We start from the raw sequence: 111,944 nt of genomic DNA, 5'->3' as shown, positions 1-111,944 counted from the left end.
GGCGTGTGCCCGGTACTGGCCCTGCCCGCACACCGCCAGCACGAGATCGGCGGCTTCTGCCGCTTCGCCGGGGCCAAGGCCTATATCGGCGCCGAGCGGATCGATGGTTTCGACCCGCGGCCGATGGCCGGCGAACTGCTCGCCAGCGGCGCCTGTCGCATGGCGCTGATCCACGGCGAGGCCGAGGCTCCGCTGCAAACGCTGGCACCGCTGTACCAGGCGCCGGCGCTGGAGGAATGCGCCGCCCGCGCCGAGGACGTCGCCTGCTTCCAGCTGTCCGGCGGCACCACCGGCACGCCGAAGCTGATTCCCCGGCGTCACCGCGAATACCTCTACAACGTGCGCGCCAGCACCGAGGTCTGCGGCTTCGACGAGCACACCGTGTACCTTACCGGCCTGCCGATGGCGCACAATTTCACCCTCTGCTGCCCCGGGGTGATCGGCACCCTGCTGGCCGGCGGTCGCGTGGTGGTCAGCCAGCGCGCCGATCCCGAGCACTGCTTCCCGCTGATCGCCCGCGAACGGGTCACCCACACCGCCCTGGTACCACCGCTGGCGATGCTCTGGCTGGATGCCCAGGAAAGCCGCCGCGCCGATCTATCCAGCCTGCGCCTGCTCCAGGTCGGCGGCTCGAAGCTCGGCAGCAGTGCCGCGCGGCGCGTCGAACCGGTGCTTGGCTGCCGGCTGCAACAGGTGCTGGGAATGGCCGAGGGGCTGATCTGCTACACCCGCCTGGACGATCCGCCCGAACGCGTCCTGCACACCCAGGGCCGGCCGCTGTCGCCGGACGACGAGGTGCGGGTGGTCGACGCCGACGGCCGCGAGGTCGGCCCCGGCGAGATCGGCGAGCTGACCGTGCGCGGCCCCTACACCATCCGCGGCTACTACCGGCTGCCCGAGCACAACGCCAAGGCCTTCAGCGCGGACGGTTTCTACCGCACCGGCGACCGGGTCAGCCGCGACGCCGACGGCTACCTGGTGGTGGAAGGCCGCGACAAGGACCAGATCAACCGCGGCGGCGAGAAGATCGCCGCGGAGGAAGTGGAGAACCTGCTGATCGCCCATCCGCAGGTGCACGACGCCACCGTGGTGGCGATGCCCGACAGCCTGCTCGGCGAACGCACCTGCGCTTTCGTCATCCCGCGCCAGCCGGCGCCCTCGGCGCTGAAGCTGAAGCAGTACCTGCACGCCTGCGGACTGGCCGCGTTCAAGGTGCCGGACCGCATCGAGCTGGTCGCGGCCTTCCCCCAGACCGGGATCGGCAAGATCAGCAAGAAGGACCTGCGCGAGCGCCTGCGCCGCGAGCTGGAGGCCCGCGCATGAACGCCGCCTGGATCCGTCCGTTGCGCCTGACGCCGATGCCGCGCCTGCGCCTGGCCTGTTTCCCCCATGCCGGCGGCAGCGCCAGCTTCTTCCGCAGCTGGAGCGAACGCCTGCCAGCCGACGTCGACCTCCTGGCGCTGCAGTATCCCGGCCGCGAGGACCGCTTCAACGAGGCCCCGGCGACCCGCCTGGAAGACCTCGCCGACGGCGCCGCCCTCGCCCTGCGCGAATTCGCCGATGCGCCCGTGGCGCTGTTCGGGCACAGCCTCGGCGCGGCGCTGGCGTACGAGACCGCGCTGCGTCTGGAAAGCGCTGGCGCGCCTCTGCGCCACCTGTTCGTCTCGGCCCATCCGGCGCCGCACCGGCAGCGCGGCGGCGTGTTGCACCGCGGTGAAGACACGGCGCTGCTGGCGGACGTCCGCCGCCAGGGTGGCGCCAGCGAGTTGCTCGAGGACGCCGACCTGCGCGCGCTGTTCCTGCCGCTCCTGCGCGCCGACTACCAGGCGATCGAGACCTACCGCCGGGCGCAGCCGATCGCCCTGGCCTGCCCGCTGGATGTGCTCCTCGGCGACAGCGACGAGGAAGTCAGCCCCGCCGAGGCGCAGGCCTGGAGCGACGCCAGCCGGCACCTGGCGCGGCTGCGGCGCTTTCCCGGCGGGCACTTCTACCTGAGCGAGGGACGCGACGCGGTGATCGACCACCTGCTGCGCCGCCTCGAACACCCCGACACCCGTTCCCGAGAGGTTGCATGATGAAAATGCCCGAAGACTGCACCGGCCTGGCGGATATCCGCGAAGCCATCGACCGCATCGACCACGATATCGTCCTGGCCCTCGGCCGGCGCATGGACTACGTCAAGGCGGCCTCGCGCTTCAAGGCCAGCGAGGCGGCGATCCCGGCGCCCGAGCGGGTCGCCGCGATGCTGCCGGAACGCGCCCGCTGGGCGGAGGAGAACGGCCTCGACGCGCCCTTCGTCGAGGGCCTGTTCGCGCAGATCATCCACTGGTACATCGCCGAGCAGATCAAGTACTGGCGCCAGACCCGGGGTGCCGCATGAGCCGCCTGGCCCCCCTGAGCCAGTGCCTGCACGCCTTGCGCGGCACCTTCGAGCGCGCCATCGGCCAGGCGCAGGCGCTCGATCGTCCGGTCCTGGTGGCGGCTTCGTTCGAGATCGACCCGCTGGACCCGCTGCAGGTGTTCGGCGCCTGGGACGACCGGCAAACGCCCTGCCTGTACTGGGAACAGCCCGAGCTGGCGTTCTTCGCCTGGGGCTGCGCCCTGGAGCTGCAAGGCCACGGCGAACAGCGCTTCGCCCGGCTCGAGGACAGCTGGCGGCTGCTCTGCGCCGAGGCGGTGGTCGAGGGTCCGCTGGCGCCGCGCCTGTGCGGCGGCTTCCGCTTCGATCCGCGCGGCCCGCGCCAGGAACACTGGCAGGCCTTCGCCGACGCCAGCCTGATGCTCGCCAGCCTCACCGTGCTGCGCGAGGGCGAGCACCACCGGGTGCTCTGCCAGCACCTGGCCAAGCCCGGCGAAGACGCCCTGGCCCTGGCCGCCTTCCACTGCTCGGCGCTGCTGCGCCTGCGCCAGCCGGCCCGACGCCGGGCATTGCCGGCGAACGCCGGCGAACAGCAGGACGCCTCGCCGCTGGAGCGCCGGCAGTGGGAAGGCAAGGTCGCCGACGCGGTTCGCGGCGTGCGCCAGGGACGCTTCGGCAAGGTCGTGCTGGCCCGCGCCCAGGTCCAGCCGCTCGGCGAGATCGAGCCCTGGCAGGTACTCGAACAACTGCGCCTGCGCCACGCCGAGGCCCAGTTGTTCGCCTGTCGGCGCGGCAACGCCTGCTTCCTCGGCGCCTCGCCGGAACGCCTGGTGCAGGTGCGCGACGGCGCGCTGCGCACCCACGCCCTCGCCGGCACCACCGCCCGCGGCGGCGACGCCGGGGAAGACACCCGGCTCGGCCAGGCGCTGCTCGACAGCGCCAAGGAAAGACACGAGCACCAACTGGTGGTGGAGGCGATCCGCGCGGCCCTGGAGCCCTTCAGCGAAGCGTTGCGGATCCCCGCGACGCCCGCCCTGAAACGACTGGCCCGGGTGCAGCACCTGAACACGCCGATCCAGGCTCGCCTGGCCGATGGCCAGGGCATCCTGCGCCTGGTCGAAGCACTGCACCCGACCCCCGCGGTGGGCGGCTACCCGCGCAGCGCGGCGCTGGACCACATCCGCCAGCACGAAGGCATGGACCGTGGCTGGTACGCCGCGCCGCTGGGCTGGCTCGACGGCGAAGGCAACGGCGACTTCCTGGTGGCGCTGCGCTCGGCTCTGCTCACTCCGGGCCAGGGCTATCTGTTCGCCGGCTGCGGCCTGGTAGGCGATTCGGAACCGTCCCACGAGTACCGCGAAACCTGCCTTAAGCTCAGCGCCATGCAGGACGCCCTGTCCGCCGCCGGCGGCCTGGGCGAGGCACCGTTGCAACGCGGCGTCGCCTGAAACACGAAGCCCCCTGCGACCCGGGGTGCAGGGGGCTTCGAAGAAGCGCCGCGGCGCGGCCTGGACCGCGCGCGGCCAAGGTCGCGACTTATGAACGGTTCTACTCAAATAGAAAAGGTCAACAGATTTTTCTTTTAGATCAAGCGCCTATAGATCAGTGGCAGACCAGCGTCCAAAAACTGTAAACATAACTAGGACTGGAAGGATGTTTTGTGCACATTTTCCTGGCTCAGAATGCCGCTCCGCTGATCCGAAGCCGAGCGGGGGCAGTCGATCAGGACGGTCCTCAACACTATGGGAACACGTGCACTGATCCAAGCCCATGATTGCCAGAGGCATGTTTGAGAACAGTCGGAAGGCCTGGCCGCAACCACCGCTGCGGCGCTCCAGAGTAATACCGGCATATATCAAGCATGAGAAATCCCTGATGCTTCAAAAACAGCTCGTTCGTCGACTCGATATCATGACGCTCCAATTATTCGTCTCAGTCCAGAAGGAAGGCACCTTAACCCGAGGAGCAGAACGAGAGATGATTGCTTTATCGGCGGCGAGCAAGAGCATGAACGACATGGAACAAGCGCCGGGCATCGAGTATCGAGAGAACCGCAAAGGGGATAGGGCTCACTGTCGCGGGGGCTACTACGCAAAGCGGATACTGGCCAATGTAGAAAAATCAGCATTGATGTCGGCGAACATCTTCATGGGATCCGCAGGGTAATTCCGTATGCTGGCCAATATCTCTGCAATCATTGAAGTCTTGCCCGAGGATTTGCAGACATTCGTCATCAGTCACGGACAGGTCAGATCAATCTGGAAGAGCGCCCGAGCGTCGGAGTGGTGAAAGGTATTCTGGTTGGTGTCGCCGACATCGGCATCTACTGTACCAGCACTTGCAAAGTCCTAGCTTCAGCCCCTTCGCGTTTCGCGAAGGGGTTGTTACTGATTTACGGTTGGTAGTTAGGTGTTCGCCTCCCATCTCCTTGGTTAAAATTCCAAGAAAAATGAGGTGACGCCATCATGACCGCCTTGAACGGCCTCCGCGTCATTGAGATCGGTACATTGATCGCGGCTCCATTCGCCGCTCGCCTGATGGGTGAGTTCGGGGCCGAGATCATCAAAATCGAGTCAATAGGTACCGGCGATCCTCTTCGCAATGGCGAAAGATGCACGAAGACACGCCTTCGTGGTGGCATCTCAACCCCGCAACAAGAGATCTCTGGCTCTCAATCTCAAGTCGATTGAGGGAATCGGCATCGTAAAGCGGTTGGTGGAAGGCACTGACGTTCTCATCACTGGCACACCCGGCATCCCGCCTGCCAGAGTAGGCGTCAGCCTATATGACTCCCTCGCCTCCATGCACGCAGCGATCGGTACACTGATGTCCGTGCTGCGGGTGAAAACGGGCCAGGGCGAGGGCCAGATTGTTGATGTCTCGCTGGTAGAGCGTCTTCAATGTGATGCCTGGTCCTGAATACGCCATGCTCGGCCACGCCCGCGAGCGTACTGGCGGCTCTCTGCCAGGCATGCGCCTTCGAACACTTACCCGACGGCCGATGGTGCTTATGTTGTTATCGCAGGCAACAGTGATCCCATTTTCAAGCGTTTGATGCACGCAATCGGACGCTCTGACTTGGCGGAACGGGAAGAGTTGGCGCAGAACGATGGCCGAGCCCGCGAAAGCAAGATGCTGGATATGGTGATCACCGAGTGGACTTCCAAGCAGTCCATCGATAATGTACTAGCGGTTCTGGAGCAGGCTGAGGTTCCGTCTGGACGCGTCTATTCAGTGGCGGATACATCGTGGCTGATCCTCACTATCAAGACCGCGACATGATTCTGGATGCGACGCTACCTGATGGTGCCGAAGTGAAGATGCCTTGTATTGTCCCCGAGCTTTCCGCGGCACCTGGGCAAGTAGACTGGCAGGGGCCAGCGCTGGGTCGGCCAACACACCGAACTTGTCCTCGGCGAGCTGGGTTTCAGCGACTCAGACATTCAGCGTCTCAAAACGGGAGGCGTTGTTCAATGATCACCGATTATTCCCATCGCACAGTGATACAAGAGGTATCCCCGCGGGAGGGCCTCCAGATTGAGCCAGTATGGGTAGATACTGCTGACAAGATCGCTCTGATTAATCAGCTTTCTTTGGCAGGCTTCTCGCGCATCAAGGCTGGTTCTTTTGTGTCGCCCAAAGCTATTCCTGCCCTGCGGGACGGCGAAGAGGTGTTTTAAGGCATCAAACGCCAACCCGGGGGTCATCTACGTGGCACTAGTACCCAACCTCAAGGGCGCGCAGCGAGCTTTACAAGCAGGCGCGGACGAAATCAACCTGGGGCTGTCTGCCAGCCAAACTCATAACCGTGCCAACATGCGCATGAGCTGCGAACAGTCATTGAGTGACTTTGAAGACCCCCCGACAGGTCATCCGAATAGTTCAACGGGCTTTGCAAATGGTGCCGGCATCCGCTCTGACATTGCATTTCCATAACACCCGCGGCTTCGGCCTCTGCAATGTTATGGCGGCGTACGAGGCAGGAACTCGGCGGTTCGACGCTTCATTGGGTGGTTTGGGAGGATACCCGTTTGCGCCGGGGGCTTTCGGAAACATCTGTACAGAGGATCTTGTGAAACTCTGTGATGAAATGGGAATAGAGTTTTCAGACCTGCTGAAACTCTCTCAAACGCTGCCCTCGCTTCTTGAGCACGAACTGCTAGGACAAGTTGTAAGGCAGGCCGGAACCGCGATTTGCATCCGACCCCTGGCGGTTTGACTGCTTGAACCTCGGAAGGAACGGCGAACAAGCCGCTCTCTTTATTAACCGGTCAGAACCCAGACCACAAAAAAATCAGGCCTCTGGAAGTCAGCCTATCTGGAGATTTAAATGAATATTTCCGCCACCACTATTCATGGCGTTGTCGATGATGCCGGCGTTGAAAAAGAAATTGTTCGCAAAGTGGCCTGGCGATTAATGCCGCTAATAATGACCTGCTATCTATTTGCTTTCTTCGATCGCATCAACATCAGCTTTGCCAAATTCCAACTGCAGACTGATTTGTCGTTGAGCGATACCGCTTATGGGCTCGGTGCAGGGCTCTTTGTCGTGGGCTACATGATTTTCGAAGTGCCGAGTAACATGATGCTGTACAAAGTTGGTGCCCGGCGCTGGATCGCCCGGATCATGATATCGTGGGGGGTCGCTACCGCCTTGATGGCCTTCGTTACCACCGAATGGCAGTTCTACGTGCTGCGCTTCTTGATCGGGGCCATGGAAGCAGGTTTCGCTCCGGGCGTGCTGTATTACCTCACACTATGGTTTCCTCAGAGCTATCGCGGCCGCATCACTTCTACTCTACTCCTGGCGTCGGCGTTCGCTGGCCTGCTTGGCGCCCCTGCCTCTGGCCTTGTGCTTGGCCACATGGATGGCTTTCTGGATATGCGCGGGTGGCATTGGTTATTCCTGCTAGGTGGTGTGCCTTGTGTGCTACTGGGACTGGTAGTGCTCTCCGTTCTTAAAGATCGTGTGGCGGACGCACCTTGGCTAACCTCAGACGAAAAAGCAATTCTGAGCAGCAGGATCGCCAGCCATGAAACTAATAAACACAGCTCGCTGCTGACTGCGATTAAGTTGCCAGGCTTCTTTATGCTGGGGATAATTTACTTCCTCATCCAGGTCGCCTCATACGGACTGAATTTCTGGGCCCCGCAACTAATTCGTAGTTCTGGTACAGAAAGCCCAGTCGCAATCGGCATGCTCACTGCTATTCCATATGTCTGCGGGGCGATAAGCATGGTAGTTATCGGTCGGCTGTCGGACGCCAGTGGCGAACGTCGCAAGTATGTGTGCGCTCTGGTAATTGCTGGAGCAATCGGCTTCTTCAGTGCAGGTGTTTTCGCGAAAAACACTACGCTGCTAATCGTCTCGTTGGCACTTTTGGGGACGGGCATCATCGCCTCGATTCCGGCATTCTGGGCTTTGCCACCCAAGTTGCTGGCTGGCGCTGGTGCCGGAGCGGCTGGAGGCATTGCGTTGATAAATACCATGGGCCAGCTTGGAGGTATTGTCAGTCCTGTGATGGTGGGCTATATCAAAGACCTTACCGGTAGCACGACACCTGCACTCTATGTCATTGGCGTCACCAGCTTGGTGGCTGCGGCGCTACTCTTCTGGGGATTGCCAGAACGGCTGCGCACCATAGATAAACCTAGCCAGCAGTAATAACTCTGACCGCAGGCAGGTTACCTCGGCGCTCGGTCTGGCTACACGTTAGTCCAACTGCACTTCTGCTAAGCATGCAAGCGTTTACCCCAGCTACGCACTGGTAGGTAAACACGGTGAATAGTCCCTCTGTTGCATGCCTAGCCTTTTTCCTGATACTCGAGAGAATCAAGCGCCAACATAGATGGTTCTTGTAACGACGCTCTCAACACCATCCTTAAAGCAATAAAAAAGCGAAGCCAAATCAATGGCTTCGCTTCTAATGTTTACGGTTCTGAAAAAGCTGCGGTTCAGAACGGAATGTCGTCGTCGAAGCTGTCGTAGTCCTGGGCCGGCTGCGGCGCAGGTTGCTGCTGCGGTGCCGGACGCGACTGCTGCTGCGGCGCCTGCTGCGGGCGCTGCATGGGTTCGCGCGGGGCGCGCTGCGAGTCGTCGCCGGAGGGACGGCCGCCGAGCAACTGCATGTTGCCGTTGATGTCGACCACGATCTCGGTGGTGTAGCGGTCCTGACCGTCCTGGCCCTGCCATTTGCGGGTGCGCAGGCTGCCTTCGACGTAGACCTGGGAACCCTTGCGCAGGTACTCGCCGGCGATCTCCGCCAGGCGGCCGAAGAACACCACGCGGTGCCATTCGGTGCGCTCCTGTTGCTGGCCGGTCTGCTTGTCCTTCCAGCTCTCGCTGGTGGCCAGGGTGATGTTGGTCACCGCATTGCCGTTGGGCATGTAGCGGGTTTCCGGGTCACCACCGACGTTGCCAACCAGAATGACTTTGTTAACCCCACGGGCCATGACGTTCTCCTAAGGTTCAGCATCCGCCCGGCGCGGCCTGGGCCAGGCGCTCGAGGGCGGTGCGATCCACTTGTTGGGTATCCACTTTGACATAGGCGGCGGCCTCCTCGGCCACCACCACGGCGTCTGCCACACCGGGCAACGCCCTGAATCGCTGGACCAGCGCCGCGTCCTGCAGCGCGGCGGGCGCGAGCGGCAGGCGGATGCTGGTCACATAAGGCGGTTCGCGCATGGTAACAGCAATCGCCAGCCAGAGGGCAGCGAGCACCGCGCATCCGATGAACACCATGCTCAGCCCACCGTGCTGGAACATCCAGCCGCCGAGGATGCCGCCCAGCGCCGCACCGAGGAACTGGCTGGTGGAGTACACCCCCATCGCCGTGCCCTTGCCGCCGGCCGGCGAGACCTTGCTCACCAGCGACGGCAGCGAGGCTTCGAGCAGGTTGAAGGCGGTGAAGAACACCACCGTGCCGACCACCAGCATGGCCAGGCTGTGACCGAAGGCCAGGAAGAACAGCTCGCAGGCCAGCAGGGTAGCCACCGCGCCGGTCAGCACGCGCTTCATGCGGCGCTTCTTCTCGGCGTAGATGATGAACGGCACCATGCCGAAGAAACCGACCAGCAGCGCGGTCAGGTAGACCCACCAGTGCTGCTCCTTGGGCAGGCCGCCCTCGTGCACCAGCGCCAGCGGCAGGGCGACGAAGCTGGCCATGAGGATGGCGTGGAGGATCAGGATGCCGGCGTCCAGGCGCAGCAGGTCACCGTGCTTCAGGGTCGGCAGCAGGGCCTGGCGCGCCACGCTGGATTCGCGATGCTGGGTCATGTGGTCCGGCTGCGGGACGAAGAACAGGATCAGCAGCAGGCCGACCAGCGCCATCCCGGCGGTGAACCAGAACAGCCCGTGCAGGCCGAACAGGTGGGTCAGCACCGGACCGAGCACCATGGCCACGGCGAAGGACACGCCGATGCTCATGCCGATCATCGCCATCGCCTTGGTCCGGTGCTGCTCGCGGGTGAGGTCGGAGAGCAGCGCCATCACCGCCGCCGAGATCGCCCCGGCGCCTTGCAGGACGCGGCCGGCGATCACGCCCCAGATGGAATCGGCATTGGCCGCGAGGGCCGCGCCGGCGGCGAAGATCAGCAACCCGACGACGATCACCGGACGCCGGCCGATGCGGTCGGAGATGGTCCCGAAGGGAATCTGCAGGATCGCCTGGGTCAGGCCGTAGGCGCCGATGGCCAGGCCGATCAGCGCCGGCGTCGCGCCGGCCAGGTCCTGGCCATAGGTGGCCAGCACCGGCAGGACCATGAACATGCCGAGCATGCGGAAGGCGAAGACCAGGGACAGCCCGACGGCCGCTCGCGTTTCGGTACCGCTCATCCGCTCAGTGTGTGAGTCGTGCATAACACCCTCATGGAAGAAAACGCTGCTGGGCAAGGCCTCATGCCCCTGCCGATGGCGCCGCCGCCCGCTCCTGGGCGACCGGGGCGATCCCCGCGCCGGAAAAATGCCGCGCATTCTACCAGCCCGCCCCCTCGCGGCACAGGCGCGCCACTTTGCCGCGCGGTAGCGGCCAGCCGTATACTCAGCGGTTTTCGCCCGCCATGCGAGGCCGCTGTGGATAAGATCCTGATTCGTGGGGCGCGTACCCACAACCTGAAGAACGTCGACCTCACACTGCCACGCGACAAACTGATCGTGATCACCGGACTTTCCGGTTCCGGCAAGTCTTCCCTGGCCTTCGACACGCTCTATGCCGAAGGCCAGCGGCGCTACGTGGAATCCCTCTCGGCCTATGCCCGGCAATTCCTGTCGATGATGGAAAAGCCCGACGTGGACACCATCGAGGGCCTGTCACCGGCGATTTCCATCGAACAGAAGTCCACTTCCCACAACCCGCGCTCCACCGTGGGTACGATCACCGAGATCTACGACTACCTCCGCCTGCTCTATGCCCGCGTCGGCACCCCGCGCTGCCCGGACCACGACATCCCGCTGGAGGCGCAGACCGTCAGCCAGATGGTCGACCAGGTCCTCGCCCTGCCCGAAGGCAGCAAGCTGATGTTGCTGGCGCCGGTGATCCGCGAGCGCAAGGGCGAGCACCTGGCGGTGTTCGACGAGATGCGCGCGCAGGGTTTCGTCCGCGCCCGGGTCGACGGCAAGCTCTACGAGCTCGACGAAGTACCTAAGCTGGACAAGCAGAAGAAGCACAGCATCGACGTGGTGGTGGACCGCTTCAAGGTCCGCGCCGACCTCCAGCAACGCCTGGCCGAGTCCTTCGAGACCGCCCTCGCCCTGGCCGACGGCATCGCCCTGGTGGCGCCGATGGATGAGGACGAGGATGTCGAGGAGATCATCTTCTCGGCGCGCTTCGCCTGCCCGGTCTGCGGCCACTCGATCAGCGAGCTGGAACCCAAGCTGTTCTCCTTCAACAACCCGGCCGGCGCCTGCCCGACCTGCGACGGCCTCGGCGTGAAGCAATTCTTCGACGCGCGGCGGGTGGTCAATGGCGAGCTGACCCTGGCCGAGGGCGCGATCCGCGGCTGGGACCGGCGCAACGTCTATTACTTCCAGATGCTCGGCTCGCTGGCCCAGCACTACGGTTTCAGCCTGGAAGAGCCCTTCGACGAGCTCGGCGCCGAGCACCAGAAGGTGGTGCTCTACGGCTCGGGCCGGGAGAACGTCGACTTCCGCTATCTCAACGACCGCGGCGATATCGTCAAGCGCTCGCACCCGTTCGAGGGCATCCTGCCGAACCTCGAGCGGCGCTACCGCGAGACCGAGTCGACCACGGTCCGCGAGGAACTCGCCAAGTTCCTCAGCACCCAGCCCTGCCCGGATTGCCACGGTACCCGCCTGCGCCGCGAGGCGCGGCATGTGTGGGTCGGCGACCGGACACTGCCGGCGATCACCGCGATGCCGGTCGGCGAGGCCTGCGAGTATGCCGCCGGCCTCAGCCTGAGCGGCCGCCGTGGCGAGATCGCGGCGAAGATCCTCAAGGAAATCCGCGACCGCCTGCAGTTCCTGGTCAACGTCGGCCTCGACTACCTGACCCTCGACCGCAGTGCCGACACCCTGTCCGGCGGCGAAGCCCAGCGCATCCGCCTGGCCAGCCAGATCGGCGCCGGCCTGGTGGGAGTGATGTACATCCTCGACGAACCTTCGATCGGCCTGCACCAGCGCGACAACGAACGCCTGCTCGGCACCCTCACCCACCTGCGCAACCTCGGCAACACGGTGATAGTGGTCGAGCACGACGAGGACGCCATCCGCCTCGCCGACTACGTCGTCGACATCGGCCCCGGCGCCGGCGTGCACGGCGGCCAGGTAGTGGCGGAAGGTACGCCCGACCAGGTGATGAACCACCCCGACTCGCTGACCGGCAAGTACCTTTCCGGGCGCAAGAAGATCGTGGTACCGGCCAAGCGCACCCCGCGCGACAAGAAGAAACTGCTGAAGCTGAAGGGCGCGCGCGGCAACAACCTGCAGAACGTCAACCTGGAGATCCCGGTCGGCCTGTTCACCTGCATCACCGGGGTGTCCGGCTCGGGCAAGTCGACGCTGATCAACAACACCCTGTTCCCGATCACCGCCACCGCGCTGAACGGCGCGACCACCCTGGAAGTGGCGCCGTACGATTCGTTCGACGGCCTGCAGCACCTGGACAAGGTGGTGGATATCGACCAGAGCCCCATCGGCCGTACCCCGCGCTCCAACCCGGCGACCTACACCGGCCTGTTCACGCCGATCCGCGAACTGTTCTCCGGCGTGCCGGAGGCCCGCTCGCGCGGCTACGGTCCCGGCCGTTTCTCGTTCAACGTCAAGGGCGGCCGCTGCGAGGCCTGCCAGGGCGATGGCGTGATCAAGGTGGAAATGCACTTCCTGCCGGACATCTACGTGCCCTGCGACGTCTGCAAGGGCAAGCGCTACAACCGCGAGACCCTGGAGATCCGCTACAAGGGCAAGAGCATCCACGAGGTGCTGGAAATGACCATCGAGGAAGCCCGCGAGTTCTTCGACGCCGTCCCCGCCCTGGCGCGCAAGCTGCAGACGCTGATGGACGTCGGCCTGTCCTATATCAAGCTGGGGCAGAGCGCGACCACCCTCTCCGGAGGCGAGGCGCAGCGGGTCAAGCTGTCGCGCGAGTTGTCCAAGCGCGATACCGGCAAGACCCTGTACATCCTCGACGAACCGACCACCGGCTTGCATTTCGCCGACATCCAGCAACTGCTCGACGTGCTCCACCGTCTGCGCGACCACGGCAACACCGTGGTGGTGATCGAGCACAACCTGGACGTGATCAAGACCGCCGACTGGCTGGTCGATCTCGGTCCCGAGGGCGGCTCCAAGGGCGGCCAGATCATCGCCAACGGCACGCCGGAGCAAGTGGCCGAGATGTCCCAGTCGCACACCGGGCACTTCCTCAAGCCGCTGCTGGAACGGGATCGCGCCTGATCCGCGGACGCCCATGAAAAAAGCCCCTGCGACCGTGAGGCGCAGGGGCTTTTCGTATCCACAGGGAGTTCAGATCTGCGATTGCAGATAATTCTCCAGGCCCATCCTGGCGATCAGGCCGAGTTGCTGCTCCAGCCAGTAGGCATGGTCTTCCTCGGTGTCGGCCAGCTGGGCCTTGAGGATGTCACGGCTGACGAAATCCTTGTGTTGCTCGCAGAGCGCGATGCCCTTGGCCAGCGCGGCGCGGACGTGGCGTTCGAGCTTGAGATCGGCCTCGAGCATCTCCGGCACCGTGGTGCCGGGGTGGATGTCGTCCGGACGCATGCGCGGCGTGCCCTCGAGCAGGAGGATGCGGCGCAGCAGGGCATCGGCGTGCTGGGTCTCTTCCTCCATCTCGTGGTTGAGGCGCTCGTAGAGCTTGCTGAAGCCCCAGTCCTCGTACATGCGCGAGTGGATGAAGTACTGGTCGCGCGCGGCGAGTTCGCCGGTCAGCAACGTGTTGAGGTAGTCGATGACTTCCGGATGGCCTTGCATCGGCGCTCTCCCTGGAGAAAACAAAGAATCTAGCCGCATATGCTCCCGGCTTCGCCTGACCCCGGTCAAGCGAACGGCCATAAAAAAGCCCCCTTTGCGAAGAAAGGGGGCCGGGCCTCATCAGGCCATCAGTCCAGCTTCAGGCCAAGGGCGTCGGCGACGCCTTTGCCGTAGGCCGGATCGATCTTGTGGAACAGGCCGATCTGTCGACGCTGGATCTGTTCCGGCACATCGCGGATGTCTTCGGCGATGTTGTCGAACAGGCGCTGCTTCTGCTCGTCGGTGAACAGGCGGAACAGCGCGGCCGGCTGGCTGAAGTAGTCGTCGTCGACCCGGTGGTTCCAGTGATCCGCGGCACCCTCCAGGCTCAGCGGCGGCTCGGAGAAGTCCGGCTGCTCCTGCCACTGGTTGAAGCTGTTCGGCTCGTAGCTGACGCGCTGGTGGGCGTTATTGCCATCCACCCGCATGCCGCCGTCGCGGTGGTAGACCTGGTGCGGGCAACGCGCGGCGTTGACCGGGATCTGGTGGTGATTGACGCCCAGGCGATAGCGGTGGGCATCGCCGTAGGAGAACAGGCGGCCCTGGAGCATCTTGTCGGGCGAGAAACCGATACCGGGCACCACGTTGGCCGGGGTGAAGGCGGCCTGCTCGACTTCGGCGAAGTAGTTGTCCGGGTTGCGATTCAGCTCGAAGAAGCCCACCTCGATCAGCGGGTAGTCGCCATGCGGCCAGACCTTGGTCAGGTCGAACGGGTTGTAGCGGTAGGTCGCCGCTTCCTTCTCCGGCATGATCTGCACGTACATCTTCCAGCGCGGGAAATCGCCTTTCTCGATGCTCTCGTAGAGGTCACGCTGAGAACTCTCTCGGTCCTGGGCGATCACTTCGGCGGCTTCGGCGTTGGTCAGGTTCTCGATGCCCTGCTGGGTCTTGAGGTGGAACTTGACCCAGAAACGCTCGTTGCTGGCGTTGATGAAGCTGAAGGTGTGGCTGCCGAAACCGTGGATGTGCCGGTAGCTCTTCGGCAGCCCGCGGTCGCTGAAGTCGATGGTCAACTGGTGCAGCGATTCCGGCAGGTGGGAGAAGAAATCCCACTTGAAGGTGGCGTTGCGCAGGTTGGTGCGCGGATCGCGCTTCACCACGTGGTTGAGGTCGGGGAACTTGAGCGGGTCACGCAGGTAGAACACCGGGGTGTTGTTGCCGACCAGGTCCCAGTTGCCTTCCTCGGTATAGAAGCGCATGGAGAAACCGCGGATGTCGCGTTCGGCATCCGCTGCGCCACGCTCGCCGGCGACCGTGGAGAAGCGCAGGAACATGTCGGTCTTCTTGCCCACCTGGGAAAAGATCTTCGCGCGGGTATAAGGGGTGATGTCGTGGGTGACGGTGAAGGTGCCGTAGGCCGCGGAGCCTTTCGCGTGCATGCGGCGCTCGGGGATCACTTCGCGGTCGAAGTGGGCGAGCTTCTCGAGGAACCACACGTCCTGCAGCAACATCGGGCCGCGCGGGCCGGCGGTCTGCACGTTCTGGTTATCGACCACCGGAGCTCCGGCAGCGGTGGTCAAACGGGTTTTCTCTTCCATTTACTCTCTCCTCAACGGCTAACGTGCTATGAAGCGAAGCGGCTACACGGAAATCATCAGCGTGGACCAGGGATCGCCGCAGGACAACCTCTCGGTTGTGCCAAGCGCCCGCTGCATTGATCTCGCCTACCCGAACGTAGCTTTTCGTAAAAGCAGGTTAAGGATGAATGACAGCCCTCCAGTAATCCAATTTATTAAAGCCAGCGAGTCGATAGATAAAAACTTTAAGGCAGGGCAATAAAAAACCGGGCCTAGGCCCGGTTTCTTATGCGGCAGCTACCTTATTCGGCAGCTTCCACGACTTCACCGCCGACCGGACGATCAACCAGCTCGACGTACGCCATGGGGGCGTTGTCGCCAGCGCGGAAACCGCACTTCAGGATGCGCAGGTAGCCGCCCGGACGGTTGGCGTAGCGCTTGCCCAGGTCGTTGAACAGCTTGCCGACGGCAGCTTTCGAACGGGTACGGTCGAAAGCCAGGCGACGGTTGGCGACGCTGTCTTCCTTGGCCAGGGTGATCAGCGGCTCGGCAACGCGACGCAGCTCCTTGGCCTTGGGCAGGGTGGTTTTGATCAGTTCGTGTTCGAACAGCGACACCGCCATGTTCTGGAACATAGCCTTGCGGTGCGCGCTGGTGCGGCTCAGGTGACGACCACTTTTACGATGGCGCATGGTTCAATTCCTTTCCAAACTTTACGTTCGGTAGTTACGACGATCAGGCAGTGGCCTTGTCGTCTTTCTTAAGACTTGCCGGCGGCCAGTTGTCGAGGCGCATACCGAGGGACAGACCACGGGAAGCCAGAACGTCCTTGATTTCGGTCAGGGACTTCTTGCCCAGGTTCGGCGTTTTCAACAGCTCTACTTCGGTGCGCTGGATCAGGTCACCGATGTAGTAGATGTTTTCCGCCTTCAGGCAGTTGGCCGAACGTACGGTCAGTTCCAGGTCATCGACCGGACGCAGGAGGATCGGATCGATCTCGTCTTCCTGCTCTTCAACGACGGGTTCGCTGTCGCCCTTGAGGTCCACGAACGCTGCCAGCTGCTGTTGCAGGATGGTAGCGGCGCGACGGATAGCCTCTTCGGGATCCAGGGTGCCGTTGGTTTCCAGGTCCAGGACCAGTTTGTCCAGGTTGGTGCGCTGCTCGACACGGGCGTTTTCCACCACGTAGGAGACACGACGGACCGGGCTGAACGATGCGTCGAGCTGCAGACGGCCGATGCTGCGGCTTTCGTCCTCATCGCTCTGACGTGCGTCGGCAGGCTCGTAGCCACGGCCACGAGCTACCTTCAGCTTCATGTTCAGCGCGCCGTTGTCTGCCAGGTTGGCGATAACGTGGTCACCGTTGATGATCTCAACATCGTGATCCAGCTGAATATCGGCAGCAGTCACAACACCCGAGCCCTTCTTAGCCAGGGTCAGCGTCACTTCATCACGACCGTGCAGCTTGATGGCCAGACCTTTCAGGTTCAGCAGGATCTCGATTACGTCTTCCTGCACACCTTCGATCGCCGAGTACTCGTGGAGCACCCCGTCGATCTCGGCCTCGACCACTGCGCAGCCAGGCATGGAGGACAACAGGATGCGACGCAGCGCGTTGCCCAGGGTGTGACCAAAACCACGCTCGAGAGGCTCGAGCGTGATCTTGGCGCGGGTTTGACTGACCACCTGCACATCGATGTGGCGGGGGGTCAGGAACTCATTTACCGAACTCTGCATGGATGCACCTATTTTCTAGCCCTTACTTGGAGTAGAGCTCGACAATCAGGTTTTCGTTGATATCAGCGGACAGGTCGCTGCGAGCCGGAACACTCTTGAAGGTACCAGTCTTCTTGTCGAGGTCGACTTCGACCCACTCGACACGACCGCGCTGGCCACAGAGTTCCAGAGCCTGAGCGATACGCAGCTGATTCCTCGACTTCTCGCGAATAGCTACGACGTCACCGGCCTTCACTTGGTAGGAAGGGATGTTGACGGTCTGACCGTTGACGGTGATGGCCTTGTGGGACACCAGCTGGCGCGATTCGGCGCGAGTGGAACCAAAGCCCATGCGGTATACGACGTTGTCCAGACGGCACTCGAGCAGTTGCAGCAGGTTCTCACCGGTGGAACCCTTGCGACGGGAGGCTTCCTGGTAGTAGCCACGGAACTGACGCTCCAGTACGCCGTAGATGCGGCGGACCTTCTGCTTCTCACGCAGCTGCAGACCGTAGTCGGACAGACGGCCACGACGCTGGCCATGCTGGCCGGGAACGTTTTCAGCCTTGCACTTCGAGTCGAGGGCGCGGGCGCCGCTCTTCAGGAACAGGTCGGTGCCTTCACGGCGAGACAGTTTGCACTTGGGACCAATGTAACGAGCCATTTCTCACTGTCTCCTATTACACGCGACGCTTTTTCGGCGGACGGCAGCCGTTATGCGGGATCGGGGTTACGTCGGTGATGCTGGCGATCTTGTAGCCGCAAGCATTCAGAGCGCGAACAGCGGACTCGCGGCCCGGGCCCGGGCCCTTGACGTTGACGTCCAGGTTCTTCAGACCGTATTCCAGGGCAGCCTGGCCGGCACGCTCGGCCGCTACCTGGGCAGCGAACGGAGTGCTCTTACGCGAGCCGCGGAAACCGGAACCACCGGAGGTCGCCCAGGACAGTGCGTTGCCCTGACGGTCGGTGATGGTCACGATGGTGTTGTTGAAAGACGCGTGGATGTGGGCGATCCCATCGACCACTGTCTTTTTGACTTTCTTACGGGGACGAGCAGCAGGTTTTGCCATGACTAGATTCCTACGCGATTACTTGCGGATCGGCTTACGCGGGCCCTTGCGGGTACGCGCGTTGGTCTTGGTACGCTGACCGCGAACCGGCAGACCGCGACGATGACGCAGACCGCGGTAGCAACCGAGGTCCATCAGACGCTTGATGTTCATGTTGATTTCGCGACGCAGGTCACCTTCGGTGGTGTGCTTCGCGACTTCGTTACGCAGCTGATCGATCTGCTCGTCGCTCAGGTCCTTGATCTTGGCAGCCGGATTTACACCGGTAGCTGCGCAGATGTTCTGAGCAGTAGTGCGACCAACACCATAGATGTAGGTCAGCGAGATAACAGTGTGCTTGTTATCCGGAATGTTGACGCCTGCAATACGGGCCATTCAGAAAAACTCCAATTGACAGCTACCCTGCGCCCAGGAAGCCAAGAAAGGGCGCGGATATTAGCGCTGTAATAGCAAATAATCAACCCGGCAGCACACTAGCTGCCGGGTTATCACGCGTGAATCACACTCAGCCTTGGCGCTGCTTGTGACGCGGTTCCGCGCTGCAGATCACCCGCACGATGCCATCGCGACGGATGATCTTGCAGTTACGGCACAGCTTCTTGACCGATGCACGAACTTTCATCACCAACTCCTCGAACCTTACGGGTCTATCAGCGCAGCATGCCGCTGCCGTAGCCCTTCAGGTTGGCTTTCTTCATCAGGGATTCATACTGGTGAGAAACGAGGTGAGATTGCACCTGGGCCATAAAGTCCATGACAACCACGACCACGATCAACAGCGAGGTCCCGCCAAGATAGAACGGCACGTGCGCCGCAACCACCAGGAACTGGGGCAGCAGGCAGACAGCCGTCATGTACAGAGCACCGAACATGGTCAAACGGGTCAGCACGCCATCGATGTAGCGAGCGGACTGTTCGCCCGGACGGATGCCCGGAATAAATGCACCGGACTTCTTGAGGTTCTCCGCCACGTCCTTCGGGTTGAACATCAGCGCTGTATAGAAGAAGCAGAAGAAAACGATCCCTGCAGTGAACAGCAAGATGTTCAGCGGCTGCCCCGGAGCGATCGCTTGCGCGACGTCCTGCAGCCAACCCAAGCCTTCCGACTGACCGAACCAGGAGCCCAGGGACGCCGGGAACAGCAGGATACTGCTGGCGAAAATCGCGGGAATCACGCCCGCCATGTTCACCTTCAACGGCAGATGGCTGGTCTGCGCGGCAAACACCTTGCGTCCTTGCTGGCGCTTGGCGTAATGCACCGCGATGCGACGCTGGCCACGCTCGATGAACACCACGAACGCGATGATCGCCACGGCCAGGAGGCCGACGCCGATCAGGGCGAAGATGTTGATGTCACCTTGCCGGGCAGACTCGAAAGACTGACCGATGGCGCGCGGCAGGCCTGCAACGATACCAGCGAAGATCAACATCGAGATGCCGTTGCCGACACCGCGCTCGGTGATCTGCTCGCCCAGCCACATCATGAACATGGCACCAGCCACGAAGGTGGTGACAGCCACGAAGTAGAAGCCGAAGTCGTTGGAGAAGGCTACGCCCTGGCTGCCCAGGCCAACGGACATGCCGATGGCCTGGACCAGTGCCAGGACTACAGTACCGTAGCGGGTGTACTGGCTGATCTTGCGACGCCCAGACTCACCCTCTTTCTTCAACTGCTCCAGCTGCGGGCTGATAGCGGTCATGAGCTGCATGATGATCGAGGCCGAGATGTACGGCATGATCCCCAGTGCGAAAATGCTCATGCGCTCCAGCGCGCCGCCGGAAAACATGTTGAAGAGGCTAAGAATGGTCCCCTCGTTCTGCCGGAACAGTGCCGCCAAGCGATCGGGGTTGATGCCCGGAACTGGGATGTGCGCGCCGATCCGATAGACGATGATCGCCAGGAACAGGAAACGCAGACGTGCCCAGAGCTCGGACAGACCGCCGTTGCTTAGCGCAGAGAGAGCACCTTGCTTAGCCATTTAGTCCTCGAATTTACCGCCAGCTGCTTCGATAGCCGCACGCGCACCCTTGGTGGCGGCGATACCTTTCAGGGTGACCGCGCGACCAACTTCGCCGGACAGCATGACCTTGACGCGCTGTACGTGCTGGTTGATCAGGTTGGCATCCTTCAGGGTCTGCAGGCTGACGACGTCGCCTTCGACCTTGGCCAGCTCGGAGGTGCGAACCTCGGCACGGTCCATGGCCTTCAGGGAGACGAAGCCGAACTTCGGCAGACGACGGTGCAGGGGCTGTTGACCACCCTCGAAGCCCGGGGCGACCTTGCCACCGGAGCGGGAGGTCAGACCTTTGTGACCACGGCCACCAGTCTTGCCCAGACCGCTACCGATGCCACGGCCCGGACGGTGCTTTTCGCGACGGGCACCCGGCGCGGAACGCAGATCGTTCAGTTGCATGGATTAACCCTCCACACGCAGCAGGTAGTAGGCCTTGTTGATCATGCCGCGGTTTTCAGGGGTGTCCTGAACCTCGACGGTATGATTGATGCGACGCAGGCCGAGACCCTTGACGCAAGCCTTGTGGTTGGCCAGACGGCCGTTCAGGCTCTTGACCAGAGTGACTTTGACAGTTGCCATGGTTAGAGAATCTCCTCGACGCTCTTGCCACGCTTGGCCGCTACTGCTTCCGGAGCCTGCATGTTCTTCAGGCCCTTGAAGGTGGCGTACACCACGTTCACCGGATTGGTGGAGCCATAGCACTTGGCCAGGACGTTCTGCACACCAGCCACTTCCAGAACGGCACGCATGGCGCCGCCGGCGATGATGCCGGTACCTTCCGAAGCCGGCTGCATGTACACCTTGGAGGCGCCATGGGCGGACTTGGTCGGATACTGCAGGGTGGTGCCGTTCAGATCGACTTGGATCATGTTGCGGCGAGCGGCTTCCATTGCTTTCTGGATGGCGGCCGGCACTTCACGCGCCTTGCCACGACCGAAACCAACGCGGCCCTTGCCATCACCCACCACGGTCAGTGCGGTGAAAGCGAAGATACGGCCACCTTTTACGGTTTTGGCGACGCGGTTAACCTGAACCAGCTTCTCGATGTAGCCTTCGTCGCGCTTTTGCTCGTTGTTTGCCATAACTTAGAACTCCAGTCCGCCTTCACGAGCGGCATCAGCCAGCGCTTTCACACGGCCGTGGTACTTGAAGCCAGAACGATCGAACGCCACCTGGGTGACGCCGGCCGCTTTGGCGCGCTCGGCGACCAGTTGACCAACTTTCTTGGCTGCATCGATGTTGCCGGTGGCACCTTCGCGCAGGTCTTTGTCCAGGGTCGAGGCGCTGGCCAGGACCTTGCCGCCGTCGGCCGCAATGACCTGGGCGTAAATGTGCTGGGAAGAGCGGTACACGCAGAGGCGTACGGTTTCCAGCTCGCGCATCTTCAGGCGTGCCTTGCGAGCGCGACGCAGACGGGTTTCTTTCTTGACGCTCATTTGCTATGCCCTACTTCTTCTTGGCTTCTTTACGACGGACGACTTCGTCGGCGTAACGCACGCCCTTGCCTTTGTAAGGCTCCGGCGGACGGAAGTCGCGAATTTCGGCAGCAACCTGACCGACCAGCTGCTTGTCGATGCCCTTGATCAGGATATCGGTCTGGCTGGGGGTCTCAGCGACGATGCCGGCCGGCAGTTCGTAATCAACCGGATGGGAGAAGCCGAGGGACAGGGACAGCACTTGGCCCTTGGCCTGCGCTTTGTAACCAACGCCGACCAGCTGGAGCTTGCGCTCGAAGCCCTGGCTGACGCCGACTACCATGTTGTTCACCAGAGCACGGGTGGTACCAGCCATGGCGCGGGTCTGCTGGTCGCCGTTACGCGCAGCGAAACGCAGCTCACCGCTGTCCTGGATCACTTCGACCGAAGGATGGACCTTGAGCTCCAGAGCACCTTTGGCGCCCTTGATGGACAGTTGCTGACCAGCCAGTTTGATTTCGACGCCGGCGGGCAGCTTGACGGGGTTCTTAGCAACGCGAGACATGCTGATTCCCCTTAGAACACAGTGCAGAGCACTTCGCCGCCAACACCAGCAGCACGGGCAGCACGATCGGTCATCACACCTTTGTTGGTGGAGACGATCGACACACCGAGGCCGCCACGAACTTTCGGCAGTTGCTCAACGGATTTGTACTGACGCAGGCCAGGACGGCTGATGCGCTTGACCTCTTCGATGACAGGCTTGCCTTCGAAGTACTTCAGTTCGATGGACAGCTGGGGTTTTACTTCCGAGCTGATCTGGAAATCCGCAATATAGCCTTCGTCCTTCAGGACTTTGGCTACCGCCGCTTTCAGTTTCGAGGACGGCATGCTTACGACGGTCTTTTCAGCCATCTGGGCATTACGGATGCGAGTTAGCATGTCTGCTAACGGGTCCTGCATACTCATGGGCTTAACGCTCCTGATACAAAAGAATAAGCCTTCAACTTCAATTCGCCCATAAACGCCAGGCGAAACAAACCCAGGCTCAGGGGAGCCGGGTATTCTAGAGATCACGCCAAAACGAATCAAGCCCCATGAGGGGCTTGATTCGATGTCGCGATCAACGGCGCCGACTGGCGGCACCGTTCGCTGCGATTACCAGCTGGCTTTCACCAGGCCCGGTACGTCGCCGCGCATGGCGGCTTCGCGCAGCTTGTTACGGCTCAGGCCGAACTTGCGGTAGAAGCCGTGCGGACGGCCGGTCAGGCGGCAACGGTTACGCAGGCGGCTGGCGCTGGCGTCACGCGGTTGCTTCTGCAGGGCGACCTGGGCATTCCAACGCTCTTCCGCAGAGGAGTTCGGATTAGCGATGATCGCTTTCAGCTCGGCACGCTTCTTGGCGTACTTGGCTACCGTCAGCTGACGCTTCAGCTCGCGGTTCTTCATGCTCTCTTTAGCCATGTTCCTACTCCAATCAGTTACGGAACGGGAATTTGAAAGCACGCAGCAGGGCGCGACCTTCGTCATCCGTACGAGCGGTGGTGGTCAGGGTGATGTCCAGGCCACGCAGCGCATCGATCTTGTCGTAATCGATTTCCGGGAAGATGATCTGCTCTTTCACGCCCATGCTGTAGTTGCCGCGGCCGTCGAAGGACTTGGCATTCAGGCCGCGGAAGTCACGCACGCGCGGCAGGGAGATGGACAGCAGACGATCCAGGAATTCGTACATCCGGTCGCTACGCAGGGTGACCTTGACGCCGATCGGCCAGCCTTCACGGATCTTGAAGCCGGCGATGGACTTACGAGCGTAAGTCACGATCGGCTTCTGACCGGTGATCTTTTCCAGATCGGCTACGGCGTTCTCGATGATCTTCTTGTCACCGACCGCCTCGCCAAGACCCATGTTCAGGGTGATTTTGGTAACGCGCGGAACTTCCATCACGTTCGCCAGCTGAAGCTCTTCTTTCAGCTTGGGCGCGATTTCCTTCCGATAAATTTCTTTCAATCGTGCCATGGTGATCTACCTAGCAGCCTCAAGCCTGAACCGGTTTCTGGGTCGACTTGAAGACACGAATTTTCTTACCGTCTTCTACCTTGAAGCCAACGCGGTCAGCCTTGCTGGTCTCAGTGTTGAAGATGGCGACGTTGGAGACGTGCAGAGGCGCCTCCTTCTCGACGATACCGCCCTGTTGGCCGAGCATCGGATTGGGCTTGGTGTGGCGCTTGATCAGGTTCACCCCGCCGACGACCAGACGGTCGTCAGCGAGAACCTTCAGCACCTTGCCACGCTTGCCCTTGTCCTTGCCGGCAATGACGATTACTTCGTCGTCACGACGAATCTTTTGCATGACGGCTACTCCTTACAGCACTTCGGGGGCGAGCGAGACGATCTTCATGAACTTCTCGGTACGGAGTTCACGAGTCACTGGCCCAAAGATACGGGTGCCGATCGGCTCCTGCTTGTTGTTCAGCAGGACGGCGGCGTTGCCGTCGAAGCGGATGATGGAACCGTCGGTACGACGTACGCCGTGCTTGGTGCGAACGACCACGGCAGTCATGACCTGGCCCTTCTTCACCTTGCCGCGCGGAATCGCTTCCTTGACGGTGACCTTGATGATGTCGCCGATGCCGGCGTAACGGCGGTGGGAACCGCCGAGCACCTTGATGCACATCACACGACGCGCGCCGCTGTTGTCAGCGACATCGAGCATGGATTGAGTCTGAATCATATAATTTCTCCGACCCCTAGTCCTTAGACTTCCACCGCGCGTTCAACGATATCAACCAGGGTCCAGGCCTTGGTCTTGGCCAGCGGACGGGTTTCGCGGATGGTGACCAGGTCACCAATGCGGCACTGATTGGATTCGTCGTGTGCGTGCAGCTTGGTCGAACGCTTGACGTATTTGCCGTAGATCGGGTGCTTGACGCGACGCTCGATCAGAACGGTGACGGTCTTGTCCATTTTGTCGCTGACGACGCGGCCGGTCAGCGTACGGACGGTTTTCTGAGCTTCAGCCATGATCACTTACCTGCTTGCTGATTGAGCACAGTTTTAACGCGAGCGATGTCGCGCTTAACCTGCGAGAGCAGGTGAGACTGCCCCAACTGGCCAGTTGCTTTCTGCATGCGCAGATTGAACTGGTCGCGCAGCAGGCCGAGCAGTTGCTCGTTCAGCTGCTCAACGGATTTTTCACGAAGTTCATTCGCTTTCATCACATCACCGTCCGCTTAACAAAGGAGGTGGCGAGGGGCAGCTTTGCAGCAGCCAGGGCGAAAGCCTCACGCGCCAGCTCTTCGGAAACACCCTCGATCTCGTACAGGACCTTGCCCGGTTGAATCTGGGCTACCCAGTACTCGACCCCGCCCTTACCTTTACCCATACGAACTTCGAGGGGCTTCTTGGTGACAGGCTTGTCAGGGAATACGCGGATCCAGATCTTGCCGCCACGCTTCACGTGACGGGTCAGCGCGCGACGCGCGGACTCGATCTGACGAGCAGTAAGGCGGCCACGACCAGTGGCCTTCAGTGCGTACTCACCGAAGCTGACCTTACTACCGCGATGAGCCAGACCACGGTTGTGGCCGGTCATTTGTTTGCGGAACTTCGTACGCTTGGGTTGCAGCATTTGCGTACTCCTTACCTAGCAGCTTTTTTACGAGGAGCGGGTGCAACAGGCTTCAGTTCTTCCTGGCGGCCACCGATGACCTCGCCCTTGAAGATCCAAACCTTGACACCGATCACACCGTAAGTGGTGTGCGCTTCGTAGGTGGCATAGTCGATATCGGCGCGCAGGGTGTGCAGGGGCACACGACCTTCGCGATACCATTCGGTACGGGCGATTTCAGCCCCACCCAGACGACCGCTGACCTGAATCTTGATGCCCTTGGCACCAATGCGCATGGCGTTCTGTACGGCGCGCTTCATGGCGCGACGGAACATTACGCGACGCTCCAGCTGCTGGGCTACGCTCTGCGCAACCAGCATGGCATCGAGTTCCGGCTTGCGGATTTCCTCGATGTTGATGTGCACGGGCACACCCATTTGCTTGGTCAGGTCCTGGCGCAGCTTCTCAACATCTTCACCTTTCTTGCCGATCACGATGCCGGGACGAGCGGTGTGGATGGTGATACGTGCGGTTTGAGCCGGACGATGGATATCGATACGGCTTACGGACGCGCTTTTTAGTTTGTCTTGGAGGTACTCACGCACCTTCAGGTCGGCAAACAGGTAATCCGCATAGTTCTTGCGGTCTGCGTACCAAACGGAGGTGTGCTCCTTGACGATACCCAGGCGAATGCCATTGGGATGTACTTTCTGACCCATCTGTCGACTCCGTTACTTGTCCGCAACCTTGACCGTGATATGGCAAGACCGCTTCACGATGCGATCAGCACGGCCTTTGGCACGCGGCATGATGCGCTTGAGCGAACGACCTTCGTTGACGAAGACGGTGGAAACCTTCAGGTCATCCACATCGGCGCCTTCGTTGTGCTCAGCGTTGGCAACGGCCGACTCCAGCACTTTCTTCATGATCTCGGCGGCTTTCTTACTGCTGAAAGCCAGGAGGTTGAGCGCTTCGCCCACCTTCTTCCCGCGGATCTGGTCGGCGACCAAGCGGGCTTTCTGGGCGGAGATACGAGCGCCCGACAGCTTAGCGGCTACTTCCATCTTCCTTACCCCTTAACGCTTGGCTTTCTTGTCCGCAGCGTGCCCGCGATAGGTGCGGGTAGCGGCGAACTCGCCCAGTTTGTGGCCGACCATGTCCTCGTTGACGAGAACCGGTACGTGTTGACGGCCGTTGTGCACGGCGATGGTCAGACCAACCATATGCGGCAGAATCATCGAACGACGCGACCAGGTCTTGATCGGCTTGCGGTCGTTCTTTTCCACCGCGACTTCGACCTTCTTCAACAGGTGAAGATCGATAAACGGACCTTTTTTCAGTGAACGTGGCACTGTGGTATCCCTCTATTTACTTGCGGCGGCGGACGATCATGTTATCGGTACGCTTGTTCGAGCGAGTCTTCTTACCCTTGGTCTGAAGACCCCACGGCGATACCGGATGACGACCAGCAGAGGTACGGCCTTCACCACCACCATGCGGGTGGTCGACCGGGTTCATCGCCACGCCGCGAACGGTCGGGCGAACACCACGCCAGCGCGTAGCACCGGCTTTACCCAGCGAACGCAGGCTGTGCTCGGAATTCGAGACCTCGCCCAGGGTCGCACGGCACTCAGCCAGGACTTTACGCATTTCACCGGAGCGCAGACGCAGGGTTACGTACGCACCTTCACGCGCGACCAGCTGGGCGGAAGCGCCAGCGGAACGAGCGATCTGAGCGCCTTTACCCGGCTTCAGCTCGATACCATGAACAGTGCTACCCACCGGGATGTTGCGCAGAGGCATGCTGTTGCCTGCCTTGATCGGCGCACCGATACCGGAGATCAGCTGGTCACCTGCAGCAACGCCCTTGGGGGCGATGATGTAGCGACGCTCGCCGTCTGCATACTTCAGCAGAGCGATGTGTGCAGTGCGGTTCGGATCGTATTCGACGCGCTCAACGATGGCAGGGATGCCATCCTTGTTGCGACGGAAGTCGACCAGACGGTAGTGCTGCTTGTGACCACCACCGATATGACGGGTGGTGATACGACCGTTGTTGTTACGGCCGCCAGACTTGGATTTCTTTTCCAGCAGCGGTGCGTAGGGAGCGCCTTTGTGCAGCTCCTGATTCACCACCTTGACGACAAAGCGACGACCAGCGGAAGTCGGTTTGCACTTAACGATTGCCATGATGCACCCCTTTACTCAGCGCTGGTGGCGAAATCGAGATCTTGGCCCGGCTGGAGAGCGATGTACGCTTTCTTCCAGTCGTTACGCTTGCCCAGACCGCGAGCGGTGCGCTTGGTCTTACCCTTGACGTTCAGGGTAGTGACGCGCTGTACCTTCACGCTGAACAGGCTTTCTACGGCCTTCTTGATTTCCAGCTTGGTTGCATCGGTGGCAACCTTGAAAACGAATTGGCTCTTGCCGTCCGCGAGACCCGTGGCTTTCTCGGAGATGTGCGGACCAAGCAGCACTTTGAATACGCGTTCCTGGTTCATCCCAGCAGCTCCTCGAACTTCTTCACGGCGGACACGGTGACCAGCACCTTGTCGTAGGCGATCAGGCTGACGGGGTCGGAACCTTGGACATCACGTACATCGACGTGCGCCAGGTTGCGCGCAGCGAGGTACAGGTTCTCGTCGACACCATCGGTCACGATCAGCACGTCTTTCAGACCCAGGGTGTCCAGCTTGGCAACCAGGCCCTTGGTTTTCGGTGCATCGACAGCGAAGTCGGCAACGACGACCAGACGGTCCAGACGAACGAGCTCGGCAAGGATGGAGCGCAGTGCTGCGCGGTACATCTTCTTGTTCAGCTTCTGTTCGTGGCTACGCGGTTTAGCGGCGAAAGTGGTGCCGCCCCCACGCCAGATGGGGCTACGGATGGTGCCAGCGCGAGCACGACCGGTGCCCTTCTGACGCCACGGCTTCTTGCCACCACCAGAGACTTCGGAGCGAGTCTTCTGTGCCTTGCTGCCCTGACGGCCGCCAGCCATGTAGGCCACGACTGCCTGGTGCACCAGGGTCTCGTTGAATTCGCCACCAAAGGTACGCTCGGAGACTTCGATAGCCTGAGCGCCGTTCACATTCAATTGCATCTCAGCTTCCCCCTTAACCGCGAGCCTTGGCTGCCGGACGCACGATCACATCACCGCCGGTAGCGCCGGGAACGGCACCCTTGACCAGCAGCAGATTGCGTTCAGCATCGACACGCACGATCTCCAGGGATTGAACGGTTACCCGCTCCGCACCCAGATGACCGGACATTTTCTTGCCCTTGAACACTCGACCAGGAGTCTGGCACTGGCCGATGGAACCGGGGACGCGGTGGGAAACGGAGTTACCGTGGGTGTTATCCTGACCACGGAAGTTCCAGCGCTTGATGGTGCCCGCGAAGCCCTTACCCTTGGACTCGCCGGTAACGTCTACCATCTGGCCTGCCTGGAACAGATCGACAGTGATCTGGTCACCGGCGGCATACTGCTCTTCGCCCAGACGGAATTCCCACACGCCGCGACCGGCGGCGACATTCGCCTTGGCAAAGTGACCAGCTTGCGCTTTGGTAACGCGAGAAGCGCGACGCTCGCCGGCGGTGACTTGCACTGCGCGGTAGCCATCGGTTTCTTCAGTCTTGAACTGGGTGACGCGATTCGGCTCGACCTCGATGACCGTAACCGGAATAGAGACACCTTCCTCGGTGAAAATGCGGGTCATGCCGCATTTACGACCGACAACACCAATTGTCATGTTGTAAACCTCTTGAGTGTACGGGGCTTTCACCCGCTATGGCCGCCCATTTCAGAGCGTTACACGACCAATGCCGAAGGCATTAGCCGAGGCTGATCTGTACTTCAACACCTGCAGCAAGATCGAGCTTCATCAGCGCATCGACGGTTTTATCCGTCGGCTGGACGATGTCCAGCACACGCTTATGTGTACGAATTTCGTACTGATCACGCGCATCTTTGTTGACGTGCGGAGAGATCAGCACGGTGAAACGTTCCTTGCGGGTCGGCAGAGGGATTGGACCACGCACCTGAGCACCAGTACGTTTCGCGGTTTCCACGATTTCCTGGGTTGATTGATCGATCAGGCGATGGTCAAAAGCCTTCAACCGAATCCGGATTTGTTGGTTTTGCATTTGACCTCAGACTCCAATTTACCATTCCCAACGGACGGACTACGCCCGTTAAAAGGAGGCGCAATTGTACGGATGCCCCCACAGGGTGTCAATATTTAACCAACGAACGAAAAAAGGGGCCCCGAAGGGCCCCTTTTTCTGATGGCAGGATCAGCGATTACTCGATGATCTTGGCAACCACGCCGGCGCCAACGGTACGGCCACCTTCGCGGATCGCGAAGCGCAGGCCATCTTCCATGGCGATCGGAGCGATCAGGGTGACAACCATCTTGATGTTGTCGCCCGGCATTACCATCTCTACGCCTTCCGGCAGTTCGCAGTTACCGGTCACGTCAGTGGTACGGAAGTAGAACTGCGGACGGTAGCCCTTGAAGAACGGGGTGTGACGACCACCTTCTTCCTTGGACAGCACGTACACTTCGCACTCGAACTTGGTGTGCGGCTTGATGGTGCCCGGCTTGGCCAGAACCTGGCCACGCTCTACGTCTTCACGCTTGGTGCCGCGCAGCAGGATACCGACGTTCTCGCCAGCACGACCTTCGTCGAGCAGCTTGCGGAACATTTCGACACCGGTGCAGGTGGTCTTGGTGGTCGCCTTGATGCCGACGATTTCCACTTCTTCCTGGACCTTGATGATGCCGCGCTCCACACGACCGGTTACCACGGTACCGCGGCCGGAGATCGAGAACACGTCTTCGATCGGCATCAGGAACGGCTGGTCGATGGCACGAACCGGCTCCGGAATGTAGGAGTCCAGGGTCTCTACCAGCTTCTGCACGGCGCTTACGCCGATGCCGTTGTCGTCCTTGCCTTCCAGCGCCATCAGCGCGGAGCCGATGATGATCGGGGTGTCGTCGCCCGGGAAGTCGTAGGTGTTCAGCAGGTCGCGAACTTCCATCTCGACCAGTTCCAGCAGCTCGGCGTCGTCAACCATGTCGGCCTTGTTCAGGAACACGACGATGTAGGGAACGCCTACCTGGCGGGACAGCAGGATGTGCTCGCGGGTCTGCGGCATGGGGCCGTCGGCAGCCGAGCAAACCAGGATCGCGCCGTCCATCTGGGCAGCACCGGTGATCATGTTCTTCACGTAGTCGGCGTGACCGGGGCAGTCAACGTGAGCGTAGTGACGAACAGCGGAATCGTACTCAACGTGCGAGGTGTTGATGGTGATACCGCGGGCCTTTTCTTCCGGCGCGTTGTCGATCTGATCGAAGGCACGAGCGGAACCACCCCAGGTGTCGGAGCAGACCTTGGTCAGTGCAGCGGTCAGAGTGGTCTTGCCATGGTCAACGTGACCGATGGTGCCGACGTTGACGTGCGGTTTGTTACGTTCGAATTTTTCCTTAGCCACGACAGTAAACCTCTTACTTAAAGGGCTGAATCAACCTTGTTTTTTAACCAGCGCTTCGACGATGTTCGACGGAGCTTCGGCGTATTTGGAGAATTCCATGGAGTAGCTCGCGCGACCCTGGGACATGGAACGCACGTCGGTCGCATAACCGAACATCTCACCCAGCGGAACCTCGGCACGAATAACCTTACCGGAAACCGTGTCCTCCATCCCCTGAATCAGACCACGACGACGGTTCAGGTCGCCCATCACGTCACCCATGTAGTCCTCAGGAGTCACCACCTCTACCTTCATGATCGGCTCGAGCACCTTGCCACCACCCTTCTGGGCCAGTTGCTTGGTTGCCATGGAAGCAGCGATCTTGAACGCCATCTCGTTGGAGTCGACGTCGTGGTAGGAACCATCGAAAACGGTAGCCTTCAGGCCGATGAGCGGATAGCCGGCGACGACGCCGTTCTTCATCTGCTCCTCGATACCCTTCTGGATCGCCGGGATGTATTCCTTGGGAACCACACCACCCACGACTTCGTTCTCGAACACCAGGCCTTCGGTGATGTTGCCCTTCTCGTCCACGTCCGCGGCCGAGAAGCGGATCCAGCAGTGACCGAACTGGCCGCGACCACCGGACTGGCGAACGAACTTGCCTTCGATCTCCACGTTGTCCTTGGTGATGGTCTCACGGTAAGCCACCTGCGGCTTGCCGATGTTGGCCTCGACGCCGAACTCGCGCTTCATGCGGTCGACGATGATGTCCAGGTGCAGCTCGCCCATGCCGGAGATGATGGTCTGACCGGACTCTTCGTCGGTCTTGACACGGAACGACGGGTCTTCCTGGGCCAGCTTGCCGAGGGCGATGCCCATCTTCTCCTGGTCGGCCTTGGTCTTCGGCTCTACAGCGACCGAGATTACCGGCTCGGGGAAGTCCATGCGCTCGAGGATGATCGGCTTGTCGATCGAGCACAGGGTGTCACCGGTGGTGACGTCCTTCATGCCGATCAGGGCAGCGATGTCGCCTGCGCGCACTTCCTTGATCTCTTCACGCTGGTTGGCGTGCATCTGCACCATCCGACCAACGCGCTCCTTCTTGCCCTTCACCGAGTTCAGGACGGAGTCGCCGGAGCTCAGGACGCCGGAGTAAACGCGAGCGAAGGTCAGAGTACCAACGAACGGGTCGGTGGCAATCTTGAACGCCAGGGAGGAGAACGGTTCGTTGTCGTCGGCATGACGCTCGTCTTCGACGGTCTCGTCGTCCGGGCTGACACCCTTGATCGCCGGGATCTCGGTCGGAGCCGGGAGGTAATCGATGACGGCATCGAGAACCAGCGGAACGCCCTTGTTCTTGAACGAGGAACCGCAGACGGCCGGAACGATCTCGCAGGCCAGGGTGCGCAGGCGCAGGCCTTCCTTGATCTCGGCTTCGGAGAGCTCGCCCTCTTCGAGGTACTTGTTCATCAGCTCTTCGTTGGCTTCGGCCGCAGCCTCGACCATGCTGGAACGCCACTCTTCGGCCAGGTCCTTGAGCTCCGCAGGAATTTCTTCCTCGCGGTAGGTCATGCCCTTGTCGTCATCGTTCCAGTAGATGGCCTTCATCTTGATCAGGTCGACCTGACCGACGAAGTTCTCTTCAGCGCCGATGGCGAGCTGGACCGGAACCGGGGTATGACCCAGGCGCTTCTTGATCTGCTCGACGACGCGCAGGAAGTTCGCACCCTGGCGGTCCATCTTGTTGACGTAGACGATGCGCGGTACGCCGTACTTGTTGGCCTGACGCCATACGGTTTCCGACTGCGGCTCTACGCCGGAGGTGCCACAGAACACCACGACAGCGCCGTCCAGTACACGCAGGGAACGCTCCACCTCGATGGTGAAGTCTACGTGGCCGGGGGTGTCGATGACGTTCACGCGATAGTTGTCGTACTGACCGCGCGAGCCCTTCCAGAAGGTGGTAACGGCAGCGGAGGTAATGGTGATACCGCGTTCCTGCTCCTGCACCATCCAGTCGGTGGTCGCAGCGCCGTCATGCACTTCGCCCAGCTTGTGGTTGACGCCGGTATAGAACAGAACCCGCTCCGTGGTGGTGGTCTTGCCCGCGTCAACGTGGGCACAGATACCGATATTACGGTAGCGGTTGATGGGTGTAGTACGGGCCACAATAAGGTCCTCGGGGGTTGGGCAGCGCGATTAGAACCGGTAGTGCGAGAAGGCCTTGTTGGCCTCTGCCATACGGTGCACGTCTTCACGCTTCTTGACTGCTGCGCCCTTGCCTTCAGCGGCATCCAGCAGCTCGCCAGCCAGACGCAGGGCCATGGACTTCTCGCCACGCTTGCGGGCGAAGTCCACCAGCCAACGCATGGCCAGGGCATTACGGCGGGACGGACGGACTTCGACCGGAACCTGGTAAGTCGCACCACCTACGCGGCGGGACTTCACTTCGACCAGCGGAGCGATGGCATCGAGAGCTTTTTCGAAGGTTTCCAGGGGATCGGCCTTGCCGCGTTCCTTCACCTTGTCCAGCGCACCGTAAACGATACGCTCGGCAACGGCTTTCTTGCCGCTTTCCATCACGTGGTTCATGAACTTGGCCAGGATCTGGCTTCCGTATTTCGGATCAGCCAGCACTTCACGCTTGGCCGCTACACGACGTCTTGGCATTGATAAGCCCTCAAACGGTCTTCAGGTTAGCCCGGGACCATAACAATCAAGTTACGCCCGACCTTACTCTTATCGACTCAGATAAATATAAAAACGCTATTACTTCGGACGCTTGGCGCCGTACTTCGAACGACCCTGCTTACGATCCTTGACACCCGAGGTGTCCAGCGAACCGCGCACGGTGTGGTAACGCACACCCGGAAGGTCCTTTACACGACCGCCACGGATCAGCACTACGCTGTGCTCTTGCAGGTTGTGACCTTCACCACCGATGTACGAGGAAACCTCGAAACCGTTGGTCAGACGTACACGGCATACCTTACGCAGTGCCGAGTTCGGCTTTTTCGGCGTGGTGGTGTATACGCGGGTGCATACGCCACGACGTTGCGGGCAGTTCTGCAGCGCAGGCACGTCGCTCTTGTCGACCATGCGCTTGCGCGGCTTACGCACCAGCTGGTTGATAGTTGCCATCTATAGCTCCACTGATTGTCTTACGACACACAAACGAAATGACAGAGCGTGCGCCCTGCCAATTTTCGGGGTACAAAATAGTAAAGAGGTTCTTGTACACCGTCAAGACAAAGCCCCGGCTATCGGGATAGCCGGGGCTTGTCGTTGATGCTTAGTTACCGCTCGAGTTCAGCGCTTCGGTCAGTGCGGCTTCCGCCTCGCTGGCACTCACACGCTGCGGCTTGCCGAGGTCGCGCTGACGCTTGCGCTCGCTGTGGTAAGCCAGACCGGTACCGGCCGGGATCAGGCGACCCACGACCACGTTCTCCTTCAGGCCGCGCAGGAAGTCGCGCTTGCCGGTGACCGCCGCTTCGGTGAGGACGCGGGTGGTCTCCTGGAACGACGCCGCGGAGATGAACGACTCGGTCGACAGGGAGGCCTTGGTGATACCCAGCAGAACGCGTTCGTACTTGGCCGGGAACTTGTCCTCGGTACCGAGCTGTTCGTTCTCTTCCAGCACCTGGGTGAGTTCCACCTGGTCGCCTTTGATGAAGCTGGAATCACCGGACTCGCTGACTTCGACCTTGCGCAGCATCTGACGCAGGATGGTCTCGATGTGCTTGTCGTTGATCTTCACGCCCTGCAGACGGTAGACGTCCTGGATCTCGTTGACGATGTACTTCGCCAGCGAACTCACGCCCAGCAGGCGCAGGATGTCGTGCGGGTTGCTCGGGCCGTCGGAGATGACTTCGCCGCGGTTCACCTGTTCGCCTTCGAACACGTTCAGGTGACGCCACTTCGGAATCAGCTCCTCGTACGGATCGCTGCCATCGTTCGGCGTGATGACCAGACGGCGCTTGCCCTTGGTCTCCTTGCCGAAGGAGATGGTGCCGCTGATTTCCGCCAGGATCGAAGGCTCTTTCGGACGACGGGCCTCGAACAGGTCGGCAACGCGCGGCAGACCACCGGTGATGTCGCGGGTCTTCGAGGTTTCCTGCGGAATACGTGCGACAACGTCACCGATGCTCACCTTGGCGCCGTCGGTCAGGTTGACCAGGGCGTTGGCCGGCAGGAAGTACTGCGCCGGTACGTCGGTACCCGGCAGCAGCAGGTCCTTGCCCGCGGCATCGATCAGCTTCACGGCCGGACGGATGTCCTTGCCGGCAGCCGGACGGTCTTTCGGATCCATCACTTCGATGTTGGTCAGGCCGGTCAGTTCGTCGGTCTGACGCTTGACGGTGATGCCCTCCTCCATGCCCACGAAGGCCACGGTACCGTCCACCTCGGTGACGATCGGGTGGGTGTGCGGGTCCCACTTGGCGACGATGGCGCCCGGGTCGACCTTGTCACCTTCCTTGACCGAAATCACCGCACCGTACGGCAGCTTGTAGCGCTCGCGCTCGCGACCGAAGTCGTCGGCGACCGCCAGCTCGCCGGAACGCGATACCGCGACCAGCGCGCCGTCGGCACGCACCACATGCTTCAGGTTGTGCAGGCGGATGGTGCCGCCGTTCTTCACCTGGACGTTGTCGGCAGCCGAGGTCCGGCTGGCCGCACCACCGATGTGGAAGGTACGCATGGTCAGCTGGGTGCCCGGCTCACCGATGGACTGCGCGGCGATGACGCCGACCGCTTCACCGATGTTGACGCGATGGCCACGGGCCAGGTCGCGACCGTAGCACATGGCGCAGATGCCATGACGGGTTTCGCAGGTGATCGGCGAACGCACGACGACTTCGTCGACGCTCATCACCTCGAGGAAATCGACCCACTTCTCGTCGATCAGGGTACCGGCCGGCACGATGACTTCGTCGCTGCCCGGCTTGAACACGTCACGCGCGATCACGCGGCCGAGCACGCGCTCGCCGAGCGGCTCGACCACGTCGCCGCCTTCGATGTGCGGCGACATCAGCAGGCCGTGCTCGGTGCCACAATCGATCTCGGTCACCACCAGGTCCTGGGCCACGTCGACCAGGCGACGGGTCAGGTAACCGGAGTTCGCGGTCTTCAGCGCGGTATCCGCCAGACCCTTACGCGCACCGTGGGTGGAGATGAAGTACTGGAGTACGTTCAGACCTTCACGGAAGTTAGCGGTGATCGGGGTCTCGATGATCGAGCCGTCCGGCTTGGCCATCAGGCCGCGCATGCCCGCCAGCTGGCGGATCTGGGCCGCGGAACCCCGCGCACCGGAGTCGGCCATCATGTACATGGAGTTGAAGGACTCCTGGTCGACTTCCTTGCCCTCGCGATCGACGACCTTCTCTTTCGAGAGGTTGGCCATCATCGCCTTGGACACTTCGTCGTTGGCCTTCGACCAGAGGTCGATCACCTTGTTGTACTTCTCGCCCTGGGTTACCAGGCCGGAGGCGTACTGGCTCTCGATTTCCTTCACTTCGTCGGTGGCGGCGTTGATGATGCGCGCCTTCTCGTCCGGGATGACGAAGTCGTTGACGCCGATGGAGACGCCGGAAATGGTCGAATAGGCGAAACCGGTGTACATCAGCTGGTCGGCGAAGATGACGGTGTCCTTCAGACCCACCACGCGGTAGCAGTGGTTGATCAGCTTGGAGATCGCCTTCTTCTTCATCGACTGGTTGACCACGTCGAACGGCAGACCGGCCGGAACGACCTGGAACAGCAGCGCGCGGCCGACGGTGGTGTCGACGATGCGGGTATTGGCGGTCAGTTGACCGTCCTCGCCCTTGACCTTCTCGTTGATGCGTACCTTCACCCGGGCGTGCAGGGACGCCTGGCCGCTGCGGTAGGCGCGGTCGACTTCCTGCAGGTCGGCGAAGGCCATGCCCTCGCCCTTCGCATTGATCGCTTCACGGGTCATGTAGTACAGACCCATTACCACGTCCTGCGACGGAACGATGATCGGCTCGCCGTTGGCGGGCGACAGGATGTTGTTGGTGGACATCATCAGCGCGCGCGCTTCCAGCTGGGCCTCGAGGGTCAGCGGAACGTGGACGGCCATCTGGTCACCGTCGAAGTCGGCGTTGTACGCGGCGCAGACCAGCGGGTGCAGCTGGATCGCCTTGCCTTCGATGAGGACCGGCTCGAACGCCTGGATGCCCAGACGGTGCAGGGTCGGCGCACGGTTCAGGAGAACCGGATGCTCGCGGATGACCTCGGCGAGAACGTCCCAGACCTCGGGCAGCTCGCGCTCGACCATTTTCTTGGCGGCCTTGATGGTGGTGGCCATGCCACGACCTTCCAGCTTGCCGAAGATGAACGGCTTGAACAGCTCCAGGGCCATCTTCTTCGGCAGACCGCACTGGTGCAGGCGCAGGGTCGGGCCCACGGTGATCACGGAACGACCGGAGTAGTCCACGCGCTTGCCGAGGAGGTTCTGACGGAAGCGACCTTGCTTGCCCTTGATCATGTCGGCCAGCGACTTCAGCGGACGCTTGTTCGAGCCGGTGATGGCGCGACCGCGACGGCCGTTGTCGAGCAGGGCGTCGACGGCCTCCTGCAGCATGCGCTTTTCGTTGCGCACGATGATGTCCGGAGCGGCCAGGTCGAGCAGGCGCTTCAGGCGGTTGTTACGGTTGATCACCCGACGATACAGGTCGTTCAGGTCGGAAGTCGCGAAGCGACCGCCGTCCAGCGGAACCAGCGGGCGCAGGTCCGGCGGCAGCACCGGCAGGACGGTCAGGACCATCCACTCGGGTTTGTTGCCGGAGCCCTGGAAGGCTTCCATCAGCTTCAGGCGCTTGGACAGCTTCTTGATCTTGGTTTCCGAGTTGGTCTGCGGAATCTCTTCGCGCAGGCGGCCGATCTCGTGCTCCAGGTCGATGGCGTTGAGCAGTTCGTGAACGGCTTCGGCGCCCATGCGAGCATCGAAATCGTCACCGAACTCCTCGAGAGCCTCGAAGTATTGCTCGTCGTTCAGCAGCTGGCCCTTTTCCAGGGTGGTCATGCCCGGATCGATCACCACGTAGCTCTCGAAATAGAGCACGCGCTCGATATCGCGCAGGGTCATGTCCAGCAGCAGGCCGATACGGGACGGCAGCGACTTCAGGAACCAGATGTGGGCGACCGGCGAAGCCAGCTCGATGTGGCCCATGCGCTCGCGGCGCACCTTGGCCAGGGCGACTTCCACGCCGCACTTCTCGCAGATCACACCACGGTGCTTGAGGCGCTTGTACTTGCCGCACAGGCACTCGTAGTCCTTCACCGGGCCGAAGATCTTGGCGCAGAACAGGCCGTCGCGCTCCGGCTTGAAGGTACGGTAGTTGATGGTTTCCGGCTTTTTAACTTCGCCGAAAGACCAGGAACGAATCATCTCGGGCGAAGCCAGGCCAATACGGATGGCATCGAACTCTTCGATTTGACCCTGGTTTTTCAACAGATTAAGCAAGTCTTTCAAGGCCTTTCCTCCTCACGGACCCGGTGCGACCGGCCTTGACCAGCCGCACCGTCTAGCGTCACGTGTTATTCGGTTTCCAGTTCGATGTCGATGCCGAGCGAACGGATCTCTTTGATCAGAACGTTGAAGGACTCGGGCATGCCGGCCTCCATGCGGTGATCGCCGTCCACGATGTTCTTGTACATCTTGGTCCGGCCGTTCACGTCGTCCGACTTGACCGTCAGCATTTCCTGCAGGGTGTACGCCGCGCCATAGGCTTCCAGCGCCCACACCTCCATCTCACCGAAGCGCTGACCACCGAACTGTGCCTTACCACCCAGCGGCTGCTGGGTAACCAGGCTGTACGAGCCGGTGGAACGGGCGTGCATCTTGTCGTCCACCAGGTGGTTCAGCTTGAGCATGTACATGTAGCCGACGGTGGTCGGACGCTCGAACTGGTTGCCGGTACGACCGTCGAACAGACGCATCTGGCCGCTTTCCGGCAGGTCGGCCAGCTTCAGCATGGCCTTGATCTCACGTTCCTTGGCGCCATCGAACACCGGGGTCGCCATCGGTACGCCACCGCGCAGGTTCTTGGCCAGCGCGAGGATCTCGTTGTCGCCCAACTCGTCGAGGTTTTCCTCGCGACCGCCGATCTCGTTGTAGATCTCGTGCAGGAACTTGCGCAGCTCGGCGACCTTGCGCTGCTCTTCGAGCATGCGGTTGATCTTCTCGCCCAGCCCCTTGGCCGCGAGGCCCAGGTGGGTTTCGAGGATCTGGCCGACGTTCATCCGCGACGGTACGCCCAGCGGGTTGAGGACGATGTCGACCGGAGTGCCATTGGCATCGTGCGGCATGTCTTCCACCGGCATGATCACCGAGACCACACCCTTGTTACCGTGACGGCCGGCCATCTTGTCGCCCGGCTGGATGCGGCGCTTGATCGCCAGGTAGACCTTGACGATCTTCAGCACGCCCGGAGCCAGGTCGTCGCCCTGCTGCAGCTTGCGCTTCTTGTCCTCGAACTTGTCGTCCAGGAGCTGGCGACGATCGCTGATGTAGGCCTGGGCCTTCTCCAGCTGCTCGTTAAGGGCATCGTCGGCCATGCGCAGCTTGAACCACTGGCCGCGCTCGAGGCCGTCCAGGTAGTCGTCGGTGATCTCCGTGCCCTTCTTCAGCGCCGGGCCGCCTTCGGCCTTGGCACCGACCAGGGCGGCACGCAGACGCTCGAAGGTCGCGCCTTCGACGATGCGGAACTCTTCGTTCAGGTCCTTGCGGATCTGGTCGAGCTGCATCTTCTCGATGGACAGCGCGCGGGAATCGCGCTCGACGCCATCGCGGGTGAAGACCTGTACGTCGATCACGGTGCCCTTGGTGCCGGTCGGCACACGCAGGGAAGTGTCCTTCACGTCGGACGCCTTCTCACCGAAGATCGCGCGCAGCAGCTTCTCTTCAGGAGTCAGCTGGGTCTCGCCTTTCGGAGTGACCTTGCCGACCAGGATGTCGCCGGCCTGCACTTCGGCGCCGACGTAGACGATACCGGCTTCGTCCAGCTTGTTCAGCGCAGCCTCGCCCACGTTCGGGATGTCCGCGGTGATTTCCTCTGGGCCGAGCTTGGTGTCGCGAGCGACGCAGGTCAGTTCCTGGATATGGATCGTGGTGAAGCGATCTTCCTGGACCACACGCTCGGACAGGCAGATGGAGTCTTCGAAGTTGAAGCCGTTCCAGGGCATGAACGCCACGCGCATGTTCTGGCCCAGGGCCAGCTCACCCATGTCGGTGGACGGACCGTCGGCCAGGATATCGCCGCGCGCGACCACGTCACCCTTGCTCACCAGCGGACGCTGGTTGATGCAGGTGTTCTGGTTGGAACGGGTGTACTTGGTCAGGTTGTAGATGTCGACACCCGCCTCGCCGGTCTCGACCTCGTCATCCGCCACGCGAACCACGACACGGCTGGCATCGACCGAGTCGATCACCCCGCCACGGCGAGCCACGACGCAGACGCCGGAGTCGCGCGCCACGTTGCGCTCCATGCCGGTGCCCACCAGCGGCTTGTCGGCACGCAGGGTCGGCACGGCCTGACGCTGCATGTTCGAGCCCATGAGTGCGCGGTTGGCGTCGTCGTGCTCGAGGAACGGAATCAGCGAGGCAGCGACGGAAACGACCTGCTTCGGCGAAACGTCCATCAGGGTCACGTCTTCCGGCGCCTTCACGGTGAATTCGTTCAGGTGACGCACGGCCACCAGCTCGTCCACCAGCTGGCCCTTCTCGTTGAGGGTCGCCGAAGCCTGGGCGATGACGTGATCGGCTTCTTCGATCGCCGACAGGAACACGATCTCGTCGGTTACCAGGCTGTCCTTGACCACGCGGTACGGGCTCTCGAGGAAGCCGTACTTGTTGGTGCGGGCGTAGGTCGCCAGGGAGTTGATCAGACCGATGTTCGGACCTTCAGGGGTTTCGATCGGGCACACGCGACCGTAGTGGGTCGGGTGTACGTCACGAACCTCGAAGCCCGCACGCTCACGGGTCAGACCGCCCGGGCCGAGCGCGGAGACGCGGCGCTTGTGGGTGATCTCGGAGAGCGGGTTGTTCTGGTCCATGAACTGCGACAGCTGGCTCGAACCGAAGAACTCCTTGATCGCGGCAGCCACCGGCTTGGCGTTGATCAGGTCCTGCGGCATCAGGCCTTCGCTTTCAGCCATCGACAGGCGTTCCTTGACCGCGCGCTCGACACGCACCAGGCCCACGCGGAACTGGTTCTCGGCCATCTCGCCGACGCAACGGACACGGCGGTTGCCCAGGTGGTCGATGTCATCGACGATGCCCTTGCCGTTACGGATGTCGACCAGGGTCTTGAGCACATCGATGATGTCTTCCTTGCTCAGGACGCCCGGACCTTCGATCTCGGTACGACCGATACGACGGTTGAACTTCATCCGACCCACGGCCGACAGGTCGTAACGCTCGGCGCTGAAGAACAGGTTGCCGAACAGGGTCTCGGCGGCTTCCTTGGTCGGCGGCTCGCCCGGACGCATCATCCGGTAGATCTCGACCAGGGCTTCCAACTGATTGCTGGTGTTGTCGATCTTCAGGGTATCGGAGATGAACGGACCGCAGTCGATGTCATTGGTGTACAGCGTCTCGATGCGCACGACCTGAGCCTTGGCCACCTTGGCCAGGAGGTCGAGGGTCAGCTCGGTGTTGCATTCGGCGATGATCTCGCCGGTGGCCGGGTGCACGATCGCCTTGGCGATGGTACGGCCGATCAGGTAGTCGAACGGCACTTCCAGCTGGGTCACGCCAGCCTTTTCCAGCTGGTTGATGTGGCGGGCGGTGATACGGCGACCCTGCTCCACGATGACCTTGCCGCTGCCGTCCTTGATGTCGATGCTCGCGACTTCACCGCGCAGGCGCTGCGGGACCAGCTCCAGGTTCAGGGTCTCGCCCTTGATGTGGAAGACGTTGGTCGCGTAGAAGGCGTTGAGAATCTCTTCGGTGCTGTAGCCGAGCGCGCGCAGCAGTACCGAGGCCGGCAGCTTGCGGCGACGGTCGATACGGACGAACACGCAGTCCTTCGGGTCGAACTCGAAGTCCAGCCAGGAACCGCGGTAAGGAATGATCCGCGCGGAGTACAGCAGCTTGCCGGAGCTGTGGGTCTTGCCACGGTCGTGGTCGAAGAACACACCCGGGGAACGGTGCAGCTGGGAGACGATGACGCGCTCGGTACCGTTGATGATGAAGGTACCGTTCTCGGTCATCAGGGGGATTTCCCCCATGTAGACTTCTTGTTCCTTGATGTCCTTGATCGCCTTGTTCGACGACTCGCGGTCGAAGATGATCAGGCGGACTTTCACGCGCAGCGGTACGGCGAAGGTCACGCCGCGCAGCACGCACTCCTTGACATCGAATGCCGGCTCACCCAGACGGTAGCCGACGTATTCCAGGGCAGCATTGCCGGAATAGCTGATAATCGGGAAAACGGACTTGAAGGCCGCGTGCAGACCGATATCGCGGAACTGCTCCTTGGTTGCGCCAGCCTGCAGGAATTCGCGATAGGAATCCAGCTGGATGGCCAGCAAATACGGCACATCCATGACGTCCGGCAACTTGCTAAAGTCCTTGCGGATACGTTTTTTCTCAGTGTATGAGTAAGCCATCAGCGTTCCCCAGCTTGGTCACCTGCTTGTTTGGCGTCTCCGACGGGAGCAGCCGGAAAATCTTGCAGACCCCTTGGCCTGCATTGCCCACTCGGGGCACTTTCACGTCTTGGGTGGAACGCCCGAGGCGAGTCCACCCAGAACGGAAAAAGGCCGGTGGCAAAAGCCACCAGCCATCAGCCTTTCGCTTGACGCTCGGGCTGTAGACGCAAGGTCGTCGCTTACTTGAGCTCGACTTTGGCGCCTGCTTCTTCCAGGGCTTTCTTGGCAGCTTCGGCTTCTTCTTTCGAAGCGCCTTCCTTCACCACGCCCGGAGCGCCGTCTACGACAGCCTTGGCTTCTTTCAGACCCAGACCGGTCAGTTCGCGAACGACCTTGATCACGTTCACTTTCTTGTCGCCAGCTTCGGCCAGGACGATGGTGAACTCGGTCTGCTCTTCGGCAGCGGCAGCAGCCGGGCCAGCAGCGGCAACGGTAGCGGCAGCAGCGGTAACGCCGAACTTCTCTTCCATCGCCTTGATCAGTTCGACCACTTGCATGACGGACATTTCGGATACGGCGTTGATGATGTCTTCGTTGGTCAGAGCCATGACTCTAATTCCTGTATTGGGGGACGGCCTGCGGCCATCGTATTAAACAAATAAGATTGAAAGAGGTTGCGAGCCGACTCAGGCGGCAGCAGCTTCTTTCTGGTCGCGAATGGCCGCCAGAGTACGAGCCAGCTTGCTGGTAGCGCCCTGAATCACGCTCATCAGCTGCGATACGGCTTCGTCGTAGGTCGGCAGGCTTGCCAGTACGTCGATCTGATTGGCTGCGAGGAACTGACCCTCGAAGGCAGCCGCCTTGATCTCGAACTTGTCCTGACCCTTGGCGAACTCACGGAAGATACGAGCGGCAGCGCCCGGATGTTCGTTGGAGAAAGCGATCAGGGTCGGGCCTTTGAACACGTCGTTGAGCACGTCGAACTGGGTGCCTTCAACGGCGCGCTTGAGCAGGGTGTTACGTACGACTTTCACGTACACACCAGCTTCGCGGGCCTCTTTACGGAGTCCGGTCATGGCGCCTACGGTCACGCCACGGGCATCGGCCACGACAGCGGACAGGGCAGCTTTGGCAGCCTCGTTGACTTCAGCGACGATGGCCTTCTTGTCTTCGAGTTTAATTGCCACGGGTTTACTCCTGGATGTTACCGTTTCGTCCAGCCGGGGCCGGACGTCGTTTTGGTGTCTGATTCGGTAACCGAATCGGGAGCACCATCTGCGTAGGCTTGTGGTTTAAGGCTCGCGCCACCTACGGTCTTGGATAGCCCCCGCCAGGCAGGGACCCCAATACCTGTGCAGCGGGCAGAACCCGCTGCACGATGTCACTTAGGCTTCCAGGGAAGCCAGGTCGATCTGCAGGCCCGGACCCATGGTGGTGCTCAGGGTCACGCGCTTGACGTACACGCCTTTCGACGAGGACGGCTTCAGGCGCTTCAGGTCCGCCAGCAGAGCTTCGACGTTCTGCTGCAGCTTGGCCGGCTCGAAATCGACCTTGCCAACGGAGCTGTGGATGATGCCGTTCTTGTCGGTACGGAAACGTACCTGACCAGCCTTGGCATTCTTCACCGCGGTGGCGACGTCCGGGGTCACGGTACCGACTTTCGGGTTCGGCATCAGACCGCGCGGGCCGAGGATCTGGCCCAGCTGACCAACGACACGCATTGCGTCCGGGGAGGCGATGACGACGTCGTAGTTCAGGTCGCCACCTTTCATTTCGGCAGCCAGTTCGTCCATGCCCACCTTGTCGGCGCCGGCAGCCAGAGCGGCTTCAGCGGCCGGACCCTGGGTGAAGACGGCAACGCGGACGCTCTTGCCGGTGCCGTTCGGCAGAACGGTGGCACCACGAACGACCTGGTCGGATTTACGCGGATCGACGCCGAGGTTGACGGCAACGTCCACGGACTCCTTGAACTTGATGGTGGACAGCTCGGCCAGCAGCTTGGCGGCCTCTTCGAAGCTGTACTGCTTGCCGGCAACTACTTTCTCGGCAATCGCCTTCTGGCGCTTGGTCAGCTTAGCCATTACACACCCTCCACGTTCAGGCCCATGCTGCGCGCGGAGCCAGCGATGGTACGTACAGCAGCGTCCAGATCAGCAGCGGTCAGGTCAGCCTGCTTGGTCTTGGCGATCTCTTCCAGCTGGGCACGGGTAACGGTGCCGACCTTCTGGGAGTTCGGACGAGCGGAGCCGCTGGTGATGCCAGCTGCTTTTTTCAGCAGGACGGCAGCCGGGGTGCTCTTGGTTTCGAAGGTGAAGCTACGGTCGCTGTAAACGGTGATGATCACAGGAGTCGGCAGACCCGGCTCTTGGCCTTGGGTCTTGGCGTTGAACGCCTTGCAGAACTCCATGATGTTCACGCCGTGCTGACCCAGGGCAGGGCCGACCGGCGGCGACGGGTTGGCCTGGCCGGCCTTTACTTGCAGCTTGATATAAGCCTGGATTTTCTTAGCCATTTGCTACTCCAAATTCGGGTACAAGCGCCTGAAGGCTCCCCGGTTGCTTTCGCGTTTATCCCAGTGACGACAAAACCCCGCAGCCTTGGGCTGCGGGGTGAGGGATGCGTTTTCAGCTAGACCTTTTCGACCTGACTGAACTCCAGCTCTACCGGAGTAGAGCGGCCAAAGATGAGCACGGCCACTTGGATCCGGCTCTTCTCGTAGTTGACTTCTTCGACGACACCATTGAAGTCGGCGAACGGACCATCGATGACACGAACGGTCTCGCCCGGCTCGAACAGGGTCTTCGGCTTGGGCTTGTCACCGCTATCGGCGACGCGACGCAGAATGGCATCGGCCTCCCGATCGGTGATCGGAGCAGGCTTGTCGGCGGTTCCACCGATGAAGCCCATGACACGCGGAGTGTCCTTCACCAGGTGCCAGGTGCCTTCGTTCATCTCCATCTGAACCAGCACATAGCCAGGGAAGAATTTGCGCTCACTCTTGCGCTTCTGGCCGTTCCGCATCTCCACCACTTCTTCGGTGGGAACCAGAATCTCGCCGAACTCTTCTTCCATGCCAGCAAGCTTGACACGCTCGATCAGCGAGCGCATGACATGCTTCTCGTAACCCGAGTATGCATGCACAACGTACCAACGCTTAGCCACGGCGCACCCTTAACCTACAATCATGGAAACCAACCAACCCAGCAGGGAATCGAGCCCCCACAGCAGCAGCGCCATCACCAGCACTACCGCGACCACGATCAGCGTGGTCTGAGTTGTTTCTTGACGACTCGGCCATACGACCTTGCGAATCTCGACTCGCGCTTCCTTAGCAAGACTAAAGAAGGCCTGCCCCTTGGCCGTTTGCAACGCCAGGAAGGCAGCGATCACCGCCAGAACGAGAATACCGAGAACGCGATACAGGATTGGTTGAGCCGAAAAGTACTGGTTACCTACGACGGCAACCACAACCAGAACGGCAACCAAGAGCCATTTCAAGAGATCAAAACGTGATTCTTTGGCTTCTGCCTTGGCATTCATCTGTTAGGAATCTCGTGAAGAAAAGCCAGATTTACTTTTGAAATCTGGCAGGCCAGGAGGGAATCGAACCCCCAACCTGCGGTTTTGGAGACCGCCGCTCTGCCAATTGAGCTACTGGCCTGAAGCAAAATCAGGCCGGCCATTATGCCGGCCTGAGGAGGGAAGATCAACCGATATTATTCGATGATCTTGGCAACCACGCCGGCGCCAACGGTACGGCCACCTTCGCGGATCGCGAAGCGCAGGCCATCTTCCATGGCGATCGGAGCGATCAGGGTGACAACCATCTTGATGTTGTCGCCCGGCATTACCATCTCTACGCCTTCCGGCAGTTCGCAGTTACCGGTCACGTCAGTGGTACGGAAGTAGAACTGCGGACGGTAGCCCTTGAAGAACGGGGTGTGACGACCACCTTCTTCCTTGGACAGCACGTACACTTCGCACTCGAACTTGGTGTGCGGCTTGATGGTGCCCGGCTTGGCCAGAACCTGGCCACGCTCTACGTCTTCACGCTTGGTGCCGCGCAGCAGGATACCGACGTTCTCGCCAGCACGACCTTCGTCGAGCAGCTTGCGGAACATTTCGACACCGGTGCAGGTGGTCTTGGTGGTCGCCTTGATGCCGACGATTTCCACTTCTTCCTGGACCTTGATGATGCCGCGCTCCACACGACCGGTTACCACGGTACCGCGGCCGGAGATCGAGAACACGTCTTCGATCGGCATCAGGAACGGCTGGTCGATGGCACGAACCGGCTCCGGAATGTAGGAGTCCAGGGTCTCTACCAGCTTCTGCACGGCGCTTACGCCGATGCCGTTGTCGTCCTTGCCTTCCAGCGCCATCAGCGCGGAGCCGATGATGATCGGGGTGTCGTCGCCCGGGAAGTCGTAGGTGTTCAGCAGGTCGCGAACTTCCATCTCGACCAGTTCCAGCAGCTCGGCGTCGTCAACCATGTCGGCCTTGTTCAGGAACACGACGATGTAGGGAACGCCTACCTGGCGGGACAGCAGGATGTGCTCGCGGGTCTGCGGCATGGGGCCGTCGGCAGCCGAGCAAACCAGGATCGCGCCGTCCATCTGGGCAGCACCGGTGATCATGTTCTTCACGTAGTCGGCGTGACCGGGGCAGTCAACGTGAGCGTAGTGACGAACAGCGGAATCGTACTCAACGTGCGAGGTGTTGATGGTGATACCGCGGGCCTTTTCTTCCGGCGCGTTGTCGATCTGATCGAAGGCACGAGCGGAACCACCCCAGGTATCGGAGCAGACCTTGGTCAGTGCAGCGGTCAGAGTGGTCTTGCCATGGTCAACGTGACCGATGGTGCCGACGTTGACGTGCGGCTTGTTCCGTTCAAATTTTTCTTTAGCCATGGAGACCATCCCCTTCAAGGAATTGAGCGGATCACGCTACCATTAGAACAAGGGCAGATATTTTCATATCTGCCCTTGGATAAATGGAGCTCATGAGCGGATTTGAACCGCTGACCTCACCCTTACCAAGGGTGTGCTCTACCAACTGAGCTACATGAGCAAAACACAAGCGACTTGACTGGAGCGGGTAGCGGGAATCGAACCCGCATCATCAGCTTGGAAGGCTGAGGTTCTACCACTGAACTATACCCGCGGAGCCCGAAGCTCACGCTTTTAAACTGGTGGAGGGAGAAGGATTCGAACCTTCGAAGTCTATGACGTCAGATTTACAGTCTGATCCCTTTGGCCACTCGGGAATCCCTCCAAACTGGTGGGCGGCATTCTCTACGTCTGCCACCTTGCTGTCAAGAGTTTTCTCTTAAAAAACCTGAACTTAGGTTTCAACAGCAACTTCGTAGTCGGAGTCTTTCAGCCTTCCCCCTGCGAAGCGGGCGCCATTCTATGCAATGCATCAGGGGGATGCAACACCTTTGCACGACATTATTTGATGTTGCAGCCCCTTGAAGTCCCGGGCCAGCTCCTGGAGCAACTGCTCGTCCACCAGGCGTCGGCTGGCGGGCGCCACCCGCACCCAGAAATCGCGCTGCCCGCGCGGCAACTCCTTCAGCTCCGCCTCGTAGCCGGCTGTCTTGAGCCGCGCCTGCGCGCTTTCGGCCGAGTCCCGGGCGGAAAACATTCCCAGGGAAACGCCGTTCGCCAGCGCGCCCTCACCGATCAGATAGCTGTCGATATTGCGCGCCTGGAGTTCTTTCAACTGCCGCAGAGCCGCCTCCCGCGAAGCCAGGGGAGGAAGATAGACCCAATAGTCGACGCTCATTTCACCGCGGGCCTCGACCTCAGCCTCGATATCCAACCCCAACAGGCGCTGCTGGAGTCGCCGAGCGTCCGCCTCCGCCCCGCCGCCTCCCAGATACAGGCAGGCTGACTCGGAGCCAGCCGGTGTTTCAGCTTGCGCGGGAGGCATCGTCGGCACCTGCGTCCGTTCCGTGTGCGCCTTGCCGGCAAGGTCGCTTTCGGCCAGGAGCAGAATGTTCTTCTGCCCGTCCTTATAGAGCCCCAGCGGGGCGATTTCCTTGGCCCGAAGCGGAGACTGCTGTTGATGCCATACGTAATAGAAAACGTTCAGGGCCAGGAGAAACAGGAAAAACCAGCGCATAGATCCCTCATTCTATCGGACAGGCAAGAGCCAGCCCCACGAACACCAGGTCGGGGATGATCCGGGCCCGAGCCAACTCGTCGCGAACCAACTCGGCATCGCCTCCCGTCAGGAAGATTTCACAGTCCGCGCCTAGCAACTCGCAGGCCATGGCGTATTGCTCGCGAACGAACCCCCTGAGCATGAGCAGACAGCCACGCTCCACCGCCTCGGCAGTTGCCTGCCCGGGATGGAGACTACCCATCGCCCGGCGGGCCTCGGTATCGTCGTAGCGAATCCGCCGCGTATGGGTACGTAGCTGGCTTCTCATCAGCGACATGCCCGGGCATATATAGCCGCCCAGGTGGGTGCCATTCGCCGCGACCAGGTCGGACGTCACCGCCGTGCCCAGGTCGATGACCAGGCAGGCCTTCTGCGCCAGGTGATGGCCGGCGACCAGGGCGAGCCAGCGATCCAGTCCCAAGCGCTGGTAGTCGAGATAACCATTGCGCACACCGGCCAGTTGCCGTCCCGGCGCGGCAACGAGGACGGAAACCGGAAACAGCCGCTCCAGCCGAGCGATCAGCTGGGAGGTTTCCTGCTCGCTGCGCACGCTCACCAGGCGACAGGCACGAACCGGCAGGTCCCGGCGCAGGGAAAGCTGTTCGACGAGGGCTTCGTCGGAGTCCGCCAACCCACCCGCGACCGAGCGTCCGCCGCCCCCATCGATGACCCGCCACTTGATCAGCGAGTTTCCACAGTCGAGCTCAAGAATCATTGCGCAACCTCAAACTTAGCTCTCCCCCACTGAAGCTCTGCTCCACTCCTCCCACCTCGAGGCGCAACGCACCTCGAGCGTCGACGCCCAACACCCGACCCTCGATGGACGTCGAGGAAGTCGACAGGCTGACGAGGGCACCTTGCCAGAGATTGCGCGCCTCCCATTCCTCGCGACTCGCCGCGAAGCCCTCACGCGAATGCCTGTCCAGGTACCACGCCAGTTGCTGATTGAGCACGGAAAGCAGGTGCGAACGATCCACCAACCCACCCAGCGCCTCGCGCAAGGATGTCCATGGCTGGTCGATATCGGTGGCAACCTTCATATTGACGTTGATGCCGATGCCGATGACGACCTGGCACAGGTCCGCCGGATCCCCACTGAGTTCCAGCAGTATTCCGGCGATTTTCCGACCATCCTGCAGGAGGTCGTTCGGCCACTTCAAACCTGCCTTGGAGACCTGCAGCAGATCCAGCACCTTGAGCACCGCCAGGCCGACGACCAGGCTCAGCCCTTCGAGCTCCCGGGCCCCACCCCTGACGGTAACGGCCAGAGAATAATAGAGGTTCTCTCCATAGGGACTGATCCAGACGCGGCCACGCCGCCCTCGGCCGGCCGTCTGCTGCTCGGCGACGAGGACGAAAGGCGTCGAAGCACCTGCCGCCAGCCTGCGCATGGCCTCGCTGTTGGTCGAGTCGATGGCGGAAAGAATCTCGACGGGCCAGAACCCCTCGATTCGTTGCGGATCCAGGAGGCTGATGGGGCTTGCCAGGCGGTAGCCCCGTCCACGCACCTTGTGGAACTGCAGGCCATGTTCGGCCTCCAGATGCTGCAGGCGTTTCCAGACCGCGCTACGGCTGATGCCCAGCACGGCCCCCAGCTCCTCTCCGGAGTGAAATCGCCCGTCTTGAAGTATTTTCAGCAAGGTCTGCATAGACGCCCCACACTAGCCAGGCACGCATCATATAGAGGCACTTGCGCTTTGCCTACGAAAAGCCCTGTCATAACGCGGCCATTTGGACGGATTCTGGCAGACTTTTCCGCGCGCCAAAGCAAAACCCCCGGCCATTGCTGGCCAGGGGTTTTGGGATAGGAGCTTGACGATGACCTACTCTCACATGGGGAGACCCCACACTACCATCGGCGATGCGTCGTTTCACTTCTGAGTTCGGGAAGGGATCAGGTGGTTCCAACGCTCTATGATCGTCAAGCAATTCGGTTGGATATCCGTTTGCTTGTGCTTACGTCTATCCGGATTCAGGTATGTGATTTCAAGGTGTTTGCGGTTCATGCGAACTTTCGGTTCGTCGACTTCACCTTACAACACACAATCGTCAGATTGTTTGGGTGTTATATGGTCAAGCCTCACGGGCAATTAGTACTGGTTAGCTCAACGCCTCACAACGCTTACACACCCAGCCTATCAACGTCGTAGTCTTCGACGGCCCTTCAGGGGAATCAAGTTCCCAGTGAGATCTCATCTTGAGGCAAGTTTCCCGCTTAGATGCTTTCAGCGGTTATCTTTTCCGAACATAGCTACCCGGCAATGCCACTGGCGTGACAACCGGAACACCAGAGGTTCGTCCACTCCGGTCCTCTCGTACTAGGAGCAGCCCCTCTCAAATCTCAAACGTCCACGGCAGATAGGGACCGAACTGTCTCACGACGTTCTAAACCCAGCTCGCGTACCACTTTAAATGGCGAACAGCCATACCCTTGGGACCGGCTTCAGCCCCAGGATGTGATGAGCCGACATCGAGGTGCCAAACACCGCCGTCGATATGAACTCTTGGGCGGTATCAGCCTGTTATCCCCGGAGTACCTTTTATCCGTTGAGCGATGGCCCTTCCATACAGAACCACCGGATCACTAAGACCTACTTTCGTACCTGCTCGACGTGTCTGTCTCGCAGTCAAGCGCGCTTTTGCCTTTATACTCTGCGACCGATTTCCGACCGGTCTGAGCGCACCTTCGTACTCCTCCGTTACTCTTTAGGAGGAGACCGCCCCAGTCAAACTGCCCACCATACACTGTCCTCGATCCGGATCACGGACCAGAGTTAGAACCTCAAGCATGCCAGGGTGGTATTTCAAGGATGGCTCCACGCGAACTGGCGTCCACGCTTCAAAGCCTCCCACCTATCCTACACAAGCAGGCTCAAAGTCCAGTGCAAAGCTACAGTAAAGGTTCACGGGGTCTTTCCGTCTAGCCGCGGATACACTGCATCTTCACAGCGATTTCAATTTCACTGAGTCTCGGGTGGAGACAGCGCCGCCATCGTTACGCCATTCGTGCAGGTCGGAACTTACCCGACAAGGAATTTCGCTACCTTAGGACCGTTATAGTTACGGCCGCCGTTTACCGGGGCTTCGATCAAGAGCTTCGCTTGCGCTAACCCCATCAATTAACCTTCCGGCACCGGGCAGGCGTCACACCCTATACGTCCACTTTCGTGTTTGCAGAGTGCTGTGTTTTTAATAAACAGTCGCAGCGGCCTGGTATCTTCGACCAGCCAGAGCTTACGGAGTAAATCCTTCACCCTAGCCGGCGCACCTTCTCCCGAAGTTACGGTGCCATTTTGCCTAGTTCCTTCACCCGAGTTCTCTCAAGCGCCTTGGTATTCTCTACCCGACCACCTGTGTCGGTTTGGGGTACGGTTCCTGGTTACCTGAAGCTTAGAAGCTTTTCTTGGAAGCATGGCATCAACCACTTCGTCATCTAAAAGACGACTCGTCATCAGCTCTCGGCCTTGAAACCCCGGATTTACCTAAGATTTCAGCCTACCACCTTAAACTTGGACAACCAACGCCAAGCTGGCCTAGCCTTCTCCGTCCCTCCATCGCAGTAACCAGAAGTACAGGAATATTAACCTGTTTCCCATCGACTACGCTTTTCAGCCTCGCCTTAGGAACCGACTAACCCTGCGTCGATTAACGTTGCGCAGGAACCCTTGGTCTTTCGGCGTGGGTGTTTTTCACACCCATTGTCGTTACTCATGTCAGCATTCGCACTTCTGATACCTCCAGCAAGCTTCTCAACTCACCTTCACAGGCTTACAGAACGCTCCTCTACCGCGTCACTTACGTGACACCCGCAGCTTCGGTGTGTGGTTTGAGCCCCGTTACATCTTCCGCGCAGGCCGACTCGACTAGTGAGCTATTACGCTTTCTTTAAAGGATGGCTGCTTCTAAGCCAACCTCCTAGCTGTCTAAGCCTTCCCACATCGTTTACCACTTAACCACAACTTTGGGACCTTAGCTGGCGGTCTGGGTTGTTTCCCTTTTCACGACGGACGTTAGCACCCGCCGTGTGTCTCCCATGCTCGGCACTTCTGGGTATTCGGAGTTTGCATCGGTTTGGTAAGTCGGGATGACCCCCTAGCCGAAACAGTGCTCTACCCCCCAGAGTGATACATGAGGCGCTACCTAAATAGCTTTCGAGGAGAACCAGCTATCTCCGAGCTTGATTAGCCTTTCACTCCGATCCACAAGTCATCCCCTACCTTTTCAACGGGAGTGGGTTCGGTCCTCCAGTCAGTGTTACCTAACCTTCAACCTGCTCATGGATAGATCGCCCGGTTTCGGGTCTATACCCAGCGACTAAACGCCCTATTAAGACTCGCTTTCGCTACGCCTACCCTATTCGGTTAAGCTCGCCACTGAATATAAGTCGCTGACCCATTATACAAAAGGTACGCAGTCACCTAACAAGTAGGCTCCCACTGCTTGTACGCATACGGTTTCAGGTTCTATTTCACTCCCCTCTCCGGGGTTCTTTTCGCCTTTCCCTCACGGTACTGGTTCACTATCGGTCAGTCAGTAGTATTTAGCCTTGGAGGATGGTCCCCCATGTTCAGACAAAGTTTCTCGTGCTCCGTCCTACTCGATTTCACTTCAAAGATCCTTTCGCGTACAGGGCTATCACCCACTATGGCCGCACTTTCCAGAGCGTTCCGCTAAAATCAATGAAGCTTAAGGGCTAGTCCCCGTTCGCTCGCCACTACTAAGGGAATCTCGGTTGATTTCTTTTCCTCAGGGTACTTAGATGTTTCAGTTCCCCTGGTTCGCCTCTTGCACCTATGGATTCAGTACAAGATACCTAGGTTATCCTAGGTGGGTTCCCCCATTCAGAGATCTCCGGATCAAAGTCTGTTTGCCGACTCCCCGAAGCTTATCGCAGGCTACCACGTCTTTCATCGCCTCTGACTGCCAAGGCATCCACCGTATGCGCTTCTTCACTTGACCATATAACCCCAAGCAATCTGGTTATACTGTGAAGACGACATTCGCCGAAAATTCGCGCTTGAACTCGCAAATTTTACCTTGACTTGAATGATCACCAGTGAAAGAGATCATTCAGTCTTACTTCTATCACATACCCGAATTTTTAAAGAACAGTTCTGGTGCAAAGACCAGAAATCAATGTTCATCCACGAACATTCATTTCTGAGCTTTCGACGATTGTTTAGATGGTGGAGCCAAGGAGGATCGAACTCCTGACCTCCTGCGTGCAAAGCAGGCGCTCTCCCAGCTGAGCTATGGCCCCGTATCGGATCACGCAGCACACCAACAATTGGTGGGTCTGGGCAGATTCGAACTGCCGACCTCACCCTTATCAGGGGTGCGCTCTAACCAACTGAGCTACAGACCCAATCGTCTAACCAGTGAATCAAGCAATTCGTGTGGGAGCTTATGAAGAAGCTGGGATCTTCGATTAAGGAGGTGATCCAGCCGCAGGTTCCCCTACGGCTACCTTGTTACGACTTCACCCCAGTCATGAATCACTCCGTGGTAACCGTCCCCCTTGCGGTTAGACTAGCTACTTCTGGAGCAACCCACTCCCATGGTGTGACGGGCGGTGTGTACAAGGCCCGGGAACGTATTCACCGTGACATTCTGATTCACGATTACTAGCGATTCCGACTTCACGCAGTCGAGTTGCAGACTGCGATCCGGACTACGATCGGTTTTATGGGATTAGCTCCACCTCGCGGCTTGGCAACCCTTTGTACCGACCATTGTAGCACGTGTGTAGCCCTGGCCGTAAGGGCCATGATGACTTGACGTCATCCCCACCTTCCTCCGGTTTGTCACCGGCAGTCTCCTTAGAGTGCCCACCCGAGGTGCTGGTAACTAAGGACAAGGGTTGCGCTCGTTACGGGACTTAACCCAACATCTCACGACACGAGCTGACGACAGCCATGCAGCACCTGTGTCTGAGTTCCCGAAGGCACCAATCCATCTCTGGAAAGTTCTCAGCATGTCAAGGCCAGGTAAGGTTCTTCGCGTTGCTTCGAATTAAACCACATGCTCCACCGCTTGTGCGGGCCCCCGTCAATTCATTTGAGTTTTAACCTTGCGGCCGTACTCCCCAGGCGGTCGACTTATCGCGTTAGCTGCGCCACTAAGATCTCAAGGATCCCAACGGCTAGTCGACATCGTTTACGGCGTGGACTACCAGGGTATCTAATCCTGTTTGCTCCCCACGCTTTCGCACCTCAGTGTCAGTATCAGTCCAGGTGGTCGCCTTCGCCACTGGTGTTCCTTCCTATATCTACGCATTTCACCGCTACACAGGAAATTCCACCACCCTCTACCGTACTCTAGCTCAGTAGTTTTGGATGCAGTTCCCAGGTTGAGCCCGGGGATTTCACATCCAACTTGCTGAACCACCTACGCGCGCTTTACGCCCAGTAATTCCGATTAACGCTTGCACCCTTCGTATTACCGCGGCTGCTGGCACGAAGTTAGCCGGTGCTTATTCTGTTGGTAACGTCAAAACAGCAAGGTATTAACTTACTGCCCTTCCTCCCAACTTAAAGTGCTTTACAATCCGAAGACCTTCTTCACACACGCGGCATGGCTGGATCAGGCTTTCGCCCATTGTCCAATATTCCCCACTGCTGCCTCCCGTAGGAGTCTGGACCGTGTCTCAGTTCCAGTGTGACTGATCATCCTCTCAGACCAGTTACGGATCGTCGCCTTGGTAGGCCTTTACCCCACCAACTAGCTAATCCGACCTAGGCTCATCTGATAGCGTGAGGTCCGAAGATCCCCCACTTTCTCCCTCAGGACGTATGCGGTATTAGCGCCCGTTTCCGGACGTTATCCCCCACTACCAGGCAGATTCCTAGGCATTACTCACCCGTCCGCCGCTGAATCCAGGAGCAAGCTCCCTTCATCCGCTCGACTTGCATGTGTTAGGCCTGCCGCCAGCGTTCAATCTGAGCCATGATCAAACTCTTCAGTTCAATACTGCTTGGGTTTTGAGAAAACCCTAAACTTGGCTCAGCAATCGCAATTAACTCTTGTGAATTCACAGAGTTACTTGTGTTGCTGATAATCTTGCGATCACCAGTCTTACATCACAAGCACCCACACGAATTGCTTGATTCGACTTGTTAAAGAGCAGTTGGTCAAGGCTTTCGTCTCAACCGAGGCCGCGCATTCTACAGCAACCTCTCGTTCCGTCAAGCGTTATTTTCGAAAATTTTCTTTTCTACTCAACCGCTTGCGCCGACCTTCAAACCATCTTCCGATCAGCGGGAGGCGCATTCTACAGCGTTCAAACTCGCTGTCAAGCACCTCGGCGAAGCTTCGTTCCGAATCCCTTCCGGGACCGAACCGCTGCGTCGGACAACCTGCCGGAGCGCTTCACCACCCCTGGGAGAGAATCCGTAAATCCTTGATTTTCAAGCATTTACTCTTCGTCGTCGCCGGGAGTGGTGCGCATTATAGGGAGATAAAAACTGCCGTCAACACTTATTTCGAAAGAATTACTCGACCGTCAGGGTGATACGCGCGAATGCCTTCTTGCCGGCCTGGAACACACGCGTCTCCCCAAGGGCCAACACGAAGGAGCGATCGACCACCTCGCCATCCACCCTGACACCACCTGCCCCCAGCAGATCGCGCGCCGCGGCGGCATTCTTCACCAGCCCCGCCTTGTTAAGGACGGATGCCACAGGCATATCCTCGGCGGCCGACAGCTCGATCTCCGGCAGATCCTCCGGCAGCTCGCCATCTTTCAAACGGTTACCCGCCGACTTGTGAGCACTCGCCGCAGCCTCTTCGCCATGGAAGCGAGCGACGATCTCTTCGGCCAGCTTGATCTTGATGTCGCGCGGATTTGCGCCCGCCTCGACATCCTTGCGAAAGCCTTCGATCTCATCCATGGAACGGAAGCTGAGCAGCTCGAAGTAGCGCCACATCAAGGTATCCGGGATAGAGACCAGCTTGCTGTACATGACGCCCGGCGCTTCCTGGATACCGATGTAGTTGCCCAGGGACTTGGACATCTTCTTCACGCCGTCCAGCCCTTCCAGCAACGGCATGGTCAGGATCACCTGGGCCTCCTGGCCATAGGCACGCTGCAACTCACGCCCCATGAGCAGGTTGAACTTCTGATCGGTACCACCCAGTTCGACGTCCGCCTTCAGCGCGACCGAGTCGTAACCCTGGACGAGCGGATAGAGGAACTCGTGAATCGCGATGGGCTGGTTGCTGGCATAGCGTTTGCTGAAGTCATCACGCTCCAACATCCGCGCAACGGTGTACTGGGAGGCGAGACGAATGAAATCAGCCGGCGTCAGCTGGTCCATCCACGTGGAATTGAAGGCCACCTCGGTCCTGGACGGGTCCAGGATCTTGAAGACCTGGGACTTGTACGTCTCCGCATTCTCCAGAACCTGGTCGCGCGTCAAGGGAGGACGGGTAACACTTTTCCCGCTCGGGTCACCGATCATCCCAGTGAAGTCGCCAATCAGGAAGATCACCTGATGCCCCAGATCTTGGAACTGCCGCAGCTTATTAATAAGCACGGTATGACCCAGATGCAGATCGGGAGCGGTCGGGTCGAAGCCGGCCTTGATCCGCAAGGGCTGGCCACGCTTCAGCTTGGCCACCAGTTCCGCCTCTACCAGGATCTCGTCTGCACCGCGCTGGATCAGTGCCAGCTGCTCTTCAACCGACTTCATTTACAGGTTCTGCCCAATTGCCAAAATCGAAAGGGAACCAACCATACAAGATCGCAGACTAAAAACAAATTTTGCCGACCGCCAGGGGGACGGGGCCAGGCCAGACGCGACTTTTGGCTTGATTCAAGGAGATTTTGGTTATATTTTAGGCAGTTATTTATTCACAATCCAAAAACACCAATCACGCCATGACGCAATCCGATCAGAAAGCGCCGCCGTATTACCCGAAAAGCCACTTGTTGGCCGCCAGCGGTGTTGCAGCGCTCCTCAGTTTGGCACTACTGGTGTTCCCCTCGAGCGAAGTCGAGGCCAAGAGGACCACGCTCAATCTGGAGCTTGAAAGCAACACCGACCGCATCCTTCAGGAGAAAGACGATCTCCTGCCGCAATCGGTCACCAATTCCAGCGACGAAGGCACTCCTTTCGCCCAGGCGGAAGGCGCCGAGCAAAACTCGGACACGCCGGTCTCCGCCGCAAAGCCCGTCGTCCCCGAGTGGAAGACCGTCACCGTCGCCAGTGGCGACACCCTGTCGACCGTATTCGCCAAGGCCGGCCTGTCGACCAGCGCCATGCACGATATGCTCGCCAGCAGCAAGGACGCCAAGCGCTTCACCCATCTCAAGGTCGGCCAGGAGGTCAAGCTCAAGCTCGACCCCAACGGCGAGCTGCAAGCCCTGCGGGTCAAGCAGAGCGAGCTGGAGACCATCGGCCTGGACAAGACCGCCAAGGGTTATGCCTTCAAGCGCGAGAAAGCCCAGATCGACCTGCACACCGCCTACGCCCACGGCCGCATCACCAGCTCGCTGTTCGTAGCCGGGCGCAACGCCGGTCTCCCCTACAACCTGGTCACCTCGCTGTCGAACATCTTCGGCTACGACATCGACTTCGCCCTCGACCTGCGCGAAGGCGACGAGTTCGATGTGATCTACGAACAGCACAAGGTCAATGGCAAGCAGGTGGCCACCGGCAACATCCTCGCCGCCCGCTTCGTCAACCGCGGCAAGACCTACACGGCGGTGCGCTATACCAACAAGCAGGGCAACACCAGCTACTACCGTGCCGACGGCTCGAGCATGCGCAAGGCGTTCATCCGCACCCCGGTGGATTTCGCTCGCATCAGCTCGCGTTTCTCCCTCGGCCGCCGGCATCCGATCCTGAACAAGATCCGCGCGCACAAGGGCGTCGATTACGCCGCGCCCATCGGTACGCCGATCAAGGCGACCGGCGACGGCAAGATCCTCCAGGCCGGACGCAAGGGCGGATACGGCAACGCCGTGGTCATCCAGCATGGCCAGCGCTATCGCACCATCTATGGGCACATGAGCCGCTTCGCCAAGGGCATCCGTTCCGGCACCAGCGTGAAACAGGGGCAGATCATCGGCTACGTAGGCATGACCGGTCTGGCGACCGGCCCGCACCTGCACTACGAGTTCCAGATCAACGGTCGCCACGTCGATCCGCTGAGCGCGAAGCTGCCCATGGCCGACCCGCTCGGCGGCGCCGATCGCAAGCGCTTCATGGCGCAGACCCAGCCAATGATCGCGCGCATGGACCAGGAAAAGAAAACCCTCCTGGCCCTGAACAAGCAGCGTTGATCATGCCTCGCTACCTGGGGCTGATGTCCGGCACCAGCATGGACGGGATGGACATCGTCCTGATCGAGCAAGGTGATCGCACCACCTTGCTCGCTTCCCACTACCTGCCCATGCCCGCCGACCTGCGCGAGGACATCCTCGCGCTCTGCGCACCGGGTCCTGACGAGATCGCCCGGGCCGCCGATGTCGAGCGGCGCTGGGTCAGCCTGGCGGCACATGGTGTCGGCGAACTGCTGCGACAGCAGCGACTGGCTCCTGGCGAGGTCCGCGCCATCGGCAGCCACGGGCAGACCATTCGCCATGAACCCGCCCGGCACTTCACCGTGCAGATCGGCAATCCCGCCCTGCTGGCGGAACTGACCGGCATCGATGTCATCGCCGACTTCCGCCGCCGCGACGTCGCCGCCGGCGGCCAGGGCGCGCCGCTGGTGCCAGCCTTCCACCAGGCGCTGTTCGGGGAATCAGGCAAGGCCAGGGCGATCCTGAACATCGGCGGCTTCAGTAACGTTTCGCTGCTCGCTCCCGGAAAACCGGTGCGCGGTTTCGACTGCGGACCGGGCAATGTCCTCATGGACGCCTGGATCCACTTCCGGCGCGGCGAGCATTTCGACCGCGACGGTGCCTGGGCCGCCAGCGGGCGGGTGAACGACGATCTGCTGGCAACCCTGCTGGCGGACGAGTTCTTCGCCACCCGGGGGCCCAAGAGCACCGGGCGGGAACGTTTCAATCTGGCCTGGCTGCAGGAACGTCTGGCCGACCATCCCATCCTTCCCGCCGAGGACGTCCAGGCGACCTTGCTGGAACTAAGCGCCCGCAGCATCAGCGAGTCGCTGCTGGACGCCCAGCCGGAGTGCGAGGAAGTGCTGGTATGCGGCGGTGGCGCCTTCAATGCGGCGCTGATGGCACGTCTCGCCGCGCTGATGCCCGCGGCACGGATCGCCAGTACCGACGCATACGGCATTCCCCCGCCTGGATGGAGGGCATGGCATTCGCCTGGCTCGCCCATCGCTTCCTCGAGCGCCTGCCCGGCAATTGCCCGGACGTCACAGGCGCTGCGGGGCCGAGGGTCCTCGGCGCGCTCTATCCCGCCTGAAAAGAAAACGCCGCGCGGTTGCGCGGCGTTCTTCAGGCCTCCGGCCGGATCAGATCGAGAACGACTGCCCGCAACCGCAGGTCGTCGCGGCGTTCGGGTTCTTGATCACGAACCGCGAGCCCTCCAGACCTTCCTGGTAGTCCACTTCGGAACCGGCCAGATACTGGAAGCTCATCGGATCCACCACCAGGCCGACGCCATCGCGCTCGATCACCGTATCGTCGTCGGCGATGTCTTCATCGAAGGTGAAACCGTACTGGAAGCCCGAACAACCGCCGCCGGTGACGAATACCCGCAGCTTCAGGCGAGGGTTACCCTCTTCGTCAATCAACGTCTTCACCTTGTTGGCTGCGCCTGGGGTAAAGAGCAGGGGCGTAGGGGTGAAGGTTTCGATGCTCATGTTTCCGAATCTCCCGGCTTGAGGCCGTGCGTTACAACATTACGCCCATTATCCTCTTGTCCCAGAAAAATGGTCAACTAATCCACAGTTTCCACGCTGGCCGGCAGCTCCAGCGGGCGCGGGCTGGCCTCGGTCATCGGACACAGGCGACCATCGATCTGGGCGCCCATGGCAGTCTCGATCAAGCCATAGTGCAGATTGCCCTTCACCCTCGCCTGAGCCCCCAGTTCCAGCCGCTCGATGGCATGGATGTCGCCATCCACCTGGCCATCGATGATCACGTGGGGCGCGCGGATCTCACCGTCCACCCGGCCTCCAACGCTGACCCGTACCAGCCCTTCGTGGGCCTGCAGGGCGCCGCGCACGGCACCGTCGATCTGTACCGCCCCCTTCAGGTTCATGTCGCCAACCAGTTCGGCACCGCTGGCGATCAGGCTGGTCTGGCCGGTGAAACGCTGGACGTCAGCCCGGCCCTTGTTCTTGCTCCACATAATGGTCACTCACTGCTTCGGCCAATCGAAACGGCGCTGTAGCGGTTTGGACTGGCCATTCAGCTCTGCGCGTACGTCGATCAGCGTCGGGATGAAGTTCTTCGGCAACTCCAGTTCGGCGAAACGTCCCGCTTCGGGAATCGACTGGAAATGCCGGAGGGAAATCGACAGCCCTGTCTTGCCCAGTTCCGGCGAGAGCTGTTCGAGGTCGTAACTGGCGTCCTTGCGCGCCAGCTTGCCGCTGATGCGGACTTTCAGCCGCCCGTCGAGCTTGCGCTCGTCCTTGCCCAGGCGGCTGAGCATCACCTTATAGCGGAAGCGCAGCGGATTGTCCGTGCCTTGTACCTCAAAGGCGCGGATTTCCAGCGCATCGGTCTTGCTCGCCGGTGCGACCACGCCCTTGTAGAAGGCGATGTCCTGCTGCTGCTTGAACACCTGCTCCTCGAGCAGCTTGATCGTCTGCCGGCTCTGCTCGATGGCCTGCTGCCCCAGGCGCTCGCCACTGCGAAGCACCTCGACCTCGGTACGCAGGCGCTCCAGTTCGGTTTTCTGCTCGCCGATCAGGGCCTCCTGGCGTTGTGCCTCAGCCTCGCTGCGGGCGTTGTCCGCGCCCGTCGACCAGCGGCCGCCGAAAAATGCCAACGGAACCGACAGCAGCAGCGCACCGATGCCGAGACGGGCCAGCCAGGCCCGTCTCGGATCACGAAAGCGGAGTTCCCAGCCGGACATCAGGGGAGCAGGGCCGCATGCGAAAGACCCAGGCGCTCATCCAGCCCGAACAGGATATTCATGTTCTGCAGCGCCTGCCCGGAGGCGCCCTTCACCAGGTTGTCGATTACCGACAGCACCACCACCAGGTCGCCGCCCTGCGGACGATGCACGGCGATCCGGCAGACGTTGGCACCGCGCACGCTGCGGGTCTCGGGATGGCTCCCGGCCGGCATCACGTCGACGAAAGGCTCGTTGGCATAGCGTTTCTCGAACAGCGCCTGAAGGTCGACCGAACGATCCGCGACATGCGCATAGAGCGTCGCATGAATGCCGCGAATCATCGGCGTCAGGTGCGGCACGAAGGTCAGGCCGACCTCGCCGCCCGAGGCCCGGCGCAGCCCCTGGCTGATCTCCGGCAGGTGGCGATGGCCCTTGACCGCATAGGCCATCATGCTTTCGCCTGCCTCGCAGAACAGCGAGCCGACCTTGGCGCCACGGCCCGCGCCGCTCACGCCGGACTTGCAGTCGGCGATCAGGCGCGAGGCGTCGGCCAGACCGGCCTCCAGCAGCGGGATGAGGCCCAGCTGGGTGGCCGTGGGGTAACAGCCCGGCACGGCGATCAGGCGCGCCTGGCGGATCTTCTCGCGGTTCACTTCCGGAAGACCGTAAACGGCTTCCTCGAGGAGCGCCGGGGCGCCGTGCGGCTGGCCATACCAGCGCGCCCACTCCTCGGCGTCCGCCAGGCGGAAGTCGGCGGAAAGGTCGATGACCCGGGTCCCGGCATCCAGCAACTCGCCGGCCAGCGCGTGCGCCACCCCGTGCGGCGTGGCGAAGAACACCACGTCGCAGGCGCCCAGGCGCTGCGTGTCCGGCACGCTGAACTGCAGGTCGTCGTAGTGACCCCGCAGGTTCGGGTACATGTCGGCGACCTTCACCCCCGCCTCGGAGCGCGAGGTGATCACCTCCACCCGAGCCTGGGGATGCTGCGCCAGCAGGCGCAGCAGTTCCACGCCCGTGTAACCCGTACCGCCAACGATGCCGACCTTGATCATCTGTCCATCACTCCGCGCGCTGAGGCAAGCTAGCCAAAAGAGGTCAATGATAAGAGCCGAGCGCCGGCATGAACAGCGCTGGGCATCCGGCTTTGCGACCGGTTCGGCCCTTCGGGGCGGGAGTCTATCCCAGCGCAGGAGGACAGAAATCGCCGCAGGGGCCTATCCGAATACTCCTACCTGCTATGCGGCCATATCAGCCGCCATATCAGACAGCGACAAGCCACCAGGGTGACGCTTCCCACCCATCCCTCTACTATCGGGGCACCGTGATCAAGAGGATGTCCTGATGTACCTGTGGCTCAAAGCCTTCCATATCATCGCCGTGGTCTGCTGGTTCGCCGGCCTGTTCTACCTGCCACGCCTGTTCGTCTACCACGCCATGAGCGAGGACCAGACCAGCCGGGAGCGTTTCTGTGTCATGGAGCGCAAGCTGTACCGGGGAATCATGATGCCGTCCATGCTCGCGACCCTGGTCCTCGGCTTATGGATGCTCTACCTAACCCCCGGCTGGCTGAGCCAGGGCTGGCTGCACGCCAAGCTGACCCTGGTGCTGCTGCTGGTCGGCTACCACCACGCCTGCGGCGCCATGCTCAAGCGTTTCGCCCGCGGCGAGCCGGGCCGCAGCCATGTGTTCTACCGCTGGTTCAACGAAGTCCCTGTACTGTTCCTGCTGCTGATCGTCCTACTGGTGGTGCTCAAACCTTTCTGACCCTGGAGTCCTGACATGTCCTTGCCCGCCCTGCTCGACCAACGCCTGCGACTGCCGATGGTGGCCGCGCCGATGTTCCTGGTTTCCAACCCGCAACTGGTGCTGGCCTGCTGCCGCAACGGCATCGTCGGCAGCTTTCCGGCGCTCAACCAGCGCGAGAGCAGCGACTTCAAGGGCTGGCTGGAAGAGATCGAGGCCGGCCTGGCGGAGCTGGACAACCCGGCGCCCTACGCGGTGAACCTGATCGTGCACAACACCAACCCGCGACTGCAGGCCGACCTGCGGATCTGCGTCGAGCAGCGGGTGCCGATCGTCATCACCAGCCTCGGCGCGGTGCGCGAAGTGGTGGACGCGGTGCACAGCTACGGCGGCCTGGTATTCCACGACGTGACCACCCGCCGCCACGCCGAGAAGGCCGCCGAGGCCGGGGTCGACGGGCTGATCGCGGTAGCCGCCGGGGCCGGCGGCCACGCCGGGACCTGGAGTCCGTTCGCGCTGGTCGCGGAGATCCGCCAGTTCTTCGACAAGACCCTCCTGCTGGCCGGCTGCCTCAACCATGGCCATGAGATCCTCGCCGCGCAGATGCTCGGCGCCGACCTGGCGTACCTCGGCACACGCTTCATCGCCACCCGCGACAGCAATGCCTCCGACGCCTACAAGCAGATGATCCTCGAGGCGCGAGCCGCCGATATCGTGCACACCCCGGCCGTCTCCGGGGTCCCGGCGAGCTTCATGCGGCAAAGCCTCGAGGCTGCCGGCTACGACCTGAAACGCCTGACCGACAAGGCGGACATGAACTACGGCGAGAAGCTCAAGCCGGTGAACGATGAAGCCAAGGCCTGGAAGACCGTATGGTCCGCCGGCCAGGGCGCCGGCAACATCGACGACCTACCCGCCGTCGACCAACTGATCGCCCGCCTCGATCACGAATACCGCGACGCCCTGCAGAAGGCGAATCGCCTGGCGACCCGCTGGCCGCGCTGAAACCGCCCCGCCAGGCGGCCCGGCTTGTGCGGGATTTCTCATCTCGCGCTTGTGAGCGCCAGGGCCGCCGATTTAGGCTGTCGGCTGCATTTCTCTCACCCCAGCTGACAAGGATGCCTGCATGACCGACCAACGCTTCAAGATCGTCTTCTCCGGCGAGCTGATGCCCGACGCACAGCTCGAGGCCGTGAAGGACAATCTCGCCCGCCTGTTCAAGAGCGAACCGGGCAAGATCGACGCCCTGTTCGGCGGTCGCCCGGTGGTGCTGAAACGCGAGCTTCCGGAAGCCGAGGCCGATCGCTACCTGGCCGCCCTGCACCAGGCCGGCGCCAACGCCCACAAGGAGGTCGACCTGGCCGCCAGCCTGAGCCTGGTGGAAACGCCCGAGCACAACCCCCCGGCCGCGGACGAGCCCCCGGCGCAGGACCTGCCGCCGATGACCTGTCCCAAGTGCGGCCATGAACAGCCCAGCGCGCCGGAGTGCGCGGCCTGCGGCATCATCATCGAGAAGTACCTGGCACGCCAGGCGCAACTCGGCGAAAACACCGCGCCTGCGGCGGCGACCGCCGCGGCCGCCTCGCCCTATACCCCGCCCAGCGCCCAGGTCGGCGACGCCCTTCCCGCGTACGGCGAGCTGAACGTCTTCACCACCAACGGGCGGATCGGCCGCCTGCGCTATCTCGGCTGGTCGATGGCGATGACCCTGTGCTTCATGCTCATCATGGGCCTGGGCTTCCTGCTCGGCGAAACCGTCGGCGTGGCCGTCACCGTGCTGGCCTCGATCGCCTTCATCGTCATCGCGGTGATGATCGGCGTGCAGCGCCTGCACGACCTCGGCTGGTCGGGCTGGCTCTGGCTGCTCAACTTCGTACCCTTCGTCGGCAGCGTGTTCGGCATCCTGATGCTGGTCCTGCCCGGCAGCAACGGCGCCAACCGCTACGGCCCGCCGCCGCCGGCCAACAGCACCGGAGTGAAAGTCCTGGCCAGCCTGATCGTCCTGTTGCCGATAGTCGCTATCATCGCCGCCATCGCCCTGCCCTCCTACGAGGGTTACCTGGAGCGCGCGAACTATGACGGCGGCGCCAGCGAACCGTACACGATGGAGGAACAGGCTTCCGCCGCGGCGGCAGAGGCCAGTGAAGCCGCCACCGCAGCGGCGGAGACCCTGGAAGAAGACCAGCAACAGTAACCACGCAACCCCTCGCGACGGGCGGGGTCCAATCCCCCGTCCGTTTCGGAGAAGTCTCGAATGCCCCGTTATGCCCTGATCACCGGCGCGTCCAGCGGTATCGGCCTGGCCCTCGCCGAAGCCCTGGCCCGGCGCGGCCGCGCCCTGATCCTGGTGGCGCGCCAGCGCGACGCGCTGGAGAGCATCGCCTACGAACTGGCACAGCGTTTCGGGGTGGAGGTGCTGTTCCGTACCTGCGACCTTGCCGAACCGCTGCAGTTGTCCGGGCTGTTGCACGAACTGGAGCAGGGCGAACGGCAGATCGACCTGCTGGTGAACAACGCCGGGATCGGCAGCGCCGGTCCGTTCGTCGACCAGGAGTGGGCGCGCGAGCAGGAGCTGATCGAGCTCAACATTCTCGCCCTGGCCCGCCTCTGCCACGCCCTCGGCACCCGCATGGCGGCACAGGGCGGTGGGCAGATCCTCAATGTCGCCTCGGTGGCGGCCTTCCAGCCCGGCGCCTGGATGAGCAACTACTACGCGAGCAAGGCCTATGTCCTGCATTTCTCCGAAGGCCTGCGGGAAGAGTTGAGAGCCCGCGCTGTGAAAGTCTCGGTCCTGTGCCCCGGGCCGACCCGGACCGCGTTCTTCCGGGAAGCCGGGATGCGCCTCGGCAAGCTCGAGCAGGGCAAGCTGATGATGTCCCCCGAGGAAGTCGCCCTGCTGGCCCTGCGCGGGCTGGACAGGAACCGCGCGCTGATCGTTCCCGGCTGGCGCAATCGCCTGCTCACCCTGAGCCCGCGCCTGGCGCCGCGCTGGCTGGTGCGCAGGATCGCCGCGCGGCTCAACGCTTCGACGCTGCCCTCCGCGCCACGGGGCTGAGCGGCACCCGCTCAGTCCGCCGGTACCGCCCGCCCGTTGGCCCAGGCCCGCAGCGTGGCGAGCCTTTCCGCCATCAGCACCGACAGCGGCGAGGTCCGCGCCAGTTCCTTCAGCAGCAAATCCTGATCCACCGCCTGCTGCCGCGCCTGCCCGGCATACAGCGCCGCCACCACCGCCTGCTCGATCTCCGCGCCACTGAATCCCTGGCTGGCGGCCGCCAGCGCGGCGAGGTCGAACTGCGCCGGCTCCAGTTCGCGGCGCTGCAGATGGATGCGAAATATCTCGGCCCGAATCTCCGGTGCCGGCAGGTCGACGAAGAACAGCTCGTCGAAGCGCCCCTTGCGCACCAGTTCCGGCGGCAGGCGGTCGATGGCGTTCGCCGTGGCGACCAGGAACACCGGCGCCTCGCGCTCGGCCATCCAGGTCAGCAGGGTGCCCAGCACGCGCTGGCTGACACCGTTGTCCTGGTCGCCGCCGGAAAGCCCTTTCTCCACCTCGTCCATCCACAGCACACAGGGCGCCATCTGCTCCGCCAGCCGCAGCGCCTCGCGCAGGTTGCGTTCGGTTTCGCCGAAGTACTTGTTGTAGAGGCAGGCGAAATCCAGGCGCAGCAGCGGCAGGCCCCAGAGGCCGGCCACCGCCTTGGCCGCCAGGCTCTTGCCGGCGCCCTGCACGCCCACCAGCATGATGCCCTTGGGCTGGTCGCCGGGCTTGCCGGCGAGAAATGCCGACTGCCGCTCGCCGAGCCAGCGCTTGAGCGCCGTCAGCCCGCCGACCTCGGCGAAGCGCGCGGTGTCGTATTCGAAGCTCAGCACGCCTTCCAGGTCGAGCAGTTGGAACTTGGTGCGGTTCAGTTCGGGCAGGTCTTCCTGGGTGATCGCCCCGTCGTTGCAGATCACGTTGCGCGCCAGCAGGCGCGCCTCGGCGTGGCTGAGCCCGCGCAGGTTCTTCACCACCTGCTGCAGGGTGCGGTTGTCGGTGCGTACCCGCGCGCCGCGATTGCGCTCGCTCCAGCGTGAAGCCTCCTCGCGGACGATGCCGAGCAACTCGTCCTCGCTGGGCAGGGACAGCGAGAAGCGTGCGGCGAAGCGTTGCACCTCGGCCGGCAGCTTCAGCGCATGGGACACCAGCACCACCGTCGGCCGATGGTTGCCCTCGGCCATGGCGATCTCCTTGAGCAGGCGCACCAGGATCGGGCTGTCGCCGAGGAACGGATGCAGGTCGCAGAGCACGTAGAGATTCGCCTGCCGGTCATGCCTGATCAGCCGCAACGCCGCCACCGGGTCGCTGCTGTCCTCGTCACCCAGCGGCTCGCCGCCGAAGCCCAGGCGCTGCACGCCCTCGGTCACCGACCAGGTGTACAGCCCGAGACCGCGCTTGATCGCCAGACCGGTGAGGGTCTCCATGACCTTCGGTTCGTCCCAGGACTCGATGAGGATCAGCTTGACCCGGGAATCCAGCACCAGGCCCAGGTCGTGTATATCGTTCTTCACCGCGTCTCCTCACGCTTGGGTGGTCGCGACGGGCGCCGCTACACTCGGGGAATACCGAAATCGGAGGGAACGCCCATGGACTGTCTGTTCTGCAAGATCGTGGCGGGGGAAGTTCCCGCGCGCAAGTTCTATGAAGACGAGGAAGTTGTCGCGTTTCACGATATCGGCCCGCAGGCGCCGGTGCACTTCCTGGTCATCCCGAAAAGGCACATTCCCACCCTCGAGCACCTGACCGAGGCCGACCGGCCGCTGGCAGGCCATATCCTCTTCACCGCCCAGCGCCTGGCCCGGGAGCAGGGCTGCGCGGAAGGCTTCCGGGTGGTGATGAACTGCAACGAGCTGGGCGGACAGACGGTCCACCACATTCACATGCACGTGCTGGGTCAGCGGCAGATGCACTGGCCGCCGGGTTGAAACGCCGGGTGGTGCGACTGCGACATCACTGCCCGTCCGCGGCACACTGCTGTCAGCTCACTTCCGGTAAACTGGTGCGATCTTTCGTTTCCGGAGGTGCGCCATGTCCGCCGACCGCCACTATTCGCCCATCGACCGTTTCCTGCTGCAGGCCGACTCCGCCCTGCGCACCCTGCTGCCGTTCAGCGGCCAGCCGGCGCGACCGTCGCCGGCCATCGTGGAACCCGACGGCGAGCTGAGCGAGGAAGACACCCGCCACATCGCCGGCCTGATGCGCATCAACCATACCGGCGAGGTCTGCGCCCAGGCGCTGTACCAGGGCCAGTCGCTGACGGCCAGGCTGCCGGAGGTCCGCGAGGCGATGGAAGAAGCCGCCGAGGAGGAGATCGACCACCTGGCCTGGTGCGAGCAACGCATCCGCCAACTGGGCAGCCGTCCCAGCGTGCTCAACCCGATCTTCTATGGCCTGTCGTTCGGCGTCGGCGCCGCCGCCGGCCTGGTCAGCGACCGCGTTAGCCTGGGCTTCGTCGCCGCCACCGAGGACCAGGTATGCAAGCACCTGGACGAACACCTGGCGCAGATTCCCCAGGAAGATCGGAAATCCCGCGCCATCCTCGAGCAGATGCGTGTCGACGAAGAACAGCATTCGAGCAACGCCCTGGCCGCCGGCGGCCTGCGCTTCCCGGCGCCGGTGAAACTGGGCATGAGCCTGCTGGCCAAGGTGATGACCAAGAGCACCTACCGCATCTGAATCGCCCCCATGAAAAAGCCCGCTCGAAGCGGGCTTTTTCTTATCTTGCGGGCCCTGCGGGCGATCAGTGCGGCATGTTGCGCGCGTAGAAGATCTCCAGCATCTCGTGCCTGAGCCGCTCGGTGACCTGCTCGCGCTGCTCCGCCGAGAGGTTGCGGGTGGCGTCGCCGAACAGGTAGTTCTCCAGTTCGAAGTCCTTGAGCAGCATCTTGGTGTGGAACAGGTTCTCCTGGTACACGTTCACGTCGGTCATCTGGTAGGCCTCGCGCGTGTCGTCGGAGAGATAGTTCTGGATCGAGTTGATCTCGTGGTCGATGAAGTGCTTGCGCCCTCGATGTCGCGGGTGAAGCCGCGGACCCGGTAGTCGACCGTGACGATGTCCGAATCGAACTGGTGGATCAGGTAGTTGAGGGCCTTCAGCGGGGAGATCACCCCACAGGTGGATACGTCGATGTCCACGCGGAAGGTCGCGATGCCGTCCACCGGATGGATTTCCGGGTAGGTATGCACGGTGATGTGGCTTTTATCCAGGTGCGCCAGGATGGTGTCCGGCAGCGGGCCCGGGGACTCTTCGATCTGGCTGTCGGTCGGGGTGACCGGCTGCTCGGAGATCAGGATGGTCACGCTGGCGCCCTGGGGGTCGTAGTCCTGACGTGCGATGTTCAGGATATTGGCGCCGATGATGTCGACAACATCGGTAAGAATCTGCGTCAGACGCTCCGCGTCGTACTCTTCGTCGATGTACTGCACGTAGGCCTGGAGGTCTTCGGGCGTCTCGGCGTAGCAGATGTCGTAGATGTTGAAGCTCAAGGTCTTCGTCAGGTTGTTGAACCCGTGGAGCTTGAGTTTGCTTTTCACCGTGGGGAACTCTCTCGGTTGCGTGCGGCTCTGCCGCAGGGTTGGGGCATGCCCGTCAGATGCGAACGACGCACCTGCGTAGGACGGTTAACACCTCTTCGCGATGGCGATTGTGGTTTGTTGAGTTGCACGGGCGCCGGCTGGCGCCATTGGTCGCCCGACCGGGATGGCTCGGGAAACGTCTATCAGACCGGAAGAAACTTCCGAACTGAAGGGCCGCCCGACGAAACTGCGCGGCACGAAAAAAGGGGCGCATTATGCAGAGCCGATCGAGCCTCCGCCAGAGTTTGCGCCCCTTTTATGATGACCGGATGTCGTCTCAGCCGAGTTCGACGATCTCGTAGTCGTGGGTGATCTCCACCCCGCCGCGGCCGAGCATGATCGAGGCCGAGCAGTATTTCTCCGCCGACAGTTCCACCGCGCGCTTGACCTGGGCCTCCTTCAGGCCGCGACCCTTGACCACGAAGTGCACGTGGATCTTCGTGAACACCTTGGGCTCTTCGTCGGCCCGCTCGGCCTCGAGGAAGGCCTCGCAGCTTTCTACCGGCTGGCGCGCCTTCTTCAGGATGCTGACCACATCGAAGTTGGTGCAACCGCCGAGGCCGATCAGGACCATCTCCATGGGCCGCACGCCAAGGTTGCGTCCGCCGTGATCCGGCGGACCGTCCATCACCACCACGTGGCCGCTACCGGACTCGCCGAGGAACATCGCCTCGCCCGCCCACTGGATACGCGCTTTCATCGTTCAGACTCCCGCCGGCAAAGGGCGCCAGCTTAGCACAGGGCCCAAGGACAGTACGGGATCACAGTCCTGATAGCTGCGTCGCAAAATCACATCAACCTTCATGGCCCGTCTGTTAAGCTGGACCCGGTTTACTGGCACACTTTCCGATCTGCCCGGTTGGGGGGAGCTCTCCGCTGAGCTCCCGGGCCCTGGCAGGTCTCTTCATAAGAACTCAAAAAAACATTGCCTTGCACGTCAGGCATATTCTTTATTCTTTCGGGACTCGGGCATGGTAGCTATTACCCACACACCCAAACTCAAACACCTCGACAAGCTGCTCGCACACTGTCACCGCCGCCGCTACACCGCAAAGAGCACCATCATCTATGCCGGCGACCGCTGCGAAACGCTGTTTTTCATCATCAAGGGTTCGGTCACCATCCTCATCGAGGACGACGACGGCCGCGAAATGATCATCGGCTACCTCAACAGCGGTGATTTCTTCGGCGAGCTGGGCTTGTTCGAAAAGGAAGGCAGCGAACAGGAGCGCAGCGCCTGGGTTCGCGCCAAGGTGGAATGCGAAGTCGCCGAGATCAGCTACGCGAAGTTCCGCGAACTCTCGCAGCAGGATTCCGAGATCCTCTACACCCTCGGCAGCCAGATGGCCGACCGCCTGCGCAAGACCACCCGCAAGGTCGGCGACCTGGCCTTCCTCGACGTCACCGGTCGCGTCGCCCGCACCCTGCTGGACCTGTGCCAGCAACCGGACGCCATGACCCACCCCGACGGCATGCAGATCAAGATCACCCGCCAGGAGATCGGCCGGATCGTCGGCTGCTCGCGGGAGATGGTCGGCCGCGTGCTCAAGAGCCTGGAGGAACAGGGCCTGGTGCACGTGAAGGGCAAGACCATGGTGGTCTTCGGCACCCGCTGAACAGCACCCATGAAAAAGGCCGGTCGCAGCCGGCCTTTCTCATGGGGTTCGACAGCGCGGATCAGTCAGGATCGGCGCCCAGCACCACGCCGCCACGCTCCTGGAAGAACAGGCGCTTCAGCTCCAGGCCAGGATCGTCGGCGCGCATGAACGCCTCGCCGACCAGGAAGGCATAGACTTCGCTGACTTCCATCAGCTCGACATCGGCGCGGTTGAGAATGCCGCTCTCGGTCACCACCAGACGGTCGCGGGGAATTTCCGGCAACAGGTCGAGGGTGGTTTCCAGGCTCACCTCGAAGGTGTGCAGGTTGCGGTTGTTGATCCCTACCAACGGCGTGTCCAGGGTCTTCAGCGCACGTTCCAGCTCGGCGCCGTCATGCACCTCGACCAGCACGTCGAGGCCGACCGATTTCGCGGTCGCCGCCAGCTCGCCCATCAGCACGTCGTCCAGCGCCGAGACGATCAGCAGGATGCAGTCCGCGCCGATCGCCCGCGCCTCGACGATCTGGTACGGATCGATCATGAAGTCCTTGCGGATCACCGGCAGCGCGCAGGCCGCGCGCGCTTCCTTCAGGTACGCATCGGCGCCCTGGAAGAAATCCACATCGGTGAGTACCGACAGGCAGGCCGCGCCGCCCGCCTCATAGCTGCGGGCGATCTCCGCCGGAACGAAGTGCTCGCGCAACACGCCCTTGCTCGGCGAAGCCTTCTTGATCTCGGCGATCACCGCCGGCTCCTTGCGCCTGGCCCGCTCCAGCAGGGCATTGGCGAAGCCGCGCGGCGCATCGGCGCTACGCGCCAGGCGCTCGACCTCGGCCAGATTGACGCGCGCGCGGCGCTCGGCGACTTCCTCGGCCTTGCGGGCAAGGATCTTCTGCAGAACCGTCGGCACACTCACTGTGCGTTCTCCTCTCTGTAAACGGCGGTGAAGGCCACCAGCTCGTCCATCTTCTCCCGCGCCAGCCCGGTGTGCAGGGCGTCGTGGGCCAGTTGAATGCCCTCGTGCAGGCTGGTCGCCAGATCGGCAGCGTACAGTGCCGGGCCGGCATTCATCACGATCAGCTCGGCGGCCTTCTGTCCAGCCTCGGTCTTGCGCCGCCCCAAAGCGTCGCGGATCAGTTCCAGCGAGGCCTGCGGACTGTCGACCTCCAGCCCCATCAGGGTCTGGCTCTTGATCCCGAAGTCCTCGGGACGCACTTCGTACTCGCGTACCTCGCCGTCCTTCAACTCGGCGATGTGGGTCGCCGCGGCGAGACTGAACTCGTCCAGCCCGTCGCGCGAATGCACCACCAGCACATGCTCGCTGCCAAGGCGCTTGAGCACCTCCGCCAGCGGCTTGCACAGCTCCTGGGTGAACACCCCGACCACCTGGTGCCGAACCCCGGCCGGGTTGGTCAACGGGCCGAGCATGTTGAACAGGGTCCGCAAGCCCAGCTCGCGGCGCGGACCGGCGGCGTACTTCATGGCCTTGTGGTGGACCTGGGCGAACATGAACCCGACGCCGACGGTGTCGATGCAACGCGCCACCTGTTCGGAGGTCAGCTCAAGGTAGATGCCGGCGGCTTCCAGCAAGTCGGCGCTGCCACTCTTGCCGGAGACCGCGCGGTTACCGTGCTTGGCGACCTTGCCGCCAGCGGCGGCGACCACGAAGGACGCCGCCGAGGAGACGTTGAAGATGTTCGCCCCATCGCCGCCGGTGCCGACCACGTCGACCACATGCTTCAGCGTAGGCAACTGCACGCCGTCGGCCAGTTCACGCATCACCGCCACCGCGCCGACGATCTCGTCGATGGTTTCGCTCTTCATCCGCATGCCCATCAGGAAGGCGCCGATCTGCGCGTCGGTGCACCGGCCGGTCATGATCTGGCGCATGACCGCCTGCATTTCCTCGGTGGTCAGGTCGAGCTGGTTGACGATGCGATTGAGGGCTCCCTTGATATCCATCTCAGTTGCCCTCCCCACGCACGCCGCCCCGCTGGCGGAGGAAGTTGGCCAGCAACTCGTGGCCCTGCTCGGTGAGGATCGACTCGGGATGGAATTGCACGCCCTCGACGTTCAGGGTCTTGTGCCGCACGCCCATGATCTCGTCGACCGAACCGTCGTCGAGCTGGGTCCAGGCGGTGATCTCCAGGCACTCCGGCAGGCTCTCTCGCTTCACCACCAGCGAGTGGTAGCGGGTCACCGTCAGGGGATTGGCCAGGCCGGCGAACACGCCGAGGTCCTTGTGGTGGATCGGGCTGGTCTTGCCGTGCATCACCTGGCGCGCCCGCACCACTTCGCCACCGAAGGCCTGGCCGATGCTCTGGTGGCCAAGGCAGACGCCGAGCAGCGGCAGCCTGCCGGCGAAGCGCTCGATCACGGCCAGCGAGACGCCGGCCTCGTTGGGGGTGCAGGGACCGGGGGAAAGGACGATGCGCTCGGGCGCCAGGGCCTCGATCTGTTCCACGCTCAGTTCGTCGTTGCGCACCACCTTGACCTCGGCCTTGAGCTCGCCGAAGTACTGCACCAGGTTGTAGGTGAAGGAGTCGTAGTTATCGATCATCAGCAGCATGCTGGCTGTAACCTCTTGATTTCATTCTTATGCGAATCGCATCACCCGGCTTTCGCCACACCCGTTTCCCGGCGCGCACGCGCAGGAAGGGAGAGTGGATCGTCGGCATTATGCCTGTGGAAAACGGGGGACGCAGGGAGACGTGACCGGCCAGGCCGGCGAAGAAGAAGTCAGGCGCGCCAGCGCCAACGGGCGAATGCCTTGATGAGGGAGGTGATGATGCTGCTGAGGTGGATCACGATAGCGGTCTCACGAAGCCATGTTGGGGAACATAGCCCAGTGGGGAGGATGGGTGCAACAGCGGGATGTCGGAAGAAAGGGCCGGCTCTTGGCGAGCCGGCCGCAAGACCTCAGCGACAGGCCCGCAGCGCCGCCTGCAACTCGAGTTCGTAGCCCTGGCGCTGGCGGCGTTCGGCGAGCAGCGCGCGGACCTTGGTCTGCAGCGAATCGCCGGCCTTCAGCGTGGCGCCGGCCCAGCTCGGCGGACGCACCTCGGGTACCCGGCAGGGCACCGCCAGCGGCACCTCGACGCGCAGCGGGCGGGGCTCCGGCGGCGAGCCCGCGCAACCGGCGAGGAACAGGCAAAGACACAGGAGAAGGCGGCTCATAGCCCCAGCTCCCGGTCGATCGCCGCACGCGCCGCCTGGCAGTCTTCCCCCGCGTCGCGCGCCTGCAGCAGGCGGACCGCCGCGGCATATTGCTCCGCGGCCTGCGCCCGGGCGTCGTCGAGGGCCTGCGTGGCCTCCTTCGCACGCACCTCGGCGCTCGTCCGCAGCGCCGACAGGGTACGCTGCTGCTCGTCCAGCAGCATCTGCAACTGGTCACTGGCGGTACGCGTGGCAGCCAGTTGGCGCTGCGCATCGTCCAGTTGCGGGCGGTAATGGCGGGCGGTCACGCCGCCACCGAGCAACGCGCCCACCAGCAGCACCAGAGACAGCGCCAGCAGGCGCAGGCCAAGCCGGCTCACGAGAGCACCGCGCGGGCCCGCCGCCACAACGCCAGGCGCTCCGCCTGGCCATTCAGGCCGCCGTTGATACGCCGGGTGATGGCGGCGAATTCGCCACGCTCGGCCAGCTCGTTGAGGCCATGGCCGGCCCACCACCAGGCGGCGCTGCGAGCCGCCGGCCCGGGCTGTTCGAGGCGCCAGGGCTCGGTTTCCAGCGGCTCGCCGAGGGCCTCGCCGACCACCCGGTAGTTGGCGCGCCCGGTGATCTGCAGCAGGCCGCGGCCACGGAAGCGCCAGCCGTCGCCGGAGGCTTCGTCGCCATTGCCGTTGCGCGCGGCGTAGGCGTTGTCGGCGATCGCCTGCGGGTTGCGCGCCAGGCGCAGCGCCAGGGCGTTGGGCTGGCCATCGGCGCTGCGATAACGGCCCGGCCAGGTCGCCGCCAAGCCCCGCGCGCTGTAGTTGAGGTTTTCCACCAGGCGGGTCAGCTGGGCGCTCTCGTGGCCGACCTGGGCGATGAAGGCGGCGCCCCGCGCCGGGGTGTCGATCTGCGCCTCGGCCATGGCCGCCTGCAGCGCCGGAACGAAAACGCCCGCGACGAGGCGGGCGTTGGGAAGAATGCGCAGCAGCTGCTGCTCGGTCAGTTTCATAGGCTCTCCTGCCGCTCGATGGTTTCAGCCGTCACCCTTGCCGCCGCGCCCGCCGTTGCATTGCACGGTAATGGTCCAGCCGCCGGCGTCGTAGGTGTGCTCCACCGAGTCGACGAGGAACTCGCCGTCGATCCCGGCCTTGAAGCCCTGCAGCACGATGCGCCGCTCGGCGTACAGATCGGCGCGCCCCGGCAGTTCCAGACGCACGCCGGCACTGGAGCGGTTGAAGCCCGCCAGGCGCGCCCTGGCCGCCTGCTCGGCCTCGCCGCGGCTGGCGTAGAGATGACGCTCGACGTGTTCTCCCCTGGCCGTGGCCGGTGCCTTGGGGTTCTTCAGTTCGACGCTCTGCACCTCGCCGCTGCCGGGCACCTGGTAGCGAGTCTTCACCGTCTTCATCAGGCTGCGGTCGTCATAGGTGACGTCGAAGCTGCCGACATCGCTCCGGCCCAGCACCAGCGGCTCGATCAGCCGCCCCGTGGCGCTCTGTCCGCTCTCTCGCGGCAGCACCAGCAGCATGCCCTCGGCCAGCTTTGCGGTGCAGTCGTATTGCCGCGCCAGGCGGGTGACGAAGTGGTAGTCGGACTCGTTGATCTGGTCGACCCGGGAGATCGCCACCTGCAGCGGGCACTCCACCCGCCAGCCATTGCGCGCGCCGACATCGCGACAGACCTGCGCCAGGCTGGTGTTCTCCCAGCCGCCGCTGCGCGTGCTCTTGCCGCTGCCGCGCATGTCGCCGGCCTTGGCGGTGATGTTCAGGGTATCCGGCGGACCGGACCACCGCAGGGTATCCACGGTGTAGCGGCCCATGCGCATCAGCGCTTCGCCGGCGTACCCCAGGTAGACCTCCAGCACCGCGCCGCGCCGAGGCAACGCCACCAGGCCGTCGCGGTCGTCGATCCTCAGGGTCAGGGTGTCTGACTCCATGCCAGGCTTGTCCAGCAAGGTCAGCCTGAGCAGGCGGTCATTCAGCCGCGCGGTGATATCGGTGCCGTCGGCGACGATACGAAAACTCGGTTGCACCTGGTCTCTCCGGAAAAGAAAAACCCCGCCCGAGCGGGGTTGCGGGAGGCCGTCCGGTCAGTCCCACAGGCGTACCTGCGCGGAGTTGACCAGCGGCATGTCGGGGAAGCGGATCAGCAGGCCGGCGCGCAGCGGCTGGACCTCGTCGGCCAGGCCGGGGTTGGCCTCGAGGGTCGCCTCGACGCAACCCGGCAGGTGCCCGTATACGTGGTAGCAGAGGCTGTCCAGCAGGTCGCCGTCAGCGGTTCGGCAGATCGTCGCCATAGCGCTTGAACTCCAGGTCGAAGGTTTGCTTGCGGGGAGCGCCATTGCCCAGCAGGGCGCTCTGGCTCTCGCTGATCCGCACCAGGCACCAGAGGCCCATCCGGACCTCGCCGTAGCCGCTGCTGAGGACCAGCGGTTCACGCCGCTCCGCCAGCTTGCGCAGTGCCTCGAGCTGCTCCAGGCCGACGACCTTCTGCTCGCCCACCTGCCGGCGCAGCGGGAACACCGCCCCCTTGAGCAGGATGTTCTCCTCGCCCAGGCCGACGCTCTGCAACGCCGGCCGCCGCCCGAGGCGCGCCTGCGCGCTCCAGTTGTAGGCGCTGGTGCGCTGCAACGTATCGAAAGCCGCGGTATCCAGGTTGAAGTAGAACGGCTGGCCATTGGCGGTCAGCGGCTGCAGAACCAGCAGGTGCGGCAGGGGTGCGACGCTCTCGCTCGGCGGGGTCGCGGTCGGGGCCAGGAGCCACGACGGCAGCACCCCGGCCAGGGTCGGACTGACGGCACCGGCGACCTTGCCGACCGCCTGGGTCGCCCTGTTCACCTGTACCTTCAGCGCGTCCAGACGCTCATCGACGCCCAGCAGCGTCCGGCTCGCCCGGTTGTAGGTGGAAACCACCCGGTTGACCTTGCCCTGCGCCTGGCCGATGCCGCGCATGGCGCGCTGTAGCCTGGCGGCCATCTCCGGCGACACGCCGGGCAGGTTCTCCAGTTCCGTGGCGGCGCCACGGATTTCGCTGATCGCGCCATTCACCGGGGCGACCACCTTGTCCAGATTCTTGCGTCCGGACTCGCCGGCCCGGCCCAGGTGCTTCAGGCCGGCCTGCAATTGTTCCAGGTATGCCATGGGGACTCCTTACACCACCATCGCCGGGTCGTAGAGGCTGCGTCGCTGCTGTTCGCCGGCGAAGTCGACGAGCATTCGTTGCAGGTAGGGCAGCAGTTCCTCCGCCAGGCGACGCGGTTCGTGCACGTTGCCTTGCACCGTCAGGTTGATCTGCGGGGCGAAGGTCCAGTTGGGTATCGGCGCGGCAGGCGCTGGCTGCGTCGCGACAGCGGCCTGGGCTTCGTTGCCCGTCCCGGCCTTGTCGAGCGGCGACGCCGGCGGCTCGCCAGCCAGGCTGCGCCCCAGGCTAGCGCCCAGTGCGCCGCCCCCCCAGGCTCCGATGGCGCCGCCAACCAGACCACCGATCAGGGTACCCACCACCGGCACCACCGAGCCAATGCTCGCGCCCAGCGCGGCACCAGCCAGGGAGCCGGCCAGGGAGCCGCCGGTTTCGCTGTAGGCGACGGTTTTCTCGCTGGCGGACATATCGCTGGAATAGATATCCGCTACATCGAGCAGCGACGACGCCACCTGCAACGGCGCGTTGCGGACCGGCAGGCGCGACAAACGCCCCAGCGAGGAGTACCCACTCCGCTCGGCGGCGAAGCCGAAGGAAGGAGTGGAGCGGGCCTTGATTCCGCCGCCCTTGCCTTTCCTTTGGCGAAGCGCCTGCCCTTGCTTCCGCGACGTCTGTCTTTTACCTGCGGAATCTGGCTGCTTCGGCTGGACGCCAGCCATGCTCGACAGCGGCCAGTTGGTCACGAACACCCGCTGCGCCTCGCTACCGCCCACATTACCGGCGGCCCGGCCGAGAAGGTCGCCGACGCCTCCCGCTGCGTGGCGTCCGAGCCGACCGCCGCGCAGCACATCGATGGCCCCGCGCCCGCCCTTGTAGAGCAGGTAACCGGACAACGCCGCGCCCGCGCCGGCGGTAAGGCCGGCCGCTTCCTGTGGATGCGCCTCGAGCAGCCCGGCAGTTGAATCTCCGAGCCTCGCACTCCACCTGGCCACGCTGTCGAGATACGGATTCAGGGCGCTGCCCAATGCAGTCTGCGCCCTCCCCCAACTCTCGTCGGAGGACTTCCACAACTCCTCCGACGAGTCCTTGCGACGCTCTGCATCCCGCTCCGAAGAGCCGGAGGAAGATGCCTGGTTCTCGAGCAGTGCCTGGAATTCACCACGCGACGCACGATAGGCTTCGAGTGCCGGAGAAGCCGAGCCGGCGCGGAGCTCGCCACCCCGGTCCCGATAACGCGCAGCCAGCTCCAGGCTGGCCTCCAGCGAGCTCGCCCCATCCTTGCGCAGAGCTTCCAGCTCCTGCTCGTAGTCCTTGCCATAGGCGCGCTCCAGGCTGCCGCTACGGACGAACTCCAGCCATGCCTTGGCCCGGGCGTCCGCCTGGTCCGGCGTGGCGCTCTTGGCCTGGATTTCCAGCAAGGCACCCAGGGCGCCGATATCGCCGGACTCGACCTTCCCCGCTGGCGCCAAAGCCGGCAACAGCGCCGGAAGACGCTGCGCCAGCGCTTCGCTGCCGATCCGCCCCTTGCCCAGGGTGACCAGGCGATCGAGGGCCGCTGACAGTTGCTCCGGGCTGTCCGAGCCCTGGGCCAGCTGCAAGGCGCGAACCAGGCCCGCCGTTACCGCCGGTGCGATCTTCTGCCCGAAACCGAAGCGGCCGGCCAGCCCCAGATTCTGCTGCGCAGCAGCGAAACCCATGCCGGTCGCGTTCAGGTCTTCCAGCAGGTTCAGCGCCGCCACGCGCCCCAGTCCGGTTTTACCTGCGCTCTCCTGCACCCGGCTGGCGAGCTTCTTCTCCTGGATGTCATCCAGGCCATTGCGGATCGCCAGATCGCGCAGCCGCGCCTGATAGCCGGCAGCCGCCTTGCTTGCGGCCACGACCACCCCGGAAAACGCCGTAGCCAGCGGCAGGGCCCAATTGGCCTGCTCCAGTCGTTGCAGGCCACGCACCTGCATGTCCAGGCCACGCTGCATATCGTCCAGTTGGGCGTAGGCGGCGCTCGCTTCCCTGGCTTCGATGCCGAGCCGCTTCAATTGCGCCTGGCGCTCGCGAAGCTGCCGGTCATGCTCTGCCACACCTCGGTCGCCAACCTTGCGCATATCGACCAGCTCTTTTTCCAGGCGTATGGCGTCGCCCAGGACATCCCTCAGGCTGGCCGCCTGGCGGGAACGCTCCTGGAGGCTGTCGACCCGCGCCTTGACGGTATCGAAGGCCTTGCCCAGGGACGGATCAACGATGCCACCGATGGAAACCACCAGGTCAATGTCTTTACTCATGACGATTCGTCTCGTCTGTCTGTCGATGCCCGCTTGCGTGGGCCTCGTGAAGAAGCGCTGATGCCGCTCGCCAGGGCAGGCGGCGCCAGCGACTCAGTCCTCGCCCTCGGCGAGCCACCAGAGCAGGTCGCCCAGGGTCATGCGCTCCAGCTCGCTGGCCTGGAAGCCCAGCTCAGTGGCCAGCCGCCTCGCCAGCTGGCGCATACGCGAAGGCGTCATCCGGGTCTTCCTGCACCAGGCGAAAGTAGGCGCCCTGCAGCCGCTGGTAGTCGCTCAGCTTCAGCCCCTCCAGGTCCTGGCGGCTGACCTGCGCCAGCGAGGCGAACAACTGCAGTTCGCGTTCCTCGGCGTCGTCGCCGGCCACCTTGCCGGCCAGGCGGATGTCACGCACGGTGGGTGCACGCAGGGTCAGCGTGTCGACGCTGACCCCGTTGCACTGAGCCGGACGCGAGAGACGAACGATGGCGGCATCGGCATCCAGCGTCAGCCAACCCGGCTGTCGATTCTCTTGGGTCATGTCCGGAGCTCCTCTTACAGGCCGAGGTCGTTGCGCATGCCGGCCAACTGGTCGACGCCATTGATCGCGCGGACGCCATTGACCGGATCGATCTCGTAGACCTCGCGACCATCGATTTCCAGCTTGTAGTAGCTGACCGCGATGGCGTACTTGAACTCGGCCTTCTCGCCGGCCTTCCAGTCGCCCGGATCGACTTCCTTGAGCAGGCCGCGCAAGGTGGCCACGACCGGCACGCTGGCGCCCTTCTGGCCCTTGAAGGAGCCGCGGAATACGCCGTTGAAGGCGCTCTGGTCGGCCAGGCCGAAGAAGTTCAGGGCCTCCCGGCGGGCGCCGTTGGTGGAGAACTTAGCCTCCAGCGCCTCCAGCCCCATGTCGATGGAGACCGGCGCGTCCATGCCACCGGCACGGTACTGTTCGGTCTTCACGGTCAGCTTGGGCAGGGTCAGCGACGGCACGTCACCGGCGAAGCTCACGCCGTCGACGAACAGGTTGGTATTGGTCAGGGTTTGCGGAATCATCACGGGCGCTCCTTAGGCGACGTCCAGAACTTCGGTGAGCCACTGATCGGTCACCTCGACACGGAAATTGGGGTTCTCGGCAGGCGGCACATCGGTGAAGCGGATGTTCCAGTACACCTTGCCCTGGGCCAGCTGGCTGGCAGTGTTCAGGTCCGGGTCGGCGTAGACCTCGAAGTTGATCAGCGCCCCCTGGTTCTTCAGGTCGCGCATGAAAGCGCGCAGGCCTTCGGTGACGTCCTTCACGTAGGTCCTGGTGATGCCGCGGTCGACCGCCCACTTGTGCCCGGCGAGGATCGCGTCCATCACCAGGTCCATGGTCCGCACGCGGGTGACGAAGGCCCACTTGCTGTCGCTGGACAACGTGCGGTTGCCCCACAGACGGTAGCCGTCATCGCGGATGATGGTGGCGATGTTGGCGTTGTTCAGCAGGTTGGCGCGGCAGCTCTCGTCGCCGTCGAGGAATTCCACCGGGCGGGCGGTGCCGGTGATGCCCTTGATTTCCTTGTTCGACGGCGAGGACCAGAAGCCGTACTCGGCGTCGGTCCAGGCGAACAGGCCGGCGGCATAGGCCGAGGCGGGGGCGTTGCGCGCGGCGTTGGCCGCGGTGTCCCAGACCTGCACGCCCGGGTCGACCATGAACAGGCGCTTGCTGCCGAAGTTCTTGGCATAGGCGGTAGCCGCTTCATCGGTGCTGTTCGGGCCGTCGATGATAGCGATGGCGCGCAGCTTCCCGGCCAGGACGTCCATGGCGGTGGCTACCGCCTGCTGGGCGGAGTGCCTGGGCGCGATCAGCAGGCGCGGTTGGGCGTTGAAGCGACTCTTGCCATCGAGCAGGGCCTGCAGGCCGGTGCGCTCGCCGGTCGCACTGACCCCGCCGATGATCGCGCTGGCCTGCGCCTCGGGCGTCTCGGCGGCCTCGACGCCGACCGCGACGATCACCGTCTGCGCATGGTTGTAGATGGCCTCGCAGGCCAGGTACATCGGCGAACCGATGCCGAAGGCCGCGGCAGCCTCCTTCTTGCTGGTGAGCAACACCGGCAGGTTGGGCTTGGCGCTGGCCTGAGCCCCCGGCGTGAACACATCGCACAGGCCGATGACGGAGCTGGCCGGCAGCGCGATGGTACGCGCACCGATATCGACGTTGGTCACCGTAACGCCGTGGAAGAAACTCATAGGTAGATCTCCATTGATGAAAAACCCCGCACGGGGCGGGGTTCAGGGGGTGATGAGCGGTTCGAGCCATTGCGGCGGCTCGGGTCTTGCACGCAACGCGGGGAACGCCGCGGATGCCGGCCAGTCGCGAAGGCTGGCGCGGTACAACGTGAGTTCACGCAGTCGTTCCTGATCCAGGGTCGTAGCCTTGCCCAGGTCGAGTTCATCCCGGTGGCGGGCGATAGGGCCGTCGGTTAGCGCCAGTTGGCGATCGCGCCAGATGCGCTCGCGCTGAGCCAGGACCTCTTCGGCCGGGGCCGGTGGGTCGATGCAGAGCGGCCGGCCGGCGTCGTCGGCGACAATCTGCTTGCCCTCGCCCTGGGCTGCCAGCAACGCCAGGTATTCAGTTTCCTCGAGGGGATGCATCCGGCCATCCACAGGCATGCGATCACCGTGGACGTCCTTCGAATAGAAGCCACCGGTGGCGGCATGGAAAAAAATCATGGTTCACCTCAACAGCCGATGGCCACAAGCCTGATCGCATAGTTCTGGACCGCGCCGAAATACTCGGTGGCGACGATCACGCACCCCGTGGTACTGACACTGACATCCGCGAGGGTGACGGTCGATGCCGACGTCGCCGGCCGCCCCAGTTCCTTGACGCTCGGCACCACATGCAGACAGGTAGTGGGAAACGCGATCGGGAAAGTCAGCGAACGGTTGACGATTCCACCCGGATGGTCGCCAACGTTCACCGTCATCCACTGCACGATGAGTCCGGTGTCGTTGTCTTTCCACCAGCCATTCAGTGACCGGTTCGCCGTGGCGGGAACCCCGGCCCCGATATTGTTGCGCGCTCCCGCCGCCGTATTCGAACCAAGGCCTCCGCGCGCCAGGGGCAGGATGCCCGAAGTGATCTGCGCGGCATCGTGGTTGTGACCGGTGGGCGGGAAGGTCGCCGGTTTTCCCGCCAGGGCAGCCCAGGTAAAGCCACTTTTCAGCAGGTAGTCGTTCGGATTGAAATCCGCCCCGTGCCATACACGCCGCCATGGATACCAGGTGTTGGCATAGCGGCAACGAAAGTAGAACCCTTCGCCGTCGTATACCTGGTATGTCTGGTAGATAAAGCTCGCGCTGGCGCTGTGCACCTGGAGCAGGCCGGCCCGTGGGACCGGGTAGTTCGCCCCGCTTTCCGCCTGTGCGTTGGCCGTCTGATACCACCACCCCGAAGTGATCAGCGAGTTGAGGTTGACCGCACCACCCAAGACTCCGTCCGCCTCCTTGGCAAAGGAGCCACCGATGTCGCAGCGCTTCCAGGGCAGCCAGTCCCGGGCGCTGGGATTGGCCGAGTAGGAAACCCGGACGTACATCTCCGACGTGGCGTTGTAGCTCGTCGCTATCTGCGAGGCATTGCCGTTCTGGTCGGGGTAGAACATCGACTGGATGTAGAAGTAGCGCCCCGCGACAGGTCCGTTCGCATGATTGGTCAACATCAGCGGAATGCTCGCGGTATTCGGATCGCTGCCGGTCGATGCCCCGGTGGCCAGTCCGCGCGCGAACACCGGCAAACGCTGTTCGGCCAGCACGCCACTGGTCAGCTTCGACGCATCCAGGGCTGGAATGTCCCCGGCCACCAGGGTCGAGCCGGCCGTCACCCGCCCCTTGGCATCGACTGTTACCTTCGGATAGGTGCCCGCCGCCACACCGGTGCTGGACAGGCTGAGCGGCGCCGCTACGCTGGCGCTGCCGTCGAAGGATACCGACCAACTCGCGTCGCCACTGGCCGCCAGACTTCGCGGCGCAGCCAGCCTGCTGGCCGACACGGCGTTGCCATCCACACGCAGCGCATCGGTGATGCCATAGCCCGCCAGGGTGCTGGCCCGGTTCGCCTTCTGCGCCAGCTTCCCGTCGGTATCGGCCTTGGTATAGGCATCGCCGATCGCATAGCCGGCCAGGGTGGTCGGATTGCTGCCCTGGGTCACCACGCCATTGGCATTCACCGTCACCGAGCGATAGATACCCGCCGTCACGCCGGAAGGCGCCAGGGCGATGCTACGATCGGCGGACAGATCGCCGCCGCCAACCAGGCCGTTGCCGGCAAGCACCTTGCGCCCCTTGAAGTCGGCGGCGACCTTTTCCTTCACCCAGTCCTGGGTGGCATAGACGATGCCGTTGTCGATCAGCAACTGGATGTTCTCCAGTCCGGAAAGCGAGATGTTCACCCGGATCGTCTGGGTCCGCGCGCTACCGCTTTCCACCGCGGCCTTGTAGCTGGGCGGGCAGTTGGACACCGCGACGAACTTGCCATCCGCATCCTGCAGGCCGATCTCGCGGATCCAGAAGCCGCCCACTTCGACTGGCAGAACCACTTCGGCAATCAGGGTATTGGCGTTCTTGTCGGAAACGAACAGGCGATTGAGCTGTGCTCGATAGCGCTGGTTGATCAGGCTCTTCTGCGACGCCGAAGGAACCGGGTCCGGGACATCGCCCGGCGCCCCGCCGGCATCGCCGATGAGCATGTGAGTCGGCTGCCACTTCTTGCCCGCCGCACTGGCCGCGGCCAGCGCCGCGGCGCCTATGTCGGTGAGCAGGCCACCGTATTTCGGAGTGTTGGTCGTCATGTCACTGTTTCCAGGGGAAGATTTCCAGAGTGTCGCCATCGGTCACGGCCAAGCCGTGACGGGCGCGGATTTCCGGGGTTATGCGCAGGTCCAGACGGGTCAGGTGGCGACTGACCGGACGGACGTCGTCGAGCAGGCGTTCCAGCTCCAGCGCGGTGCCCTCGTCGATGCCGCGATCGCTGACGTCCACAGTGATCTCGAAGGTTCCCGGCGCACCGGGCGGGGAGCGTTGCCACCATTCGCTGACCTCGGTCAGCGCACCGATCGGCTCGACCACCTGGCGCAGAGCGGCCAGCGTGCCTTTGCGCTGGTGCAGGACGAAGGATGCCGCCACCGCGTTGCGTTTGGCCTCATCGCTCCAGTCGGGGTCCCACCGGTCCACCGAGCGTGCCCAGGCCAGGTACGGCAGCAGGGGCGCGTCACAGCGAGCGGGGTCGAACAGTTCGCGCAGCGGCACCGGCAACCTGGCAGGCAGGACATCACCCAGGACACGTTCCAGAGGAGTCCTGTTCGGCGGCAGCAGACGACTACTCATCGACGCCTCCCAGGGTGATCGCGTAGCCCGTGCAGTAGGCCGCCTGGGTTTCGTCGAGGACGACATCGGTCGCCGGCGCCTGAAGTTCGACGCGCTGCACGCCCTCGACATGCAGGGTGGCGAACAGCGCCGAGCGTCGGATGTCGCGGCCAAGGCGGCGCTGCGCGGAAATGTATTCGCGTAGCGAGGCCTCGGCAGCGGCCTTGATCAGCTCGGCCTCGGGGCCGGGAAACAGATAGAGTTGCGCCTTGACCTGGTAAGGGACAATGCTCGCCGAGCGCACCGTGACCCGGTCCGCGACCGGCCGTACATCTTCGGCATTCAGCGCCGAACGCACCGCCTGCAACAGCGCCTCCGGCGCCTGTCCATCACCCTCCACGCCGAGCACGCTGATCAGCACCTCGCTGGGCGCCGGGCTGGTCGCCGAAGCATCCGCCACCCGTCCGTCCGCGCCGAGCGCATGGGCGACGTATGCGTTGCGCGGGCCCGCCACCGACAGTTGTTCGAATGCCAGCTGAATGCGGTTGCGCAACGACTTGTCGCTCTCGTACTGGGCCTCCAGCGGAGGCACCGCCTCGGGCTGGGCCGGTCTGATCAGCAGGCGCTGGACATTGAAGCCGGCGCCAATCTGGTCGAGATCCGCTCCGCTGGCATAGGCCAGCATCACCGCCCGCGCCGCGTCGTTGATCCGCGCTCGCAGCAACAGTTCGCGATAGGCCGCCAGTTGCAGGAGCTTCAGTACCGGATCGGACTCCAGCTCCGCCGTCCACTCGCCGGCCATGGCTGCGCGGAAGTCGCCGAGCAACTCCTGGTAGATCGCCTCGAAATCGAGGCTCTCGATGACCTCGGGTTCCGGCAGTTGGGAAAGATCGATGATCACGCCGATATCTCCATGTTGATGTCTTCTCCTTCGAAGACGCCGCTCAGGAGCAGCCCCACGCGCCCCTCGACGACCGCCACGACCCGCACGGAGGACAGGGCGATGCGCGGCTCCCAGCGCCCCAGTGCGCGGGCCACCTCGGCCTGCACCGCGCTTTTCCAGCCCTCGCTCAGCGGCAGGTCGACCATCCGCCGCAGCTTGCTGCCGTACTCGGGGCGCATGCGCCGGCTGCCCAGGGGCGTGGTCAGGATGTCCTCGATGGACTGTTTCAGATGGGCCAGGCCGGACAAAGGCTGGCCGCTGCGGCGATCCATCCCGATCATCGCCCCGCCCTCCCGTTCCGGCCGTGCCGCGCCGTGCCTTTGCCCGGCGCGGCGGTGGATGTTGCCCATGGCGAACTCCGCAAATGAAAAGGCCCGCTCGCGCGGGCCGGATTGAAAGGACGGCGGTGCGCCCGGAAGCGCCCCGCCCCGTGCTCAGTGGGTGTGGTGGTTGCTGTTGCCGGAGGTGTCGACGATCGAGCCGCCACCGAGGATGTCGCCGCTGACCTTCAGCGGCCCGGCGATCTCCACCGCTCCCTGGAGGCTGATCTTCGCCGCCTCGACGCGAACCTCGGCATCGCTGACCAGCACCCGGCTGGCACCGGCCTTCACCTCGACCGTGCCGCTGGGCACCTCGATGCGGTAGCGGTGTGCGGACCAGTCGTAGCTCAGCGAGGCGCCATCGTCGAACAGCCAGGTCTCGCGACTGGCGCTGCTGTCCGGCGCCGCGCCGGCATCGCCGTACAGGCCGGGAATGAAGGTCCCCATCGCCACTGCCCCCGACGGGCTGAGCAGCACGCCCTGCTCGCCGAGGCTCGGCGCTCGCCAGTGGCGCGCCTGGCCGGCGGCCTGGGCGTGCCAGCGCAGCCAGCCGCTGGTCCAGTCGCCGCAACGCACCCGCACGCGGGCCGCCGCCAGGTCCACGGCGACCACCACGCAGGGCAGTATCATCGCCGCGAGCATGCGATCGTGTTCCGCGCTGACATAGCTCATGGCAAGTCCTCCGGCGCGAAGTAATCCGCTTCGTGGCCGGGACCGGTCCACGGATCCAGGCCCAGCAGCAGGCTGCCAGGCGGCTGGTCTTCCCAGGCCCACTCCGGCTCACCGAGACGCAGCGCCTGGGTCCACTCCACCAACCAGGCGCGCAGGCCCTTCAGTTCCTCGCGGCTGCTATCGACGGTAGCGCGCACCAAGCGCGCCGGCTCCAGCGCCAGTCCCCAGGTCTGGCCCCGCAGTACCCGGACGATCTCGCCGGCGAGCGCCACGGCTTGCCGGTCGGCGTCCAGCGGCACCAGTACCCGAGCCTGCAGGCGGCACGAGAGCGCGCTCTCGCCGGTGCCGGGGTCACGCTCGGGCAACAATTCGGCCACCTCCAGGGCCACCGCCGGGGTGCGCTCGGGCACGCCCGGCCAGAAGCCGATCAGCGTGACTTCCGGCAGGCGCTCGCGCAGGACCTGCTCGATGGCCACGTACAGCGCCTCGAGCGTTACAGCCTGTTCAGGCATGGTTGACTCCTTCGATCGGGTTCAATGCGGGCCGCGTTCGCGCGGCTCGTCTTCCGGCAGTTCGCATACGCCCAGGCGCCGCGCGGCCCAGCGTTCGTAGAGACCGACGGCAATCTCCGCGCCGGCCGCGGCAGTCAGGCTGCCCAACGCCGCGGCGAACAGCAGCGCGGCGCCGCAGGCCAGCGCCAGCAGCATCACCGCCACGCCACAGACGATCGATGCGCCGGAGCGCAGCGCCAGGCGCCGGAGCAAGGCCCAGCCGCCGAGGCCGGCCTTGTCGGCACGCCACATCTCGCCGCTGACGCCACCTAGCGCGGCGAGCAGGATCAGCACCCAGAGCGGCATCTCCGTCAGTGTCTGCGGTTCGTTGCCCATGGGTCCCTCCTTGGCAGGCTGCGCCGGAAACCTCCGCACGAACGTTTTCCCGGGCAATAAAAAACCCGGCGCCAGGGCCGGGTTCCGATGTTTCGCGAGTGCTGTCCCTGGGGACGCACCTTTACAAGAATGACTACTTTTTACCGCCCGATTCCCAGCCCGGCAATGCCTTCTCGACAATCCACTGCAATAGGAGGGAGACGCACCACGATATGAGGGTGATATACCGTCCTGGGAGCATTCGCCAGGCATCCGGGTAAGCGTCTACCAACTTCCGATAGGGAAAAGCCCGGCATCGACTGAGGAAAAGGCCGGCTCCGCCGGCCGGACTTCGCATCTGCCGTGCAAGGAGCGCTGCCGTGCGTTGGATTCGCCGCCTCCGCGGGCGACAGGCATAAAAAAACCGGCCCGAAGGCCGGTTGGAAAACACCAGGGGACAGGTGTGGAGGAAAGCGCTCAGGCCGCCCGCCGCAGCAGGCCGTCCTGGATGCCCTGGTGGGCCACGTGCAGGCGCAAATAGAAGGTGTTGCGGCTGCAACCGCAGTGACGGTACTTCTGCTCAGGGAAGCTGTCGCGATTGAGGTAGTGCTCCACCACCACGGTCTTCAGTTCCTCGGGCAGGCGATTGACCAGGCGATCGACCTCCGCCACGCGGTCGAGGATCACCCGGCTGCCACGATGGCCACGTACCACCTCGCCCTTGCTGGCGATCAGCATGGCGATCAGGTTGCCGCCGGCGTAACCGCCGCCGTTGCTGCCCGGCGTGTGCATTTCCTCGGCCCAGAGCTTGAGCATTTCATCGATGGCTTTGATCACGGTCGTGTCTCCTTTCACTGCCCGCAGGGGCCGGCATGGTGTGGTTCAGCGGCGCTCGTGGCGTGCCTGGCAATCGATGCAACGGTTGCAGCCCGGCACCGCCTGGCGGCGCGCCTGGGGTATGGGCTCGCCACAGTCCTGGCACTCCTCGGCGGACTCGCGGATTACCAGCGCAGGACGCGCCGCCAGGAGGCCGTCGAGACGAGCCAGGACCAGTTCATTGGCGCGGTCGGCGAGATCAGCCATGGAAAGCCTCCCTGGCGGGCCCGACGCCGGGCGGCTGGACGGATGGAACATGGCGGATGGACGACTCCGCTTCGGCGGACTGCGCTCCCCCGCCTGGAAATGGCGCGTGCGTATCTCGCGACATGGCAATGACTCCCTGTACGACGCCGCCGTACCTGAAGCAGGCCGGCGACAGAATGAATGAGCGGGACGGAGCGTCTGCATGGAAGGCGCTCCGGCCCTCTAGGTGCCGGAGCGCTTTCCCGTGGCCCCGGCACCCAAGCAGTCGGCGCCAACATCGTCGGCCGCCGACAACCGGGTGCATCCCTGCACCCAATGTGAAATCCCTGAAAGCGGGTAGGGAGTTGTGAAACTCACCTCTTCCGCTTTCTGACGGAAGAGAAGTTACAACCAAAGCTATTTATGGTCAACACCTAGGCTCTTTACAGAAAAGGCACTGGCCTGTAGATTGCCGAGCATGGACAAGAGCACCCAGATCCCGCCCGACAGCTTCGCCGCCCGCCTCAAGCAGGCCATGGCGATGCGCAACCTCAAGCAGGAGACCCTCGCCGAAGCGGCCGGGGTTTCGCAGAACACCATCCACAAGCTGACCTCCGGCAAGGCCCAAAGCACTCGCAAGCTGATCGAGATCGCCGCGGCCCTGGGCGTCTCGCCGGTCTGGCTGCAGACCGGTGAAGGCGCGCCCGCCGCGCGCAGCACCGTGCCAGTGGCGGATGGCAGTCCGCTGGTGCTGGAACCGCTGCATCCGTGGGACAGCGAGACCCCCCTGGACGAGGACGAGGTGGAACTGCCGCTGTACAAGGAGGTGGAAATGTCCGCCGGCGCCGGCCGCACCGCGGTCCGCGAGATAGAGGGGCGCAAGCTGCGCTTTTCGTATGCCACGCTGCGCGCCTCCGGTGTCGATCCGTCGGCGGCGATCTGCGCCCAGCTGACCGGCAACAGCATGGAGCCGCTGATCATGGATGGCTCCACCATCGGCGTGGACACCGCCACCACCCACATCACCGACGGCGAGATCTATGCCCTCGAGCACGACGGCATGCTGCGGGTGAAATTCGTCTATCGCCTGCCCGGCGGCGGCATCCGCCTGCGCAGCTTCAATCGCGAAGAATATCCCGACGAGGAGTACTCGCCCGAAGATATGCGCAGCCGGCAGATCAGTATGATCGGCTGGGTCTTCTGGTGGTCCACCGTACGCCATCGGCGCGGCCCGTCCCTGGTCAGGTGAACGCGCCGCGCCCGGTCCGTTACGACTTATGCTATTGAATCGAAAAACAACCTGAGCTATATTTTCTCCATCGACGCATAGCCGCGCAGGAGGGAATACCGTGCAGCCATCCATCGCCCCCAACACCCATGTACCGCGCCAGGAAACCGTGGAGCTGGTCTACCGCATCTTCGGCGACGTCCTGGTGCCACTGGAGCAGGTCCGCGAACGCTGGTTCCGCAACCTGAACAAGGAAAACTTCAGCAAGGCCCTGGCCTGCGGGCGTATCGCCCTGCCGGTGACGACCCTGGACGATAGCCACAAGGCCATGCAGTTCGTCGCCCTCGATCACCTGGCCGCCTATGTCGACCAGCGCGCAAGCCAGGCCGGGAGCGCTCGCCGAGCGCAGCCAGGCACGGACAGCGTCGCATCCTGAGCGTCCTGCCCCGTTGCCTCCATCTTGGGAGCGACACCATGCTCCGCCCGGCGCCTTCTGCATAGGCAAGTAATGCCGAAGGCGTTATCCGCCAACCGGACATCTCGATCACTTCATCTTGAGGCGGGTTCGGCGTCCTGCCCTCTGGCGGATATCGCGCCGCGATATTCGCCCTACGAAAGCGATTCCGCGTAAGGCGAAGCCCATGCGTGGGTCCAGCCGGACACAAAAAAAAGGCGGATGACGCAAACGCCATCCGCCTTCTGTTCTTCCGCCTCGCGCCGTCTTATTCGACGCTCTGTTCGGCCAGCGCCACGGCGCGGAACATCGCCCGGCGCTTGTTGATGGTTTCTTCCCACTCCAGGGCCGGAACCGAATCGGCGACGATGCCACCGCCGGCCTGCACATGCAGTTCGCCATCCTTGATCACCGCGGTGCGGATGGCGATGGCGGTATCCATGTTGCCGTTCCATGCCAGGTAGCCGACCGCGCCGCCGTAGACTCCACGCTTGACCGGCTCCAGCTCGTCGATGATCTCCATGGCGCGGATCTTCGGCGCGCCGGACAGGGTGCCCGCCGGCAGGATCGCCCGCAGCGCGTCCATCGCACCGAGCCCCTCGCGCAGGTGGCCGGTGACGTTGGAAACGATGTGCATGACGTTGGAATAACGCTCGATCACCATCTTCTCGGTGACCTTCACCGCGCCGATATCGGAAACCCGCCCCACGTCGTTGCGACCCAGGTCGATGAGCATCAGGTGCTCGGCGATCTCCTTGGCATCCGAAAGCAGGTCCTGCTCCAGCGCCAGGTCGGCCTCTTCGTTGATCCCGCGCGGGCGGGTGCCGGCGATGGGGCGCACGGTGACCAAGCCATCCTCGACCCGCACCAGTACTTCCGGCGAACTGCCCACCACATGGAAATCGCCGAAGTTGAAGAAGTACATGTAGGGCGTCGGGTTGAAGCAGCGCAGCGCGCGATACAGGTCGATGGGCGCCGCCTTGAATTCGATGGACATGCGCTGCGACGGCACCACCTGCATGCAATCGCCGGCGAGGATGTAGTCCTTGATGCGCTCGACCGCGCTCTCGTAATCCTCGCGGGTGAAGCTGGCGCGGAACGCCGGCTCGCCGCCCCGGGCCGCCTCGAGGTCGAGGCCGCGACGCGGGACGATCGGCTGGCGCAAACGCTCCAGCAGTTCCTCCAGGCGGGCCTGGCCACGCTCGTAGGCATTCTCCTCGGCGGGATCGGCCAGCGCGATGGCATGGATCTTACCGGCCAGGTTGTCGAACACCACCACCGCATCGGAAACCATCAGCAGGATGTCCGGGTTGCCCAGCGGGTCGGGGTTCGGGCAACTGGCCAGGCGCTTTTCCACGTAGCGCACGCAGTCGTAGCCGAAATAGCCGACCAGGCCCCCATCGAAACGCGGCAGGCCGGACACGGTGGGCACCTGGTAGCGCGCCTTGAACTCCTCGACGAAGGCCAGCGGGTCCGCACAGTCGAAGCGCTCGGTCTCCGCCCCGTCTACGCTGATCCGGACCTGGTGGCCGTAGACCCGCAGCACCGTGCGGCAGGGCAGGCCGATGATCGAATAGCGCCCCCACTTCTCGCCGCCCTGCACCGACTCCAGCAGGTAGGAGTTGGGCGCGTCGGCCAGCTTCAGGTAGATCGACAGTGGCGTGTCGAAGTCGGCAAGGGTCTCGAAGGACAGCGGGATGCGGTTGTAGCCATCGGCGGCCAGCCGCAGGAATTCTTCGCGATTCATGATCAGCCTCGTGGGAGGAGAGAACGGTCAACAGGGTGCAAACGCGCGCCGGCTATCCGGCGGAGGATGATGTCAGGCGCGCCAGCGCCAACGCGCCAGGGCCTTGATGACCTTCATCCAGAGTTTGCTGACCGCCACGGCTTGATCTCGCTGGTCGGTGGGGGAAAGGGAGTCGTCCGGCAACACTATCGCAGCGGCCCGGTCGGCGCAAGGCAGGAGGTCGCGCAGGTTGTCGATGACCAGGGTGGGCGCTTCCTCGGCGATCGGCCGGCCGTGGTTGTAGCCGTAGGACAACGCCGCACAGCGCACGCCGGCGGCCTTGGCGGCGAGCACGTCGTTGCGCGAGTCGCCGACGAACAACGCGTCCTCCGGCTCGACCCCGGCCATCTTCATCACGAACAGCAGTGCCGCCGGGTCGGGCTTCTGCTGCGGCAGGGTATCGCCGCCGATGATCCAGCGGAAATAGCGGCCCAGCTTCATCTCGTCCAGCAGCGGCGCGACGAAGCGCTCCGGCTTGTTGGTGATCAGCGCCATTTCCACGCCGTTGCGCTTGAGCCACCTGAGGGTATCGACGACGCCCGGATAGACCTCGGTGAGCGCATGACTGTCGGCATAGGCCTCCATGAACAGCGCCAGCGCGGCTTCGGTTTCCTCCTCGCCGATGCCGTCGTGCTCGATGCTTCCGGCCAGGGCGCGACGCACCAGGATGCGCGCGCCGTTACCGATCCACTGGCGGACCTTCTCGATGCCCGCCGGCGGCCGCCCGAGGCTGGCGAGCATGCTGTCGACCGCGGCGGTGAGGTCGGGAACGGAATCGACCAGGGTGCCATCCAGGTCGAACATCACCAGACGCGGCAGGCGCGTGGCGAAGAACGGCTCCGCAGCGCTCATTACGGGTGCGCCTGGGCCAGTTCGGCATGCATGGCGCGGATGACCTCGGCGTAGTCCGGGGCATTGAAGATGGCCGAGCCGGCGACGAAGGTATCGGCACCCGCCGCGGCGATCTCACGGATGTTCTTGACGTTGACGCCGCCATCGATCTCCAGGCGAATCTCGCGACCGGAGGCATCGATCAGGGCGCGTGCCTCACGCAACTTGTCGAGGGTACCGGGGATGAACTTCTGCCCGCCGAAGCCGGGATTGACGCTCATCAGCAGGACCATGTCGACCTTGTCCATCACGTACTTCAGCACGTCCAGCGGAGTGGCCGGGTTGAATACCAGGCCGGCCTTGCAGCCGCCGTCGCGGATCAGTTGCAGGGAGCGGTCGATGTGCTGGGAGGCTTCCGGATGGAAGGTGATGTAGGTGGCGCCAGCTTCGATGAAGTCGCCGATGATGCGATCCACCGGGGAGACCATCAGGTGCACGTCGATCGGCGCGCTCACGCCGTACTTGCGCAGCGCCGAGCAGACCATCGGACCGATGGTCAGGTTCGGCACGTAGTGGTTGTCCATCACGTCGAAGTGAACGATGTCGGCACCGGCGGCGAGCACCTTGTCCACGTCCTCGCCCAGGCGGGCGAAATCGGCGGAAAGGATCGACGGAGCGATGGCGAAGGGTTGCATGGCGCACCTCAAAGGGGATCACGGAAGGCGCGCATTGTAGCCGTTATCGGTTTTTGGCGGTGAAAATGACGACCTTTCGCCGCAGCAGCCGACGCCCGGACGAAGCCGGGCGCGGCCTGCGCCTCAGGCGCCGGGTTGCGCGGTGCGCATCTTCTCGCTGCGTCCGCGCAGCCATTCCAGGGTCAGCAACAGCAGCACGGAAAAGCCGATCAGCAGGGTCGCCGCGGCAGCGATGGTGGGGCTGAGGTTCTCGCGGATGCCGCTGAACATCTGCCGCGGCAGGGTGGCCTGCTCGGGACCGGCGAGGAACAGGGTCACCACCACTTCGTCGAACGAGGTGGCGAAGGCGAACAGCGCGCCGGAAATCACCCCGGGAGCGATCAGCGGCAGGGTCACCCGGAAGAAGGCGGTCAGCGGCGGCGCGCCGAGGCTGGCGGCGGCGCGCACCAGGTTGTGGTTGAAACCCTGCAGGGTCGCCGAGACGGTGATGATCACGAACGGCACGCCGAGCACCGCATGCACCACGATCAGCGACAGGTAGCTGTTGCCCAGTCCGAGCGGGGCGAAGAACAGGTAACTGGCGACGCCGATGATCACCACCGGCACCACCATCGGCGAAATCATCAGGCTCATCACCAGTGCCTTGCCGCGGAACTCGCCGCGGGTCAGGCCGATCGCGGCGAGGGTGCCGAAGACCATCGCCAGCAGGGTCGCCGCCGGGGCGACGATCAGGCTGTTGGTCAGCGAGCGCATCCACTCGGCGGACTGGAAGAAGTCGGCGTACCAGCGCAGGGAAAAGCCCTGCAACGGGTAGACCAGGAAAGTCCCGGAGTTGAACGACAGCGGCACGATGACCAGCACCGGCAATACCAGGAACAGCAGCACCAGGCCGCAGAGGATGCGCAGGGAGTAGAACCACAGGCGCTCGACCGGGGACATGTAGGGACTAAGCATGACTCGCTCTCCAATGTGTTTCGTGCGGCCCCCTGCCCGGCCCTGAGGGCCGGGCAGGGGGCCTTCCTCGAAGACGCCTTATCCCAGGCGCAGTCGGCTGGCACCCACCAGCCAGCTATAGACGATGTAGAGCACCAGGGTGGCGAGCAGCAGCAGGCCGCCGAGGGCGGTGGCCATGCCCCAGTTGATGGTGCTGTTGGTATAGAAGGCGACGAAGTAGCTGACCATCTGGTCGTTCGGGCTGCCCAGCAGCGCCGGGGTGATGTAGTAGCCGATGGACAGGATGAACACCAGCAGGCAACCGGCGCCGACGCCCGCGACGGTCTGCGGGAAGTACACCCGCCAGAAGCTGGCGAACGGATGGCAGCCCAGGGAAATCGCAGCGCGCATGTAGCTCGGCGAGATGCCTTTCATCACGCTGTAGATCGGCAGGATCATGAACGGCAGCATGATATGCACCATCGCGATGTACACCCCGGTACGGTTGAACACCAGTTGCAGCGGCTGGTCGATCAGGCCGAGCTTGAGCAGCGCGCCGTTGATCAGGCCGCCTGATTGCAGCAGCACGATCCAGGCGGCGACGCGGACCAGGATCGAGGTCCAGAACGGCAGCAGGACCAGGATCATCAGCAGGTTGCTCTTGCGCGTCGGCAGGTTGGCCAGCAGGTAGGCCAGCGGGTAGGCGAGCAGCAGGCAGACGACGGTGATCACCGCGCCCATCCAGAAGGTGCGGGCGAAGATGTCCAGGTAGATGGCCTGGTCCGGGGTGGCGCGGGCCACTTCGCCAAGGTCGTCGATGCGGTGGTCGAGGGCCGCGAGCAGGTAGTAGGGGGTATAGCTGCTGGCATTGCGGCGGATCACCTGCCAATAGGCGGGGTCACCCCAGCGCTCGTCGAGCTGTTCCATGGCGTCCTTGTAGGAAGCGGGCTCCTCCTTGAACGGCAGCTTGCGCGCGGTCTTCGCCAGCAGGCTGCGATAGCCGGCCAGTTCCATGTTCAGGCGCTTGGAGAGATCGCCGATGGTCTGGTTGCGACGAGCCTCGGCGAGATCCTGGCTGAGCGCCTTGTAGACGGCGTCGGCCGGCAGCGACTTGCCGTCCCAGGCGGAGATGGCCTCCACCGTCAGCGGCAACGAGCGAACCACTTCAGGGTTGGACACGCTCTTGTAGAGCAGGGCAGCGATCGGCACCAGGAAGGTCAGGACCAGGAAGGCCACCAGGGGCAGGATCAGCGCCTGGGACTTCAGGCGGTTCATCCGCTCGGCGCGCGCCAGGCGTTGCTTGAGGGTGCTGCCGGCGGCCTGGGACATGGGCACAGCTGTGGCCATAGCGAACTCCGGAAAAAACGGGCCGTCGGGCGCGGCCCTGGAAAAGATGGAACCATGGGAGGGTGCGCCGGACGGCGCACCCTCCAGCCCTCCGGGGAGGATGGGCGTGACTTACCTGGCCGCCCAGGCGTTGAAGCGCTGTTCCAGTTGCTCGCCGTAGTCGGCCCAGAAGGTCACGTCCATTGCCACCTGGTTCTGGATGTTTTCCGGAGTGGTCGGCATGTCCTTCAGCAGGGCCTTGTCCAGCAGCGGCACCGCCTGCTTGTTGGCCGGGCCGTAGGCGATGTTCTCCGAGTAGGTCTTCTGCTGCTGCGGCTGTACCGAGAAGGCGATGAACTTCAGGGTCTCTTCCTGCTTCTTCGCGCCTTTCGGGATAGCCCAGGCGTCGAAGTCGTAGATGCCGCCGTTCCACACCACCTTCAGGTTGCTTTCCTTCTGCACCGCGGCGATCCGGCCGTTGTAGGCCGAGCTCATCACCACGTCACCGGAAGCCAGGTACTGCGGCGGCTGTGCGCCCGCCTCCCACCACTGGATGCTCGACTTGATCTCGTCGAGCTTCTTGAAGGCGCGATCCTGGCCTTCCTTGGTGGCAAGCACGCTGTAGACGTCCTTCGGCGCCACGCCGTCGGCCATCAGGGCGAATTCCAGGGTGTACTTGGCGCCCTTGCGCAGGCCGCGCTTGCCGGGGAATTTCTTGATGTCCCAGAAGTCCGCCCAACTGGTCGGCGCGCTTTTCAGCTTGTCGGCGTTGTAGGCGAGCACCGTGGACCAGACGAAGAAACCCACGCCGCACGGTTGGATGGCGCCGGGCACGAAGTCCTCGGTCTTGCCGAACTGCGCCGGGTCGAGTTCCTCGAACAGGCCTTCGTCGCAGCCGCGCGACAGCTCCGGAGACTCCACTTCCACCAGGTCCCAGGACACGCTGTTGGTATCGACCATGGCCTTCACCTTGGCCATCTCGCCATTGTATTCGCCGGCGACGATCCTGTTGCCGGTGGCTTTCTGGTAGGGCTCGTAGAACGCCTTGATCTGGGCGCTCTTGTTGGCCCCGCCGAAGGACACCACGGTCAGGTCCACCGCCATGGCCTGGGCCGCGCAGGCCAGGCCCGCCGCCAGGGTGGCGAACTTGAGGCTGGCCGCTTTCAGGGATTTCGACATTATTGTTCTCTCCACAGTGCAGGGTTGCTTCGGTACGGTTCGGGACTGCCGGCGCTCACGCCGCCGGCAGGGGGTCGAGCGCCCTCACATGCTCGACCTGCCAGCCCAGCGGAACCACATCGCCGACGCTCAGCGTCGGGTCCAGCTCGGCGATCGGCTGCTTGACGAAGAAGTCCTCGCGGCCGCAGACCTCCAGGCGCACGCGCACGTGATCGCCCAGGTAGACGAACTCGGCCACGCGGCCGGAAAAACGGTTGGCGCAGGCCTCGCTGGCGCCGTTCAGGCGCACCCGCTCGGGGCGGATCGACAGGGTCACCGGCTCGCCCGGCTGGCCGACGTTGATCGCCAGCGCCTCGATCTTCTCGCCGCGCGGCAAGCCCACCACGCAGCGTTCGCCGTCGCGACTGAGGAGTTGCCCGGAAAGGCGGTTGTTCTCGCCGATGAAATTGGCCACGAAGGTGTTGCGCGGATGCTCGTAGAGGTTGCGCGGCGGCTCGATCTGCTGGATCTCGCCCTGGTGGAACACCGCCACCCGGTCGGACATGGTCAGCGCCTCGCCCTGGTCGTGGGTGACGTAGACCACGGTCACGCCGAGGCGCTGGTGCAGATGCTTGATCTCCATCTGCATGTGCTCGCGCAGTTGCTTGTCCAGCGCACCCAGCGGCTCGTCCATCAGCACCAGCTGCGGCTCGAACACCAGCGCGCGGGCCAGCGCCACGCGCTGCTGCTGACCACCGGAGAGCTGCGCCGGGTAGCGCCCGGCAAAGGCATCGAGCTGGACCATCGACAGCGCGCGCTTGACCCGTTCCTTCACGTCGGTCTTGCCCATGCCGCGGACGCTGAGGGGAAAGGCCAGGTTCTCGGCCACGGTCATGTGCGGGAACAGCGCATAGTTCTGGAACACCATGCCGATGTCGCGCTTGTGCGGAGGGACATTGTTGATCGAGCGACCGGCCAGGAGGATCTCGCCGGCAGTGGGGGTTTCGAAACCGGCCAGCATCATCAGGCTGGTGGTCTTGCCGGACCCGGAGGGGCCGAGCAGGGTGAGGAATTCGCCCTTGCGAATGTCCAGGTTGAGATCCTTCACGATGAGGGTCTCGCCGTCGTAGCTCTTCTGCACGCCACGGAAGCTGACCAGCACATCGCCGCCTTGAGTCTCGGCCATAACCGCACCTTTGTTCGTTTTATGGATGCTGTGCGGACAGCCTAGAGAACCCCGAGCGCGGCGCAAATCGGCCGGGGAGAGAGTTTGCTATCAGGGGAAGGGAAAGCCATTTGTAGGAATTGCCCTACAGAATAAAAAACGCCCCGAAACGGTTCGAGGCGCTCTGCAACAAGGTTTTCAAGCGACGCAAAGGTTTGCGCCACCCAACCGCCGATCGACGCGCGGAGGCTCCCTCAGCGCTTGACCCAGTTCTGGAAGCGCTGCTCCAGGGCCTCGCCATGCTCCGCCCAGAAGGCCACGTTCATGCCCACCGCGTTCTTCATGTTCTGCGCCGCGGTCGGCAGGTTGGCGGCGACCCCGGGATCGAGCAGGTCCACCGCCTTGCGGTTGGCCGGGCCGTAGGCGATGTTCTCGGCGAAGGCCTTCTGCTGCTCCGGCTGGCTGGCGAAGCGAATGAAATCCTCGGCCAGTTGCTTCTTCCACACCCCGGCCGGCAACGCCCAGAAATCGAAATCGTACACACCGCCACTCCAGACCATCGACAGGTGCCGCTTCTCGGCCTGGGCCGCGGCGATCCGGCCGTTGTAGGCGGAGCTCATCGCCACCGTACCGTCGGACAGGTCGCGCACCGGGTCCTGGCCGGACTTCCACCAGTGGATATAGGGCTTCAGCTCGTCGAGCTTGCGGAACGCCCGTTCGACGCCCGCTGGCGTCGCCAGTACCGGGTAGACGTCCTTCGGTGCCACGCCATCGGCCATCAGGGCGAACTCCAGGCTGTACTTCGCGCCCCAACGCAGGCCGCGCTTACCGGGAAACTTCTTCACGTCCCAGAAGTCCGCCCAGCCTTGCGGCGTGCCGGCGACCTTGTCGCGGTTGTAGGCGAGCAGCGTGGTCCAGACGAAGATGCCGACCCCGCAGGGCTGCACCGCGCCGGGAACGAAATCGGCGGGATCGCCGACCTTCGCCATGTCCAGCTTCTCGAACAACCCTTCCTCGCAGCCGCGCGCCAGCTCCGGCGCCTCGACCTCGACCACGTCCCAGGACACATGGCTGATCTCCACCATGCGCTTGAGCTTGGCCAGGTCGCCATTGTAGGAACCATGCACCACGCTGTTGCCGGTGGCGCTCTTGAAGGGTTTGTAGAATGCGCTTTCCTGGGCCTCCTTGTTGGCGCCACCGAAGGAAATCACGGTCACGTATTCGGCCCAGGCGGGCACGCTGACTCCGAGAAGGGCGCAGAGCAGGCCCGTCCTCATGGCTGGCAACATCGTTTCTTCTCCTTATCGTGTTGGCCGGCACGCATCATTCCCTGCCACGCGGACGCCAGGTAGGGGGCAGATCGCGAAAACCGGACCTGGCGCACAGGCCGCAGGCAAAACCGGCAGCGCCGACCGCCTCAGAGCAGCCGGTGCTCCATCGCGTAACGCACCAGGTCGGCCACCGAATGCGCGTTGAGCTTCTGCATCAGGCGCGCCTTGTGGGTACTGACGGTCTTGTTGCTGACCGCCAGTTGCTGGGCGATCTCGTTGACGTTGGCGCCCTGCACCAGCCGCTCGAACACCGAGAATTCACGCTCGGAAAGCAGTGCGTGGGGCGGGCGCGAGTCGGTCAGGCCGACCTCGAAGACCATCCGGTCGGCAAGGTCCGGGTCGATGTAGCGGCCACCGCCGGCGACCCGCCGGATGGCGGTGAGCAACAGCGCCGGGTCGCTGTCCTTGGTCGCATAGCCGGCGGCGCCGATCTTCAGCGCACGGGCGGCCATCTGCGCCTCGTCGTGCATCGACAGCACCAGGATCGCCGGCGGCTCGCTCAGCGCGCGAATCCGCGGGATCGCCTCGAGACCGTTGACGCCGGGCATGGAGATGTCCAGCAGGACCACCTCGCACGGCGTGCCGCGCAGGGTTTCCAGCAATTGCTCGCCATTGGTGGCCTCCCCGACCACCTGCAGGTCCTTGGCCATGCCGATCAGTTGCTTGATGCCTTCCCTGACGATGGTGTGGTCTTCTGCGACCAGGACACGGATCACCACTCTTCGCTGCCTCACGCTGTTCCGCCTTGCCGGCGGTTGTTCTTATGACGGGCCCGACACGCCTAGCGGAATCCTCACGCTGAGCGTGGTGCCCTCGCCCGGTGCGCTGTCGATGTCCAGCCTGCCGCCCATCATCAGCACCCGCTCGCGCATGCCGACCAGGCCGAAGGAACTGCCACGCCCCACCGTGGCGACATCGAACCCGCGCCCGTCGTCGCTGACGCTCAGGCACAGCTCCTCGCCTTCGCGCACCAGCCGCAGTTGTACAGTATGCGCTTCGGCATGCCGCATGACATTGGTCAACGCTTCCTGGAGGATGCGGAACAGGCCGATGGCCCTGGCGTCGGCCAGTTGCGGCGGATTCTCCGGCACCTCCACCAGGCAGGGAATCTGCGTGCGCGCCTCGAAGCGCCGCGCCTGCCACTCCACCGCCGAACCGATGCCGGCATCGAGGATCGGCGGGCGCAGCGCGGTGGCCACGTCGCGCACCAGCTGGAACAGCTGGGCGATCAGCTTCTTCATGTTGCCCAGGCGTTCGCGCAGGCCGTCCTCGGCGTCGGCGTAGGCCAGTTCGCACATCGAGGTTTCCAGTTTCAGCACCGTCAGCACCTGGCCGAGTTCATCATGTACCTCGCGGGCGATGCGCGCCTTCTCCTCCTCCCGCACCGACTCCAGGTGCGCCGACAGTTCGCGCAACTGCGCACGCGATTCGCCCAGCTCGAGTTCGATCTGCTTGTTCGCGGTGATGTCCCAGACCACCCCGTCCCATACCGCGCGGCCATCCTCGAAGCAGCGCGCGGAGGCCTTGATGTCGGCCCAGCGCAGCTCGCCCCGGCGGGTGAGGATACGCCCCTGCCAATGCCAGTCGCGATCCTCCTCGAGGGCCGCCATCTGGCTCGACCAGTAGCCATCGCGATCATCCGGATGGACCAGGCCGCGGATGCCACGGCCGCTTTCGATCAGTTCGCGAGCGCTGTAGCCAACCAGCGCCTCGCTACCCTCGCTGATATAGGCGAAGTCGGAAAACGCGCCGGCCCGCGGCCGCTCCAGGCGGAAGACCATGCCCGGCACGTTGGAGGCGATGCCCTTCATCCGCGCCTCGCTTTCCTGCAGCGCCTCGCGGGCGCGGCGGCGCTCGGTGACATCGCTGAGGAACACCACCAGGTATTCGGAGTTGCCGAAACGCAGGAAGCTCAGCGAGACATCCGCCGGCAGCCAGCTGCCGTCAGCGCGCAGGCAGCGGGTCTCGAAGCTGAGCGGGCCTTCCTCGCTGTTGCGCGCGCGGCGCCACAGGGTCAGCCAGCGGTCCATGTCCAGGCCGGGCTCGAAGTCGACCAACGGGCGGTCCACCAGTTGCCCGTCGGCGTAGCCGAGCACCTGTTCGGCGGCACGGTTGGCGTAGCGCACGCGGCTGTCCCAGTTGACCCAGAGGATCCCCAGGGTGCTGTGGTCGACGGAGAACTGGGTCAGGCGCAGCGCTTCCTCGGCCGCCTGGCGCAACTCCAGGTCCCGGCGGGCGCCGTACAGCCGGGCTTCCAGGGCCTGCTGCTGGCGCCGCTGGAGGAACACCGCCGCCAGCGCGCCGGCCAGCAGCAGGCCGAGGAGGATCGACAGGTTCTGCCAGAACCCCGGCGACTCGCCGAGACGCGGATACCTGGGTTGCAGCCAGCGCTCGTGCAACTGGTCCAGGGACTTGCGCGGCAATGCGCGCAGCGCCTGGTCGACCACCATCGCCAGTTCCGGCCAGTCGCGCCGGGTCGCCACCCGTAGCAGCTGCGGGTAGCCGATGTCGCCAACCACCGCGAGGTCGGCGAACTCCGGTTCGCGGGTCAGGCGGCTGAATTGCGCCTCGTCGATCACCGCGTAGCGCGCCTGGCCGGCGAGCACCGCGCGCAGCACCTCGCGCTCGGAATCGGCCGGCAGCAGCCGCAGACCGCTGTAGGTGCCGCTCAGGTAGCCGGCAACCGAGCCGTGGCCGCGCACGGCCACCGGCGTGTCGCGCTCCAGTTGTTCCAGCTCGACGCTGCCGCTGCCTTCGCGTCGCCCCACCACCAGCCGCGAGACGCGCAGGTAGGGATCGGAAAACAGCCACAGACGCAGGCCGGACGGTGTCTGGCTGAGGCCGGGGGCGATATCCACGCGGCCGTCACGCAGGGCCTCGTCGAGCGCGGCCTGGTCGGGATACCCCTGCCATTGCAGAGTCACCTGCATGATCGCGGCCAGCCAGCCCATCAGTTCCACATTGGCTCCGGAGTATCGCTGCAGGCGGCGGTCGTACTGCGCGTAGGGAACTTCGGTAACGACGCCCACGCGCAACTCGCGGTGCCCCGCCAGCCAGGCCTGGAGTTCCGCCGTCAGCGGCAGGCCCGGCGGCGCCTCCTCGGCGCGCGGGGACAGGCTCAGCAGCAGGCAGCAGAAAAACACGCAAAAACGACGCAACATGCCGACGACACCCCGCGGAAACGGCGCTTCGAAAGGGAAAGCGGGCATACCTTACCGCGAGCGCGGGTGGCGAACCATGCGAAGGCTCGGCCTGACAAAGAACAGGCCAGGGTTTAGGCTGCCCTTCTGAAAAAGCTATCAGGAATCTCCGATGCCGGTCCTCCGTCACCCGCCGAAGCCCTTCGCCCTGCTGTTGGCCACCTCGCTGCTGTGGCCGGCCGCCGCCCATGCCAAGGAAGAAAGCGCCAAGGAGCAACCGCCGACGGCAATGGAGCGCCCGGCGGTCAGCGAACGCAGCCAGGACGAGGCCAGGGGCCTGGAACGCCAGTTGCCGGAAGAGAGCCAGCAGATCCTGAAGGCCGGCGACGAGAGTTTCCTCACCCTCTGGCTGCCGGCCAACAGCGCCGAACCCGAGGGCGTGGTGATCCTGGTCCCGGGCGATGGCGAAAGTCCGGACTGGCCCCAGGTCATCGGGCCGCTGCGGCGCAAACTGCCGGACGCCGGCTGGCAGACCCTGAGCCTGGCCCTGCCCGACCCGCAGAGCAGCGCGCCGGTCACCCGCCCGGCGGGCTCCGCCGCCAGCGCCAGTGCCGACAAGGATGCCAGCGCCATCGACAGCGCCAGCAAAACCGAGGTGAAAGGCGAAAGTGGCAACGCCCCGGCGGCGAAAAGCACTGCCGAAGCCGGCAGCGGCGAGCCGGCGCAAAGCGACGAGCGACCCACGCCACCGGCCATCGATCCGGTCGAACAGCGCAAGGCGCATGCCGAGCGGGTCATGGCGCGACTGCAGGCAACCATCGACCTGGCCCTGCAGCACGAACCGAAGAGCGTGGTGTTGCTCGGCCACGGCACCGGCGCCTACTGGGCGGCACGCTACCTGGCGGAAAAGGAACCTTCGGAAATCCACAACCTGCTGCTGGTCGCGCCGGAGCTACCGCGCGACTTCCGCCCGCCACTGGAAGACATGGTGCCGAAGCTGAAACTGGCGACCGGCGACTTCTATTACCGCGATACCCGCGCCGACCGGGACGCCGCCAGGCTGCGCATGCAGGCCGGCAAGCGGCAGAAGCATCCGGCCTACATCCAGGTGGCGATGCAGGCCCTGCCGGCCGATCCCGAGGCCGAGCAGGAACAGCTCTACCGGCGTATCCGCGGCTGGCTCGGCCTCCACCTGCAAGCCGCTGCGCAGAAGCCCATGGAGTGATCAGCGGAAGCCCTCGCGCTCTCGGATCAAGGCGTAGGCCGCCTGCAACTGGCGGGTCTTCTCGGTAGCCGCGCGCACACGTTCGGCGCTGGCGCCGGCACCCGCCAGCTTGTCCGGGTGGTGCTGGCTGATCAGCTTGCGATAGGCACGCTTGATCGCTACCGGTTCGCTTCCGGCCTCCACACCGAGCAGGAGCAGTGCATCGCGATAGCTGTCCTGGGCGACTGGCCGCGCGCGCCGCGGCATGACCCGCGCCGACAGGCGTTCGGTGCGTTCCGCCGACCAGCCCAGCCAACGCCCCCACTGCAGCACCAGTTGCCGCGCCGACTGGCTGAGCATGCCGCCGGCCCAGGCCATCCGCCAGCAGGCAAGCAATACCGCCTCGGCACGCTCCCCCTTGAGCCGCGCCACCTCCTCCTGCAGGTGGGCGACACCCGCCTTGCCCTTGCCGAAGGAGGCAATGGCCCGGTGCCGGGCACGGGCGTCGAGCCTGCGCAGGGTCATTTCCTGGCGCGCCTGCTGGATATGCACCTCATCGACCCGCCCGCCGCTCTTGGCCAGGTAGCCAAGCAGCTGGAACAGCAAGTCATCCTCGTCGCTCACCGCCCTGCCCCGCAGGCGCGCCAGCAGGCTGCGCCAGGACTCCAGGCGCAACCGACGGTCGAGCAGTTGCCCCAGCAGCCCGCCGAGCAGGGCCCCTGGGATGCTGGCCAGGGCCCAGCCTGCCCCAGCGCCGATCAGTGTGGCGGGCCAGAGCATCTCAGGCGTGCTCCGCCAGCAATCGCTCGACGTCTGCCAGGCGTTCGTGGGTACCGACGTCGACCCAATGCCCGCGATGGTGCTCGCCGCTTACCCGCCCCGCGGCGATCGCCTTGCGCAGCAACGGCGCCAGCTTGAAGGCGCCCGGCGCGCAGCCGTCGAACAGCGCCGGGTGCAGCACGGCGATGCCGCTGTAGGTCAGGTTGCCGCCCGCGTCGCGGGCTTCGCCCACCCGGCCGGCGGCGTCCAGGTGAAAGTCGCCGGCGGGGTGGTGCGCCGGGTTGTCGACCAGCACCAGATGCGCCAGGTCGCCGTCGGCCAGGCGCAGGCGGGTGTAGTCGAAGTCGCTCCAGACATCGCCGTTGAGCAGGAGGAAGGGCTGCTCGCCGAGCAGCGGAAGAGCGCGGAAGATCCCGCCACCGGTTTCCAGCGGCTCGCCTTCGGCGGAATAGGCGATCCGCCCGCCCAGGCGCGAGCCGTCGCCGAGGTAGGCCTCGATCTGCTCGCCGAGCCAGGCATGGTTGATCACCCAGTCATCGATCCCGGCCTGGCGCAGCGCCAGCAGCTGGCGCTCGATCAGCGGCACGCCGGCAGCCTTGATCAGCGGCTTGGGCGTATGCAGGGTGGTCGGCCGCATGCGCTCGCCACGCCCGGCCGCCAGGACCATCGCCTTCATGCCTCGGCCCCCTGCGGCAGCGAGGCCAGCAGTTCGCCCAGTTCGGCCAGTTCGGGACGCCGCGCCACGGCGGTTTCCAGGTAGCGGAAGAAGCGTGGCACGTCGCCCAGGTAGCGCGGTTTGCCGTCGCGGTGACAGATACGGGCGAAGATGCCAATTACCTTCAGGTGCCGCTGCACACCCATCAGGTCGCTGGCGCGAAGGAAGTCCTCGAAGCTCGGCGGCAGCGGGATGCCGGCCCAGACCGCCTTCTTCCAGTAGCGGTTGAGCGCGGCGTGCACGCGCGGCTCCGGCCAACTGACGAAAGCGTCCTTGTACAGGCAGGTGACGTCATAGGTGACCGGGCCGTGCAGGGCGTCCTGGAAGTCGAGGACGCCCGGGTTCGGCTCGCTGAGCATCAGGTTGCGCGGCATATAGTCGCGATGGACGAACACCCGCGGCTGCTCCAGCGCGCTGCGCACCAGCAGGTCGCAGATGCGCCGCCAGCGCGCCAGGGCTTCGCCTTCCAGTTCCACGCCCAGGTGGCGGGCCAGGTACCAGTCGGGGAACAGTTGCAGTTCGCGGCGCAGCACCGCTTCGTCGTAGGGCGGCAGGACGCCGGCGACATCGACCTTCTGGAAGGCGATCAGCGCATCCAGGGCCGGTTCGAACAATTCGTCGGCGTTGCCGGGATGCAGGACGTCGAGGTAGGTCTGACGGCCAAGGTCGCTGAGCAGGAGGAAACCGTTGTCCAGGTCCTGGGCGAGAATCCTCGGCACATGCACGCCGGCGCCGGCGAGCAGGCCGGCGACCTTGACGAAGGGTCGGCAGTCTTCCTGGGGTGGCGGCGCATCCATCACCACCAGGCTGCGATCTCCCCCCTGCCAACGGAAATAGCGGCGGAAGCTGGCGTCGCTACTGGCTGGAATCAGTTCGGCGGGAGGCACTTCCCCCCAACCTTCGGCAACGAACAACTCGGGCAAACAAGAGTCCAACCAGCGATTCAGCTGCTGGAAACGGGCATCATCAGACATTTACAGGGTTCTCCACGGCCCTAGCCGTTGCGCAGGTCATGCTTTATTATCCAGCATCTTTTTCAGCCCATCGAGAGGCGTGCGGCCCACCGGGCCGATGGCGCGCAGGAAGCCCGGATTAACAAGATGGCAGTGAAATCCCTCGTGTTTCGAAGAAAGTTTCCCCTGCTGGTCACCGGCAGCCTGCTGGCTCTGCAGCCGGTCGCAGCATTGACTGTACAGGCCGCCGATCAGTTCGACTGCAAGGTATCGGCCACCGGCGGCTGGGATTGCTCCCCGCTGCAGAACGCCAATGCCAACCTGCCGCCCCGCCCCGCGCATACCGCGACTTCGGTCAGCACCGCCGCAGCGGGCGGCAGCGTATCCGGCGGCGGCGAAACGGTCGAGGCCGAACCGGCCCAGCGCCTGGTCACCGAGTCCGGCGGCCGCGCCCTGAAGTCGCGCAGCGCCGACTACTCGCACCTCGACTGGATTCCGCGGGAGAAGCTGACCGCCGCCCAGTTGGCGGAAATCGGCCCCTATTGCGGCGGTTCCTACATCGAACCGGTCCGTCCGGGCATGAACGATGGCGCGCCGAACGACGAGAGCCCGACCTATGTTTCGGCCAAGGCCTCGCGCTACGAGCAGGACAAGCAGATCGCCACCCTCGCCGGCGACGTGGTCCTGCGCCAGGGCAGCATGCAGGTGGAGGGCGACGAGGCCAACCTGCACCAGCTGGAAAACCGCGGCGAACTGATCGGCAACGTCAAGCTGCGCGACAAGGGCATGCTGGTGGTGGGCGACCACGCCCAGGTCCAGCTGGACAACGGCGAAGCCCAGGTCGACAACGCCGAATACGTGATCCACAAGGCCCATGCCCGCGGCAGCGCGCTGTATGCCAAGCGCAGCGAGAACGCCATCATCATGCTCAAGGATGGCACCTACACCCGCTGCGAACCGAGCAGCAACGCTTGGACCCTGAAGGGCAACAACGTCAAGCTGAACCCGGCCACCGGCTTCGGCACCGCGACCAACGCGACCTTGCGGGTCAAAGATTTCCCGGTGTTCTACACCCCGTACATCTACTTCCCGATCGACAATCGCCGCCAGTCCGGCTTCCTGCCGCCAAGCTTCGGCAGCACCAGCGATACCGGTTTCACCCTGGTCACCCCGTACTACTTCAACTTGGCGCCGAACTACGACGCCACGTTGTACCCGCGCTACATGGCCAAGCGCGGCATGATGCTGGAAGGCGAGTTCCGCTACCTGACCCACAGCAGCGAAGGCACCCTGAACGCCGCCTACCTGAACGACAAGGACGACCATCGCGAGAACTTCCCGGACTACAGCAAGGACCGCTGGCTGTACGGTATCAAGAACACCACCGGCCTCGATTCGCGCTGGCTGGCCGAGGTCGACTACACACGCATCAGCGATCCTTACTATTTCCAAGATCTGGATAGTGATTTAGGTGTAGGTAGCACTACCTATCTCAATCAGCGGGGAACCTTGACCTACCGCGGCGATACTTTCACGGGCCGATTGAATGCTCAATCCTATCAACTGGCGACTACAACCGATGTAACCCCATATGATCGCCTTCCTCAAATTACGTTTGACGGTTTTCTACCCTACAGTCCAGGCGGTCTAAAACTTAATTACAGTACTGAGTTTGTCCGCTTTGATCGTGACCTAGACGAAAATGTCTACTTTAACGATGATGGCACCGTGCGGGGTTTTCGCCCAGATGCTTCGCTTCAAGGCTTAGCCCGCTCGACTGGCGATCGCATTCACCTCGAGCCAAGCATGAGCTTGCCGATGACACGCAGCTGGGGCTATCTGACTCCGTCGCTGAAGTATCTTTACACTAAGTACGACCTCGACCTAGATAGCAAGGGCAAGACTAGCCTCAAGGTTTACGATGAAAAGTTCAACAGTAGCCAGGATCGCTCACTGCCTCTGGTAAAAGTTGACGGCGGGTTGTACTTTGATCGAGACGTAGCCTTTGCTGGAACGAAGTTCCGGCAAACATTGGAACCAAGGGCTATGTACCTCTATGTTCCTTATAAAGACCAGGACAACATTCCTGTTTTTGACACCAGCGAACATACCTTCAGTTATGACTATTTGTGGCGAGAAAACCGCTTCGCTGGGCGAGATCGTGTTGGTGACGCCAATCAGCTTTCGCTGGGTGTAACTAGCCGCTTCATCGAGCCTAATGGCTTCGAGCGAGCAACTTTGAGTGCCGGCCAAATTTATTACTTCCGCGACAGACGTGTACAATTGCCCGGCCTGACAGAAAAAGATTTAGCTCGCTTAAAACAAGAAAATCCAAATATGGATATCAAGGAGCCTGACAACGACAGTTGGCGCTCACCATATGCGCTGGCCGGCTTGTATCGCTTCAATCGTGATTGGAACGTTACTTCCGACTTCAACTGGAACCCCAGCACCAAGCGTACCGAATCGGGTAGCGCAATGTTCCATTATCAACCAGAGGCGAACCCAAACAAGATTGTCAATGCGGGTTATCGCTATCGCGAAGACACCCGTCGCTTCAACAGTTCGACAGGGCGCTTCATGTACGGCCGCGAAGACGACATCATCAAGCAGCACGACTTCTCGGTCATCTGGCCGTTGGTGCCGCAGTGGTCCGTGCTCGCCCGCTGGCAGTACGACTACAACAAGAACCGCACACTCGAGGCCTTCGGCGGTTTCGAATACGACAGCTGCTGCTGGAAACTGCGCCTGATCAACCGCTACTGGCTGGACGTGGACGACGATGCCTTCCTCGTGCAGAGCGAGAAGGCCGACCGCGGCATCTTCCTGCAGATCGTCCTGAAGGGCCTCGGTGGCATCGTGGGCAACAAGACGGAAATGTTCCTCGACAAAGGCATCCAAGGTTATCGTCAACGTGAAGATCAAGCTATGTAACCGGCTGCGCCCCCTTGCATTGGGCGCAGCACTCCTTTGCTCCTTCGCGCATGCCGAAGTGGTACCACTGGACCGGGTCGTCGCCATCGTCGACAACGATGTGATCATGCAGAGCCAGCTCGACCAGCGCCTGCGTGAAGTGCACCAGACGCTGCTCAAGCGCGGCGCGCCGCTGCCGCCCGAGCACGTGCTGACCCAACAGGTGCTGGAGCGCCTGATCATCGAGAACATCCAGCAGCAGATCGGCGACCGTTCCGGCATCCGCATCAGCGACGAAGAGCTGAACCAGGCGATGGCCACCATCGCCCAGCGCAACGGCATGAGCCTGGAGCAGTTCCAGGCTGCGCTGACTCGCGACGGCCTTTCCTACGCCGATGCCCGCGACCAGGTTCGCCGCGAGATGGTGATCAGTCGCGTGCGCCAGCGCCGGGTAGCCGAACGCATCCAGGTCAGCGAGCAGGAAGTGAAGAACTTCCTCGCCTCTGACATGGGCAAGATCCAGCTTTCCGAAGAGTACCGCCTGGCCAATATCCTGATCCCGGTGCCCGAAGCCGCGTCCTCCGACGTGATCCAGGCCGCCGCGCGCCAGGCCCAGGAGCTCTATCAGCAACTCAAGCAGGGCGCCGACTTCGGCCAACTGGCGATTTCCCGCTCGGCCGGCGACAACGCCCTGGAAGGCGGCGAGATCGGCTGGCGCAAGGCCGCCCAGTTGCCGCAGCCCTTCGACAGCATGATCGGCTCGCTGGCCGTCGGCGACGTCACCGAGCCGGTCCGCACCCCGGGCGGCTTCATCATCCTCAAGCTGGAAGAGAAGCGCGGCGGCAGCAAGATGGTCCGCGACGAGGTGCATGTCCGCCATATCCTGCTCAAGCCCAGCGAGATTCGTAGCGACGCCGAGACCGAGAAGCTGGCGCAGAAGCTCTACGAACGCATCCAGTCCGGAGAGGACTTCGGCGAACTGGCGAAGAGCTTCTCCGAGGATCCGGGCTCCGCGCTCAACGGCGGCGACCTGAACTGGATCGATCCGGAAGCCCTGGTACCCGAGTTCCGCCAGGTGATGAACGATACCCCGCAGGGCGAGCTGTCCAAGCCGTTCCGATCGCAGTTCGGCTGGCACATCCTGCAGGTCCTCGGCCGTCGCGCCACCGACAGCAGCGAGAAGTTCCGCGAACAGCAGGCGGTGAGCGTGCTGCGCAACCGCAAGTACGACGAGGAACTGCAAGCCTGGCTGCGGCAGATCCGCGACGAGGCCTACGTGGAAATCAAGCAGTGAGCCTGCGCTTCGCGCTGACTCCCGGCGAGCCGGCCGGCATCGGTCCCGACCTGTGCCTGCTGCTCGCCCGCTCCGCCCAGCCCCACCCTCTGATCGCCATCGCCAGCCGCGCGCTCCTGCAGGAGCGCGCCGGCCAACTCGGCCTGGCGATCGACTTGCTCGACGCCTCCCCCGCCGCCTGGCCCGGCGCGCCGGCCAAGGCCGGCCAACTCTATGTCTGGGATACGCCGCTGGCCGCGCCAGCACGCCCCGGCCAGCTGACCCCGGCCAACGCCGCCTACGTCCTGGAGACCCTGACCCGCGCAGGCCAGGGCTGCCTCGACGGTCACTTCGCCGGGATGATCACCGCCCCGGTGCACAAGGGCGTGATCAACGAAGCCGGGATTCCCTTCTCCGGGCATACGGAGTTCCTCGCCGACCTCACCCACACCCGCCAGGTGGTGATGATGCTGGCCACCCGCGGTCTGCGCGTGGCCCTGGCGACCACCCACCTGCCGCTGCGCGAGGTCGCCGACGCTATCACCACCGAGCGTCTGGAGCGGGTCGCTCGCATCCTGCACGCCGACCTGCACGACAAGTTCGGCATCGCCCGCCCGCGCATCCTGGTCTGCGGCCTCAACCCGCACGCCGGCGAAGGCGGCCATCTGGGCCGGGAAGAGATCGAGGTGATCGAGCCCTGCCTCGAACGCCTGCGCGACGAAGGTCTCGACCTGGTCGGCCCGCTGCCGGCCGACACCCTGTTCACCCCCAAGCACCTGGAGCACTGCGACGCGGTGCTGGCGATGTACCACGACCAGGGCCTGCCGGTGCTCAAGTACAAGGGCTTCGGCGCCGCAGTCAACGTGACCCTGGGCCTGCCGATCATCCGTACCTCGGTCGATCACGGCACCGCCCTCGACCTCGCCGGCAGCGGTCG

At 63.2% G+C, this 111,944-nt stretch carries 114 protein-coding genes, 6 tRNA genes, 3 rRNA genes and 5 pseudogenes (2 of these 128 only partly in view); 26 read left to right on the top strand and 102 right to left on the bottom strand.

What is annotated here, in order from left to right; all coding sequences use genetic code 11:
• The 10 genes and pseudogenes from B7D75_RS03615 to B7D75_RS03580 all read left to right on the top strand — a co-directional run.
• On the top strand, positions 1-1,323 hold the 3' portion of the coding sequence (locus tag B7D75_RS03615; RefSeq protein ID WP_003157555.1) for a (2,3-dihydroxybenzoyl)adenylate synthase. 321 nt of this gene lie to the left of the window's left edge; only the last 1,323 of its 1,644 coding nucleotides appear in the window; the start codon falls outside the window, past its left edge; its stop codon occupies positions 1,321-1,323.
• On the top strand, positions 1,320-2,075 hold the full coding sequence (locus tag B7D75_RS03610) for a thioesterase II family protein (RefSeq protein WP_107113740.1): 756 nt from the start codon (positions 1,320-1,322) through the stop codon (positions 2,073-2,075). Before B7D75_RS03615 ends, B7D75_RS03610 begins: the two co-directional genes overlap by 4 nt.
• Complete coding sequence (gene pchB, locus B7D75_RS03605) at positions 2,075-2,380, top strand: isochorismate lyase PchB (protein WP_034000079.1); 306 nt, start codon at positions 2,075-2,077, stop codon at positions 2,378-2,380. Before B7D75_RS03610 ends, pchB begins: the two co-directional genes overlap by 1 nt.
• Positions 2,377-3,807, top strand: a complete 1,431-nt coding sequence (locus tag B7D75_RS03600; protein WP_058146161.1) for an isochorismate synthase — start codon at positions 2,377-2,379, stop codon at positions 3,805-3,807. The genes pchB and B7D75_RS03600 overlap by 4 nt, the downstream gene beginning before the upstream one ends.
• Before the next feature lie 337 nt (positions 3,808-4,144).
• The gene (locus B7D75_RS03595; protein ID WP_162600463.1) at positions 4,145-4,525 is read left to right on the top strand and encodes a LysR family transcriptional regulator; all 381 of its coding nucleotides are present in this window, start codon (positions 4,145-4,147) and stop codon (positions 4,523-4,525) included.
• 299 nt (positions 4,526-4,824) lie between these two features.
• Complete coding sequence (locus B7D75_RS29685) at positions 4,825-5,049, top strand: CoA transferase (protein WP_234600105.1); 225 nt, start codon at positions 4,825-4,827, stop codon at positions 5,047-5,049.
• A pseudogene (locus B7D75_RS03590) lies at positions 4,961-5,641 on the top strand (CoA transferase). The gene B7D75_RS29685 and the pseudogene B7D75_RS03590 overlap by 89 nt, the downstream one beginning before the upstream one ends.
• Positions 5,638-5,691: pseudogene (locus B7D75_RS29980) on the top strand (hypothetical protein); the annotation flags it as partial. The pseudogenes B7D75_RS03590 and B7D75_RS29980, both read left to right, overlap by 4 nt.
• Positions 5,692-5,832: 141 nt before the next feature.
• Positions 5,833-6,586, top strand: a pseudogene (locus B7D75_RS03585) (hydroxymethylglutaryl-CoA lyase).
• A gap of 103 nt (positions 6,587-6,689) precedes the next feature.
• Positions 6,690-8,024 (top strand): MFS transporter, encoded by a 1,335-nt coding sequence (locus B7D75_RS03580; protein WP_107113738.1) that lies wholly within the window; start codon positions 6,690-6,692, stop codon positions 8,022-8,024.
• A gap of 290 nt (positions 8,025-8,314) precedes the next feature.
• Here the strand turns inward: B7D75_RS03580 and ssb are convergent, their stop codons facing one another.
• Together ssb and B7D75_RS03570 are read right to left on the bottom strand one after the other, a co-directional pair.
• The gene (gene ssb / locus B7D75_RS03575) at positions 8,315-8,812 is read right to left on the bottom strand and encodes a single-stranded DNA-binding protein (RefSeq protein ID WP_003114685.1); all 498 of its coding nucleotides are present in this window, start codon (positions 8,810-8,812) and stop codon (positions 8,315-8,317) included.
• A gap of 16 nt (positions 8,813-8,828) precedes the next feature.
• Complete coding sequence (locus tag B7D75_RS03570) at positions 8,829-10,217, bottom strand: MFS transporter (protein ID WP_034000068.1); 1,389 nt, start codon at positions 10,215-10,217, stop codon at positions 8,829-8,831.
• A gap of 213 nt (positions 10,218-10,430) precedes the next feature.
• Here B7D75_RS03570 and uvrA point away from each other — a divergent pair, with 213 nt between their 5' ends.
• Positions 10,431-13,268: an excinuclease ABC subunit UvrA gene (gene uvrA / locus B7D75_RS03565; protein WP_034079223.1), complete on the top strand. Its 2,838-nt coding sequence runs from the start codon at positions 10,431-10,433 to the stop codon at positions 13,266-13,268.
• Positions 13,269-13,337: 69 nt separating this feature from the next.
• On the opposite strand, the gene bfr is transcribed toward uvrA, so the two are convergent.
• From bfr to tyrS, 56 genes are all read right to left on the bottom strand, one after another.
• Positions 13,338-13,802 (bottom strand): bacterioferritin, encoded by a 465-nt coding sequence (gene bfr / locus B7D75_RS03560; RefSeq protein ID WP_003093668.1) that lies wholly within the window; start codon positions 13,800-13,802, stop codon positions 13,338-13,340.
• A 128-nt stretch (positions 13,803-13,930) separates the two neighbouring features.
• Complete coding sequence (katA, locus tag B7D75_RS03555) at positions 13,931-15,379, bottom strand: catalase KatA (RefSeq protein WP_012074231.1); 1,449 nt, start codon at positions 15,377-15,379, stop codon at positions 13,931-13,933.
• 281 nt (positions 15,380-15,660) lie between these two features.
• Positions 15,661-16,050: a 50S ribosomal protein L17 gene (rplQ, locus tag B7D75_RS03550; RefSeq protein WP_003093672.1), complete on the bottom strand. Its 390-nt coding sequence runs from the start codon at positions 16,048-16,050 to the stop codon at positions 15,661-15,663.
• A 43-nt stretch (positions 16,051-16,093) separates the two neighbouring features.
• Positions 16,094-17,095 carry a DNA-directed RNA polymerase subunit alpha gene (locus B7D75_RS03545; protein ID WP_003093675.1) on the bottom strand — a complete coding sequence of 334 codons (1,002 nt, stop codon included), beginning with the start codon at positions 17,093-17,095 and terminating at the stop codon, positions 16,094-16,096.
• 22 nt (positions 17,096-17,117) lie between these two features.
• Positions 17,118-17,738, bottom strand: a complete 621-nt coding sequence (gene rpsD, locus B7D75_RS03540; protein WP_003152258.1) for a 30S ribosomal protein S4 — start codon at positions 17,736-17,738, stop codon at positions 17,118-17,120.
• A gap of 16 nt (positions 17,739-17,754) precedes the next feature.
• Positions 17,755-18,144: a 30S ribosomal protein S11 gene (rpsK, locus tag B7D75_RS03535; protein WP_003093689.1), complete on the bottom strand. Its 390-nt coding sequence runs from the start codon at positions 18,142-18,144 to the stop codon at positions 17,755-17,757.
• Positions 18,145-18,162: 18 nt separating this feature from the next.
• Entirely contained in the window at positions 18,163-18,519 is a 357-nt protein-coding gene (rpsM, locus tag B7D75_RS03530; protein ID WP_003152262.1) for a 30S ribosomal protein S13, read from the bottom strand.
• A 130-nt stretch (positions 18,520-18,649) separates the two neighbouring features.
• Positions 18,650-18,766: a 50S ribosomal protein L36 gene (gene rpmJ, locus B7D75_RS03525; RefSeq protein WP_003093693.1), complete on the bottom strand. Its 117-nt coding sequence runs from the start codon at positions 18,764-18,766 to the stop codon at positions 18,650-18,652.
• 28 nt (positions 18,767-18,794) lie between these two features.
• Positions 18,795-20,123 (bottom strand): preprotein translocase subunit SecY, encoded by a 1,329-nt coding sequence (gene secY / locus B7D75_RS03520; RefSeq protein ID WP_003093694.1) that lies wholly within the window; start codon positions 20,121-20,123, stop codon positions 18,795-18,797.
• Entirely contained in the window at positions 20,124-20,558 is a 435-nt protein-coding gene (rplO, locus tag B7D75_RS03515) for a 50S ribosomal protein L15 (RefSeq protein ID WP_003093695.1), read from the bottom strand.
• A 3-nt stretch (positions 20,559-20,561) separates the two neighbouring features.
• The gene (gene rpmD / locus B7D75_RS03510; RefSeq protein WP_003093696.1) at positions 20,562-20,738 is read right to left on the bottom strand and encodes a 50S ribosomal protein L30; all 177 of its coding nucleotides are present in this window, start codon (positions 20,736-20,738) and stop codon (positions 20,562-20,564) included.
• Between the two features lie 2 nt (positions 20,739-20,740).
• On the bottom strand, positions 20,741-21,241 hold the full coding sequence (rpsE, locus tag B7D75_RS03505) for a 30S ribosomal protein S5 (protein WP_003093697.1): 501 nt from the start codon (positions 21,239-21,241) through the stop codon (positions 20,741-20,743).
• Between the two features lie 3 nt (positions 21,242-21,244).
• Positions 21,245-21,595, bottom strand: coding sequence for a 50S ribosomal protein L18 (gene rplR / locus B7D75_RS03500; protein WP_003093698.1), 351 nt, complete (start codon positions 21,593-21,595; stop codon positions 21,245-21,247).
• Between the two features lie 10 nt (positions 21,596-21,605).
• Positions 21,606-22,139: a 50S ribosomal protein L6 gene (gene rplF / locus B7D75_RS03495; protein WP_003093699.1), complete on the bottom strand. Its 534-nt coding sequence runs from the start codon at positions 22,137-22,139 to the stop codon at positions 21,606-21,608.
• Between the two features lie 11 nt (positions 22,140-22,150).
• On the bottom strand, positions 22,151-22,543 hold the full coding sequence (rpsH, locus tag B7D75_RS03490) for a 30S ribosomal protein S8 (protein ID WP_003093700.1): 393 nt from the start codon (positions 22,541-22,543) through the stop codon (positions 22,151-22,153).
• 189 nt (positions 22,544-22,732) lie between these two features.
• The gene (rpsN, locus tag B7D75_RS03485) at positions 22,733-23,038 is read right to left on the bottom strand and encodes a 30S ribosomal protein S14 (protein ID WP_003093701.1); all 306 of its coding nucleotides are present in this window, start codon (positions 23,036-23,038) and stop codon (positions 22,733-22,735) included.
• A 13-nt stretch (positions 23,039-23,051) separates the two neighbouring features.
• Entirely contained in the window at positions 23,052-23,591 is a 540-nt protein-coding gene (gene rplE / locus B7D75_RS03480; protein ID WP_003152266.1) for a 50S ribosomal protein L5, read from the bottom strand.
• Positions 23,592-23,610: 19 nt separating this feature from the next.
• Positions 23,611-23,925: a 50S ribosomal protein L24 gene (gene rplX, locus B7D75_RS03475; protein WP_003093711.1), complete on the bottom strand. Its 315-nt coding sequence runs from the start codon at positions 23,923-23,925 to the stop codon at positions 23,611-23,613.
• Between the two features lie 12 nt (positions 23,926-23,937).
• Positions 23,938-24,306: a 50S ribosomal protein L14 gene (rplN, locus tag B7D75_RS03470; protein WP_003093714.1), complete on the bottom strand. Its 369-nt coding sequence runs from the start codon at positions 24,304-24,306 to the stop codon at positions 23,938-23,940.
• Positions 24,307-24,329: 23 nt separating this feature from the next.
• On the bottom strand, positions 24,330-24,596 hold the full coding sequence (rpsQ, locus tag B7D75_RS03465) for a 30S ribosomal protein S17 (RefSeq protein ID WP_003093717.1): 267 nt from the start codon (positions 24,594-24,596) through the stop codon (positions 24,330-24,332).
• 2 nt (positions 24,597-24,598) lie between these two features.
• Positions 24,599-24,790, bottom strand: a complete 192-nt coding sequence (gene rpmC / locus B7D75_RS03460; RefSeq protein WP_003093720.1) for a 50S ribosomal protein L29 — start codon at positions 24,788-24,790, stop codon at positions 24,599-24,601.
• Positions 24,790-25,203: a 50S ribosomal protein L16 gene (gene rplP / locus B7D75_RS03455; protein WP_003152269.1), complete on the bottom strand. Its 414-nt coding sequence runs from the start codon at positions 25,201-25,203 to the stop codon at positions 24,790-24,792. Before rplP ends, rpmC begins: the two co-directional genes overlap by 1 nt.
• An 11-nt stretch (positions 25,204-25,214) precedes the next feature.
• On the bottom strand, positions 25,215-25,901 hold the full coding sequence (gene rpsC, locus B7D75_RS03450; RefSeq protein WP_003093727.1) for a 30S ribosomal protein S3: 687 nt from the start codon (positions 25,899-25,901) through the stop codon (positions 25,215-25,217).
• 12 nt (positions 25,902-25,913) lie between these two features.
• A complete protein-coding gene (gene rplV / locus B7D75_RS03445) occupies positions 25,914-26,246 on the bottom strand; it encodes a 50S ribosomal protein L22 (protein WP_003103908.1) in 333 nt (110 codons plus the stop codon).
• Between the two features lie 12 nt (positions 26,247-26,258).
• Positions 26,259-26,534, bottom strand: a complete 276-nt coding sequence (gene rpsS, locus B7D75_RS03440; protein ID WP_003093734.1) for a 30S ribosomal protein S19 — start codon at positions 26,532-26,534, stop codon at positions 26,259-26,261.
• Between the two features lie 16 nt (positions 26,535-26,550).
• Complete coding sequence (gene rplB / locus B7D75_RS03435; RefSeq protein ID WP_003103878.1) at positions 26,551-27,372, bottom strand: 50S ribosomal protein L2; 822 nt, start codon at positions 27,370-27,372, stop codon at positions 26,551-26,553.
• Between the two features lie 11 nt (positions 27,373-27,383).
• Positions 27,384-27,683, bottom strand: coding sequence for a 50S ribosomal protein L23 (gene rplW / locus B7D75_RS03430; RefSeq protein ID WP_003093736.1), 300 nt, complete (start codon positions 27,681-27,683; stop codon positions 27,384-27,386).
• The gene (gene rplD / locus B7D75_RS03425) at positions 27,680-28,282 is read right to left on the bottom strand and encodes a 50S ribosomal protein L4 (RefSeq protein ID WP_003093737.1); all 603 of its coding nucleotides are present in this window, start codon (positions 28,280-28,282) and stop codon (positions 27,680-27,682) included. The genes rplW and rplD overlap by 4 nt, the downstream gene beginning before the upstream one ends.
• A gap of 13 nt (positions 28,283-28,295) precedes the next feature.
• Complete coding sequence (rplC, locus tag B7D75_RS03420) at positions 28,296-28,931, bottom strand: 50S ribosomal protein L3 (RefSeq protein ID WP_003103877.1); 636 nt, start codon at positions 28,929-28,931, stop codon at positions 28,296-28,298.
• An 82-nt stretch (positions 28,932-29,013) separates the two neighbouring features.
• On the bottom strand, positions 29,014-29,325 hold the full coding sequence (rpsJ, locus tag B7D75_RS03415; RefSeq protein WP_003103876.1) for a 30S ribosomal protein S10: 312 nt from the start codon (positions 29,323-29,325) through the stop codon (positions 29,014-29,016).
• Between the two features lie 157 nt (positions 29,326-29,482).
• Positions 29,483-30,676 carry an elongation factor Tu gene (tuf, locus tag B7D75_RS03410; protein ID WP_003115146.1) on the bottom strand — a complete coding sequence of 398 codons (1,194 nt, stop codon included), beginning with the start codon at positions 30,674-30,676 and terminating at the stop codon, positions 29,483-29,485.
• A 30-nt stretch (positions 30,677-30,706) separates the two neighbouring features.
• Positions 30,707-32,827, bottom strand: a complete 2,121-nt coding sequence (gene fusA, locus B7D75_RS03405; protein WP_003149316.1) for an elongation factor G — start codon at positions 32,825-32,827, stop codon at positions 30,707-30,709.
• A 30-nt stretch (positions 32,828-32,857) separates the two neighbouring features.
• A complete protein-coding gene (gene rpsG, locus B7D75_RS03400; RefSeq protein ID WP_003093742.1) occupies positions 32,858-33,328 on the bottom strand; it encodes a 30S ribosomal protein S7 in 471 nt (156 codons plus the stop codon).
• 99 nt (positions 33,329-33,427) lie between these two features.
• Positions 33,428-33,799, bottom strand: coding sequence for a 30S ribosomal protein S12 (gene rpsL / locus B7D75_RS03395; RefSeq protein ID WP_003093744.1), 372 nt, complete (start codon positions 33,797-33,799; stop codon positions 33,428-33,430).
• A gap of 151 nt (positions 33,800-33,950) precedes the next feature.
• The gene (gene rpoC, locus B7D75_RS03390) at positions 33,951-38,150 is read right to left on the bottom strand and encodes a DNA-directed RNA polymerase subunit beta' (RefSeq protein WP_012074227.1); all 4,200 of its coding nucleotides are present in this window, start codon (positions 38,148-38,150) and stop codon (positions 33,951-33,953) included.
• Positions 38,151-38,215: 65 nt separating this feature from the next.
• A complete protein-coding gene (rpoB, locus tag B7D75_RS03385) occupies positions 38,216-42,289 on the bottom strand; it encodes a DNA-directed RNA polymerase subunit beta (RefSeq protein WP_012074226.1) in 4,074 nt (1,357 codons plus the stop codon).
• A 221-nt stretch (positions 42,290-42,510) separates the two neighbouring features.
• Positions 42,511-42,879, bottom strand: a complete 369-nt coding sequence (rplL, locus tag B7D75_RS03380) for a 50S ribosomal protein L7/L12 (protein ID WP_003093747.1) — start codon at positions 42,877-42,879, stop codon at positions 42,511-42,513.
• A 78-nt stretch (positions 42,880-42,957) separates the two neighbouring features.
• Positions 42,958-43,458, bottom strand: coding sequence for a 50S ribosomal protein L10 (gene rplJ / locus B7D75_RS03375; protein ID WP_003093748.1), 501 nt, complete (start codon positions 43,456-43,458; stop codon positions 42,958-42,960).
• Positions 43,459-43,656: 198 nt separating this feature from the next.
• Complete coding sequence (gene rplA, locus B7D75_RS03370; RefSeq protein ID WP_003093749.1) at positions 43,657-44,352, bottom strand: 50S ribosomal protein L1; 696 nt, start codon at positions 44,350-44,352, stop codon at positions 43,657-43,659.
• A complete protein-coding gene (gene rplK / locus B7D75_RS03365; protein ID WP_003093751.1) occupies positions 44,352-44,783 on the bottom strand; it encodes a 50S ribosomal protein L11 in 432 nt (143 codons plus the stop codon). The genes rplA and rplK overlap by 1 nt, the downstream gene beginning before the upstream one ends.
• Positions 44,784-44,899: 116 nt before the next feature.
• Complete coding sequence (gene nusG / locus B7D75_RS03360; RefSeq protein WP_003108028.1) at positions 44,900-45,433, bottom strand: transcription termination/antitermination protein NusG; 534 nt, start codon at positions 45,431-45,433, stop codon at positions 44,900-44,902.
• A 9-nt stretch (positions 45,434-45,442) separates the two neighbouring features.
• On the bottom strand, positions 45,443-45,811 hold the full coding sequence (gene secE / locus B7D75_RS03355; RefSeq protein WP_003108030.1) for a preprotein translocase subunit SecE: 369 nt from the start codon (positions 45,809-45,811) through the stop codon (positions 45,443-45,445).
• A gap of 45 nt (positions 45,812-45,856) precedes the next feature.
• Positions 45,857-45,932: transfer RNA gene (locus tag B7D75_RS03350), tRNA-Trp, on the bottom strand.
• Between the two features lie 55 nt (positions 45,933-45,987).
• Complete coding sequence (gene tuf, locus B7D75_RS03345; RefSeq protein ID WP_003115146.1) at positions 45,988-47,181, bottom strand: elongation factor Tu; 1,194 nt, start codon at positions 47,179-47,181, stop codon at positions 45,988-45,990.
• Positions 47,182-47,265: 84 nt separating this feature from the next.
• Positions 47,266-47,341: transfer RNA gene (locus tag B7D75_RS03340), tRNA-Thr, on the bottom strand.
• A gap of 19 nt (positions 47,342-47,360) precedes the next feature.
• Positions 47,361-47,434 (bottom strand) — tRNA-Gly (locus B7D75_RS03335).
• Positions 47,435-47,460: 26 nt separating this feature from the next.
• Positions 47,461-47,545: transfer RNA gene (locus tag B7D75_RS03330), tRNA-Tyr, on the bottom strand.
• Positions 47,546-47,692: 147 nt separating this feature from the next.
• Positions 47,693-48,397, bottom strand: coding sequence for an SPOR domain-containing protein (locus B7D75_RS03325; RefSeq protein ID WP_003157424.1), 705 nt, complete (start codon positions 48,395-48,397; stop codon positions 47,693-47,695).
• 7 nt (positions 48,398-48,404) lie between these two features.
• The gene (locus B7D75_RS03320; RefSeq protein ID WP_043104537.1) at positions 48,405-49,154 is read right to left on the bottom strand and encodes a pantothenate kinase; all 750 of its coding nucleotides are present in this window, start codon (positions 49,152-49,154) and stop codon (positions 48,405-48,407) included.
• Positions 49,144-50,088 (bottom strand): bifunctional biotin--[acetyl-CoA-carboxylase] ligase/biotin operon repressor BirA, encoded by a 945-nt coding sequence (gene birA / locus B7D75_RS03315; protein WP_003157426.1) that lies wholly within the window; start codon positions 50,086-50,088, stop codon positions 49,144-49,146. Before birA ends, B7D75_RS03320 begins: the two co-directional genes overlap by 11 nt.
• A gap of 161 nt (positions 50,089-50,249) precedes the next feature.
• Positions 50,250-50,365 (bottom strand): 5S ribosomal RNA (rrf, locus tag B7D75_RS03310).
• A gap of 143 nt (positions 50,366-50,508) precedes the next feature.
• Positions 50,509-53,398: ribosomal RNA gene (locus B7D75_RS03305) — 23S ribosomal RNA — on the bottom strand.
• A 225-nt stretch (positions 53,399-53,623) separates the two neighbouring features.
• Positions 53,624-53,699, bottom strand: a tRNA-Ala gene (locus tag B7D75_RS03300).
• A 28-nt stretch (positions 53,700-53,727) separates the two neighbouring features.
• Positions 53,728-53,804: transfer RNA gene (locus B7D75_RS03295), tRNA-Ile, on the bottom strand.
• A 64-nt stretch (positions 53,805-53,868) separates the two neighbouring features.
• Positions 53,869-55,404, bottom strand: a 16S ribosomal RNA gene (locus B7D75_RS03290).
• Together the 16S, 23S and 5S rRNA genes with 2 tRNA genes alongside form the textbook arrangement of a ribosomal RNA operon.
• 525 nt (positions 55,405-55,929) lie before the next feature.
• Positions 55,930-57,129, bottom strand: a complete 1,200-nt coding sequence (gene tyrS / locus B7D75_RS03285) for a tyrosine--tRNA ligase (RefSeq protein WP_107113737.1) — start codon at positions 57,127-57,129, stop codon at positions 55,930-55,932.
• Positions 57,130-57,317: 188 nt separating this feature from the next.
• Between tyrS and B7D75_RS03280 the strand changes: the two genes are divergently transcribed.
• Entirely contained in the window at positions 57,318-58,724 is a 1,407-nt protein-coding gene (locus tag B7D75_RS03280) for a peptidoglycan DD-metalloendopeptidase family protein (protein ID WP_058174659.1), read from the top strand.
• A gap of 2 nt (positions 58,725-58,726) precedes the next feature.
• Positions 58,727-59,817 (top strand): annotated as a pseudogene (locus B7D75_RS03275) (anhydro-N-acetylmuramic acid kinase).
• 49 nt (positions 59,818-59,866) lie between these two features.
• On the opposite strand, the gene erpA reads toward B7D75_RS03275, so the two are convergent.
• The 4 genes from erpA to argC all read right to left on the bottom strand — a co-directional run bounded on the left by erpA (position 59,867) and on the right by argC (position 62,471).
• Entirely contained in the window at positions 59,867-60,217 is a 351-nt protein-coding gene (erpA, locus tag B7D75_RS03270; protein WP_003085254.1) for an iron-sulfur cluster insertion protein ErpA, read from the bottom strand.
• Between the two features lie 77 nt (positions 60,218-60,294).
• Positions 60,295-60,717 carry a bactofilin family protein gene (locus tag B7D75_RS03265; RefSeq protein ID WP_074197375.1) on the bottom strand — a complete coding sequence of 141 codons (423 nt, stop codon included), beginning with the start codon at positions 60,715-60,717 and terminating at the stop codon, positions 60,295-60,297.
• Complete coding sequence (locus tag B7D75_RS03260) at positions 60,718-61,437, bottom strand: DUF6776 family protein (RefSeq protein ID WP_034079715.1); 720 nt, start codon at positions 61,435-61,437, stop codon at positions 60,718-60,720.
• The gene (gene argC / locus B7D75_RS03255) at positions 61,437-62,471 is read right to left on the bottom strand and encodes an N-acetyl-gamma-glutamyl-phosphate reductase (protein ID WP_053813324.1); all 1,035 of its coding nucleotides are present in this window, start codon (positions 62,469-62,471) and stop codon (positions 61,437-61,439) included. Before argC ends, B7D75_RS03260 begins: the two co-directional genes overlap by 1 nt.
• Before the next feature lie 289 nt (positions 62,472-62,760).
• Between argC and hemJ the strand changes: the two genes are divergently transcribed.
• The 4 genes from hemJ to B7D75_RS03235 all read left to right on the top strand — a co-directional run bounded on the left by hemJ (position 62,761) and on the right by B7D75_RS03235 (position 66,217).
• Positions 62,761-63,183, top strand: coding sequence for a protoporphyrinogen oxidase HemJ (hemJ, locus tag B7D75_RS03250; RefSeq protein ID WP_074197374.1), 423 nt, complete (start codon positions 62,761-62,763; stop codon positions 63,181-63,183).
• Positions 63,184-63,198: 15 nt separating this feature from the next.
• Positions 63,199-64,167, top strand: a complete 969-nt coding sequence (locus B7D75_RS03245) for an NAD(P)H-dependent flavin oxidoreductase (protein WP_107113736.1) — start codon at positions 63,199-63,201, stop codon at positions 64,165-64,167.
• Positions 64,168-64,288: 121 nt separating this feature from the next.
• The gene (locus B7D75_RS03240) at positions 64,289-65,356 is read left to right on the top strand and encodes a DUF805 domain-containing protein (RefSeq protein ID WP_034079712.1); all 1,068 of its coding nucleotides are present in this window, start codon (positions 64,289-64,291) and stop codon (positions 65,354-65,356) included.
• Positions 65,357-65,416: 60 nt separating this feature from the next.
• The gene (locus B7D75_RS03235) at positions 65,417-66,217 is read left to right on the top strand and encodes an SDR family NAD(P)-dependent oxidoreductase (RefSeq protein WP_053813322.1); all 801 of its coding nucleotides are present in this window, start codon (positions 65,417-65,419) and stop codon (positions 66,215-66,217) included.
• 11 nt (positions 66,218-66,228) lie between these two features.
• On the opposite strand, the gene B7D75_RS03230 is transcribed toward B7D75_RS03235, so the two are convergent.
• On the bottom strand, positions 66,229-67,710 hold the full coding sequence (locus tag B7D75_RS03230) for an AAA family ATPase (protein ID WP_107113735.1): 1,482 nt from the start codon (positions 67,708-67,710) through the stop codon (positions 66,229-66,231).
• Positions 67,711-67,785: 75 nt separating this feature from the next.
• Here B7D75_RS03230 and B7D75_RS03225 point away from each other — a divergent pair, with 75 nt between their 5' ends.
• Together B7D75_RS03225 and coq7 are read left to right on the top strand one after the other, a co-directional pair.
• Positions 67,786-68,124: a histidine triad nucleotide-binding protein gene (locus B7D75_RS03225; RefSeq protein ID WP_034079710.1), complete on the top strand. Its 339-nt coding sequence runs from the start codon at positions 67,786-67,788 to the stop codon at positions 68,122-68,124.
• A 103-nt stretch (positions 68,125-68,227) separates the two neighbouring features.
• On the top strand, positions 68,228-68,875 hold the full coding sequence (gene coq7, locus B7D75_RS03220) for a 2-polyprenyl-3-methyl-6-methoxy-1,4-benzoquinone monooxygenase (protein ID WP_012074213.1): 648 nt from the start codon (positions 68,228-68,230) through the stop codon (positions 68,873-68,875).
• A gap of 64 nt (positions 68,876-68,939) precedes the next feature.
• Here the strand turns inward: coq7 and speD are convergent.
• Together speD and B7D75_RS03210 are read right to left on the bottom strand one after the other, a co-directional pair.
• Positions 68,940-69,733, bottom strand: a pseudogene (speD, locus tag B7D75_RS03215) (adenosylmethionine decarboxylase).
• Positions 69,734-70,052: 319 nt separating this feature from the next.
• Positions 70,053-70,475: an OsmC family protein gene (locus B7D75_RS03210; protein ID WP_003085219.1), complete on the bottom strand. Its 423-nt coding sequence runs from the start codon at positions 70,473-70,475 to the stop codon at positions 70,053-70,055.
• A 271-nt stretch (positions 70,476-70,746) separates the two neighbouring features.
• Here B7D75_RS03210 and crp point away from each other — a divergent pair, with 271 nt between their 5' ends.
• Positions 70,747-71,391 carry a cAMP-activated global transcriptional regulator CRP gene (crp, locus tag B7D75_RS03205; RefSeq protein WP_003085214.1) on the top strand — a complete coding sequence of 215 codons (645 nt, stop codon included), beginning with the start codon at positions 70,747-70,749 and terminating at the stop codon, positions 71,389-71,391.
• A 61-nt stretch (positions 71,392-71,452) separates the two neighbouring features.
• Here the strand turns inward: crp and trpC are convergent, their stop codons facing one another.
• The 24 genes from trpC to B7D75_RS03085 form a co-directional block, all read right to left on the bottom strand.
• Positions 71,453-72,289, bottom strand: a complete 837-nt coding sequence (gene trpC, locus B7D75_RS03200; protein WP_003150132.1) for an indole-3-glycerol phosphate synthase TrpC — start codon at positions 72,287-72,289, stop codon at positions 71,453-71,455.
• Positions 72,286-73,335: an anthranilate phosphoribosyltransferase gene (gene trpD / locus B7D75_RS03195; RefSeq protein WP_012074210.1), complete on the bottom strand. Its 1,050-nt coding sequence runs from the start codon at positions 73,333-73,335 to the stop codon at positions 72,286-72,288. Before trpD ends, trpC begins: the two co-directional genes overlap by 4 nt.
• Before the next feature lies 1 nt (position 73,336).
• Entirely contained in the window at positions 73,337-73,942 is a 606-nt protein-coding gene (locus tag B7D75_RS03190) for an aminodeoxychorismate/anthranilate synthase component II (protein WP_003150133.1), read from the bottom strand.
• Between the two features lie 350 nt (positions 73,943-74,292).
• On the bottom strand, positions 74,293-74,550 hold the full coding sequence (locus B7D75_RS03180) for a hypothetical protein (protein ID WP_033999480.1): 258 nt from the start codon (positions 74,548-74,550) through the stop codon (positions 74,293-74,295).
• The gene (locus B7D75_RS03175; RefSeq protein ID WP_043100688.1) at positions 74,547-74,909 is read right to left on the bottom strand and encodes a hypothetical protein; all 363 of its coding nucleotides are present in this window, start codon (positions 74,907-74,909) and stop codon (positions 74,547-74,549) included. The genes B7D75_RS03180 and B7D75_RS03175 overlap by 4 nt, the downstream gene beginning before the upstream one ends.
• Positions 74,906-75,535: a glycoside hydrolase family 19 protein gene (locus B7D75_RS03170; RefSeq protein WP_043100661.1), complete on the bottom strand. Its 630-nt coding sequence runs from the start codon at positions 75,533-75,535 to the stop codon at positions 74,906-74,908. The genes B7D75_RS03175 and B7D75_RS03170 overlap by 4 nt, the downstream gene beginning before the upstream one ends.
• 24 nt (positions 75,536-75,559) lie before the next feature.
• Entirely contained in the window at positions 75,560-76,555 is a 996-nt protein-coding gene (locus tag B7D75_RS03165) for a phage late control D family protein (protein ID WP_004366815.1), read from the bottom strand.
• Between the two features lie 57 nt (positions 76,556-76,612).
• The gene (locus B7D75_RS03160; protein ID WP_004366813.1) at positions 76,613-76,819 is read right to left on the bottom strand and encodes a tail protein X; all 207 of its coding nucleotides are present in this window, start codon (positions 76,817-76,819) and stop codon (positions 76,613-76,615) included.
• The gene (locus B7D75_RS03155) at positions 76,794-77,663 is read right to left on the bottom strand and encodes a phage tail protein (RefSeq protein ID WP_053813319.1); all 870 of its coding nucleotides are present in this window, start codon (positions 77,661-77,663) and stop codon (positions 76,794-76,796) included. The genes B7D75_RS03160 and B7D75_RS03155 overlap by 26 nt, the downstream gene beginning before the upstream one ends.
• A gap of 9 nt (positions 77,664-77,672) precedes the next feature.
• Positions 77,673-79,937 (bottom strand): phage tail tape measure protein, encoded by a 2,265-nt coding sequence (locus tag B7D75_RS03150; RefSeq protein ID WP_107113734.1) that lies wholly within the window; start codon positions 79,935-79,937, stop codon positions 77,673-77,675.
• Between the two features lie 93 nt (positions 79,938-80,030).
• Positions 80,031-80,156, bottom strand: a complete 126-nt coding sequence (locus tag B7D75_RS29895; protein WP_012074195.1) for a hypothetical protein — start codon at positions 80,154-80,156, stop codon at positions 80,031-80,033.
• Complete coding sequence (locus B7D75_RS03145; protein WP_004366805.1) at positions 80,110-80,454, bottom strand: phage tail assembly protein; 345 nt, start codon at positions 80,452-80,454, stop codon at positions 80,110-80,112. The genes B7D75_RS29895 and B7D75_RS03145 overlap by 47 nt, the downstream gene beginning before the upstream one ends.
• 14 nt (positions 80,455-80,468) lie before the next feature.
• Positions 80,469-80,972: a phage major tail tube protein gene (locus tag B7D75_RS03140; RefSeq protein ID WP_004366803.1), complete on the bottom strand. Its 504-nt coding sequence runs from the start codon at positions 80,970-80,972 to the stop codon at positions 80,469-80,471.
• A gap of 12 nt (positions 80,973-80,984) precedes the next feature.
• Complete coding sequence (locus tag B7D75_RS03135; RefSeq protein ID WP_034079706.1) at positions 80,985-82,145, bottom strand: phage tail sheath subtilisin-like domain-containing protein; 1,161 nt, start codon at positions 82,143-82,145, stop codon at positions 80,985-80,987.
• Between the two features lie 42 nt (positions 82,146-82,187).
• On the bottom strand, positions 82,188-82,628 hold the full coding sequence (locus tag B7D75_RS03130; RefSeq protein ID WP_034079705.1) for a tail fiber assembly protein: 441 nt from the start codon (positions 82,626-82,628) through the stop codon (positions 82,188-82,190).
• Positions 82,629-82,636: 8 nt separating this feature from the next.
• Positions 82,637-84,745 (bottom strand): phage tail-collar fiber domain-containing protein, encoded by a 2,109-nt coding sequence (locus tag B7D75_RS03125; protein ID WP_034079704.1) that lies wholly within the window; start codon positions 84,743-84,745, stop codon positions 82,637-82,639.
• Between the two features lies 1 nt (position 84,746).
• The gene (locus tag B7D75_RS03120; protein WP_034079703.1) at positions 84,747-85,280 is read right to left on the bottom strand and encodes a phage tail protein I; all 534 of its coding nucleotides are present in this window, start codon (positions 85,278-85,280) and stop codon (positions 84,747-84,749) included.
• Positions 85,273-86,160, bottom strand: coding sequence for a baseplate assembly protein (locus tag B7D75_RS03115; protein ID WP_034079702.1), 888 nt, complete (start codon positions 86,158-86,160; stop codon positions 85,273-85,275). The genes B7D75_RS03120 and B7D75_RS03115 overlap by 8 nt, the downstream gene beginning before the upstream one ends.
• Positions 86,157-86,483: a GPW/gp25 family protein gene (locus tag B7D75_RS03110; RefSeq protein WP_004366794.1), complete on the bottom strand. Its 327-nt coding sequence runs from the start codon at positions 86,481-86,483 to the stop codon at positions 86,157-86,159. The genes B7D75_RS03115 and B7D75_RS03110 overlap by 4 nt, the downstream gene beginning before the upstream one ends.
• A 153-nt stretch (positions 86,484-86,636) precedes the next feature.
• The gene (locus B7D75_RS03105; protein ID WP_107113733.1) at positions 86,637-87,194 is read right to left on the bottom strand and encodes a phage baseplate assembly protein V; all 558 of its coding nucleotides are present in this window, start codon (positions 87,192-87,194) and stop codon (positions 86,637-86,639) included.
• Entirely contained in the window at positions 87,191-87,706 is a 516-nt protein-coding gene (locus tag B7D75_RS03100) for a hypothetical protein (RefSeq protein ID WP_034079699.1), read from the bottom strand. The genes B7D75_RS03105 and B7D75_RS03100 overlap by 4 nt, the downstream gene beginning before the upstream one ends.
• A 21-nt stretch (positions 87,707-87,727) precedes the next feature.
• Positions 87,728-88,081, bottom strand: a complete 354-nt coding sequence (locus tag B7D75_RS03095) for a phage holin family protein (protein ID WP_034079722.1) — start codon at positions 88,079-88,081, stop codon at positions 87,728-87,730.
• Positions 88,082-88,537: 456 nt separating this feature from the next.
• Positions 88,538-88,897 (bottom strand): PA0613 family protein, encoded by a 360-nt coding sequence (locus B7D75_RS03090; RefSeq protein WP_034079698.1) that lies wholly within the window; start codon positions 88,895-88,897, stop codon positions 88,538-88,540.
• Between the two features lie 45 nt (positions 88,898-88,942).
• Positions 88,943-89,143 (bottom strand): TraR/DksA C4-type zinc finger protein, encoded by a 201-nt coding sequence (locus B7D75_RS03085; protein WP_003152160.1) that lies wholly within the window; start codon positions 89,141-89,143, stop codon positions 88,943-88,945.
• A gap of 457 nt (positions 89,144-89,600) precedes the next feature.
• Between B7D75_RS03085 and prtR the strand changes: the two genes are divergently transcribed.
• The gene (prtR, locus tag B7D75_RS03080; RefSeq protein WP_034079696.1) at positions 89,601-90,371 is read left to right on the top strand and encodes a transcriptional regulator PrtR; all 771 of its coding nucleotides are present in this window, start codon (positions 89,601-89,603) and stop codon (positions 90,369-90,371) included.
• 100 nt (positions 90,372-90,471) lie between these two features.
• A complete protein-coding gene (gene prtN, locus B7D75_RS03075) occupies positions 90,472-90,786 on the top strand; it encodes a pyocin genes transcriptional regulator PrtN (protein ID WP_043100674.1) in 315 nt (104 codons plus the stop codon).
• Between the two features lie 286 nt (positions 90,787-91,072).
• Here prtN and trpE read toward each other — a convergent pair whose 3' ends face one another.
• From trpE to B7D75_RS03025, 10 genes are all read right to left on the bottom strand, one after another.
• Positions 91,073-92,551 (bottom strand): anthranilate synthase component I, encoded by a 1,479-nt coding sequence (gene trpE, locus B7D75_RS03070; RefSeq protein WP_003152157.1) that lies wholly within the window; start codon positions 92,549-92,551, stop codon positions 91,073-91,075.
• 72 nt (positions 92,552-92,623) lie between these two features.
• On the bottom strand, positions 92,624-93,442 hold the full coding sequence (locus B7D75_RS03065) for a phosphoglycolate phosphatase (RefSeq protein WP_033999495.1): 819 nt from the start codon (positions 93,440-93,442) through the stop codon (positions 92,624-92,626).
• Positions 93,442-94,116: a ribulose-phosphate 3-epimerase gene (gene rpe, locus B7D75_RS03060; RefSeq protein WP_012074190.1), complete on the bottom strand. Its 675-nt coding sequence runs from the start codon at positions 94,114-94,116 to the stop codon at positions 93,442-93,444. Before rpe ends, B7D75_RS03065 begins: the two co-directional genes overlap by 1 nt.
• Before the next feature lie 123 nt (positions 94,117-94,239).
• A complete protein-coding gene (locus B7D75_RS03055) occupies positions 94,240-95,070 on the bottom strand; it encodes an ABC transporter permease (RefSeq protein WP_003152154.1) in 831 nt (276 codons plus the stop codon).
• A 78-nt stretch (positions 95,071-95,148) separates the two neighbouring features.
• The gene (locus B7D75_RS03050) at positions 95,149-96,396 is read right to left on the bottom strand and encodes an ABC transporter permease (protein ID WP_012074189.1); all 1,248 of its coding nucleotides are present in this window, start codon (positions 96,394-96,396) and stop codon (positions 95,149-95,151) included.
• 111 nt (positions 96,397-96,507) lie between these two features.
• Entirely contained in the window at positions 96,508-97,554 is a 1,047-nt protein-coding gene (locus B7D75_RS03045; protein WP_012074188.1) for an ABC transporter substrate-binding protein, read from the bottom strand.
• 55 nt (positions 97,555-97,609) lie between these two features.
• Positions 97,610-98,719 (bottom strand): ABC transporter ATP-binding protein, encoded by a 1,110-nt coding sequence (locus B7D75_RS03040; RefSeq protein WP_012074187.1) that lies wholly within the window; start codon positions 98,717-98,719, stop codon positions 97,610-97,612.
• A 233-nt stretch (positions 98,720-98,952) separates the two neighbouring features.
• A complete protein-coding gene (locus tag B7D75_RS03035) occupies positions 98,953-99,987 on the bottom strand; it encodes an ABC transporter substrate-binding protein (RefSeq protein ID WP_012074186.1) in 1,035 nt (344 codons plus the stop codon).
• Between the two features lie 128 nt (positions 99,988-100,115).
• Positions 100,116-100,748 carry a response regulator gene (locus B7D75_RS03030; RefSeq protein WP_023442961.1) on the bottom strand — a complete coding sequence of 211 codons (633 nt, stop codon included), beginning with the start codon at positions 100,746-100,748 and terminating at the stop codon, positions 100,116-100,118.
• Between the two features lie 42 nt (positions 100,749-100,790).
• A complete protein-coding gene (locus B7D75_RS03025; protein ID WP_053816605.1) occupies positions 100,791-103,190 on the bottom strand; it encodes a PAS domain-containing sensor histidine kinase in 2,400 nt (799 codons plus the stop codon).
• Between the two features lie 151 nt (positions 103,191-103,341).
• Between B7D75_RS03025 and B7D75_RS03020 the strand changes: the two genes are divergently transcribed.
• The gene (locus B7D75_RS03020; protein ID WP_107113732.1) at positions 103,342-104,394 is read left to right on the top strand and encodes an alpha/beta hydrolase family protein; all 1,053 of its coding nucleotides are present in this window, start codon (positions 103,342-103,344) and stop codon (positions 104,392-104,394) included.
• Here the strand turns inward: B7D75_RS03020 and B7D75_RS03015 are convergent, their stop codons facing one another.
• Genes B7D75_RS03015 through B7D75_RS03005 form a run of 3 tightly spaced genes read right to left on the bottom strand, consistent with a single transcriptional unit; the run spans position 104,395 to position 106,842 of the window.
• The gene (locus B7D75_RS03015; protein WP_107113731.1) at positions 104,395-105,153 is read right to left on the bottom strand and encodes a DnaJ domain-containing protein; all 759 of its coding nucleotides are present in this window, start codon (positions 105,151-105,153) and stop codon (positions 104,395-104,397) included.
• Between the two features lies 1 nt (position 105,154).
• Positions 105,155-105,829, bottom strand: a complete 675-nt coding sequence (gene murU / locus B7D75_RS03010; RefSeq protein ID WP_107113730.1) for an N-acetylmuramate alpha-1-phosphate uridylyltransferase MurU — start codon at positions 105,827-105,829, stop codon at positions 105,155-105,157.
• Positions 105,826-106,842, bottom strand: coding sequence for an aminoglycoside phosphotransferase family protein (locus tag B7D75_RS03005; RefSeq protein WP_034079693.1), 1,017 nt, complete (start codon positions 106,840-106,842; stop codon positions 105,826-105,828). The genes murU and B7D75_RS03005 overlap by 4 nt, the downstream gene beginning before the upstream one ends.
• A 126-nt stretch (positions 106,843-106,968) precedes the next feature.
• Here B7D75_RS03005 and lptD point away from each other — a divergent pair, with 126 nt between their 5' ends.
• The 3 genes in view from lptD to pdxA are tightly spaced (each overlapping or abutting the next) and all read left to right on the top strand, a layout consistent with a single transcriptional unit that may run on beyond the window.
• Positions 106,969-109,755: an LPS-assembly protein LptD gene (gene lptD, locus B7D75_RS03000; protein WP_107113729.1), complete on the top strand. Its 2,787-nt coding sequence runs from the start codon at positions 106,969-106,971 to the stop codon at positions 109,753-109,755.
• Positions 109,736-111,028, top strand: coding sequence for a peptidylprolyl isomerase (locus B7D75_RS02995; protein WP_034079691.1), 1,293 nt, complete (start codon positions 109,736-109,738; stop codon positions 111,026-111,028). The genes lptD and B7D75_RS02995 overlap by 20 nt, the downstream gene beginning before the upstream one ends.
• Positions 111,025-111,944 carry the 5' portion of a 4-hydroxythreonine-4-phosphate dehydrogenase PdxA gene (gene pdxA / locus B7D75_RS02990; protein WP_107113728.1) on the top strand. 67 nt of this gene lie beyond the right edge of the window, so only the first 920 of its 987 coding nucleotides appear in the window; it begins with the start codon at positions 111,025-111,027; the stop codon falls past the right edge of the window. The genes B7D75_RS02995 and pdxA overlap by 4 nt, the downstream gene beginning before the upstream one ends.

The organism is Pseudomonas paraeruginosa (assembly GCF_003025345.2).
Taxonomy (GTDB): Bacteria; Pseudomonadota; Gammaproteobacteria; order Pseudomonadales; family Pseudomonadaceae; genus Pseudomonas; species Pseudomonas paraeruginosa.
The sequence above is the reverse complement of the archived record's forward strand: the minus strand, read 5'-3'. Positions and strand labels throughout refer to the sequence as shown.

What these genes read in the sequence shown, in the direction of transcription:
- B7D75_RS03610 (WP_107113740.1), top strand. Translation starts at nt 1,320, where the DNA reads ATGAACGCCGCCTGGATCCGTCCGTTGCGCCTGACGCCGATGCCGCGC.
- pchB (WP_034000079.1), top strand. Translation starts at nt 2,075, where the DNA reads ATGAAAATGCCCGAAGACTGCACCGGCCTGGCGGATATCCGCGAAGCC.
- B7D75_RS03600 (WP_058146161.1), top strand. Translation starts at nt 2,377, where the DNA reads ATGAGCCGCCTGGCCCCCCTGAGCCAGTGCCTGCACGCCTTGCGCGGC.
- B7D75_RS03595 (WP_162600463.1), top strand. Translation starts at nt 4,145, where the DNA reads ATGTTTGAGAACAGTCGGAAGGCCTGGCCGCAACCACCGCTGCGGCGC.
- B7D75_RS29685 (WP_234600105.1), top strand. Translation starts at nt 4,825, where the DNA reads ATGACCGCCTTGAACGGCCTCCGCGTCATTGAGATCGGTACATTGATC.
- B7D75_RS03580 (WP_107113738.1), top strand. Translation starts at nt 6,690, where the DNA reads ATGAATATTTCCGCCACCACTATTCATGGCGTTGTCGATGATGCCGGC.
- ssb (WP_003114685.1), bottom strand. Translation starts at nt 8,812, where the DNA reads ATGGCCCGTGGGGTTAACAAAGTCATTCTGGTTGGCAACGTCGGTGGT.
- B7D75_RS03570 (WP_034000068.1), bottom strand. Translation starts at nt 10,217, where the DNA reads ATGCACGACTCACACACTGAGCGGATGAGCGGTACCGAAACGCGAGCG.
- bfr (WP_003093668.1), bottom strand. Translation starts at nt 13,802, where the DNA reads ATGCAAGGCCATCCGGAAGTCATCGACTACCTCAACACGTTGCTGACC.
- katA (WP_012074231.1), bottom strand. Translation starts at nt 15,379, where the DNA reads ATGGAAGAGAAAACCCGTTTGACCACCGCTGCCGGAGCTCCGGTGGTC.
- rplQ (WP_003093672.1), bottom strand. Translation starts at nt 16,050, where the DNA reads ATGCGCCATCGTAAAAGTGGTCGTCACCTGAGCCGCACCAGCGCGCAC.
- B7D75_RS03545 (WP_003093675.1), bottom strand. Translation starts at nt 17,095, where the DNA reads ATGCAGAGTTCGGTAAATGAGTTCCTGACCCCCCGCCACATCGATGTG.
- rpsD (WP_003152258.1), bottom strand. Translation starts at nt 17,738, where the DNA reads ATGGCTCGTTACATTGGTCCCAAGTGCAAACTGTCTCGCCGTGAAGGC.
- rpsK (WP_003093689.1), bottom strand. Translation starts at nt 18,144, where the DNA reads ATGGCAAAACCTGCTGCTCGTCCCCGTAAGAAAGTCAAAAAGACAGTG.
- rpsM (WP_003152262.1), bottom strand. Translation starts at nt 18,519, where the DNA reads ATGGCCCGTATTGCAGGCGTCAACATTCCGGATAACAAGCACACTGTT.
- rpmJ (WP_003093693.1), bottom strand. Translation starts at nt 18,766, where the DNA reads ATGAAAGTTCGTGCATCGGTCAAGAAGCTGTGCCGTAACTGCAAGATC.
- secY (WP_003093694.1), bottom strand. Translation starts at nt 20,123, where the DNA reads ATGGCTAAGCAAGGTGCTCTCTCTGCGCTAAGCAACGGCGGTCTGTCC.
- rplO (WP_003093695.1), bottom strand. Translation starts at nt 20,558, where the DNA reads ATGCAACTGAACGATCTGCGTTCCGCGCCGGGTGCCCGTCGCGAAAAG.
- rpmD (WP_003093696.1), bottom strand. Translation starts at nt 20,738, where the DNA reads ATGGCAACTGTCAAAGTCACTCTGGTCAAGAGCCTGAACGGCCGTCTG.
- rpsE (WP_003093697.1), bottom strand. Translation starts at nt 21,241, where the DNA reads ATGGCAAACAACGAGCAAAAGCGCGACGAAGGCTACATCGAGAAGCTG.
- rplR (WP_003093698.1), bottom strand. Translation starts at nt 21,595, where the DNA reads ATGAGCGTCAAGAAAGAAACCCGTCTGCGTCGCGCTCGCAAGGCACGC.
- rplF (WP_003093699.1), bottom strand. Translation starts at nt 22,139, where the DNA reads ATGTCTCGCGTTGCTAAGAACCCCGTCAAGCTGCCCGCCGGCGTCGAA.
- rpsH (WP_003093700.1), bottom strand. Translation starts at nt 22,543, where the DNA reads ATGAGTATGCAGGACCCGTTAGCAGACATGCTAACTCGCATCCGTAAT.
- rpsN (WP_003093701.1), bottom strand. Translation starts at nt 23,038, where the DNA reads ATGGCTAAAGAGAGCATGAAGAACCGCGAGCTGAAGCGTCAGCTGACG.
- rplE (WP_003152266.1), bottom strand. Translation starts at nt 23,591, where the DNA reads ATGGCACGATTGAAAGAAATTTATCGGAAGGAAATCGCGCCCAAGCTG.
- rplX (WP_003093711.1), bottom strand. Translation starts at nt 23,925, where the DNA reads ATGCAAAAGATTCGTCGTGACGACGAAGTAATCGTCATTGCCGGCAAG.
- rplN (WP_003093714.1), bottom strand. Translation starts at nt 24,306, where the DNA reads ATGATTCAGACTCAATCCATGCTCGATGTCGCTGACAACAGCGGCGCG.
- rpsQ (WP_003093717.1), bottom strand. Translation starts at nt 24,596, where the DNA reads ATGGCTGAAGCTCAGAAAACCGTCCGTACGCTGACCGGCCGCGTCGTC.
- rpmC (WP_003093720.1), bottom strand. Translation starts at nt 24,790, where the DNA reads ATGAAAGCGAATGAACTTCGTGAAAAATCCGTTGAGCAGCTGAACGAG.
- rplP (WP_003152269.1), bottom strand. Translation starts at nt 25,203, where the DNA reads ATGCTGCAACCCAAGCGTACGAAGTTCCGCAAACAAATGACCGGCCAC.
- rpsC (WP_003093727.1), bottom strand. Translation starts at nt 25,901, where the DNA reads ATGGGTCAGAAAGTACATCCCAATGGCATTCGCCTGGGTATCGTCAAG.
- rplV (WP_003103908.1), bottom strand. Translation starts at nt 26,246, where the DNA reads ATGGAAGTAGCCGCTAAGCTGTCGGGCGCTCGTATCTCCGCCCAGAAA.
- rplB (WP_003103878.1), bottom strand. Translation starts at nt 27,372, where the DNA reads ATGGCAATCGTTAAGTGCAAACCGACTTCCGCTGGTCGTCGCTTTGTC.
- rplW (WP_003093736.1), bottom strand. Translation starts at nt 27,683, where the DNA reads ATGAACCAGGAACGCGTATTCAAAGTGCTGCTTGGTCCGCACATCTCC.
- rplD (WP_003093737.1), bottom strand. Translation starts at nt 28,282, where the DNA reads ATGCAATTGAATGTGAACGGCGCTCAGGCTATCGAAGTCTCCGAGCGT.
- rplC (WP_003103877.1), bottom strand. Translation starts at nt 28,931, where the DNA reads ATGACAATTGGTGTTGTCGGTCGTAAATGCGGCATGACCCGCATTTTC.
- rpsJ (WP_003103876.1), bottom strand. Translation starts at nt 29,325, where the DNA reads ATGCAAAACCAACAAATCCGGATTCGGTTGAAGGCTTTTGACCATCGC.
- rpsG (WP_003093742.1), bottom strand. Translation starts at nt 33,328, where the DNA reads ATGCCAAGACGTCGTGTAGCGGCCAAGCGTGAAGTGCTGGCTGATCCG.
- rpsL (WP_003093744.1), bottom strand. Translation starts at nt 33,799, where the DNA reads ATGGCAACTATCAACCAGCTGGTGCGTAAGCCGCGCAAGCGCATGGTC.
- rpoB (WP_012074226.1), bottom strand. Translation starts at nt 42,289, where the DNA reads ATGGCTTACTCATACACTGAGAAAAAACGTATCCGCAAGGACTTTAGC.
- rplL (WP_003093747.1), bottom strand. Translation starts at nt 42,879, where the DNA reads ATGGCTCTGACCAACGAAGACATCATCAACGCCGTATCCGAAATGTCC.
- rplA (WP_003093749.1), bottom strand. Translation starts at nt 44,352, where the DNA reads ATGGCTAAGCTGACCAAGCGCCAGAAGGCGATTGCCGAGAAAGTAGTT.
- rplK (WP_003093751.1), bottom strand. Translation starts at nt 44,783, where the DNA reads ATGGCTAAGAAAATCCAGGCTTATATCAAGCTGCAAGTAAAGGCCGGC.
- secE (WP_003108030.1), bottom strand. Translation starts at nt 45,811, where the DNA reads ATGAATGCCAAGGCAGAAGCCAAAGAATCACGTTTTGATCTCTTGAAA.
- tuf (WP_003115146.1), bottom strand. Translation starts at nt 47,181, where the DNA reads ATGGCTAAAGAAAAATTTGAACGGAACAAGCCGCACGTCAACGTCGGC.
- B7D75_RS03325 (WP_003157424.1), bottom strand. Translation starts at nt 48,397, where the DNA reads ATGCGCTGGTTTTTCCTGTTTCTCCTGGCCCTGAACGTTTTCTATTAC.
- B7D75_RS03320 (WP_043104537.1), bottom strand. Translation starts at nt 49,154, where the DNA reads ATGATTCTTGAGCTCGACTGTGGAAACTCGCTGATCAAGTGGCGGGTC.
- birA (WP_003157426.1), bottom strand. Translation starts at nt 50,088, where the DNA reads ATGCAGACCTTGCTGAAAATACTTCAAGACGGGCGATTTCACTCCGGA.
- tyrS (WP_107113737.1), bottom strand. Translation starts at nt 57,129, where the DNA reads ATGAAGTCGGTTGAAGAGCAGCTGGCACTGATCCAGCGCGGTGCAGAC.
- B7D75_RS03280 (WP_058174659.1), top strand. Translation starts at nt 57,318, where the DNA reads ATGACGCAATCCGATCAGAAAGCGCCGCCGTATTACCCGAAAAGCCAC.
- erpA (WP_003085254.1), bottom strand. Translation starts at nt 60,217, where the DNA reads ATGAGCATCGAAACCTTCACCCCTACGCCCCTGCTCTTTACCCCAGGC.
- B7D75_RS03260 (WP_034079715.1), bottom strand. Translation starts at nt 61,437, where the DNA reads ATGTCCGGCTGGGAACTCCGCTTTCGTGATCCGAGACGGGCCTGGCTG.
- argC (WP_053813324.1), bottom strand. Translation starts at nt 62,471, where the DNA reads ATGATCAAGGTCGGCATCGTTGGCGGTACGGGTTACACGGGCGTGGAA.
- hemJ (WP_074197374.1), top strand. Translation starts at nt 62,761, where the DNA reads ATGTACCTGTGGCTCAAAGCCTTCCATATCATCGCCGTGGTCTGCTGG.
- B7D75_RS03245 (WP_107113736.1), top strand. Translation starts at nt 63,199, where the DNA reads ATGTCCTTGCCCGCCCTGCTCGACCAACGCCTGCGACTGCCGATGGTG.
- B7D75_RS03240 (WP_034079712.1), top strand. Translation starts at nt 64,289, where the DNA reads ATGACCGACCAACGCTTCAAGATCGTCTTCTCCGGCGAGCTGATGCCC.
- B7D75_RS03235 (WP_053813322.1), top strand. Translation starts at nt 65,417, where the DNA reads ATGCCCCGTTATGCCCTGATCACCGGCGCGTCCAGCGGTATCGGCCTG.
- B7D75_RS03225 (WP_034079710.1), top strand. Translation starts at nt 67,786, where the DNA reads ATGGACTGTCTGTTCTGCAAGATCGTGGCGGGGGAAGTTCCCGCGCGC.
- coq7 (WP_012074213.1), top strand. Translation starts at nt 68,228, where the DNA reads ATGTCCGCCGACCGCCACTATTCGCCCATCGACCGTTTCCTGCTGCAG.
- B7D75_RS03210 (WP_003085219.1), bottom strand. Translation starts at nt 70,475, where the DNA reads ATGAAAGCGCGTATCCAGTGGGCGGGCGAGGCGATGTTCCTCGGCGAG.
- crp (WP_003085214.1), top strand. Translation starts at nt 70,747, where the DNA reads ATGGTAGCTATTACCCACACACCCAAACTCAAACACCTCGACAAGCTG.
- trpD (WP_012074210.1), bottom strand. Translation starts at nt 73,335, where the DNA reads ATGGATATCAAGGGAGCCCTCAATCGCATCGTCAACCAGCTCGACCTG.
- B7D75_RS03190 (WP_003150133.1), bottom strand. Translation starts at nt 73,942, where the DNA reads ATGCTGCTGATGATCGATAACTACGACTCCTTCACCTACAACCTGGTG.
- B7D75_RS03180 (WP_033999480.1), bottom strand. Translation starts at nt 74,550, where the DNA reads ATGAGCCGCCTTCTCCTGTGTCTTTGCCTGTTCCTCGCCGGTTGCGCG.
- B7D75_RS03170 (WP_043100661.1), bottom strand. Translation starts at nt 75,535, where the DNA reads ATGAAACTGACCGAGCAGCAGCTGCTGCGCATTCTTCCCAACGCCCGC.
- B7D75_RS03160 (WP_004366813.1), bottom strand. Translation starts at nt 76,819, where the DNA reads ATGGCGACGATCTGCCGAACCGCTGACGGCGACCTGCTGGACAGCCTC.
- B7D75_RS03155 (WP_053813319.1), bottom strand. Translation starts at nt 77,663, where the DNA reads ATGGCATACCTGGAACAATTGCAGGCCGGCCTGAAGCACCTGGGCCGG.
- B7D75_RS03150 (WP_107113734.1), bottom strand. Translation starts at nt 79,937, where the DNA reads ATGAGTAAAGACATTGACCTGGTGGTTTCCATCGGTGGCATCGTTGAT.
- B7D75_RS29895 (WP_012074195.1), bottom strand. Translation starts at nt 80,156, where the DNA reads ATGACGCCTTCGCGTATGCGCCAGCTGGCGAGGCGGCTGGCCACTGAG.
- B7D75_RS03145 (WP_004366805.1), bottom strand. Translation starts at nt 80,454, where the DNA reads ATGACCCAAGAGAATCGACAGCCGGGTTGGCTGACGCTGGATGCCGAT.
- B7D75_RS03140 (WP_004366803.1), bottom strand. Translation starts at nt 80,972, where the DNA reads ATGATTCCGCAAACCCTGACCAATACCAACCTGTTCGTCGACGGCGTG.
- B7D75_RS03135 (WP_034079706.1), bottom strand. Translation starts at nt 82,145, where the DNA reads ATGAGTTTCTTCCACGGCGTTACGGTGACCAACGTCGATATCGGTGCG.
- B7D75_RS03130 (WP_034079705.1), bottom strand. Translation starts at nt 82,628, where the DNA reads ATGATTTTTTTCCATGCCGCCACCGGTGGCTTCTATTCGAAGGACGTC.
- B7D75_RS03125 (WP_034079704.1), bottom strand. Translation starts at nt 84,745, where the DNA reads ATGACGACCAACACTCCGAAATACGGTGGCCTGCTCACCGACATAGGC.
- B7D75_RS03120 (WP_034079703.1), bottom strand. Translation starts at nt 85,280, where the DNA reads ATGAGTAGTCGTCTGCTGCCGCCGAACAGGACTCCTCTGGAACGTGTC.
- B7D75_RS03110 (WP_004366794.1), bottom strand. Translation starts at nt 86,483, where the DNA reads ATGATCGGGATGGATCGCCGCAGCGGCCAGCCTTTGTCCGGCCTGGCC.
- B7D75_RS03105 (WP_107113733.1), bottom strand. Translation starts at nt 87,194, where the DNA reads ATGAGCTATGTCAGCGCGGAACACGATCGCATGCTCGCGGCGATGATA.
- B7D75_RS03100 (WP_034079699.1), bottom strand. Translation starts at nt 87,706, where the DNA reads ATGCCTGAACAGGCTGTAACGCTCGAGGCGCTGTACGTGGCCATCGAG.
- B7D75_RS03095 (WP_034079722.1), bottom strand. Translation starts at nt 88,081, where the DNA reads ATGGGCAACGAACCGCAGACACTGACGGAGATGCCGCTCTGGGTGCTG.
- B7D75_RS03085 (WP_003152160.1), bottom strand. Translation starts at nt 89,143, where the DNA reads ATGGCTGATCTCGCCGACCGCGCCAATGAACTGGTCCTGGCTCGTCTC.
- prtR (WP_034079696.1), top strand. Translation starts at nt 89,601, where the DNA reads ATGGACAAGAGCACCCAGATCCCGCCCGACAGCTTCGCCGCCCGCCTC.
- trpE (WP_003152157.1), bottom strand. Translation starts at nt 92,551, where the DNA reads ATGAATCGCGAAGAATTCCTGCGGCTGGCCGCCGATGGCTACAACCGC.
- B7D75_RS03065 (WP_033999495.1), bottom strand. Translation starts at nt 93,442, where the DNA reads ATGAGCGCTGCGGAGCCGTTCTTCGCCACGCGCCTGCCGCGTCTGGTG.
- rpe (WP_012074190.1), bottom strand. Translation starts at nt 94,116, where the DNA reads ATGCAACCCTTCGCCATCGCTCCGTCGATCCTTTCCGCCGATTTCGCC.
- B7D75_RS03055 (WP_003152154.1), bottom strand. Translation starts at nt 95,070, where the DNA reads ATGCTTAGTCCCTACATGTCCCCGGTCGAGCGCCTGTGGTTCTACTCC.
- B7D75_RS03050 (WP_012074189.1), bottom strand. Translation starts at nt 96,396, where the DNA reads ATGGCCACAGCTGTGCCCATGTCCCAGGCCGCCGGCAGCACCCTCAAG.
- B7D75_RS03045 (WP_012074188.1), bottom strand. Translation starts at nt 97,554, where the DNA reads ATGTCGAAATCCCTGAAAGCGGCCAGCCTCAAGTTCGCCACCCTGGCG.
- B7D75_RS03040 (WP_012074187.1), bottom strand. Translation starts at nt 98,719, where the DNA reads ATGGCCGAGACTCAAGGCGGCGATGTGCTGGTCAGCTTCCGTGGCGTG.
- B7D75_RS03035 (WP_012074186.1), bottom strand. Translation starts at nt 99,987, where the DNA reads ATGTTGCCAGCCATGAGGACGGGCCTGCTCTGCGCCCTTCTCGGAGTC.
- B7D75_RS03025 (WP_053816605.1), bottom strand. Translation starts at nt 103,190, where the DNA reads ATGTTGCGTCGTTTTTGCGTGTTTTTCTGCTGCCTGCTGCTGAGCCTG.
- B7D75_RS03020 (WP_107113732.1), top strand. Translation starts at nt 103,342, where the DNA reads ATGCCGGTCCTCCGTCACCCGCCGAAGCCCTTCGCCCTGCTGTTGGCC.
- B7D75_RS03015 (WP_107113731.1), bottom strand. Translation starts at nt 105,153, where the DNA reads ATGCTCTGGCCCGCCACACTGATCGGCGCTGGGGCAGGCTGGGCCCTG.
- murU (WP_107113730.1), bottom strand. Translation starts at nt 105,829, where the DNA reads ATGAAGGCGATGGTCCTGGCGGCCGGGCGTGGCGAGCGCATGCGGCCG.
- B7D75_RS03005 (WP_034079693.1), bottom strand. Translation starts at nt 106,842, where the DNA reads ATGTCTGATGATGCCCGTTTCCAGCAGCTGAATCGCTGGTTGGACTCT.
- lptD (WP_107113729.1), top strand. Translation starts at nt 106,969, where the DNA reads ATGGCAGTGAAATCCCTCGTGTTTCGAAGAAAGTTTCCCCTGCTGGTC.